The 111,673-nt window shown below is 71.2% G+C and carries 103 protein-coding genes and 6 pseudogenes (2 of these 109 only partly in view); 52 read left to right on the top strand and 57 right to left on the bottom strand.

Going from position 1 to position 111,673, the window contains the following annotated elements; all coding sequences use genetic code 11:
* From ACZ562_RS22020 to ACZ562_RS22040, 5 genes are all read right to left on the bottom strand, one after another.
* On the bottom strand, positions 1 to 418 hold the 5' end (the start) of the coding sequence (locus tag ACZ562_RS22020) for a substrate-binding domain-containing protein (RefSeq protein WP_471181681.1). Its footprint begins 746 nt before the window's first position; only the first 418 of its 1,164 coding nucleotides appear in the window; its start codon is at positions 416 to 418; the stop codon falls past the left edge of the window.
* Positions 419 to 486: 68 nt separating this feature from the next.
* A complete protein-coding gene (locus ACZ562_RS22025) occupies positions 487 to 1,605 on the bottom strand; it encodes an ABC transporter permease (protein ID WP_471181683.1) in 1,119 nt (372 codons plus the stop codon).
* Entirely contained in the window at positions 1,602 to 3,155 is a 1,554-nt protein-coding gene (locus ACZ562_RS22030) for a sugar ABC transporter ATP-binding protein (protein ID WP_471181686.1), read from the bottom strand. Before ACZ562_RS22030 ends, ACZ562_RS22025 begins: the two co-directional genes overlap by 4 nt.
* A 39-nt stretch (positions 3,156 to 3,194) precedes the next feature.
* Positions 3,195 to 6,080: an ATP-binding SpoIIE family protein phosphatase gene (locus ACZ562_RS22035; RefSeq protein ID WP_471181688.1), complete on the bottom strand. Its 2,886-nt coding sequence runs from the start codon at positions 6,078 to 6,080 to the stop codon at positions 3,195 to 3,197.
* Between the two features lie 172 nt (positions 6,081 to 6,252).
* Positions 6,253 to 7,221, bottom strand: coding sequence for a cyclase family protein (locus ACZ562_RS22040; RefSeq protein WP_471181691.1), 969 nt, complete (start codon positions 7,219 to 7,221; stop codon positions 6,253 to 6,255).
* Between the two features lie 179 nt (positions 7,222 to 7,400).
* On the opposite strand from ACZ562_RS22040, the gene ACZ562_RS22045 reads away from it, so the two are divergent.
* Both ACZ562_RS22045 and ACZ562_RS22050 read left to right on the top strand, forming a co-directional pair.
* Positions 7,401 to 8,666 (top strand): glycosyltransferase family 4 protein, encoded by a 1,266-nt coding sequence (locus ACZ562_RS22045; protein WP_471181694.1) that lies wholly within the window; start codon positions 7,401 to 7,403, stop codon positions 8,664 to 8,666.
* Complete coding sequence (locus ACZ562_RS22050; protein ID WP_471181697.1) at positions 8,663 to 9,484, top strand: hypothetical protein; 822 nt, start codon at positions 8,663 to 8,665, stop codon at positions 9,482 to 9,484. The genes ACZ562_RS22045 and ACZ562_RS22050 overlap by 4 nt, the downstream gene beginning before the upstream one ends.
* A 426-nt stretch (positions 9,485 to 9,910) precedes the next feature.
* Here the strand turns inward: ACZ562_RS22050 and ACZ562_RS22055 are convergent, their stop codons facing one another.
* Positions 9,911 to 10,549: a DUF4232 domain-containing protein gene (locus ACZ562_RS22055; protein WP_471181700.1), complete on the bottom strand. Its 639-nt coding sequence runs from the start codon at positions 10,547 to 10,549 to the stop codon at positions 9,911 to 9,913.
* A gap of 247 nt (positions 10,550 to 10,796) precedes the next feature.
* The gene (locus tag ACZ562_RS22060; protein ID WP_471181703.1) at positions 10,797 to 12,128 is read right to left on the bottom strand and encodes a cytochrome P450; all 1,332 of its coding nucleotides are present in this window, start codon (positions 12,126 to 12,128) and stop codon (positions 10,797 to 10,799) included.
* Positions 12,129 to 12,591: 463 nt separating this feature from the next.
* Between ACZ562_RS22060 and ACZ562_RS22065 the strand changes: the two genes are divergently transcribed.
* Together ACZ562_RS22065 and ACZ562_RS22070 are read left to right on the top strand one after the other, a co-directional pair.
* A complete protein-coding gene (locus ACZ562_RS22065) occupies positions 12,592 to 13,947 on the top strand; it encodes an SGNH/GDSL hydrolase family protein (RefSeq protein ID WP_471181706.1) in 1,356 nt (451 codons plus the stop codon).
* Between the two features lie 12 nt (positions 13,948 to 13,959).
* Positions 13,960 to 15,783 carry a B12-binding domain-containing radical SAM protein gene (locus tag ACZ562_RS22070; RefSeq protein WP_471181709.1) on the top strand — a complete coding sequence of 608 codons (1,824 nt, stop codon included), beginning with the start codon at positions 13,960 to 13,962 and terminating at the stop codon, positions 15,781 to 15,783.
* A gap of 380 nt (positions 15,784 to 16,163) precedes the next feature.
* On the opposite strand, the gene ACZ562_RS22075 is transcribed toward ACZ562_RS22070, so the two are convergent.
* From ACZ562_RS22075 to ACZ562_RS22085, 3 genes are all read right to left on the bottom strand, one after another.
* Positions 16,164 to 19,085 carry a helix-turn-helix transcriptional regulator gene (locus ACZ562_RS22075; protein ID WP_471181711.1) on the bottom strand — a complete coding sequence of 974 codons (2,922 nt, stop codon included), beginning with the start codon at positions 19,083 to 19,085 and terminating at the stop codon, positions 16,164 to 16,166.
* A 470-nt stretch (positions 19,086 to 19,555) separates the two neighbouring features.
* On the bottom strand, positions 19,556 to 22,579 hold the full coding sequence (locus ACZ562_RS22080) for a helix-turn-helix transcriptional regulator (protein WP_471181714.1): 3,024 nt from the start codon (positions 22,577 to 22,579) through the stop codon (positions 19,556 to 19,558).
* A gap of 250 nt (positions 22,580 to 22,829) precedes the next feature.
* Positions 22,830 to 23,252 (bottom strand): secondary thiamine-phosphate synthase enzyme YjbQ, encoded by a 423-nt coding sequence (locus tag ACZ562_RS22085; protein WP_471181717.1) that lies wholly within the window; start codon positions 23,250 to 23,252, stop codon positions 22,830 to 22,832.
* 108 nt (positions 23,253 to 23,360) lie between these two features.
* Between ACZ562_RS22085 and ACZ562_RS22090 the strand changes: the two genes are divergently transcribed.
* Positions 23,361 to 24,446, top strand: a complete 1,086-nt coding sequence (locus ACZ562_RS22090; RefSeq protein WP_471181720.1) for an NAD(P)-binding domain-containing protein — start codon at positions 23,361 to 23,363, stop codon at positions 24,444 to 24,446.
* A gap of 12 nt (positions 24,447 to 24,458) precedes the next feature.
* Here ACZ562_RS22090 and mltG read toward each other — a convergent pair whose 3' ends face one another.
* Both mltG and ACZ562_RS22100 read right to left on the bottom strand, forming a co-directional pair.
* Positions 24,459 to 25,298: an endolytic transglycosylase MltG gene (gene mltG / locus ACZ562_RS22095; RefSeq protein WP_471181723.1), complete on the bottom strand. Its 840-nt coding sequence runs from the start codon at positions 25,296 to 25,298 to the stop codon at positions 24,459 to 24,461.
* A gap of 43 nt (positions 25,299 to 25,341) precedes the next feature.
* Entirely contained in the window at positions 25,342 to 27,144 is a 1,803-nt protein-coding gene (locus tag ACZ562_RS22100; protein ID WP_471181725.1) for an ABC transporter ATP-binding protein, read from the bottom strand.
* Between the two features lie 96 nt (positions 27,145 to 27,240).
* Between ACZ562_RS22100 and ACZ562_RS22105 the strand changes: the two genes are divergently transcribed.
* Positions 27,241 to 27,696 carry a MarR family winged helix-turn-helix transcriptional regulator gene (locus tag ACZ562_RS22105; RefSeq protein ID WP_471181728.1) on the top strand — a complete coding sequence of 152 codons (456 nt, stop codon included), beginning with the start codon at positions 27,241 to 27,243 and terminating at the stop codon, positions 27,694 to 27,696.
* 82 nt (positions 27,697 to 27,778) lie between these two features.
* Here ACZ562_RS22105 and ACZ562_RS22110 read toward each other — a convergent pair.
* Positions 27,779 to 28,188: pseudogene (locus ACZ562_RS22110) on the bottom strand (cation:dicarboxylate symporter family transporter); the annotation flags it as partial.
* 400 nt (positions 28,189 to 28,588) lie between these two features.
* Between ACZ562_RS22110 and ACZ562_RS22115 the strand changes: the two are divergent.
* The 4 genes from ACZ562_RS22115 (at position 28,589) to ACZ562_RS22130 (ending at position 33,302) form a co-directional block, all read left to right on the top strand.
* Positions 28,589 to 30,424 (top strand): ABC transporter transmembrane domain-containing protein, encoded by a 1,836-nt coding sequence (locus ACZ562_RS22115; RefSeq protein WP_471181731.1) that lies wholly within the window; start codon positions 28,589 to 28,591, stop codon positions 30,422 to 30,424.
* The gene (locus tag ACZ562_RS22120) at positions 30,421 to 32,241 is read left to right on the top strand and encodes an ABC transporter ATP-binding protein (RefSeq protein ID WP_471181734.1); all 1,821 of its coding nucleotides are present in this window, start codon (positions 30,421 to 30,423) and stop codon (positions 32,239 to 32,241) included. Before ACZ562_RS22115 ends, ACZ562_RS22120 begins: the two co-directional genes overlap by 4 nt.
* 275 nt (positions 32,242 to 32,516) lie before the next feature.
* Positions 32,517 to 32,987: a DUF5709 domain-containing protein gene (locus ACZ562_RS22125; protein WP_471181736.1), complete on the top strand. Its 471-nt coding sequence runs from the start codon at positions 32,517 to 32,519 to the stop codon at positions 32,985 to 32,987.
* 54 nt (positions 32,988 to 33,041) lie between these two features.
* The gene (locus tag ACZ562_RS22130) at positions 33,042 to 33,302 is read left to right on the top strand and encodes a type B 50S ribosomal protein L31 (RefSeq protein ID WP_471181739.1); all 261 of its coding nucleotides are present in this window, start codon (positions 33,042 to 33,044) and stop codon (positions 33,300 to 33,302) included.
* Between the two features lie 44 nt (positions 33,303 to 33,346).
* On the opposite strand, the gene ACZ562_RS22135 is transcribed toward ACZ562_RS22130, so the two are convergent.
* The gene (locus ACZ562_RS22135) at positions 33,347 to 34,141 is read right to left on the bottom strand and encodes a metal-dependent hydrolase (RefSeq protein ID WP_471181741.1); all 795 of its coding nucleotides are present in this window, start codon (positions 34,139 to 34,141) and stop codon (positions 33,347 to 33,349) included.
* Between the two features lie 145 nt (positions 34,142 to 34,286).
* On the opposite strand from ACZ562_RS22135, the gene ACZ562_RS22140 reads away from it, so the two are divergent.
* Together ACZ562_RS22140 and ACZ562_RS22145 are read left to right on the top strand one after the other, a co-directional pair.
* Entirely contained in the window at positions 34,287 to 36,800 is a 2,514-nt protein-coding gene (locus tag ACZ562_RS22140) for a DEAD/DEAH box helicase (protein ID WP_471181743.1), read from the top strand.
* 19 nt (positions 36,801 to 36,819) lie between these two features.
* Positions 36,820 to 37,686: an acyl-CoA thioesterase gene (locus ACZ562_RS22145; protein ID WP_471181746.1), complete on the top strand. Its 867-nt coding sequence runs from the start codon at positions 36,820 to 36,822 to the stop codon at positions 37,684 to 37,686.
* 47 nt (positions 37,687 to 37,733) lie between these two features.
* Here ACZ562_RS22145 and ACZ562_RS22150 read toward each other — a convergent pair whose 3' ends face one another.
* Positions 37,734 to 38,618 carry a DUF6397 family protein gene (locus ACZ562_RS22150; RefSeq protein ID WP_471181749.1) on the bottom strand — a complete coding sequence of 295 codons (885 nt, stop codon included), beginning with the start codon at positions 38,616 to 38,618 and terminating at the stop codon, positions 37,734 to 37,736.
* Positions 38,619 to 38,745: 127 nt separating this feature from the next.
* Complete coding sequence (locus ACZ562_RS22155) at positions 38,746 to 39,159, bottom strand: roadblock/LC7 domain-containing protein (protein WP_471181752.1); 414 nt, start codon at positions 39,157 to 39,159, stop codon at positions 38,746 to 38,748.
* Between the two features lie 93 nt (positions 39,160 to 39,252).
* Between ACZ562_RS22155 and ACZ562_RS22160 the strand changes: the two genes are divergently transcribed.
* On the top strand, positions 39,253 to 39,681 hold the full coding sequence (locus tag ACZ562_RS22160) for a PPOX class F420-dependent oxidoreductase (RefSeq protein WP_471181755.1): 429 nt from the start codon (positions 39,253 to 39,255) through the stop codon (positions 39,679 to 39,681).
* Between the two features lie 15 nt (positions 39,682 to 39,696).
* Here ACZ562_RS22160 and ACZ562_RS22165 read toward each other — a convergent pair whose 3' ends face one another.
* The 5 genes from ACZ562_RS22165 to ACZ562_RS22185 form a co-directional block, all read right to left on the bottom strand.
* Positions 39,697 to 40,302 carry a GTP-binding protein gene (locus tag ACZ562_RS22165; RefSeq protein WP_471181757.1) on the bottom strand — a complete coding sequence of 202 codons (606 nt, stop codon included), beginning with the start codon at positions 40,300 to 40,302 and terminating at the stop codon, positions 39,697 to 39,699.
* A gap of 117 nt (positions 40,303 to 40,419) precedes the next feature.
* Positions 40,420 to 40,833, bottom strand: coding sequence for a DUF742 domain-containing protein (locus tag ACZ562_RS22170; protein ID WP_471181760.1), 414 nt, complete (start codon positions 40,831 to 40,833; stop codon positions 40,420 to 40,422).
* Between the two features lie 22 nt (positions 40,834 to 40,855).
* On the bottom strand, positions 40,856 to 41,293 hold the full coding sequence (locus ACZ562_RS22175) for a roadblock/LC7 domain-containing protein (RefSeq protein ID WP_471181762.1): 438 nt from the start codon (positions 41,291 to 41,293) through the stop codon (positions 40,856 to 40,858).
* Positions 41,290 to 43,812 (bottom strand): sensor histidine kinase, encoded by a 2,523-nt coding sequence (locus ACZ562_RS22180; RefSeq protein WP_471181764.1) that lies wholly within the window; start codon positions 43,810 to 43,812, stop codon positions 41,290 to 41,292. Before ACZ562_RS22180 ends, ACZ562_RS22175 begins: the two co-directional genes overlap by 4 nt.
* Before the next feature lie 45 nt (positions 43,813 to 43,857).
* Complete coding sequence (locus ACZ562_RS22185; RefSeq protein ID WP_471181767.1) at positions 43,858 to 44,658, bottom strand: MHYT domain-containing protein; 801 nt, start codon at positions 44,656 to 44,658, stop codon at positions 43,858 to 43,860.
* 152 nt (positions 44,659 to 44,810) lie between these two features.
* Between ACZ562_RS22185 and ACZ562_RS22190 the strand changes: the two genes are divergently transcribed.
* A complete protein-coding gene (locus tag ACZ562_RS22190; RefSeq protein WP_471181770.1) occupies positions 44,811 to 45,410 on the top strand; it encodes a class I SAM-dependent methyltransferase in 600 nt (199 codons plus the stop codon).
* Positions 45,411 to 45,414: 4 nt separating this feature from the next.
* Here ACZ562_RS22190 and ACZ562_RS22195 read toward each other — a convergent pair whose 3' ends face one another.
* Positions 45,415 to 45,585 (bottom strand): hypothetical protein, encoded by a 171-nt coding sequence (locus ACZ562_RS22195; RefSeq protein ID WP_471181773.1) that lies wholly within the window; start codon positions 45,583 to 45,585, stop codon positions 45,415 to 45,417.
* A 178-nt stretch (positions 45,586 to 45,763) separates the two neighbouring features.
* A complete protein-coding gene (locus tag ACZ562_RS22200) occupies positions 45,764 to 46,660 on the bottom strand; it encodes an oxygenase MpaB family protein (protein ID WP_471181776.1) in 897 nt (298 codons plus the stop codon).
* A gap of 99 nt (positions 46,661 to 46,759) precedes the next feature.
* On the opposite strand from ACZ562_RS22200, the gene ACZ562_RS22205 reads away from it, so the two are divergent.
* From ACZ562_RS22205 to ACZ562_RS22215, 3 genes are all read left to right on the top strand, one after another.
* The gene (locus ACZ562_RS22205) at positions 46,760 to 47,056 is read left to right on the top strand and encodes a hypothetical protein (RefSeq protein WP_471181778.1); all 297 of its coding nucleotides are present in this window, start codon (positions 46,760 to 46,762) and stop codon (positions 47,054 to 47,056) included.
* Positions 47,057 to 47,192: 136 nt separating this feature from the next.
* Positions 47,193 to 48,032: a hypothetical protein gene (locus tag ACZ562_RS22210; RefSeq protein ID WP_471181781.1), complete on the top strand. Its 840-nt coding sequence runs from the start codon at positions 47,193 to 47,195 to the stop codon at positions 48,030 to 48,032.
* A gap of 186 nt (positions 48,033 to 48,218) precedes the next feature.
* A complete protein-coding gene (locus tag ACZ562_RS22215) occupies positions 48,219 to 49,616 on the top strand; it encodes a tannase/feruloyl esterase family alpha/beta hydrolase (RefSeq protein ID WP_471181783.1) in 1,398 nt (465 codons plus the stop codon).
* 4 nt (positions 49,617 to 49,620) lie between these two features.
* Here ACZ562_RS22215 and ACZ562_RS22220 read toward each other — a convergent pair whose 3' ends face one another.
* Entirely contained in the window at positions 49,621 to 49,803 is a 183-nt protein-coding gene (locus ACZ562_RS22220) for a hypothetical protein (protein ID WP_187827720.1), read from the bottom strand.
* Between the two features lie 125 nt (positions 49,804 to 49,928).
* On the opposite strand from ACZ562_RS22220, the pseudogene ACZ562_RS22225 reads away from it, so the two are divergent.
* Positions 49,929 to 50,113 (top strand): annotated as a pseudogene (locus tag ACZ562_RS22225) (esterase-like activity of phytase family protein); the annotation flags it as partial.
* A gap of 13 nt (positions 50,114 to 50,126) precedes the next feature.
* Here the strand turns inward: ACZ562_RS22225 and ACZ562_RS22230 are convergent.
* Together ACZ562_RS22230 and xylA are read right to left on the bottom strand one after the other, a co-directional pair.
* A complete protein-coding gene (locus ACZ562_RS22230; RefSeq protein ID WP_471181786.1) occupies positions 50,127 to 50,537 on the bottom strand; it encodes a hypothetical protein in 411 nt (136 codons plus the stop codon).
* A 180-nt stretch (positions 50,538 to 50,717) separates the two neighbouring features.
* Positions 50,718 to 51,884, bottom strand: a complete 1,167-nt coding sequence (gene xylA / locus ACZ562_RS22235) for a xylose isomerase (RefSeq protein ID WP_471181788.1) — start codon at positions 51,882 to 51,884, stop codon at positions 50,718 to 50,720.
* Positions 51,885 to 52,062: 178 nt separating this feature from the next.
* Here xylA and xylB point away from each other — a divergent pair, with 178 nt between their 5' ends.
* From xylB to exaC, 6 genes are all read left to right on the top strand, one after another.
* Complete coding sequence (gene xylB, locus ACZ562_RS22240) at positions 52,063 to 53,508, top strand: xylulokinase (RefSeq protein WP_471181791.1); 1,446 nt, start codon at positions 52,063 to 52,065, stop codon at positions 53,506 to 53,508.
* A 27-nt stretch (positions 53,509 to 53,535) separates the two neighbouring features.
* Positions 53,536 to 54,744: an ROK family protein gene (locus tag ACZ562_RS22245; protein WP_471181793.1), complete on the top strand. Its 1,209-nt coding sequence runs from the start codon at positions 53,536 to 53,538 to the stop codon at positions 54,742 to 54,744.
* Between the two features lie 198 nt (positions 54,745 to 54,942).
* A complete protein-coding gene (locus ACZ562_RS22250) occupies positions 54,943 to 55,113 on the top strand; it encodes a hypothetical protein (RefSeq protein ID WP_471181796.1) in 171 nt (56 codons plus the stop codon).
* Positions 55,114 to 55,210: 97 nt separating this feature from the next.
* Entirely contained in the window at positions 55,211 to 55,804 is a 594-nt protein-coding gene (locus ACZ562_RS22255) for an N-acetylmuramoyl-L-alanine amidase (protein ID WP_471181799.1), read from the top strand.
* A 70-nt stretch (positions 55,805 to 55,874) separates the two neighbouring features.
* Positions 55,875 to 57,152, top strand: coding sequence for a winged helix-turn-helix domain-containing protein (locus tag ACZ562_RS22260; protein ID WP_471181802.1), 1,278 nt, complete (start codon positions 55,875 to 55,877; stop codon positions 57,150 to 57,152).
* A gap of 123 nt (positions 57,153 to 57,275) precedes the next feature.
* Positions 57,276 to 58,799: an acetaldehyde dehydrogenase ExaC gene (exaC, locus tag ACZ562_RS22265; RefSeq protein WP_471181805.1), complete on the top strand. Its 1,524-nt coding sequence runs from the start codon at positions 57,276 to 57,278 to the stop codon at positions 58,797 to 58,799.
* Between the two features lie 60 nt (positions 58,800 to 58,859).
* Here the strand turns inward: exaC and ACZ562_RS22270 are convergent, their stop codons facing one another.
* The 10 genes and pseudogenes from ACZ562_RS22270 to ACZ562_RS22315 form a co-directional block, all read right to left on the bottom strand.
* Positions 58,860 to 59,078 (bottom strand): hypothetical protein, encoded by a 219-nt coding sequence (locus ACZ562_RS22270; RefSeq protein WP_471181808.1) that lies wholly within the window; start codon positions 59,076 to 59,078, stop codon positions 58,860 to 58,862.
* Positions 59,079 to 59,287: 209 nt separating this feature from the next.
* The gene (locus tag ACZ562_RS22275) at positions 59,288 to 60,415 is read right to left on the bottom strand and encodes an LLM class flavin-dependent oxidoreductase (RefSeq protein WP_471181811.1); all 1,128 of its coding nucleotides are present in this window, start codon (positions 60,413 to 60,415) and stop codon (positions 59,288 to 59,290) included.
* A 270-nt stretch (positions 60,416 to 60,685) separates the two neighbouring features.
* Positions 60,686 to 61,645, bottom strand: coding sequence for a glutathione S-transferase C-terminal domain-containing protein (locus ACZ562_RS22280; RefSeq protein WP_471181813.1), 960 nt, complete (start codon positions 61,643 to 61,645; stop codon positions 60,686 to 60,688).
* 610 nt (positions 61,646 to 62,255) lie between these two features.
* Positions 62,256 to 62,532 (bottom strand): annotated as a pseudogene (locus tag ACZ562_RS22285) (LLM class flavin-dependent oxidoreductase); the annotation flags it as partial.
* Between the two features lie 38 nt (positions 62,533 to 62,570).
* A complete protein-coding gene (ssuE, locus tag ACZ562_RS22290; protein WP_471181816.1) occupies positions 62,571 to 63,137 on the bottom strand; it encodes an NADPH-dependent FMN reductase in 567 nt (188 codons plus the stop codon).
* Between the two features lie 87 nt (positions 63,138 to 63,224).
* Positions 63,225 to 64,205, bottom strand: a complete 981-nt coding sequence (locus ACZ562_RS22295; protein ID WP_471181818.1) for an ABC transporter substrate-binding protein — start codon at positions 64,203 to 64,205, stop codon at positions 63,225 to 63,227.
* 38 nt (positions 64,206 to 64,243) lie between these two features.
* Positions 64,244 to 65,029 (bottom strand): amino acid ABC transporter ATP-binding protein, encoded by a 786-nt coding sequence (locus ACZ562_RS22300; RefSeq protein WP_471181820.1) that lies wholly within the window; start codon positions 65,027 to 65,029, stop codon positions 64,244 to 64,246.
* Positions 65,026 to 66,048 carry an amino acid ABC transporter permease gene (locus tag ACZ562_RS22305; RefSeq protein ID WP_471181822.1) on the bottom strand — a complete coding sequence of 341 codons (1,023 nt, stop codon included), beginning with the start codon at positions 66,046 to 66,048 and terminating at the stop codon, positions 65,026 to 65,028. The genes ACZ562_RS22300 and ACZ562_RS22305 overlap by 4 nt, the downstream gene beginning before the upstream one ends.
* A gap of 112 nt (positions 66,049 to 66,160) precedes the next feature.
* Entirely contained in the window at positions 66,161 to 66,697 is a 537-nt protein-coding gene (locus ACZ562_RS22310) for a GNAT family N-acetyltransferase (protein WP_471181824.1), read from the bottom strand.
* Entirely contained in the window at positions 66,694 to 67,845 is a 1,152-nt protein-coding gene (locus ACZ562_RS22315) for an LLM class flavin-dependent oxidoreductase (RefSeq protein ID WP_471181826.1), read from the bottom strand. The genes ACZ562_RS22310 and ACZ562_RS22315 overlap by 4 nt, the downstream gene beginning before the upstream one ends.
* 645 nt (positions 67,846 to 68,490) lie before the next feature.
* Here ACZ562_RS22315 and ACZ562_RS22320 point away from each other — a divergent pair.
* The 10 genes and pseudogenes from ACZ562_RS22320 to ACZ562_RS22365 form a co-directional block, all read left to right on the top strand.
* A pseudogene (locus ACZ562_RS22320) lies at positions 68,491 to 68,755 on the top strand (ABC transporter permease subunit); the annotation flags it as partial.
* A 362-nt stretch (positions 68,756 to 69,117) separates the two neighbouring features.
* Complete coding sequence (locus tag ACZ562_RS22325) at positions 69,118 to 69,687, top strand: winged helix-turn-helix domain-containing protein (RefSeq protein ID WP_471181828.1); 570 nt, start codon at positions 69,118 to 69,120, stop codon at positions 69,685 to 69,687.
* Positions 69,688 to 69,700: 13 nt separating this feature from the next.
* Complete coding sequence (locus ACZ562_RS22330; RefSeq protein WP_471181831.1) at positions 69,701 to 70,930, top strand: acyl-CoA dehydrogenase family protein; 1,230 nt, start codon at positions 69,701 to 69,703, stop codon at positions 70,928 to 70,930.
* Between the two features lie 233 nt (positions 70,931 to 71,163).
* Positions 71,164 to 71,622 (top strand): RrF2 family transcriptional regulator, encoded by a 459-nt coding sequence (locus tag ACZ562_RS22335; RefSeq protein WP_471181833.1) that lies wholly within the window; start codon positions 71,164 to 71,166, stop codon positions 71,620 to 71,622.
* Positions 71,623 to 71,788: 166 nt separating this feature from the next.
* Positions 71,789 to 71,863 carry a putative leader peptide gene (locus ACZ562_RS22340; RefSeq protein WP_372337706.1) on the top strand — a complete coding sequence of 25 codons (75 nt, stop codon included), beginning with the start codon at positions 71,789 to 71,791 and terminating at the stop codon, positions 71,861 to 71,863.
* Between the two features lie 229 nt (positions 71,864 to 72,092).
* Positions 72,093 to 73,199 carry an ABC transporter substrate-binding protein gene (locus ACZ562_RS22345; RefSeq protein WP_471181836.1) on the top strand — a complete coding sequence of 369 codons (1,107 nt, stop codon included), beginning with the start codon at positions 72,093 to 72,095 and terminating at the stop codon, positions 73,197 to 73,199.
* Between the two features lie 29 nt (positions 73,200 to 73,228).
* A pseudogene (locus ACZ562_RS22350) lies at positions 73,229 to 73,405 on the top strand (ATP-binding cassette domain-containing protein); the annotation flags it as partial.
* 153 nt (positions 73,406 to 73,558) lie between these two features.
* Positions 73,559 to 73,909: pseudogene (locus ACZ562_RS22355) on the top strand (ABC transporter ATP-binding protein); the annotation flags it as partial.
* Between the two features lie 120 nt (positions 73,910 to 74,029).
* Positions 74,030 to 75,091: a right-handed parallel beta-helix repeat-containing protein gene (locus tag ACZ562_RS22360; protein ID WP_471181838.1), complete on the top strand. Its 1,062-nt coding sequence runs from the start codon at positions 74,030 to 74,032 to the stop codon at positions 75,089 to 75,091.
* A gap of 52 nt (positions 75,092 to 75,143) precedes the next feature.
* Positions 75,144 to 76,172 (top strand): methyltransferase, encoded by a 1,029-nt coding sequence (locus tag ACZ562_RS22365; protein WP_471181840.1) that lies wholly within the window; start codon positions 75,144 to 75,146, stop codon positions 76,170 to 76,172.
* A gap of 75 nt (positions 76,173 to 76,247) precedes the next feature.
* On the opposite strand, the gene ACZ562_RS22370 is transcribed toward ACZ562_RS22365, so the two are convergent.
* The 7 genes from ACZ562_RS22370 to ACZ562_RS22400 form a co-directional block, all read right to left on the bottom strand.
* Positions 76,248 to 76,580, bottom strand: a complete 333-nt coding sequence (locus ACZ562_RS22370) for a TcmI family type II polyketide cyclase (protein WP_471181842.1) — start codon at positions 76,578 to 76,580, stop codon at positions 76,248 to 76,250.
* A 23-nt stretch (positions 76,581 to 76,603) separates the two neighbouring features.
* Positions 76,604 to 77,083, bottom strand: coding sequence for an SRPBCC family protein (locus ACZ562_RS22375; protein ID WP_471181844.1), 480 nt, complete (start codon positions 77,081 to 77,083; stop codon positions 76,604 to 76,606).
* 1 nt (position 77,084) lies between these two features.
* Positions 77,085 to 77,345 (bottom strand): acyl carrier protein, encoded by a 261-nt coding sequence (locus ACZ562_RS22380; protein ID WP_471181847.1) that lies wholly within the window; start codon positions 77,343 to 77,345, stop codon positions 77,085 to 77,087.
* 26 nt (positions 77,346 to 77,371) lie between these two features.
* A complete protein-coding gene (locus ACZ562_RS22385; protein ID WP_471181850.1) occupies positions 77,372 to 78,619 on the bottom strand; it encodes a beta-ketoacyl synthase N-terminal-like domain-containing protein in 1,248 nt (415 codons plus the stop codon).
* Positions 78,616 to 79,884 (bottom strand): beta-ketoacyl-[acyl-carrier-protein] synthase family protein, encoded by a 1,269-nt coding sequence (locus ACZ562_RS22390; protein WP_471181853.1) that lies wholly within the window; start codon positions 79,882 to 79,884, stop codon positions 78,616 to 78,618. Before ACZ562_RS22390 ends, ACZ562_RS22385 begins: the two co-directional genes overlap by 4 nt.
* Complete coding sequence (locus ACZ562_RS22395; protein WP_471181856.1) at positions 79,881 to 80,363, bottom strand: cupin domain-containing protein; 483 nt, start codon at positions 80,361 to 80,363, stop codon at positions 79,881 to 79,883. The genes ACZ562_RS22390 and ACZ562_RS22395 overlap by 4 nt, the downstream gene beginning before the upstream one ends.
* Positions 80,364 to 80,431: 68 nt before the next feature.
* Complete coding sequence (locus tag ACZ562_RS22400) at positions 80,432 to 81,556, bottom strand: SchA/CurD-like domain-containing protein (protein ID WP_471181858.1); 1,125 nt, start codon at positions 81,554 to 81,556, stop codon at positions 80,432 to 80,434.
* A 232-nt stretch (positions 81,557 to 81,788) separates the two neighbouring features.
* Between ACZ562_RS22400 and ACZ562_RS22405 the strand changes: the two genes are divergently transcribed.
* Positions 81,789 to 83,444: an FAD-dependent oxidoreductase gene (locus tag ACZ562_RS22405; protein ID WP_471181861.1), complete on the top strand. Its 1,656-nt coding sequence runs from the start codon at positions 81,789 to 81,791 to the stop codon at positions 83,442 to 83,444.
* Between the two features lie 80 nt (positions 83,445 to 83,524).
* On the opposite strand, the gene ACZ562_RS22410 is transcribed toward ACZ562_RS22405, so the two are convergent.
* A complete protein-coding gene (locus ACZ562_RS22410; RefSeq protein ID WP_471181863.1) occupies positions 83,525 to 83,968 on the bottom strand; it encodes a hypothetical protein in 444 nt (147 codons plus the stop codon).
* Positions 83,969 to 84,468: 500 nt separating this feature from the next.
* On the opposite strand from ACZ562_RS22410, the gene ACZ562_RS22415 reads away from it, so the two are divergent.
* From ACZ562_RS22415 to ACZ562_RS22425, 3 genes are all read left to right on the top strand, one after another.
* Complete coding sequence (locus tag ACZ562_RS22415) at positions 84,469 to 85,374, top strand: DUF6424 family protein (protein ID WP_471181865.1); 906 nt, start codon at positions 84,469 to 84,471, stop codon at positions 85,372 to 85,374.
* Positions 85,375 to 85,523: 149 nt separating this feature from the next.
* Positions 85,524 to 85,931, top strand: a complete 408-nt coding sequence (locus tag ACZ562_RS22420) for a DUF779 domain-containing protein (RefSeq protein ID WP_471181868.1) — start codon at positions 85,524 to 85,526, stop codon at positions 85,929 to 85,931.
* Positions 85,932 to 86,094: 163 nt separating this feature from the next.
* The gene (locus tag ACZ562_RS22425; protein WP_471182243.1) at positions 86,095 to 87,246 is read left to right on the top strand and encodes a phosphodiester glycosidase family protein; all 1,152 of its coding nucleotides are present in this window, start codon (positions 86,095 to 86,097) and stop codon (positions 87,244 to 87,246) included.
* 21 nt (positions 87,247 to 87,267) lie between these two features.
* Here ACZ562_RS22425 and ACZ562_RS22430 read toward each other — a convergent pair whose 3' ends face one another.
* The 7 genes from ACZ562_RS22430 to ACZ562_RS22460 all read right to left on the bottom strand — a co-directional run bounded on the left by ACZ562_RS22430 (position 87,268) and on the right by ACZ562_RS22460 (position 92,879).
* Positions 87,268 to 87,462: a hypothetical protein gene (locus ACZ562_RS22430; protein WP_471181870.1), complete on the bottom strand. Its 195-nt coding sequence runs from the start codon at positions 87,460 to 87,462 to the stop codon at positions 87,268 to 87,270.
* A gap of 103 nt (positions 87,463 to 87,565) precedes the next feature.
* On the bottom strand, positions 87,566 to 88,429 hold the full coding sequence (locus ACZ562_RS22435) for a phosphatidylinositol-specific phospholipase C/glycerophosphodiester phosphodiesterase family protein (protein WP_471181872.1): 864 nt from the start codon (positions 88,427 to 88,429) through the stop codon (positions 87,566 to 87,568).
* Between the two features lie 172 nt (positions 88,430 to 88,601).
* Positions 88,602 to 89,693, bottom strand: a complete 1,092-nt coding sequence (locus tag ACZ562_RS22440) for an acyl-CoA dehydrogenase family protein (protein ID WP_471181875.1) — start codon at positions 89,691 to 89,693, stop codon at positions 88,602 to 88,604.
* The gene (locus ACZ562_RS22445; RefSeq protein WP_471181877.1) at positions 89,690 to 90,871 is read right to left on the bottom strand and encodes an acyl-CoA dehydrogenase family protein; all 1,182 of its coding nucleotides are present in this window, start codon (positions 90,869 to 90,871) and stop codon (positions 89,690 to 89,692) included. The genes ACZ562_RS22440 and ACZ562_RS22445 overlap by 4 nt, the downstream gene beginning before the upstream one ends.
* Positions 90,868 to 91,857 carry an NADPH:quinone oxidoreductase family protein gene (locus ACZ562_RS22450; RefSeq protein WP_471181880.1) on the bottom strand — a complete coding sequence of 330 codons (990 nt, stop codon included), beginning with the start codon at positions 91,855 to 91,857 and terminating at the stop codon, positions 90,868 to 90,870. Before ACZ562_RS22450 ends, ACZ562_RS22445 begins: the two co-directional genes overlap by 4 nt.
* A 112-nt stretch (positions 91,858 to 91,969) precedes the next feature.
* Complete coding sequence (locus ACZ562_RS22455) at positions 91,970 to 92,554, bottom strand: helix-turn-helix domain-containing protein (RefSeq protein ID WP_471181883.1); 585 nt, start codon at positions 92,552 to 92,554, stop codon at positions 91,970 to 91,972.
* Positions 92,555 to 92,627: 73 nt separating this feature from the next.
* Positions 92,628 to 92,879: a hypothetical protein gene (locus tag ACZ562_RS22460; RefSeq protein WP_471181886.1), complete on the bottom strand. Its 252-nt coding sequence runs from the start codon at positions 92,877 to 92,879 to the stop codon at positions 92,628 to 92,630.
* A 208-nt stretch (positions 92,880 to 93,087) separates the two neighbouring features.
* Here ACZ562_RS22460 and ACZ562_RS22465 point away from each other — a divergent pair, with 208 nt between their 5' ends.
* From ACZ562_RS22465 to ACZ562_RS22485, 5 genes are all read left to right on the top strand, one after another.
* Positions 93,088 to 94,626, top strand: a complete 1,539-nt coding sequence (locus tag ACZ562_RS22465) for an ATP-dependent DNA ligase (protein ID WP_471181889.1) — start codon at positions 93,088 to 93,090, stop codon at positions 94,624 to 94,626.
* The gene (locus tag ACZ562_RS22470; protein ID WP_471181892.1) at positions 94,623 to 95,087 is read left to right on the top strand and encodes an NUDIX hydrolase; all 465 of its coding nucleotides are present in this window, start codon (positions 94,623 to 94,625) and stop codon (positions 95,085 to 95,087) included. Before ACZ562_RS22465 ends, ACZ562_RS22470 begins: the two co-directional genes overlap by 4 nt.
* Before the next feature lie 74 nt (positions 95,088 to 95,161).
* Positions 95,162 to 96,547 (top strand): NADP-dependent succinic semialdehyde dehydrogenase, encoded by a 1,386-nt coding sequence (locus tag ACZ562_RS22475; protein WP_471181895.1) that lies wholly within the window; start codon positions 95,162 to 95,164, stop codon positions 96,545 to 96,547.
* 25 nt (positions 96,548 to 96,572) lie between these two features.
* On the top strand, positions 96,573 to 96,809 hold the full coding sequence (locus ACZ562_RS22480; RefSeq protein ID WP_471181898.1) for a DUF6213 family protein: 237 nt from the start codon (positions 96,573 to 96,575) through the stop codon (positions 96,807 to 96,809).
* A 62-nt stretch (positions 96,810 to 96,871) separates the two neighbouring features.
* Positions 96,872 to 98,086, top strand: a complete 1,215-nt coding sequence (locus ACZ562_RS22485) for a cytochrome P450 (protein ID WP_471181901.1) — start codon at positions 96,872 to 96,874, stop codon at positions 98,084 to 98,086.
* A gap of 25 nt (positions 98,087 to 98,111) precedes the next feature.
* Here the strand turns inward: ACZ562_RS22485 and ACZ562_RS22490 are convergent, their stop codons facing one another.
* Complete coding sequence (locus ACZ562_RS22490; protein ID WP_471181903.1) at positions 98,112 to 99,338, bottom strand: acyl-CoA dehydrogenase family protein; 1,227 nt, start codon at positions 99,336 to 99,338, stop codon at positions 98,112 to 98,114.
* 172 nt (positions 99,339 to 99,510) lie between these two features.
* Here ACZ562_RS22490 and ACZ562_RS22495 point away from each other — a divergent pair, with 172 nt between their 5' ends.
* Positions 99,511 to 100,155 carry a TetR/AcrR family transcriptional regulator gene (locus ACZ562_RS22495; protein ID WP_471181906.1) on the top strand — a complete coding sequence of 215 codons (645 nt, stop codon included), beginning with the start codon at positions 99,511 to 99,513 and terminating at the stop codon, positions 100,153 to 100,155.
* A gap of 90 nt (positions 100,156 to 100,245) precedes the next feature.
* Here ACZ562_RS22495 and def read toward each other — a convergent pair whose 3' ends face one another.
* Positions 100,246 to 100,785, bottom strand: coding sequence for a peptide deformylase (def, locus tag ACZ562_RS22500; protein WP_471181909.1), 540 nt, complete (start codon positions 100,783 to 100,785; stop codon positions 100,246 to 100,248).
* A gap of 154 nt (positions 100,786 to 100,939) precedes the next feature.
* Between def and ACZ562_RS22505 the strand changes: the two genes are divergently transcribed.
* The 6 genes from ACZ562_RS22505 to ACZ562_RS22530 all read left to right on the top strand — a co-directional run bounded on the left by ACZ562_RS22505 (position 100,940) and on the right by ACZ562_RS22530 (position 106,203).
* Positions 100,940 to 102,178, top strand: coding sequence for a DUF1727 domain-containing protein (locus ACZ562_RS22505; RefSeq protein ID WP_471181912.1), 1,239 nt, complete (start codon positions 100,940 to 100,942; stop codon positions 102,176 to 102,178).
* A 44-nt stretch (positions 102,179 to 102,222) separates the two neighbouring features.
* Positions 102,223 to 102,951 (top strand): type 1 glutamine amidotransferase, encoded by a 729-nt coding sequence (locus ACZ562_RS22510; RefSeq protein WP_471181914.1) that lies wholly within the window; start codon positions 102,223 to 102,225, stop codon positions 102,949 to 102,951.
* 218 nt (positions 102,952 to 103,169) lie between these two features.
* Positions 103,170 to 104,195, top strand: a complete 1,026-nt coding sequence (locus tag ACZ562_RS22515) for a 6-phosphofructokinase (RefSeq protein WP_471181917.1) — start codon at positions 103,170 to 103,172, stop codon at positions 104,193 to 104,195.
* Between the two features lie 191 nt (positions 104,196 to 104,386).
* Positions 104,387 to 105,337 (top strand): cytochrome c oxidase assembly protein, encoded by a 951-nt coding sequence (locus ACZ562_RS22520; protein ID WP_471181920.1) that lies wholly within the window; start codon positions 104,387 to 104,389, stop codon positions 105,335 to 105,337.
* A gap of 475 nt (positions 105,338 to 105,812) precedes the next feature.
* Positions 105,813 to 106,019 (top strand): hypothetical protein, encoded by a 207-nt coding sequence (locus ACZ562_RS22525; protein WP_471181923.1) that lies wholly within the window; start codon positions 105,813 to 105,815, stop codon positions 106,017 to 106,019.
* 13 nt (positions 106,020 to 106,032) lie between these two features.
* Complete coding sequence (locus tag ACZ562_RS22530) at positions 106,033 to 106,203, top strand: hypothetical protein (protein ID WP_371673008.1); 171 nt, start codon at positions 106,033 to 106,035, stop codon at positions 106,201 to 106,203.
* 4 nt (positions 106,204 to 106,207) lie between these two features.
* On the opposite strand, the gene ACZ562_RS22535 is transcribed toward ACZ562_RS22530, so the two are convergent.
* From ACZ562_RS22535 to ACZ562_RS22550, 4 genes are all read right to left on the bottom strand, one after another.
* Positions 106,208 to 107,422: a sensor histidine kinase gene (locus ACZ562_RS22535; protein WP_471181926.1), complete on the bottom strand. Its 1,215-nt coding sequence runs from the start codon at positions 107,420 to 107,422 to the stop codon at positions 106,208 to 106,210.
* Positions 107,423 to 107,886: 464 nt separating this feature from the next.
* On the bottom strand, positions 107,887 to 109,599 hold the full coding sequence (locus ACZ562_RS22540; protein ID WP_471181929.1) for a sodium/solute symporter: 1,713 nt from the start codon (positions 109,597 to 109,599) through the stop codon (positions 107,887 to 107,889).
* Between the two features lie 5 nt (positions 109,600 to 109,604).
* The gene (locus ACZ562_RS22545; RefSeq protein WP_471181932.1) at positions 109,605 to 109,964 is read right to left on the bottom strand and encodes a hypothetical protein; all 360 of its coding nucleotides are present in this window, start codon (positions 109,962 to 109,964) and stop codon (positions 109,605 to 109,607) included.
* 1 nt (position 109,965) lies between these two features.
* Positions 109,966 to 110,715, bottom strand: coding sequence for a LytR/AlgR family response regulator transcription factor (locus ACZ562_RS22550; RefSeq protein ID WP_471181934.1), 750 nt, complete (start codon positions 110,713 to 110,715; stop codon positions 109,966 to 109,968).
* A gap of 100 nt (positions 110,716 to 110,815) precedes the next feature.
* Between ACZ562_RS22550 and ACZ562_RS22555 the strand changes: the two genes are divergently transcribed.
* Together ACZ562_RS22555 and ddaH are read left to right on the top strand one after the other, a co-directional pair.
* Positions 110,816 to 111,331, top strand: a complete 516-nt coding sequence (locus ACZ562_RS22555; protein ID WP_471181937.1) for an Lrp/AsnC family transcriptional regulator — start codon at positions 110,816 to 110,818, stop codon at positions 111,329 to 111,331.
* A 123-nt stretch (positions 111,332 to 111,454) separates the two neighbouring features.
* Positions 111,455 to 111,673, top strand: partial view of a dimethylargininase gene (gene ddaH, locus ACZ562_RS22560; RefSeq protein WP_471181940.1) — the beginning only. Its footprint extends 594 nt past the window's final position; the window shows 219 of its 813 coding nt (coding positions 1-219); the start codon lies at positions 111,455 to 111,457; the stop codon falls past the right edge of the window.

Genomic DNA, 111,673 nt, shown 5'->3' on the forward strand with positions numbered 1-111,673 from the left:
AGGGCCTGAGGGCCACGGCCTCGCTCATCGCTGCCTGGATGCCGGCGGGGGTGCCCCCGCCGTCGATCACCCGGACGTTCCAGCCGATGACCCGCGCGGCCTCCTTCACCCCGTTCGCGGCGCCCGCGACTCCGGGATTGGTCATGGTCTGGGCGACGTAGACGAGGGTCTTGCCGGACACCGCCGCCGGGCCGGTGGCCGGGCCGTTCCAGGGGACGTCGGTCTGCTCGGCCTGCCTGACGGCGGCCTGGGCCCGGGCGTGGACCGCGGGACAGCCGCTCGGGCCGGTCGTGGACTCCCTCGGGCCGTCCGACGGACCGCGTTCACAGCCGACAAGGACGGTCGCCGTGCCCAGCAGGGCACAGGAGGCGAGCCGGACCCCGAAGACGCGGGGGGTGACTTTGCGGTTGCCGTGCACGGGAACTCCTCGCAGAGGAATGAGCGGGAGGATGCGGTCGGGGCGGGAAGTGGCGCCCGTGGCGTGAGTCATCCGCTCGTGTCCCCCGGGCCGCCGTGCTGCGCCGGAGGGGACGGCGGCGGGGGCGGTCCCGGGGGTGCGTCGCGGGCCGTGGCCGCGCCGGTGCGCACGCGGCGGCGGGCGGCGTAACCCGCCAGGCCGACCGCGACAAGCAGGGTGCCGCCGTAGAACAGCGGGACCGTCCAGAAGTCGGCGCCCATCTGGCCGATGCCGGTGAGACCGACGGCGAGGACGGCGACGGCGACCACCGTGCCCAGGGCGTTGGGGCGGCCCGGCTTGATCGCGGTGGCGCCGAGCAGGGCACCGACGAAGGCGGGCAGCAGGTAGTCGAGGCCGACGCTCGGATTGCCGATCTGCTGCTGCGCCGCGAGCAGCACGCCGGCGAAGCCGACGATCAGCCCCGATGCGGCGAAGGCGTAGACGGTGTACTTGCGGGTCGGGATGCCGACGAGGTCGGCGGCGCGCGGGTTGGAGCCGACGACGTAGAGGTACCGGCCGAGCGGCAGCCGCTCCAGCACCAGCCAGAGGGCGAGGGCGAGGGCGAGCACGTAGAAGGCGGGGACCGGAAGGCCGAGGAACGTGGAGTCGTAGAGGTCGGTGAAGCCGGCCGGGAGGCCCTGCGGGCCGGGGACGATCCGGCCGCCGTCGGTGATCCAGCCGGTCACGGCGTACATCATGCTGCCGGTCCCCAGGGTGGCGATGAAGGAGTCGATCCGGCCGAACTCGACGATGAGGCCGTTGAGGACGCCCACGACCAGACCTCCGGCGATCACCGCGAGGCAGGCGAGGGGCCAGGGCCACCCTGCTGTGACGACCAGCTGCAGCACCGTCACGTGCGCCAGGCCGAGGCCGTAGCCGATGGAGAGGTCGAATGCGCCGGTCACGATGGGAACCATGGCGGCGAGCGCGAGGACGGCCGGGATCGACTGGCCGGACAGGATCGAGTCGACGGTGTCCGTTGTGGGAAAGGTGCGCGGCAGGGTGAGCGAGAAGATCAGGAAGAGCAGGGCGGTGAGGGCCAGAAGGCCGTAGGCGCCGATGAAGTGCCCGCCCGGCCGGCCGCGCCGACGCTGCCGGTTCGCCCGGTGCCGCGGGCCGGGCGAGGAGGGGGCGGGTGGGGCGGTCATGGGTTCGCCGCGGCCCCGGAAGGGGGCATGGCCGAGGCCGCGCGGGTGAGCCCGGCGACGGTGAGGGACGCACCGCTCAGCTCGGCCGTCACGTACCCGCGGACGAAGACCAGGGCGCGCCGGCAGACGCCCGCGACCTCCTCGAAGTCGGTGGAGATGAGCAGGACCGCGAGGCCTGCGGCCAGCGCCTCGTCGAGCAGCCGGTAGATCGCCGCCTTGGCGCCGACGTCCACGCTCGCGGTCGGCTCCTCTAGGATCAGCAGGCGCAGTCCCCCCTTGAGCCATCTGCCGATCATGACCTTCTGCTGGTTTCCGCCGGACAGGGTGGCGATGGGGACCTCGCTGTCGCGGGGACGCACCGAGAAGCGTTCGATCAGGGTCGCAGCCGCGGCACGTTCGCGGCGGGGGCTGATCCAGCGCAACACCGGCGGGCCTCCCGCGCGAGGATTGGCCAGGAGGTTCTCCCGCACGGTCAGCTCGGCCAGGCAGCCCTCCCGCTGTCTGTCGCCGGGTACGAGGGCGACGCCGCGGCCGACGGCGCCGGCGACGGTGCCGGGGTTGTAGGGCCGGCCGCCGAGCAGGGCGCGCCCGTCGATGAAGGGCCGGGAACCGGCGAGGGCCCGGCCCAGATCCACGTGCCCGGCGCCCGAGAGGCCGACCAGCCCCAGGACTTCCCCGGCCCCTAGCTCCAGGCTGACCGGTCCCGCACCGGCGGTCCGTACACGGTCGAGGGTCAGGAGGGCCGGACCGCCGGCCGGGAGGGTGGCCGGGCGGTAGCCGGTCAGTTCCCCGCCGACGATGTCGTGCACCAGGCGGGCCGGGCTGTGCCCCGCCAGCGAGCCGTGGCTGACGAGGCGGCCGTCGCGCAGGACGGCGAAGGTGTCGGCTACCTCGTACACCTCGTCCAGGCGGTGGCTGACGTAGAGGATGCCGTGCCCCCGGTCGCGCAGGGCGTGCAGGACGCGGAAGAGCCGGGCGCAGTCGGCGGCGGGAAGGCGGGCGGTCGGCTCGTCGAGGACGATGAGCTTCGCCCGGGCCGCCAGGGCCCGGGCGATGGCGACCAGAGAGCGTTCGGCCGGGGCGAGCCGGGCGATCGGTGCGTCCGGGTCGAGGTGTCCGGCGACGATCCGCAGGGCGTCCCGGCAGCGCTCGCGGGTGCGCCGCCAGGAGATCAGTCCGGCGCGGCGCGGATATCCGGTGCTCAGGGCGATGTTCTCGGCGACCGTCATCCACTCCACGAGCCCGAGGTCCTGGTGGATGAAGGACATGCCGCGGGAGGCGGCATGACTCCCGAGCGGGTGCCCGTCCACCGTGATCTGCCCGGCATCTGCGTGGTGGACGCCGGCGAGCACCTTGATGAGCGTGGACTTTCCGGCGCCGTTGGGGCCGAGCAGGGCGAGGACACTGCCGGCGTGCACGTCGAGGTCGACCCCGGCCAGCGCGAGGGTTCCGCCGAAGCGCTTGACCAGCCCGCGGACGCGGACCAGGGACTCCTCCCCGAGGGACGGGACCGCCTTCTCAGGGGGGTCGGGAGCGTCGTGCACGGACATCTCCCCATCACATCAGTTAAAGATGATTTACCCCTTACGTCACACGCCGTCGAGCCCGCATTCGGCCCAGATGACCTTGCCCTTCGGGATGTAGCGCGTCCCCCAGCTCTGGGACAGCTGCGCGACGAGGAACAGTCCACGGCCGCCCTCGTCCATGCTGGCCGCCCGGCGCAGGTGCGGGGCGGTGTTGCTCGTGTCGGAGACCTCGCAGATCAGGGTGCGGTCGTGGAGCAGCCGTACCCGGATGGGCCCGGCGCCGTGGCGGATGGCATTGGTGACCAGCTCGCTGAGCATCAGTTCCACGGCGAAAGCGGTCTCGTCGAGTCCCCAGTCGGCCAGCTGCCCAAGGGCGGCGCCGCGGACTTCGCTGACCCGGGCCGGGTCGGCGGGCAGGTCCCAGGTGGCGATCCGGCCGGGGTCCAGGGCGTGGGTGCGGGCGACGAGCAGGGCTATGTCGTCGCTGGGGTGGGCGGGCGCCACGGTGTCCAGAACCGCCTGACATATCTCCTCGGGCGCACGCCCGGGTTGAGCCAGGACGCCGCTCAACTGGTCGAGTATCACGTCCACGTCGCGGTCCCGGTCCTCGATCAGCCCGTCGGTGTAGAGGACCAGCCGGCTGTCCTCGGGAAGGTGGATCTCGGCGGACTCGAAGGGCAGGCCCCCGAGGCCGAGAGGGGGACCGGCCGGCAGGTCGGGGAAGGACACGATGCCGTCGGGGCTGACCAGCGCGGGCGGAGGGTGGCCCGCGCGGGCCATGGTGCACTGCTGCGAGGTCGGGTCGTAGATGGCGTACAGGCAGGTCGCGCCGATGATGCCGGCGCCAACGGCGGGATCCTCCCGGTCCAGGCGCCCCACGACGTTGTCGAGATGGGTGAGGACTTCGTCCGGAGGGAAGTCGAGTTCGGCGAAGCTGCGTGCCGCGGTACGCAGCCGGCCCATCGTGGCGGCGGACAGCATGCCGTGGCCGACGACGTCGCCGACGAACAGGCCGACCCGGGTCCCCGAGAGCGGGATGACGTCGTACCAGTCTCCGCCCACCTCGGATTCGGCGGGCAGGTAGCGGTGGGCGACCTCGACGGCATCCTGGTCGGGCAGGCCGTGCGGGAGCAGGCTGCGCTGCAGGGCCAGGACCATGGTGCGTTCTTGCGTGTAGCGCCGGGCGTTGTCGATGGACAGGGCGGCGCGGGTGGCGAGCTCCTGGACCAGCGAGCGGTCGTCGTCACCGAAGGGGCCCGCGCCCTGCCCGCGGTAGAAGCTGGCGATGCCCAGGACGACACCACGGGCGACCAGGGGGACCGCGATGAGCGAGTGGACGTGGGCCAGCAGCCGCTCGGTGTGCTCCGGGTCCTTGGCGAGCCAGCCCGCGGCAGCCTTCAGGTCCGGTTCCAGCACCGCCTGCCCGTCGGCGAGACACCGCAGCTGCGGGGTGGTAGGCCCGAAGTCGACCCGCTTGCCGACCGGGCTGAAGGGAAGGTCGTCGCGTATGCCGTGGACCACGGTACGGCGCAGATCGCTGAGCGGTTCGGGGGACTCCTCGCCGCGCAGCACGGCTTCGGGCAGATCGATGGTGACGAAGTCGGCCAGTCGCGGGACCGCAGTCTCGGCGAGTTCCTCGGCGGTGCGGCGCACGTCCAGGGTGGTGCCTATGCGGGCGCTCGTCTCGGACAGCAGCTCCAAGCGGCGTCGCGCGGCCAGGGCGTACGTCCCCACGTGCGGCTCCCCCACCATCACGAGCCCTCTCCCCGGGGGTGGATCGTGCGGGGGATCGCGCGTCGCACCGGGGGCGCCGTCGGCGGCCGTGCCGGCCCTGCCCGCCGCGGCTACGAGGCGGGGCGCGGCGTCGGCAAGGGGTCCGGACGGCGGGGTGACGGGGAGGTGCCCCGGCATCGCGGCCACGGGAGCGGCCTCGGACGGCGGGACGGCAGCAACGGCAGGGAGGATGGGGACGGCGGGGACGGCGACAGGCTGGGTAAGGAGGCCCAGCGGCTCATCCGTCTGGCGCGGGATGGCGAGGAGCTCTCCCGGTGTGAGCCCGGGGAGGACGGCCTCGATGGCGACTCCTTCCACGCCGGAGGCGGTCACCATCGGACGGCTCACCAGCGTGACCAGCCGGCCGTCGGACAGGGGAACGTCGATGGCGGCCCGCTGCGCGCGGGAGATCAGCGCGGCGGCCTTCTCCATGATGATCGCCCGGTCACGGGGACGTAGTTCACGGGCCAGCTCGTCCACCCCGATGCCGTGATGACCGGCCGCGGCTCCGGCTCCGGAATCCAGGTACGCCCGCAGCAGGGCGCGCTCCCGCTCGGAGCTCTGCCCCAGCAGCCGCCACTCGATGGCTTCGGCCGCCCTGCGTATCACAGTGGCCAGCTCCGGGGCCTCGGCGCTGCGCGGATAGCCGAAGCACAGGACGCCCTCGATGCGCCCGCTGAGCGGGTCACGGAGGGGAATCGCGCGGCAGGCGCTCCCCTGGGAGCGCTCGGCGAAGTGCTCGGCACCGTAGACCCGGATGAGCTGCCGCTCCGCCAGGGCGAGACCGATGCCGTTGGTTCCGGCGACCTGTTCGGCGAACACGAATCCCGGGGCGGTCTGGATCGCCGGGAGCCGTCTGACCAGGGATGCCTCGCCGAAGCGGCGCAGCAGGACCGTCCCGCTCGCGTCGGCGACGGAGATGTTCATCTCGCTGCCGGCGAACCTGGACTGCAGCCGGTCGAGCACCGGGGCTGCCGCGCGGACGATCGGGCGGTCCGTGTCGACGTCCTGCCGGAAGGGAAGGTCCGACTGGTCCGGCGAGAGGCCCAGGGACCGGCAGCGCCGCCAGGAATTCAGGATGGACGTGCGTACGCCCCGGTCGACCGGCTCGCCCTGCAGAAACCGCTGACGGAAATGGGCGGGCCCCGTGCCGCCTGCCGCACGCCTCGTCGGCATCGGTTCCCCGTCGGACCGAACCACGCGTCGCCTCACTCGTGCTGAGATGAAACCGCTTGTCGGAAAACCACCTTCTGGGAAAAGTATGTGGCATTGGCAAGGATACGGGCATTCGGGGCACGAGTCACGGTTGGTAAGTCCTCTCACACTCCGTAACGGGACGGGCCGGCCGTCACAGCACCGCGATCGGGTTGACGGGCGATCCCGTCCCGCCCGGCACGTTCAGCGGTGCCACGACCAGCAGGAACTCATACCGCCCCGCCTCGGCGGTCGCCGCCGACAGGGCCTCCAGGTCGAGGTTGTCGAGCAGCGGCACCCCCATCGCGGCCACGGCCAGGGCGTGGACCGGCGAGTGCACACCGTCCACGGGTGAGGGCCGCACATCGCTGTCGCCGTCCCCGCCGAGCAGCGCGATGCCACGCCCGGCCAGCAGCGGTACGGCGTCCACGTGGAAGCCCGCGCTCGCCGTGTCGGGGTCCCAGGCACCCAGTTCCAGGCGGCGGCGGACGTGTCCGGAGCGCAGCAGCACCGCGTCGCCCTCGCCGATCGTCACGCCGAGTGCCTTCTCCGCGGCCATGACGTCCGTGGCGTGCACCGCTTGCCCCGGCTCCAGCCAGGGGACCTCCAGGACGGCGGGGAGATCGAGGAGGACGCCCGTGGTGACGAGCGGCCCGAGCGTCGACACCGCACCGAAGCGGGCGCCCGCGGCATCGACGACATCGGCGGCCGTCCGGCCGTCGTACAGCTGCCCCCGGTAGGCGATGTGGCACAGCGCGTCGAGATGGGTGACGCCCTTGCCATGGTAGTCGGCGGCGATGAAGTCCTTGTGGGTGGAGGGTTCCGGGGGCTCCACGTCACCGAGGTCGGTCATGTGGTGCAGAGCGGGCCTGCGATTGTCGGGGCCGGGCCGGGTGTTCCACGGCAGCGCCATCGGGATGACCGTCCCGGACCGCACCGCGGCCGTGGCCCGCCGCACGTGGCCGGCGGTCACACGGTTCCAGGCGCCGCGGTCGGCCGGGGCCCACCGGCCCCACGAGCGCACCGTCTCGAAGAGTGCGTCGAACTCGCGGCGGGAGACGGCCGGCCCGTTGCCGGTACCGGCCGGCCCGGGACTCGGGGCGATGGCGGAACTCGAACTCATCTGTTCCAGCGTTGCACATTCACGCCGGTCCAGCCGGGCGTGCGAGGCCACGGGGACCTCCGCGCCGGCCGAACCCCTGCCCACACGCGGCGCGACACGCGGGCCCTCGTCCCCCGGCCCGGCACTACGAAGTGGTAACGGACGTCAACCGAATGGAAGTTGCCGTTGTCTAGTCCCTTATGAAGATCTCTTTCCTGCTCCACAACGCCTACGGGATCGGAGGCACGATCACCACCACGTTCAACCTGGCCCAGGCGCTGGCCGAGCGGCACGAGGTGGAGATCGTCTCCGTGCTGCGGCACCGGGAGCGTCCGAACTTCACTCTGGACCCGAGGGTGTCGTTGCGGCCGCTGGTGGACCTCAGGCGGGAGAAGGAGCATCCGTCACATCTGAGACCGGCGCGGGTGTTCCCCCGCGCCGAGTACCGGTACGAGCAGTACAGCGAACTGACGGACCAGCGCATCGGCGAGTGCCTGGCCACGACCGGCGCCGACGTGGTGATCGGCACCCGGCCGGGACTCAATGTGCACCTCGCGCTCCAGGCACCGCGACACGTCGTACGCATCGGGCAGGAGCACCTCACCCTGGACAACCATCCGCCGCCGCTGCGCAGCGCGCTGCGCCGGGCCTACCGCCGGCTCGACGCGCTCACCACGGTGACCGAGGCGGACGCCGCCGCCTACCGGCGCAAGATGAGGCTGCCCGGCGTACGGGTGGAGGCGCTGCCGAACAGCGTGCCGGATCCCGTGCTCCCGGCCGCGGACGGCACCGCGAAGGTGGTCGTCGCGGCCGGCCGGCTGGTCCCGGTGAAACGCTACGACCTGCTCATCGAGGCCTTCGCCGTGGTAGCGGCCGAACGCCCGGACTGGCAGCTTCGTATCTACGGCAAGGGCGAGGAGCAGGAGCGGCTGCGGCAGCTCATCGCGGATCTCCGGCTGTGGAACAACGTCTTCCTGATGGGTGCGGCGGCCCCCATGGAGGCCGAGTGGGTCAAGGGCTCCATCGGTGCGGCCGCCTCCAACTTCGAGCCGTTCGGCATGACGATCGTGGAGGCGATGCGCTGCGGCCTGCCGGTGGTGAGCACCGACTGCCCCCACGGACCCGGCGAGATCATCGACGACGGGGTCGACGGCCGGCTCGTGCCGGTCGGGGACCGCGACGCGCTGGGCGCGGCCCTGCTGGAGCTGGTCCGTGACGGCGACCGGCGCCGCCGAATGGGCCGTGCCGCCCTGGAGAACGCGCGGCGGTTCGCTCCCGGCCCCGTGGTCGGGCAGGCCGAGAGCCTGTTCACCGAGGCGGTGTCGGCGAGGAGGGCGGGCCTGCCGGTCGCACAGGAACGCGCCGGTGTGCACCGCGTCCTGGTCCGTGAGGGATTCGCCGCCCGAGACGCCGCGTACACCGCGGCCGGCAGCGCACTGCGCGTCATTCGGAGGGAGCAGCGGTGAGTACGGAACACGGTGCGCACCCACGCGCGGGATGCGCGGTCGACGCGGACGGCCGGATCGTCCTCGGTCTGACGCGGTCGGCCGAGGGGCAGCAGTTGCTGCTGCGGCTGCGTCCGAAAAGGGGACGGCCCGAGCAGGCCGAGGTCCTTCATCACATCGACCTGGAGCCCGCCGAGGACGCCGGCCTGCGCGCTGTCCTCGGCCCGCAACCCGTTCTCGCCGAGGGCCGTTGGGACGTGTACCTGCTCCGGGAGCCGGGATCCGACCGGGAGCGGCTGCGCCCGGGCCCGCGCGACCTGCGGGCCCTGGTCGACGGACACCTCCGCGACCGGCAGTCACCGCTGGCCGTCCGGATTCCCTACGTCACCAGGGACGGGCATCTCGCGATACGGGCCTGGCTGCGCCGCGCCCACGCGGAGGCCGACGGCATCGACGTCACGGACCGTTCCCTCACGGTCGGCGCACGCCTGCACGGCGCCTCACTCCTTGAGGGAGCCTCCGTACGCCTGCGCCTGCGGGGCGGCAGGGGAACCGCCCACACCCTCAAGCCCCGCGCCGGAGACGACGGCCGAAGCTTCTCCTTCACGGTCGACCACGAGGAGTTGGCCGCGAAGTCGGGCCCCGGCCGAAGTGTCTGGCACGTCCACATCCGGCCCGCGGCGGAAGCGCCCCTCGTCCGGGTCTCCCGACTTCTCGACGACGTGGCGGACCGCAAGGAGGTGTTCGTCTACCCGGCTGTCACAGTCTGCGGTGCCGTCGTGCGCCCCTACTACACGGCCGACAACGATCTCTCCGTGGAGGTGACGAAGGCGGGTTGACCCACCTGGCGGCGCCTGCTTCCCCGGCGACGGACCCGCTCGGAACGGAGCCCTCAGCGGGGCCGCAGCTCCCCCGACCCGCGGGGAATGAGACGTGTGGGTACCTGTCCCGTCCGCCCCCACGTCGACGGCACCCGTCATGATCGCGACCACCTCGGACACGGAACGGGCACCGGGCATGATCCACGCACCTGCGGGAGCCTGTCCCGCACCCGCCTGATCACGTGCGGCACGTGCCCGGAATCGGGGACACCGAGCGCGCCGGTCGGTTCGTCGATCACCACCGCGATGCCGGCCCGGGCCACTGCCCGGGAACACCACGACCGCCTGCCGGCGCGGGCTCCGCCGGACGGCCTGATCGACGCCGTCAACGCCGCGATCCATCTGCGCCTCCCGCTTCCTTCAGTGACCGGCCTCAGTGTGAACCTACAAGCTGAGCGCGTCCTCCACGTTGCCCACCCACGCAGTCACGGAGTTGTTGTCGGGCGAGACGTACAACCCGGGAGTCGACGCCGTGAGTGGCGTCTGCTCCAGGTCGGACTCCGTGTTCATGGTCATCGCGATCGAGTCGACGGTCTGTCCCGTGCCGTCATCGGCACCGCCCATGAGCCCGGCGTAGGCCGAGTCCCCCGGCTCCAGCCTGATCGCGTCCTCGATACCGGGAGCCTCGCCTCGCTCCGTGGCCTGCCCGTCCAGATCGCCGAAGGTCACGATCGGGTGCCCCAGCACCCTGCACGGCTTGGTTCCCTTGTTGGTGATCTTCAGCAGGTAACTGCTGGTCGTGGCCTCCGCCACGGTCGCAGTGAACTTCACGTCGTAGGTGCTGCAGGGAAAGACATCGTAGTCGGGGTCGGCCGATGAGCCGTCCCCGCCGGCGCCGGCGGGCGAGCCCTTGCCCGGGGATGCCGAGGGTGTCGTCGGCTTCGACGGCGTCACGGACTGCGTCGGGCTCGCGGTCGGCCCGTCGGCCCCGCCCGCCACGTCCTCGTCGGCGGGGCCACAGGCACTCAGGGCCAGCCCGGATACGACGGCGAGGACGACGACGGCTCTGCGAACAGTACTCATGGTGAAGTTCCCCCCGAATGAGACGCGCGAAGTGCGCTGACGAGTACAAGATCCCACAGGAGTTTCACAGTCCGGTGACAGAGTCTTGCCGAATCCACCACGGTCGCCGCCCGCTGCGAGGCCGCCGTCCCGGCTTCCCTTGCGCGGCCACCGCTGCGCACGCCCAGTTCTGTCAGGTCCCTACGGCATCCGCCGTACGGTGATCCCCAGTCCACACCCCTGACGAGGGCCTCGCGTTGGGTCGCGGTCAGGCACCCGCGACGCCGCCGGGTCGGGCCGGGCAGGCGCCGGCGTGCGTCGCGGGGCCGAGGCCGCGTGGGGAACCGTCGGTCGGCACGGCCTGCGTGCCGCTGTCGTGATCGTCCGGAGGCAGCGGGGTGAAGGCGACGTCCAGACGCGTGAGCCCGCGGAAGTTGAGGCTGCGCTGCCACTGCGGCGGTGCGGTGCCGTCGAGCCGCAGGCCGGGCAGTCGGGTGAGGAGTGCTTCCAGGACGATCGCGCCTTCCAGCCGGGCCAGCGCCGCGCCGAGGCAGAAGTGCGGACCGTGCCCGAACGCCGTGTGCCGTCCCCCGGACCGTTCGAAGTCCAGCACATGGGGATCGGGAAACACAGCCGGATCCCGGTTGGCGGCGCCGCACACCAGGAGCACCGTCTGCCCTTCGGCGATGGTGCGGCCCGCCAGGTCCAGGTCGTGCCGCGCCCGGCGCAGCATCAGCTGTACCGGGCTGTCGTAGCGCAGGAGTTCCTCGACCGCGGCGGGCATCAGATCGGGCCGGCCGCGCAGTTGGTCGGCAGCCTGCGGGTGGCGGAGCAGGGCGAGTGTGGCGTTGCCGATGAAGTGGGTGGTGGTCTCGTGCCCGGCGATCAGGAGCAGTGCGCAGTTGGCGAGGAGTTCGTCGAAGTCCTGGTCGGTGTTCTCGACTTGTGCGGTCACCAGTGCGCGCAGGGTGTGCGGGGTCGGCGGGGTGTCGTGGCGGGTGAGGAGTTCGCGGAGGTAGGCGAGCATGTGCGCCATGCTCTGCGAGGCCGCACGGTTGCCGTCGGCGTCGAGCCGGGAGTTTCCTATGGCCTCGGCGATCGGCTGGGACCAGGAGGCGAGGGCGGAGCGGTCCTGCTGCGGTACGTCGAGGAGGTCGCAGATGATGGTGAGGGGCAGGGGGCGGGCAAGGTCCGCGACGATGTCCATCCGACCGGTCGGCGCCGCGTCCGTGATGATCCGGTCGACGGCTTCGGAGATCCGCGCGCGGAGTGCCTCTACTGCCCGGGGGGTGAAGGCCCTGCTGATCAGGGCCCGCAGCCTGGCGTGGTCGGGGGCGTCGCTGTAGAGCATCTGACGGCTCAGGACCCGGGCCAGTGGCCGCAGTTCCTCGGGAACAGCCTCGATGTCGGGATAGCGCACCGAGGACAGCCCCGGGGCATCCACGGCGTTGCTGACGACTGCGTGCCCGGTCGCGACCCAGGCACCCAGGGTGCGGTCCCAGAAGAGATCGTCGGCGCTCCGCACCTCTTCGTAGAAGTCGTAGAGACGCTCTTGGACTTGGGGCCGAAAGGCCCGCAACAGCGATGAAGGTGTGCCCATCACCCGATTCTAGTGTTCCTGCGCCCGAAATTGATCAAGATTCCGCGAGACGTTGCAGGATCCCGTCGGCGCGGGCTGCCACTTGGGCGACCGGCTGCCGAGGCCCCCACGCGTTCTCGGTCAGCAGCCGCACCGCCGCCTGCCGTTCCGGCTCGGTCCCGCGCCACTTCACGACCGGAAGCCGTCCCGCCGGCCATGGGTGCCAGGTCCCGCTCTGACCGACGGACCACGGCACAGTCAGCGACCGGCTTGGCGTCCCCCGTCCCCCACATGTGGGGTATCCCCCGATGTTATGGGGGCTGCTCACGGCACACCATTGGCGTCCGTCCGTACGGCGATGCCATCCCCCGAAACGCGTCACGCGCAATCTCCGTACGGGCCACCAGTGTCCGAGGGAGAGCAGAGGGGCTGTTCAGTGAGCAAGCGTCAAGGGCGACACGCACGACCGTCGCGCCGTCGAGTCGTGGCCCGGCGAGCCGCGATCATGGGTGGGCAGGCGCTCAGCGTCTCGGCCCTGCTCGGCTCGCTGGCCGGCACGGCCCACGCCGACGGGGCCGACAGTCCTGGTGTCATTAAGATCACCGTGATCGGCGACTCGTACACCAGCGGCGAGGGCGCCTCGGCGGGGACGTACACCACTGTGCCGGTGACCGGGCCCGACGGCACCGTCACCCAGACCATCGACCCGGCCCACCAGTCGTCGACGGCGCCTGCCCTGCAGGCCATCAGGCAGATCCAGCAGCAGCTCCCCAACGTCACCATCGAGGTAACGTTCGTCCCGATCTCCGGTGCGACCCGCGAGTCGACCCCGGACAACACCGGCCTGTACCAGACGACCCGGCCGGGTACCGAGTTCGAGCACGGGCCGCAGATCGACGCGGTCAACGGCGCCGACATCGTCATCGTCGGCATCGGCGGAAACGACGTCGGCTTCGCGGCTCTGGCCCAAACCATGGTCACCTCCAGGGAGTCGACGACGGAGGCGGCGTTCCCAAACTTCATGGTGCCCCTTCAGAACGGGACGTACCTCAGCCAGCAGACCCAGCTCTACCAGGACATCGCTGCCCGGATGGCCCCTCAGGGCACCATCGTCACGCTGGGTTACCCGCAGGTGCTGCCGAACGAGGTGCCCAACGGCTCACCCTCCCCGGTGAGCGAGGCGTTGATCAGCAGCCGTGAGGCCCAGCTCGCCAACCAGTTCGGCGCGACGATCAGCTCGCTGAACCAGCAGGCCACCCAGGCGGCCGCCGAGGCGACCGGTGCCAACTTCGTGTTCAGCGACCTGTCCGGGGCCCTCGCCGGCCATGAGCTCTTCACGTCGCAGGAGGGGGTCAACGGCCTGGACCTCATCAACCTCCAGGGCTCGTACCACCTCAACGACCTCGGCCAGACGGCCGCCGCCAACGCCCTGATCACGTCAGTGAATCAGGCCGTCATCCACGAGCTGGGCACCCAGGGCCTCGTCGGACCGCCGGCACCGGAACCCATGCCGCTGCCCGTCAACGACGCCCCGCCGACGGTGAATCCCCCGATGGACCTGCCCCCGGACCCCGGGACGGAGGATCCCGGAACCGGAGACCCCGGAACCGGAGACCCCGGAACAGGCGACCCCGGAACAGGCGACCCGGGGACGGGCGACCCTGGAACAGGGGATCCCGGGACGGACCCTGGAGCCGGGGACCCAGGCGCCGGAGACCCCGGGACAGGAGACCCGGGAGCCGGAGACCCGGGAGCCGGAGACCCGGGAGCCGGAGACCCGGGAGCGGGAGACCCCGGAGATCCCTTCCCCGAACCGGTCCCCCAAAGCTGCGACGTCTGAGGCGGGCGCGAAATGTCCCGACTTCTTCGCGAGATCGAAGCCATCAGGAAGACCGAGATCCCCCTCTGCGGGCCGTACCGGACGACGGGGAAGGCCCCGGACTCCCTCAGGATCGTCTTCCTGCTTCCCTACAAGCACGAGATGTCCCTGATGTGCATGGGGCCCCTGGCGTTGTACGACCTCATCAACCGCGGGTCGGACATCCCCGCAGTGGCCGAGCGGGCGATCCGCTACAACTGCCTGCGCACCAGCGGCAACCGGTTCATCCCGCCGGAGGGCGATGTCTACCGCACGATCGAATCGGCGGCCCCGGTGGCGACCGCCGACGTCGTCGGCGTGAGCATCACCAACTCCGGCGACCTCCCGTCGTTCTTCCGGCTGATGGACCTCGCCGGCATCCCACGGCGCAGCGCCGACCGGATGTCGGGCAAGCACCCCCTGGTCGTCGGCGGCAACGGGGGCTTCGCCAATCCGGAGATCCTCGCCGACTACGTGGATGTCGTCGCCCTGGGCGAGGGCGAGACCTCCATGGTCGAGCTGATCCGCACCGTCCACCGCGCCCGGCGCGCGGGGGCGGCCAGGGATTCCACGCTGGAGGAGCTGTCGCGGATCCCCGGGCTCTACGTACCCGCGATGTACGACTGCGAGCTGCTGCCGGGCGGCGGAGTCGCCGCGGTGCGCCCCCGCACCGCGCGGGTGCCGGCACAGGTGCGGCCCCAGTTCCTGGGACTGGACACCTTGCACGCCGCGCACTTCGTGGCGCCCATCTCCGACGGCACGCGGGGCGTGGTCATCCCCACCCTCGGCTGCCGCTGGGCCTGCCATTTCTGCACCCTGGGCGTGCCGCCCTTCCGTCAGGCCCCCTTCGAGGTCCTGGAGGCCTACCTGACGGAGCTGGAGCGGCACGGTATCGCGCAGGTCGTCGTCAGCTCACCCACGTTCACCCAGTACGGCAAGCGCTACGCGCTGCTGGACCGGCTGCGCGAGCACTCCCGCCGCGTGGAGGGGAAGGCGACGACCATCATCGGTTCGATCCGCGCCGATGAACTGTCGGCACGCTATCTGGACGCGGTCTCGGAACTCGGTGACACCGGCCACCTCTTCACAGAGCTGAAGCTGGGCGGCCCGCGTGGGATCGTCACTCTCGCCCCCGAGTTCGCCGCCCCCGATCTCGTACGCATCTTCAACAAGACGATGACTCCGCAGCGGGTCGACCGGTCGATCGACCTGCTGCGCGAGAACGAGCACTTCGCCCACGTCATGCTGTATTTCATCGTCGGCGCCCCCGGCGAGACGGCCGCGGACCGTCGCGCCGTCGCCGAGTACGCGGTCGGTGTCTTCCGGCGCTTCAATCGCAGGAACGGCACGGTCATACTCAAGCTGCAGCAGTTCATGCCCCAGCCGGGCACGGTCAGCCAGCGGCTGCCCATGGCAGACCCCACCCTCACCACGCGCTATGTCGAGGAGATCCGCGAGCACCTGTACGAACTCGTCGGCGGCGAGGCGTACGAGCGCAACTACCGCGTCCTGTGGGGGGAATCGAGCCGGCTCCTGCTGGAGAGCGTGTGCCTGCGCGGGGACCGCAGGGTCGGGCACGTCCTGGAGGCGCTGCACGACGCCGGAACGGTTCCGTCCAAGCTCTCCGACGAGCAGCTCCAGGGGGCCCTCGCCGCGCACGGCCTCGACCACCGCCGCTGTCTGCGGCGGCTGGACCCGTACGAGCCGGTCCCCTGGGAGGTGGTCAACGATGTCGACCGCGCCCAGGAGATCCGCCTGATGGCCGACCTCGACCGGCGGGCCGCCGAGGCGGGAACAGAGACATTCTCCGGCGTCTGAGACGCCTCGGTCTCACGCCCCTGGTAGTGCTCGGAGCAGGCTGGTCGGAGAGGTGCGCGTCGCGTGGTCCCGCTGCCCGGCCGCGACGGCCACCTCCGGCCGGACGCCGGGGCGAGCAGCAGCTCGCCGAAGGGGCGGGTAGGACTCGGGGGGCCGCGTCGGCGGCCACAGCCACGGCCACACACCCACATCCTCGCGAAGACCTATGCCATCGACCCCGGTGAACGGCCGCTGGATGGCGCAACGGCCCCGCCACCAAGGTGCGATGTCCGGCGCCGGCGGCGGGGCCTCTTCGCCCGGCGGGCGCCGCGCGCGGATCCGGTTCGGCACATCAGAACGGGGTGGTTGCCCTTCTGGGGGCGCGTAGGCGCGCCCGGCGGTCACCTGGCGTCGTCGTCCTGGGCGGCGCCGGTGTCGCCGAAGACCCGGGTCAGGGCCCACCGGCTGTCGACTCCGAGTTTGCGGAAGGCCCGGGTCAGGTGGGACTCGACGGTCTTGACCGTCACGAACATCGCCTCCGCGATGTCCCGGTTGGACAGGCCCCGGGCCGCCATCTCCGCGACCGCGCGTTCCCGCGGCGAGAGTGCGGACGGCGCCGCGGCCCGTGCCCGCGGGCCCAGTGCCCCGATCCGGCGCTGGGCGTTGACCGCCTGCGTGTACAGGTGACGCGCCCCGTACGCCGCCGCGGTCTGCTTGGCGCGGCCGGCGTTCTCCACCGCTTCGTCCAGCTGCCCCGTCTCGGACAGCACATGGGCGAGCGACAACCGGACCTGGGCTTCTTCGAGGACCTGTCCGGTGGACGCGAAGGCCGCCGCCGCCGAGACCAGGAGTTCGACGGCGGCGTCCTCGTCGTCGTGCCCCACGGCACACGCCCGCCCGACCGCCGCGTGCCCCTGCTGAGCTCGCAGCCCCACCGCCGCGGCAGCCTCCGCGGCCCGCTCCGCCCAGGCGCGCGCCGCCTCCGGCCGGCCGCGCGCCGCCTCGGCCTGTGCGGCGGTGGTGTACCAGCCCGCCTTGACGGAGTACGTCGGCCCGGAGTGCCGGGGCCGGTCGACGATGTCCTGCACCAGCATGACGCATTCGTCCAGCCGCCCCTGCTCGAAACGTACGGCGGCGAGCACTCCGGCGGTCAGCCCCCACAGACGGCCGCGGGCCCGGACGGTCCTCAGGGCACGCTCGGCCAGCGGTGCGGCGGACACCGGATCGTCCCGCAGCATGACCGCCTTCGCCCGCAACGCCAGTGCGTAGCCGACCAGATCGGGCTGGTCCAGCAGATACGCCATCTCCTCGGCGTCCTCCGCCGAGGAGATGGCGTCCTCGAGTTGTCCGACCTGACGAACCGCCCATGTGTGGCCGAGGAGGAGGTAGGGCAGGACATGACTCTGCCCGGTGCGCCGGGCGATCCGGACGCCGCGAGTGAGATGGCGGACGCTGTCGTCGTAGCGCTCGGCGAGCAGTTCGGCCCAGCCCAGCTGGCTCAGCGGGTCGAGGAAGGCGGCCAGTTCCTCGTCCTCCATGGCGTCCACGTCTGTCGCTGCCCGCGTGGCATGTGTCAGCAGTGCCACGGTCTCGCCGTCGTAGGCCGCGCCCAGGGCCCGGCACGCGGCGGCGGCGGTCCGCGTCCCCCGGGCACCGGTGTGCGCGGCATGACGCAGCGCCGTGTCCAGGTGTGCCGCTGACTCGTCGTACGCTCGCTGGATCATCAGTACGGTCGCCAGCTCCAGCCGCAAGGGGTTGGCGACCGAGCTGGTCACGGGCCACGCCGTCAGCTCCGCCTCCAGTACGGCGCGGGCCTCGCCGACACTGCCCAGGATGCGTTCGACCTGTGCCTGCAGGGCCACCACCTCCACCCGCCGCTCGCGCCGGCCGGGCGGCATGAGCTCCAGCGCCTCACCGAGCGCTTCCCGGAAGCCGGCGAGGTCGCCGGTCAGCCCCAAGGCGCGCGCCAGCGCCAGCAGTACGCCGAGTCTCGGCTCGTCCGATCCGTCGGCGGGCTTCAGCAGCCGCAGCGCGGCCCGCAGCCACGATGCGGCGGTCGCCGGGACGGAGTACATGGTGCGCTCGGCTGCCTCGCACAGCAGCCGGACCGCATCCGGGTCGCCGGGCTCTGCCGACCGTACGACGTAGGGGGCCCGCTCCACCGGGCCGGCTCCGGCGTCTCTCAGCGCCGTGTCGGCCCTGCCGTGTGCGGCCAGCCACCAGCCCGGCGGCGACTCACCGGATATCAGCTCCCGGAGCAGCGGGTGCCGGAACTCCAGCATCCGGCCGGACGCGCCTGGCGACCCTCGGACCAGGTCCATCCTGGCGAGTGTGTCCAGTGCCTCCAGAGCTGTCGTCGGCGGCAGGTCCGCGACCGTCGCGAGCAGGGCCGGCGGGAACGGGTCGCCGAGTACGGCGGCGGCCCTGAGTACGGTGAGCTGCGGCGGCTCGAGCAAGGCCACTTCCCTGACCAACGCCGCCCGCAGCGATCGCGGCAAGGCGGCGAAGCGCGCCGCGTCGCGTTCCTGAGGCCGCTCCGCCAGCCGTGCGAGCACCTCCAGGTAGAGGGGATTGCCACCGCTGGCCGCGTACAACGCGTCACGCCGCTCCTGCGGCAGTGCCGCGCCGAGCAGGAGGTCCCCCGCACTCCGGTCCAGCGGTGCGAGCCGCAGCCGCTCGGCACGGTAACCGTCGGCCGTCTGCGACAGGTACGTCAGCAGCCTCGGCCGCGCCTGGCGCGGCCGGTAGGCGCAGGCGAGGACCACCGGGACCTGAGGAGGATGCCGCAGCAGATAGTGCAGCAGTTCCAGCGAGCCTTCGTCGGCCCAGTGAAGATCGTCGAGGGACAACAGGACGCCCCCGGCCCGGCCTGTGCCCTCCAGCAGCCGGGCCACCGCGCCGAACAGCCGGAAGCGTTCGACGACGAGCGGTGGCGACGCGGAGGAAGCGCGCTTCGAGGGATGGACGAAAGCCAGGTCCAGCAATTCCCGTGTCCGGTCGTCCACGGCCGCCTCCGCCAGGCGCTCCGGATCCTCCAGACAAGCACGCAGTGACTCGGCCACCACGCCGAAGGGGTGCTCCCGCTCGTATTCCGAGGCCCGGCCGGAGAGCACGGTCAGCCCGCTCTCCCGGGCGCGCGCGGCCAGTTCCGCCAGGAGCCTGGTCTTGCCCAGTCCGGGGTCACCGGTGACTTCGACGACCGTCGACCTGCCAGCGGCGCAGGCCTCGACCGCGATACTCAGACGTGCCGACTCCGGCTCCCGGTCCACGAGGGGCGTCGACGGGGGCGGCGTGGGGGAATCCTCGGTCCTTCCGCCTCTCACCGCGGCACGCCGATCCGGGCGGCCGGGCCCCGGAAACGGTGCAACCGGCAGACCGCCGGGGGCGGCACCTCGTCGTACGGTTTGCGGCCGAGGAGGATGTGTGGCACGGCCCATTCGAAGCCAGCGGCGTCACCTGACCTGAACGACGGTAACGGAACGCTCATGAGAAGTGCTCTTTCGGAGTAGGAGGCACGGCATCGCCACTGGCTGCGTACGCCCGTGATTCTCCCAGCCCCGGTTGCCCACTGCATCCGTAGTACTACGCAACCCCGTGCGTAAACAGGCAGTTGGTCCTCCTGGTCGAGCACGGCGCCCGGCTGGACGGACGTCCTTGCGGTGGCGTCATGGGTGGTTCGTTCGCGCCGTTCGCGCACCACAGCACGACCGGGTTGCCGGCGAGGAGAACGGCACCGGCCAGGCGAGCTGGAGGGACCCGACCGCGGAGCACGGCCTGCGCGCCGAGGGGCCCCTCAACGGCGGTCGCGGGCCACCAGGGACGCCAGCGCCGCGCGGGAGGACACTCCCGCCTTGCGGTAGATCCGGGCGAGGTGGCTCTCGACCGTGCGTCGGCTGAGGTAGAGCTCGGTGGCGATCGCCGGACTGGTGAGGCCCGCGGCGACCAGATCGGCTATCTCCCGCTCGCGCCGGGTCAACGTGGTCAGCCCATCGGCCGGTTCAGTCGGTCCAGCCGGTCCAGCCGGTTCAGCCGGTTCAGCCGGTTCAGCCGGTTCAGCCGGTTCAGCCGGTTCAGCCGGTTCAGCCGGTTCGGCCGGGCCGCCGAGCACCGCCGGGCGTATCCGTTCGGCCAGGCCGGCCAGCAGTCGTGCGCCGCCCTCGGAAGCCAGTCGCCGGCCCCGGTGCCACATGGCGGCCGCGCGGGGGCCGTCTCCGGCGGCTTTCATGTGGGGGGCGCCGAGCAGCAGGGACTGGACCTCCCGGAGTGACGCCCCGGACCGTGCGCTGTCCGCCGCTGCTTCGGCGAACAGTCGAGCCGCCGTGGCCGTGTCGCCGCGGTGTGCCGCGATCTGGGCGTGACTGCGCAGCGCTGCTCCGCGCTGGGCGGGCAGGCCGAGCTGTTCGGCTTCCTTGTGGGCGCGCTCGGCCCAGTGTTCGGCTTCCTCCACGTCGCCGGTAACGACGGCGGCGGTGGCGAGCAGCTCCAGGAAGTTGGGACGTACCGAGGGCTGCAGCCGCGGCAGCTGGCTTCCGCCGCCCGTGTGCAGCAGGATCTCCGGTACCCGGTGCGGGTCGCCCGCGATGAGCGCGGCGTAGGCGAGCACGCACCGGGCGAGTGACGCCCACCAGCTGTCGCTCGTTCCGGCCTCGGCCACTGCCTCCTCGACAGCTGCCAGCACGCCGGGATCGCCCGGAGGGCGGGCCTGCATCAGAATCTGGGATCTGAACGCCAGGGCGAGGGAGAGCAGTTCGCCACTGCCGAGGGCCCGCGTGATGGGCTCGGCCTCGTCGGCCAGTTCCAGCGCGGTCGTGATCCGGCAGGTGTTGAAGTGGATGTGGGCCTTGCACAGCAGGAACTGCGGCAGCAGATAGAGCTGGCCGGTTCGACGGGCGATCTCCAGCCCGCGGTCGGCGTGCCGTTCCGCGGTGGGGTAGTTCTCCAGGAACACCTCGGTCCAGGCCAGTCTGGACAGGGGGTCGCACAGGCCGGCGAGATCGTTGTCGGTGAGCGCGTCCGCCAGTTGGGCCGCGGATTCCGCGAAGCTGCCGGCCGCGGCCATGTCGCCCTCGTAGGCCTCGCCCATGGCGACCAGCGCCAGGGCGCGCATCTCGCGGATGTCGTCACCGAGTGAACGTGCGGTGGCCAGAGCCTCGGCGACCTCCGCGCGCACTTCCGGATAGCGGGCGGCGGACAGCGCGCAGAATCCCAGTTCGAGGCGGAGCTCGACGGTCTGGGCCGCCGGTCGTCCGGGCGACCGGGCCAGTTCGCGGCGCAGCAACGCGTCGCTCTCCGCGTAGCGCCCGAGCCGGCGCTCCATCAGGGCGCAGAGGGCGATCGCGGAGGTGCGGTCGTCGTCGTCCGCATCCGGCATGTCGATCACCTGGTGCAGAAGCTTCCGGCCCTCCCTCAACCCGCCGGTCAGGCCGAGCGCCTGGGCACGCAGCAGCATCAGTTCGCGGCGCCTGGGGCGGTGTTCGGGGGTGTCCGGCAGGAGCCGCAACACGACCTGCAGCCAGTGGGCGGAGATGGCCGGAGCGGTCACGGCGGTCTGCTCGGCCGCCGTTGTCAGCACGGTGGCCGCCAGCGGGTCCCAGCGGGTCAGCGACTGCTCCAAATGGTGTGCCCGCTCGATGGCGGACGCGCCCGCCCGGGCCAGTTCCGCTTCCGCCCTGCGGTGGAACTCCTCGCGACGCCACGGGTCGATGCCTTCGTGGACCAGGGTCCGGATCAGCGGGTGCCGCAGCGCCAGTCCGCGTCCCCACTTCCCCGGCCGCACCAGGCCGCGCTGCATCACCTGGTGCAGCGCCTCGTCGATGTCGGCGACGCCGAAGCCGGTGAGGTTGCTGATCATGGCGGGAGTGGTGTGGTCGCCGAGGACCGCGACCGCCTCGACCGTCCGGCGCTCCAGCGGGCTCAGCGGCGACAGTTCGTCGATCAGCAACGCCTTGAGGTCGGCGGGCAACACGTTCTGCCCGCCCAACGCGGCGGAGGCCGAGGCTGCCGAGCCGGGCGTCCGGGGCAGCGCCGCGCACGCGGCGCCGGTGCCGTGGGCGGCACCGCGATGGGCCTGGAGGAGGGCGAGGAAGTACAGCGGGTTGCCCTCGCTCACCGCGTAGAGCTCGGCCGCCTGCGGACGTGGCAGGTCGTAAGCCAGTTCCTCGACGCAGTCCCGTTCGTCCAGCGGCCCGAGAGCGAGCCGCAGCACCGCTCCGGTGTCCACGCCACGGGCCAGCGCTGTGGCGATCCCCGGCGGTGCCAGACCGTCACGCCGTGAGACGACGAGCAGTAACGGGGCCGGTAGGGGGTGCCGGACGAGAAAGTCGAGAAGCTCCAGCGATGCAGGGTCCGCCCAGTGCAGGTCGTCCAGCACCACCACCAGCCCCGCCCCGCCGAGACGTCCCAGTACGGCCGCCGTCGCCTGGTACAGACCGAATCGGTCACCGGCACCCGTCCCCCCGCCTGGTTCTTCGACAGCGCCTCGCAGAACCGGAGAGAGCTCGGACAGCGCCGGAAAGGCCCGCAGCGCTCGCTCGTCGAGGTCGGCGAAGGCATCGGCGAACGGCCGGAACGGACTGTGCCGCTCGTACTCCGTGGCCCGGCCACGCAGCACAGTCAGCCCCCGGCCACGGGCCCGCTCGCAGAACTCCACCAGCAGCCGGCTCTTGCCGATACCGGCCTCACCCGTGACATCGACGACCGCCGGACCGCCCTCCCCCAACCGCTCCAGCACCGAGTCCAGCCGGCCGAGCTCCGCGACCCTGCTGACGAACGGCGCCGCACCCGCACGCCGCTCCGGCCCGTCATCCGCCTCAGACACCACGAATCCCCTCACCGACGAACTCTCACCACGTGCCCCGGCCTCTCCTGCCGTCCCGGCCGATTTCAGCTGATTTCGGCCGGGATGGAGTGCTGACGTCCGGTTTCCGTCTACGGCACGTTTGTACAACATGGCTGTGACAACGCTGCGGGCCACCTGGGCGGCATCCGCATGACACGCGAACATGAACCGCCGCCCGTTCCTTTTCCGCACGAACCCAAGATGGCGGTCAGCCGCGGGACGATCTTGCTCAGCCCAGGAAGCTCAACCGCACGTGACGGTTGGTATTGGAGATGTTGGTGTCCACCAGACACACCGACTGCCACGTCCCCAGCTCCAGCCTCCCGCCCAGCACCGGCAGCGTCGCGTGCGGCGGGACGAACGCCGGGAGGACGTGGTCGCGGCCGTGACCGGGGCTGCCGTGGCGGTGCTGCCAGCGGTCGTCGGCGGGAAGGAGCGTGTGCAGGACGGCGAGGAGGTCGTCGTCGCTGCCGGCACCCGTCTCGAGGATCGCGATGCCGGCGGTCGCGTGGGGGACGAAGACGTTCAGGAGGCCGTCGCGGCCGGCTGCCGCCTCCCGGAGGAACTCCTCGCAGTCAGGGGTGAGGTCGACGACCCGCTCTTCGGAGCCGGTGGCCACGTTCAGAACACGGGTGGTGAAGGCATCGGACATGCCTCCATCCTGACCCATACGCCGGCTCGCCCACATGACCGGCCGCCGGTCGGCTCGAGGGGCGATGATCGCGGGAAGATCGACGACCTCGGGGCCGTTAGTAGAAACGTGAACAACACGCGCGAGGTCGAGGTCGTGGTCATAGGCGCTGGACAGGCGGGACTGTCCAGCGCCTATCACCTGCGGCGAACCGGTTTCGAGCCGCAGCGCGACTTCGTCGTGCTCGACCACTCCGCCGGCCCGGGCGGCGCCTGGCAGTACCGGTGGCCGTCGTTGACGTACGGCAAGGTTCACGGGATGCACTCCCTGCCCGGTATGGAACTCATGGACGCCGACCCCGCGCGACCGTCCGCCGAGGTGATCGCCGGGTACTTCGACATCTACGAGCGCACCTTCGACCTGCCGGTATGCCGACCGGTCGACGTGCGGGCGGTGCGCGAGGGAACCGGCGGGCGACTGCTCGTCGAGACCTCCGCCGGTACCTGGCCGACGCGGGCGCTCATCAACGCGACCGGCACCTGGGACCGGCCGTTCTGGCCGCGCTACCGCGGGCAGGAGACCTTCCGCGGACGCCAGTTGCACACAGCGCAGTACCCCGGGCCCGAGGAGTTCGCCGGGCAGCGCGTGGTCGTGGTGGGAGGGGGCGCGTCCGGTACCCAGCACCTGCTGGAGATCGCCCCGTACGCGTCCGCCACCACCTGGGTCACCCGGCGGCCGCCCGTCTTCCGGGAGGGCCCCTTCGGCGAGGAGGCGGGCCGGGCCGCGGTCGCGCTCGTCGAGGAGCGGGTGCGGCAGGGGCTGCCGCCGAAGAGCGTGGTCTCGGTGACGGGGCTGCCGCTCAACGACGCCATCCGGCGGGGACTGGGGAACGGAGTCCTCGACCGGCTGCCGGTGTTCGACCGGATCACCCCCGACGGTGTCGAGTGGCGGGACGGGCGGCACGTGGACGCCGACGTCATTCTGTGGGCGACCGGGTTCCGCGCCGCGATCGACCATCTGGCGCCGCTGCGGCTGCGCGAGCCGGGCGGCGGAATCCGCGTCGAGGGCACGCGCGCTCTCGCCGATCCGCGGATCCACCTGGTCGGCTACGGCCCGTCCGCGAGCACCATCGGCGCCAACCGCGCCGGACGTGCGGCCGTGAGGGACATCAAGCGGCTGCTGGGGTCCGTCGAGGAGAAGCCGGCCGCCGCGTGACGTCCCGGACGGTCACTTGGCCGACTGCGGGCTCCTCCGGCCGGCGTTGAACTCGGCGACGTTACGCTGGTGCTGCTCATAGCTGGCCGTGAACCGGGTGTCCCCCGGCCTGACCGTGACGAAGTAGAGCCAGTCGCCCGGAGCCGGGTTGATCGCGGCGCGCAGCGCGTCCTCACCCGGGTTGCCGATCGGCGTCGGCGGCAGCCCCATGCGCTGGTACGAGTTGTAGGGGCTGTCGATCCGCGTGTCGTTCGCGGTCGTCTTCAGCGTGGCGCGGTTCAGCGCGTAGTTGATCGTGGAGTCCATCTGCAACGGCATGCCGCGCTCCAGCCGGTTGAAGACGACGCGCGCCACCTTGGCCATGTCGGCCTTGGTGGCGGCCTCGGCCTGCACGATGCTCGCGATGGTGACCGCCTGGTAGACGTTCATCGCGTTGCGCTGCGCGCCCGCGGCGATGGGAGCGCCGTTGAACTTCTTGTTCGCGGTGTCGACCATGTACGACAGCAGGGACTCGGGGGTCGCCTTGTCGGCCAGCGGGTACGTCGCCGGGAAGAGGTAGCCCTCCGGGTTGCCCTCGGCGTCGTTCGGCAGCTTCAGGGTGGCCTTCGCGAGCGACTTCCTGGTGGTCCCCGCAGGCAGGGCGAGGGCCTTGTCGACGGCCTCGTAGACCTGACCCGCGCGCCAGCCCTCGGGGATCACCAGGGTCGCGGGCTTGGCGCCCCCGTCGCCCTCCAGGCTCAGCAGCGGCACCGCCACGGCGGTGGCGGCCACGACGGCTCCGGTCGCGATGAGGGCGAGCCGGCCCCGGCGCGTCAGTCGAATCGTATTCCGTGGCGGAGTGTTCATCTGCATGCGGGCACGGTAACCCGCTAAAGCTCACAAACCCGGCATATCGTCAGCTTGTCGGCTCCAGTCGGGCGTCACGGCGAACGAGCGCCGCGTACCGTCCGTCCTGCTCCAACAGCTCCTCGTGCGTACCGCGCTCGACCGCGCGCCCGGAGTCCAGGACCACGATCTGGTCGGCACTCCGGATGGTGGACAGGCGGTGCGCGATGGTCAGTGTGGTGCGGTTGGCGGACAGCGCGTCGATGGCTTCCTGGACGGCGGCTTCGGTCCGGGTGTCCAGGGCGCTGGTCGCCTCGTCGAGGATGAGGACGGGCGGGTCGCGCAGGATCGTGCGCGCGATGGCCAGGCGCTGCTTCTCGCCGCCGGAGAAGCGGTGGCCGCGCTCGCCGACGACCGTGTCGTAGCCGTCCGGCAGGGACGCGATGTGCTCGTGGATCTGGGCGGCCTCCGCCGCAGCCCGGAGTTCCTCGTCGGTGGCGTCCGGCCTGGCGAAGCGCAGGTTCTCGGCGACCGAGGCGTGGAAGAGGTACGTCTCCTGCGAGACGACGCCGACCCCACGGGCCAGGGTGTCGAAGTCGAGGTCGCGGACGTCGACGCCGTCCAGGGTGACGCGGCCGCCGGTCACGTCGTACAGCCGCGGCACCAGATAACCGAGCGTGGACTTGCCGGCGCCGGTCGGGCCGACGACCGCGAGGCTGCCGCCGGCGGGGACGGTCACGTCGATGCCGTCGAGGACCGGGCCGCTCTTGCCGTCATAACGGAACTCGACGCTCTCGAAGCGGATCTCGCCCTTGATCTGGTCGAGGTGGACGGGACGCTCGCGTTCGATGATGTCGACCGGCAGGTCGAGGTACTCGAAGATGCGCTGGAAGAGCGCGAGCGAGCTCTGGATCTGGACACCGGTCGACAGCAGGCTGACGGCCGGGCGGAACAGGCCCTGCTGGAGCGAGACGAAGGCGACGATGGTGCCGGTGGAGACGTCCGGGCCGCCCGACTGGAGGGCGATGCCCGCGGTCCAGTAGATGACGGCCGGCATGGCGGCCATGACGATCGTGATCACAGCCATGCGCCAGCGGCCGGCCGTGTTCGACTTCACCTCGAGGTCGACCAGCCGCTCGGACTCCTCGGAGAAGGACTGAGTGAGCGAGTCGGAACGGCCCATGGTGCGACCGAGCAGGATGCCGCTGACGGAGAGCGACTCGGTGACGGTGGCCGCCATGGCGGCCATCTGCTTCTGGCGCTGAGTGGTGATCTTCTTGCGTTCGTTGCCGACGCGCCGGCTGATCCACACGAACACCGGCAGCAGGAGCAGCGAGACGACGGTCAGGCGCCAGTCGAGAGCGATCATCGCGATGATCGTGGCGACCACGCCGGTGAGGTTGGAGACCAAAGAGGTGGCGGTGGAGGTGACGGTGGCCTGCATGCCGCCGATGTCGTTGGCGATGCGGGACTGGACCTCGCCCGTGCGGGTGCGGGTGAAGAAGGCGAGAGACATGCGCTGCAGCCGGGCATAGACGGCGGTGCGCAGGTCGTGCATGACGCGCTGGCCGACCGTCGTGGAGATCAGCGTCTGCAGGACACCGAAGACGCTGGTGAGGACGGCGCTGAGGATCATGCCGAGCGCGAGCAGGCTGAGCAGTCCCGTGCGGCCCTCGGGAATCGCGACGTCGAGCGTCTCCTTCAGCATGAACGGCGTGGCGACGGAGACCAGCGACGAGGCGCCGACCAGCAGGCCGACTACCGCCAGGCGTCCGCGATAGGGACGGAAGAGCTTCAGGATGCGGCGCACTTGCCGGGGCTGTTCAGCGGAGTCGGCAGGTGGCGTCCAGGCGGGTTCGTGATCGGGTTTCATGAGCTCCTTCGAGGAGGCGTGGAACTACGACGATTCAGGACCATAGCTCATTGTTACCTATGCTCACAATGAGCCTGGTCCTGATATTGTTCCCGCATGACCACCCCCGATTCCGACGGCCTCCTCGCCGAGCAACTGCTGCGGCTCACCCGCCGGGTCCACCGCATCCAGAAGCGTCATCTGGAGCAGCGCGGGCTGGGCGTCACACCGGCCCAGGCCCGGTTGCTGCGCACGCTGGCGCACTGCGGCTCGCCGCCGCGCATGGCCGACCTCGCCGAACGCCTGGAGGTGGTGCCGCGGGCCGTGACGACGCTGGTCGACGGGCTCGAGACGAGCGGAAAGGTGCGCCGGGTCCCCGATCCGACCAACCGCCGGGTGATCCGAATCGAGCTCACCGAAGACGGGCACAAGGCCCTGCGTGAACTGCGCGGCGCTCGCGTGTCTGCCGCGCAGGAGATCCTGGCCCCGCTGTCGGACGGGCAGCGCGAGGTGCTCGGCGGGCTGCTGGACACGCTGGTGGAGGGGATGCCGGAGCCGGGGCGAAGCTGCTGAGCGAGGCACACGCCGAACAACGGGCCGCGGTCTCCCCTCCGTCGTGCTGGAGCGGCGGCCGCGACCGTGCCGGTACGGTCCGTCAACTCACCTCCGGGGGAGCCTCCTTGGCCATCGGAGCGGCGACGGCCGGCGTGTCCTCGCGCTCATCGTCCACTGGCACGATTTCGCCGATTTCACCGTCCGGCACCTCCTTCGCCCGTTCCATGTCCAGCGCACCCTCCAAGCGGGAGACCACGAAGACCGCGAAGCAGTCGTGGAGCAGGTGGGTGACGACACGAGTCCATGATGCGGTCCGCACCGGGCAGCAGGGCGACGGCATCGGCGTGGACGGCCCCAGCGAGGACGCGGTCGAGGCCGGGGCGCGGAAGGCGGAACCGGTGTTCCCGCCATGCCCTTGCTGGTCAGCATCAGCACGAGGATCACTGTGACCTCCCGGCTCAGGCTGAGGCCGACGCCCACGGCCTGGCCGGTGAACGGCGTGCCGATGGACCCCCCTTGCACGGTGTGGAGTCGCGGAACTACGCCTGGGCAAGGGTGACTTGGCAGGACATTCCGGGGGCTTGGTCACGGCGCGGCGGCGGTGGCGGGTCGTGCCGGTCGGAGCCGAACCCGGCGGGGACGTCAGCGGTTTGAGCCGGGAGCCCGCCGGCCCCGGCCGGGCATGATCCGTCTCTTCATGGCCGGTGTCCTACGGGGAGTTGGCCGCCCCTCGCAGTGAGGCCTCCCATGACACGGCCTCGGGGCGGTCCGGAATCCACTGGGCGGCTTCCGAATCTGTGCGGTGCCGCGGAAAACAGCTTGCTATCGACCACGCTGCGACGCCAACCTTTCACGGTTTGTTGCCGCGCTCGGCGGTTCCCTCCACCCTGACACGAGTCACTGGGACGTCATGAAGATCCAAGACCTTCCGTATCCCGATCCGGGTGTGCCGGACGCACGCTCGGGTCCCCGCTTCCTGTGGTGGCTCGGCCGCAATCAACTGGGCGGGCAGCTCAAGTCGCTGGCCTGGGGGCTGCTGCACTTCGGGTCCGTCTCCGCGCTGCCGTTCTGCGTCGGCCTCGCCGTCCAGGCCGTCGTCGACCACTCGGGTGCGCGGCTCGCCCTCGCGGGCGCTCTGCTGGCGCTGTGCTGCGCCGGAAACGCGATAGGCGATACGTTCCTGCACCGCGCCGCGGTCACCAACTGGATCACCGCGGCGGCCCGCGTCCAACAGCTGCTGGCCCGCAAGGCCGCACTGCTGGGCTCGGCGCTCACCAGACGGGTCGCGGCCGGCGAGGTCGTGGCCGTCTCCACGGGTGACGTCGAGAAGATCGGCTGGTTCGTGGAGGCCGTCTCCCGGTTCACCGCGGCGGCATGCACCATCGTGCTGGTCTGCGTGGGCCTCGTCGTCTACCAGCCGGCGCTCGGCGGGGTGGTCGCCGTAGGCCTGCCCGTCCTGGCGCTCGCGGTGCTGCCGCTGCTGCCCCGTGCCACCCGGCGTGCCGACTTCCAGCGGGACAGGGCGGGGCGCGCCACCGAACTGGCCTCGGACACCGTCGCGGGCCTGCGCGTGCTGCGCGGCATAGGCGGCGAGGAGCTCTTCCTCGACCGCTACCGCCGCGCCTCCCAGGAGGTCCGCCACGCGGCCGTGCGCAGCGCCCGCATGTGGTCCCTCATCTCCGCGATCCAGGTGCTGCTGCCGGGCCTGCTGCTGATCACAGTCGTCTGGTACGGCGTCCATCTGGCCCGCCAGGGCCGCATCGGCGTCGGCGAACTCGTGACCGTCTACAGCTCGGTCATGGTCCTCACCTATCCGCTGCGCCACTTCGAAGAGATCGCGATGGCCTACTCCTTCTCCCGCCCGTCGGCCAGGCGGGCCGCGGGCGTGCTGTCGCTGGAGCGGGTCACGGACACCGGGGGGTCGCGAGCGGCCGAGGTGCCCGCCGGGGACCTGTACGACCCGGCCACCGGTCTGCTCGCACCCGCCGGCCGGTTCACCGCCGTGGTCTGCGGCGACCCGGACGCGGCGGGCCGAATGGCCGACCGGCTCGGCGGGCACCCCTCGGAGCAGGGCACTTCGGTGCTGCTGGGCGGTGTGCCGCTCGACGAACTGCCGCTCGATGCCGCACGTGCGGCCGTCCTCGTCCAGGACAAGGACCCGGTGCTGCTGTCCGGCACGCTGCGGGAGCTGCTCGACGTGCCCGCCTCGGGTGACGTCGGCACCGGGGATGCGCTCGCGGCCGCCCAGTGCGAGGACGTCCTGGCCGCTCTCGTCCAAGGGTCACTCGACGCCGGGGACCCGATGGACGCCCGGATCACCGAACGCGGCCGCTCCCTGTCCGGTGGCCAGCGCCAGCGGCTCGCCCTGGCCCGCTCGCTGATCACCGACCCGGGGGTGCTCGTCCTGGACGAACCGACATCCGCCGTCGACTCGCACACGGAGGCCCGGATCGCCCAGGGCGTGCGCGATCTGCGGGCCGGACGCACGACTGTGGTGTTCACCTCCTCGCCCCTGCTGCTGGACCACGCGGACCGGGTCGTCCTCGTGCACGAGGGCGAGGTCGCCGCGGTCGGCATGCACCGCGACCTGGTGCACAAAGAGCCCCGGTACCGGGCGGTGGTGACGCGCGAGACCGACGAAGAGGCCGACCGGCCCGGCGGAGCGGACGCGCGGCGCCACGAACTCGACGAACTCGACGAACTCGACGAACTCGACGAACTGCGAGAGATCGAGGAGTCGGCATGATCGGCGCGGTGGCGCCACCGGCGTACGACCCGGCTGCACCGACGACGGCGAGCACCCTGCCCGTCGGCGCCTCCGCGACCGTACGCGCCTATGCGGCGGAACTGTTCCGCCGGCACCGCCGAGTCTTCCTGCTGCTGATCGCCGTCAACACGGTCTCCGTGGTCGCGTCGATGGCCGGCCCGTACCTGCTGGGCGGACTCGTGGAACGCGTGTCGGACGGGGCCCGGGAGCTCCATCTGGGGCTCACCGCCACCCTGTTCGTGCTCGCACTGGCCGTCCAGGCCGTGTTCGTACGAGAGGTGCGGCTGCGCGGGGCGATGCTCGGCGAGCGGATGCTGGCCGACCTGCGCGAAGACTTCCTCGTACGGTCGGTCGGGCTGCCGCCCGGCGTCCTGGAACGGGCCGGGACGGGCGACCTCCTGTCCCGGATCACGACGGACATCGACCGGCTCGCCAACGCGATGCGCGAGGCCGTGCCCCAGCTCGCGATCGGTGTGGTGTGGGTGGCCCTGCTCCTCGGCGGACTGGTCGTCACGGCGCCGCCGCTGGCCGGCGCGGTGCTGCTCGCCCTGCCGCTGCTGGTGGTCGGCTGCCGCTGGTACTTCCGGCGGGCGCCGTCCGCCTACCGCTCGGAGGCCGCCGGGTACGCCGCCGTGGCCGCCGCGCTCGCCGAGACCGTGGACGCCGGACGCACCGTGGAGGCGCACCGGCTCGGCGGCCGCCGCATCGCGCTGTCGGACCAGCGGGTCGAGGAGTGGACGGCCTGGGAGCGCTACACGCTGTGGCTGCGGTCGGTGCTCTTCCCGATCATCAATGTCACCCATGTGACGATCCTCGGCTCGGTCCTCATGGTCGGCGGTGTCTTCGTCCTGCACGGCTGGCTCGGGGTCGGTCAGCTGACGACGGGAGCGCTGATCGCGCAGATGCTCGTCGATCCGGTCGGCCTGATCCTGCGCTGGTACGACGAGCTGCAGGTGGCCCAGGTGTCGCTGGCCCGGCTGGTCGGTGTCCGGGACATCGAGCCGGACTCCGGGGAGGACGCGCTGGCCCCCGAGGGCCGCGACGTGCACGCGGACCGGGTGCACTTCGGTTACCGCGAGGGCGTCGACGTGCTGCGCAAGGTGTCCCTGGAGGTCGCGCCCGGCACCCGGCTGGCACTGGTCGGTCCCTCGGGCGCGGGCAAGTCCACGCTCGGCAGACTGCTCGCCGGCATCTACGCACCCCGCGACGGCCGGGTCACCCTGGGCGGTGCCGAACTGTCCCGGATGCCCGCGGAGCGGGTCCGCGAGCACGTGGCCCTCGTCAACCAGGAGCACCACGTCTTCGTCGGCTCGCTGCGCGACAACCTCCTGCTCGCGCTCCCCCACTCCCGGCTTCCCTTGCGCGGGGGGACTCCTGCGGACGCCGTCGACGCCGAACTGTGGGCGGCGCTCGCCGCGGTGGACGCGGCCGGCTGGGCACGCGCCCTCGACGAGGGACTCGACACCGAGGTCGGCTCCGGCGGGCTGACGCTCACTCCGGCCCAGGCCCAGCAGATCGCGCTGGCCCGTCTGGTGCTTGCCGACCCGCACACCCTGGTCCTGGACGAGGCGACCTCCCTGCTCGACCCGCGCGCGGCCCGCCACCTGGAACGGTCCCTGGCGCGGGTCCTCCACGGCCGCACGGTGGTCGCGATCGCGCACCGGCTGCACACCGCCCACGACGCGGACGTCATCGCCGTCGTCGAGGACGGGCGGATCAGCGAGCTGGGCAGCCACGACGATCTGGTCACCGCAAACGGCGCGTACGCGGCGCTGTGGCGGTCGTGGCACGGCTGACCTGGGAATATCGCGGTCATGGGGAGCCGGGAGCGACCTGGTCGGCCGGTCACGGTGCGCCCGGTACGGGGGCGGGCCGGGGACGGGCGTCTCCCGGCCCGCGCCCGTGCCGTTGCGCGGTGCCGAAGGGGGGTGGAAGGCTGGGTAGCGGGCACCGGCTCGGGGAGCGCCCGCGGACCCTGCGGTTGGCCGACGGGTGCGGCTTGTGCCTCCATGGCCTGCGGCCCCGCCGACCGCGGGGCGAACGGGCCCGTCCCCACCACCTGGAGGTTCCCGTGAACAGCGACGAAGGATGGGGTGACGACGTCTACCAGCCCGACGGATCCGAGGTACAGGACGACGCGGGACTGCTCGACGCGGAGGACACCCTCGTCAGCGACGGTGTCGACGATCCCCTCGACCGTGGCTGGTCCCCTCCGGACAGACCATGGGCGGTGGAGCGCGCCGACGTGACGGCGGCGGAGCGCCGGCACGGCGAGACGCTGGACCAGCGCCTCGCCGAGGAACTGCCGGACCTCGTCGCACCCGACGGCGACGGCATCGGTGACTGTGACGGCACCGACGGGGAAATTCTGGACAACGAGGTCGGCGCGGCCCGCTCCGGCCGTCTCGTGGCTCCGGACGAAGGGGCCCACGAGGACGAGGAGAGCGCCCTGATCGCCACGGACGTGGGCATCGACGGGGCCGCGGCCTCGGCCGAGGAGGCCGCGATGCACATCGTCGACGAGGACGCCCTGTCCGGCTGACGCTGTCGCCCGCTGAGCGCCGCATGTCTCGCCGACGCCGGACAAGGAGCACCCATGCAGCAGGACGAGCACCCCGACTACCACGCCGTCGTCTTCCGCGACCGGGCGGCCGGCTACGCCTTCCTCACCCGGTCCACCGCGACCAGCGACCAGACCATCGAGTGGGACGACGGTGAGACGTACCCGGTCGTGGACGTGGAGATCTCCTCTCAGAGCCACCCCTTCTACACCGGTAAGGCGCGCACGGTGGACTCGGAGGGCCGCATCGCCCAGTTCGAACGGCGCTACGGCGGGGCGGGCCAGGGCTCCGGCTGAGGCGGGGAAGCCCGAGGCGGGACCGCCCGAGGGCGGCCGCCCCCTCAGATGAAGTTCAGCGCCGCCGCGCAGCCCACTCCCCCCAGCAGCATGAACACCGGCATCAGCACCTTGAGCTCGACCCAGCTGCCCGCGCGGAACCGCATGGCCTTCGGCGGGCCGATCGGGTACCAGCGCTTGCGGCCCACCGGTATCGGCCACAGGACGGGGCAGCCCGAGACCGTCAACGCGTCGCCGATGTCGTGCACTATCGCGCCCAGCACGACCGGCAGCCCCAGCCACAGGTACTCCTGACCGGGCGCCGTGAACAGCCAGTCCGATCCGTTGCCGGGCTTGTCCAGGACACCGGCGAGGATCCACGCGCTGGTCGCGGCCAGCAGCCAGACCAGCACGTCGCTGCTGGATCCCCGGGCCGCCCGCCAGAGCAGGCCTTCGATGGCCAGCACCATGTGCACGAAGAGGATCGCCAGCACTGCCCAGCGGCCGCCGGTGATCGCCACGGCCGAGGTGCCCGCACCGATCAGCACGGCCCACAGCCAGGTGTGGGTGAGGGTGCGGTGCCCGCCGGAGCGGCGAGGGTCGCCCTGCTTCTTCGTGGCCTTGTATACGGCGTACGAGAGCTTGTCGACGATCTCGCACAGCCAGCGTGAGAGCGGCCCGAAGGACCGCGAGATGGTCGCTGCCTTGTGGTCGAGGTCCGGGGCGAGCGCGGCGCCGGCGCAGATCAGGGTTCCGGCAAGGAGGACCGGCCACGGCATCGTGTGCCCGGCCGCGGCGGCCGCCGCACCGACGCCGAGCCAGGCCGCGGCGCCCGACAGTGAGTGTGCTGGTCCCATCATCGCCGTTGCCCGCCCCATTCCTCATGTGCCGCTGTCCAGTTGACCGGGTGCGTTGACGCTCCGCCGGCGACACAGCGTAGCGTTCGCGATCTTCGGTCGGGCATCCGATTCCCTTGTCAGGCAGCAGGGCAGGCAAGATGGGTGCGTGACCCTCATCGATCAGCTGCCGCCGACCGCCGACCCCGACGCCCTCTACGAAGCCTTCGAGTCGTGGGCGCAGGAGCGCGGTCTCACCCTCTACCCGCACCAGGAGGAGGCGCTGATCGAGGTGGTCTCCGGTGCGAACGTGATCGTGTCGACACCCACCGGCTCCGGCAAGAGCATGATCGCGGCGGGCGCCCACTTCGCCGCGCTGGCCCGTGACGAGGTCACCTTCTACACGGCTCCGATCAAGGCGCTCGTCTCCGAGAAGTTCTTCGAGCTGTGCAAGCTCTTCGGCACCGAGAACGTCGGCATGCTGACCGGCGACGCGTCCGTCAACGCCGATGCGCCCGTCATCTGCTGCACGGCGGAAGTGCTCGCCTCGATCGCGCTGCGCGACGGCAAGCACGCCGACGTCGGCCAGGTCGTCATGGACGAGTTCCACTTCTACGCGGAGGCGGACCGCGGCTGGGCCTGGCAGATCCCGATTCTCGAGCTTCCCCAGGCGCAGTTCATCCTGATGTCGGCGACGCTCGGCGACGTCTCGATGTTCGAGAAGGACCTCACCCGGCGCACCGGCCGCCCGACGTCGGTGGTCCGCTCGGCGACCCGCCCGGTCCCCCTCTCCTACGAGTACCGGCTCACGCCGCTCACGGAGACGCTGACCGAGCTGCTGGAGACCAAGCAGGCGCCGGTCTACATCGTCCACTTCACGCAGGCACAGGCCGTGGAGCGGGCGCAGGCGCTGATGAGTATCAACATGTGCACGCGCCAGGAGAAGGACCAGATCGCCGAGCTGATCGGCAACTTCCGGTTCACCACGAAGTTCGGCCGCAATCTCTCCCGTTACGTGCGGCACGGCATCGGTGTGCATCACGCGGGCATGCTGCCCAAGTACCGGCGCCTCGTGGAGAAGCTCGCGCAGGCCGGTCTGCTGAAGGTCATCTGCGGCACGGACACGCTCGGCGTGGGCGTCAACGTCCCCATCCGCACGGTGCTGTTCACCGCCCTGACCAAGTACGACGGCAACCGCGTCCGCACCCTGCGCGCCCGTGAGTTCCACCAGATCGCGGGCCGTGCCGGACGGGCCGGCTTCGACACGGCGGGCTTCGTCGTCGCCCAGGCCCCCGAGCACGTCATCGAGAACGAGAAGGCGCTCGCCAAGGCGGGCGAGGATCCGAAGAAACGCCGGAAGGTCGTCCGCAAGAAGGCGCCCGAGGGCTTCGTCGGGTGGACGGAGAACACCTTCGAGAAGCTCATCGCCTCCGAGCCGGAGCCACTGACGTCCCGCTTCCGGGTGACGCACACCATGTTGCTGTCGGTGATCGCCCGGCCCGGCAACGCCTTCGAGGCGATGCGGCACCTGCTGGAGGACAACCACGAGCCCCGCAAGCAGCAGCTCCGGCACATCCGGCGTGCGATCGCCATCTACCGCTCCCTGCTGGACGGCGGCATCGTCGAGAAGCTGGAGGAACCGGACGCCGAGGGACGTATCGTCCGGCTGACGGTCGACCTTCAGCAGGACTTCGCGTTGAACCAGCCGCTGTCCACCTTCGCCCTGGCCGCGTTCGAACTCCTTGACCCCGAGTCGCCGTCCTACGCCCTGGACATGGTGTCCGTCGTCGAGTCGACGCTGGACGACCCCCGGCAGATCCTCGCCGCCCAGCAGAACAAGGCGAGGGGCGAGGCCGTGGCCGCGATGAAGGCGGACGGCGTCGAGTACGAGGAGCGCATGGAGCGCCTCCAGGACGTCACGTACCCGAAACCCCTGGAGGAGCTGCTCTTCCACGCGTACAACACCTACCGCAAGAGCCACCCTTGGGTGGGCGACCATCCGCTGTCGCCCAAGTCGGTCGTCCGTGACATGTACGAACGAGCGCTGTCCTTCACCGAGTTGGTCTCCGTCTACGAGCTGGCGCGCACCGAGGGCATCGTGCTGCGCTATCTGGCCGGCGCCTACAAGGCCCTCGACCACACCGTCCCGGACGACCTCAAGTCCGAGGACCTGCAGGACCTGATCGAGTGGCTCGGCGAGACGGTGCGCCAGGTCGACTCCAGCCTGCTGGACGAGTGGGAGCAGCTCGCCAACCCGGAGGAGATGACCGCGGAGGAGGCCCAGGAAAGGGCCGACCAGGTCAAGCCGGTCACCACCAACGCGCGTGCCTTCCGTGTCCTCGTCCGCAACGCCATGTTCCGCCGTGTCGAGCTCGCCGCCCTGGACCAGGTCCAGGAGCTCGGCGAGATGGACGCCGAGTCCGGCTGGGACGCGGATGCCTGGGGCGAGGCGATGGACAAGTACTGGGACGAGTACGACGACCTCGGCACCGGCCCCGACGCCCGAGGCCCCAAGCTGCTCCTGATCGAGGAGGAGCCGCAGAACGGCTTGTGGCGCGTCCGCCAGACCTTCGCCGATCCGAACGGCGACCATGACTGGGGCATCAGTGCGGAGGTCGACCTCGCGGCCTCCGACGCCGAGGGCCGTGCGATCGTCCGCGTCACCGACGTCGGCAAGCTGTGAGCACAGGAGAATCCCACTTATGACGAACCCCGCCGAGAGGCTCGTCGACCTGCTCGACCTGGAGCAGATCGAGGTGAACATCTTCCGTGGCCGGAGCCCGCAGGAGTCCCTCCAGCGGGTCTTCGGCGGCCAGGTGGCGGGCCAGGCGCTGGTCGCCGCAGGCCGCACCACGGAGGGCGACCGCCCGGTGCACTCGCTGCACGCGTACTTCCTGCGCCCGGGCCGGCCGGGCGTGCCGATCGTGTACCAGGTCGAGCGGGTACGGGACGGGCGGTCGTTCACCACCCGCCGGGTCACCGCCGTGCAGCAGGGCCGCACGATCTTCAATCTCACCGCCTCCTTTCACAAACCTGAGCAGGGGAGCTTCGAGCACCAGCTGCCGCCGGCCCGCAAGGTCCCGGCCCCCGAGTCCCTGCCGACGGTCACCGACGAGATCCGTGAGCATCTGGGCGCCCTCCCCGAGCAGTTGGAGCGGATGGCCCGCCGACAGCCCTTCGACATCCGCTACGTGGACCGGCTGCGCTGGAGCACCGAGGAGGTCAAGGACGCCGACCCGCGCAGCGCGGTGTGGATGCGCGCGGTCGGTCCGCTGGGCGACGACCCGCTCGTGCACACCTGCGCGCTGACCTACGCCAGCGACATGACCCTGCTGGACGCGGTCCGTATCCCGGTCGAACCCCTGTGGGGCCCACGGGGCTTCGACATGGCGTCGCTGGACCACGCCATGTGGTTCCACCGGCCGTTCCGCGCGGACGAGTGGTTCCTGTACGACCAGGAGTCGCCCGTCGCGACGGGCGGACGAGGGCTGGCCCGCGGACGGATCTACGACTTGGAAGGGCGTCTGCTGGTGTCGGTCGTCCAGGAGGGGCTGTTCCGGGCGCTGTAGGCAGTGTCGTCCGGCCACTCTGGAAGGGCTGTCGGGGCAGGTGTGCTTCACGAGCCTCTGCGACGCAGCCAGCCCAGCAGACCGCGTGACGGCTCCGTCTCCTCGGGTCCGGGCGAACCGTGCCGCTCCGCAAGCGAGTCGGGGTTTGGTGCCGGGCGCGGCGCCGGACCGTGCTCGCGTGCGTCCCCGAGGGCTTGTGCCAGGTCGGCCCTGAGCCAGCCGATCTCGTCCGCGTCGCTCGCTGTCATGATCCTTTCGGCGATGTGGGCGGCGGGCGAACCCGGAGCACCGTGAGCGGGCGGACCCGGCCACAAGCGGTTCAGATGGGCGCGCTCGCAGGGGTCCGTGGCGATTTCCGAGATCTGGAGGGGGTCGAGGAAGGCAGCGACGGCTCCTGCGCGCTCCCAGGGGTCGCCGGCCTGGCGCAGCAGGAATCCCAGGTGGCGTCCACGCCAGTTGCGAGGGCGCAGGTCCAGGCCCGCTTCCAGCTGATCACGCAGTCCCTCCGGCGTACGGGCGTTCAGCAGCGAGGCGTTCTTCCTGTCGTCCGCGAACTGCCGCAGCTCTTCGGCCAGATACAGCCAGACGACGGCGCGGTAGCGGTTGAGGTAGAAGTTCACCGGCACCACAAGTCCCAGGCGTGCCAGGCGCGTGAACCGGCCGGCGGACACGTCCATGAGGGCCGCGCCCTCCGTGGTGCCCACGGCCTTCACTCGCTCCCGCAGCGATTCGGGGAAGCGGTCCGCGGAACACAGCCGGTCGATCTCGCAGCGGGCGACACGGCGGCCGCCGCCTCCTTCGTCGGGCACGGTCCTGATGTGTCCGAGGTGTACGGCGAGGTCGAACTCGCCTCGCTTGAGCCCCAGTTCCCGCGCAGCGCGACTCGGCGCGTACGAGAGGCGGTGCGGCTTCGTGATGGTGTCGCCCGACATGCTCGGTCTCCCCCGTGGAGTCGGTTGCTCACGCTGTGTGCGCTCGCGGTGACACAAACCGTAGCCGGTCCGGCGGATGACCCGGCAGGCCTGTGGATAACTCCACGGGGAAGGACTGATCAGCAGGTCAGAGCTCTATTGCCGAGCTCCGCTCGGGCTGTCGCGCGTCGACGGCGAGGTGCTCGCCGACCCGGTTCACCAGCAGGGTCATCTCGTAGGCGATCTGGCCGATGTCGGCCTCCGCCCCACTGAGCACGCACAGACAGCTGCCGGTGCCCGCCGCGGTCACGAACAGCACGGCGTCGTCGAACTCGACCATCGTCTGCCGTACCTGTCCGGCGTGGAAGTGGCGCCCGGAGCCTTTGGCGAGGCTGTGCAGGCCGGACGAGACGGCGGCCAGATGCTCCGCGTCCTCGCGGCGCAGCCCGGTGCTCGCGCCCGCCACCAGCCCGTCGTTGGACAGGACCAGGGCATGCCGGACGTGTTCGACACGCTCGGTCAGGTCGTCCAGCAGCCAGCCAAGTCCGTGGTTCTGCGCCATGTTTCCGTCTCCCCGTGTGACGTCTCCTCCTGGCCGGAGGATCCCCCCGCCAGCCTTCCCCAGGACCGGCCGCCGGGCAAGGAGGATGGGGCCATGGCACAGAAGATGACCGATGAGGAATGGCGGGCCTTCGTCTCGTACGGCACGCGAACGGGAAAGCTGTCCACCGTCAGGGCCGACGGGAGTCCCCACGTTACGCCGATCTGGTTCCTGCTGGACGGGGACGAGTTGGTGTTCAACACGTCCAAGACGAGCGTGAAGGGACGCAATGTGGCCCGGGACGGCCGGGTCGCCGTGTGCGTGGACGACGACCGGCCTCCCTTCGACTATGTGGTGATCCAGGGGCACGCCCGCATTTCGGAGGACCTTGAAGACCTCCGGCACTGGGCCACCCGCATCGGGGGGCGCTACATGGGCGAGGAGCGCGCGGAGGCGTTCGGCGCCCGCAACGGCGTGCCGGGCGAACTCCTTGTCCGTGTCACGATCGAGAAGGTCCTCGCGGAGAAGGGCGTCGCGGACTGAAGCCTCCCTTGCCGGTCAGCCGACCGAGTCGAGCAGCCGGGCGGTGTGCATCCGCCCGGCGTACTCGACCAGTCGGATCAGCACCTCCTTCCCGGAGTCGCGGTCGCGGGCGTCGCAGAGCACCACTGGCGTTCCCCGGTCGAGGTCGAGGGCGCGTGAGACGTCCTGGGCGCCGTAGGCCCGGGCGCCCGCGAAACAGTTGACGGCCACCACGAACGGGATGCCGCGGTGCTCGAAGTAGTCCACTGCGGGGAAGCAGTCCTGGAGGCGGCGGGTGTCCGCGAGCACCACGGCGCCGAGTGCTCCCTGTGACAACTCGTCCCACAGGAACCAGAACCGGTCCTGTCCGGGCGTGCCGAACAGGTAGAGGGAGAGGCCGGACCGGATGGTGATGCGGCCGAAGTCCATGGCGACCGTCGTGGTGACCTTCTGGTCCACTCCGTCGGTGTCGTCCACCAACTGGCCTGCTTCGCTGAGCAGTTCCTCGGTCCGCAGCGGCCTGATCTCACTGACCGCGCCCACCAGGGTGGTCTTTCCCACGCCGAATCCACCGGCGACCAGTATCTTCAACGCCAGGGCGGCCGTCTCGCCATCGGCGGCGTCGGAGTGCTCGGAGACCATCGATCACTTCTCTCGGGAGTGCCGGCCACGGTCGGCGTCAGTACGTGTGGGCCGCGTCCCGGCAGAACGTCCGCGCGGGGCTCGGGTGCGTGAGCGCGAAGGCAGCATCGTGTTCATCTACAGCGCCCGCAGTCCTTCGATCACCTCGCGCAGGATCCGTTCGTCGGGCAGCTGCGCGGGCGGCACCGGACGGCTGACGGTGACGCAGCCGAGTTCCAGCAGGTCACCGAGGAGCACCCGCACCACGCCGACCGGTAGATCGGCGCCCGCGGCGAGCTCGGCGACCGACTGCGTCTCCGTCCGGCACAGGCCGACGAGAGCGCGGTGCTCCGGCCCGAACGCGGTGTCGTCGTCCACGCCGGGCGCACCCGCGTCCAGGGTGACGAGTGCGATCAGGTCGAAACGCACCCCGGTGGGGCCGGGCTTGGTACGTCCGCCCGTCATGGCGTACGGGCGGACGAGTGGTCCGGCCTCGTTGTCGTACCACCGGCTGCCCGGCTCGCGTGGGGCGCCGCTCATGTCCTCGTTCATGTGTGGGGACCGCCTTCCCGCCTCAACCGGCGGCGGGCGGCCGCGCTCCGACGCGCGGCGCCGTGTACAGGTGCTCGCCGACGCGCTTGACCAGCCGTGCCATCTCAAAGGCCACCAGGCCGATGTCGGCGGTCACGGCGGTGAGAACGGCGAGGCAGGAGCCGTCGCCCGCGGCGGCCACGAACAGAAAGCCGTCGTCCATCTCCACCATCGTCTGGCGCACACCACCGGCGCCGAAGTGCCGGCCCGCGCCCTTGGCCAGACTGTGGAAGCCGGAGGCGACGGCGGCCAGGTGTTCCGCGTCCTCACGCTTGAGGTCGGTCGACGCGCCCACCGCGAGCCCGTCGTTGGACAGCACCACGGCGTGCCGTACTTCGCTCACGCGCAGCACCAAATCGTCCAGCAGCCAGTCGAGTTCGCCGGACCGCTGGGCGGACCTCATGCTCGGGTCCTGGATCATGCTGGGTCTCCTTCGCTGCTCTCGCTGCCCGCTGGGGAATCTGGAGTGGCCCCGCTTCCGGGCTGCCTGCCGCCGCCGCGTGTCCAGCCGTCGCGGTACGCCGCCATGCGGTCCCGTACCAGTTCGGGGGTGCGCCGTTCGCCGCCGTGTGCCGTGGGCGTCTCCCCCGGTTCCTCGGCGCGCCGCTCGCGCAGTTGGGGGGCGAGGCTCGCCTGCCGTACCCGGCGCGGAAGGTCGTCGGATCCTTCGGAGTCGTCCGTGGGACGGTGCAGTCGCAAGGTGGTGACTCCGGGGGGTGGGGTGTCGGTCGTGGTCTCCGCCGCGGCCTGTACGGGAGCCACCAGCGCGGGCCGGTCGGGCTGCGCCGGAACGGGCTCCCGGAGCCGGTCGGTGCGGGGCACGCGCGCGTACTCGTGTTGCATGGTGCGTTCCGTCTCCGCCGCCTCGCGGGGGGAACGTTCCGCCGCGCCGGTGTGCAGCAGCGCGGTGGGCAGGAGGACGACGGCGGTGGTACCCCCGTAGGGCGAGGTGCGCAGGTGCACCCTGACGCCGTGCCGGGCGGCGAGCCGGCTGACCACGAAGAGGCCGAGCCGGTCGCTGTCGAACAGGTCGAGTGCCTCGGACTGCTCGATGCGACGGTTGGCCTCGGCGAGCGTCTCCTTGCCCATGCCCAGACCGCGGTCCTCGACCTCGACGGCGTAGCCGTTGCCGACGGGCTCGCCGGTGACGCGCACGCGCGTGTGCGGCGGCGAGAACTGCGCCGCGTTCTCGATGATCTCGGCCAGGAGGTGGGTGAGGTCGGCGACGGCCGCGCCGATCACGGACGCGTCGGGCAGCTGTCGTACCTCCACGCGCGCGTAGTCCTCGACTTCGGAGACGGCCGCACGGACCACGTCCGTCAGGGAGACCGGCATACGCCAGCCCCGGCCCGGAGCCGCTCCGGAGAGGATGATCAGGCTCTCCGCGTGGCGCCGCATGCGGGTCGTGAGGTGGTCGAGCCGGAAGAGGTCGCTCAGCTCGTTCGGGTCGTCGGAGCGCCGTTCCATGCTGTCGAGGAGGGTCAGCTGGCGGTGGACGAGGATCTGGCTGCGCCTGGCGAGGTTGACGAAGACCCCGGAGATGCCGCTGGCGAGCTCGGCGCGCTCCACGGCGGCGCGCAGCGCGGCGCGATGCACGGTGCCCAGGGCTTCGGCGACCTGCCCGGTCTCGTCCTCCGCGGGTGGCCCTGGAGGTGCCTCGGCCTGTACGTCGATCTCCTCGCCCGCTCGCAGCTTCCGCATGGCCTCGGGGAGTTTGCGCCGGGCGATCTCCAGGGCGCTGTTGCGCAGGCTGACCAGCTCGACGACGAGGCCGCGGCCGATGCGTACGGAGATGACGAGCGACGCGGCGACGGCGACGAGGCCGAGCAGGACCGCGGCGCCCGCCGGGGTGAGCAGCCCGCGGGTGAACGGGTCTGCCCGGTCGGAGACACCGTGCGCCGCGTCCTTCCCGATCGTCCGCATGCCGTGCTGCACGCGTGCGTGTGCCCTGTCCCAGGTGCCTTCCGGTGCCGCCGCGGTCGCCCGTGCGCCCGGCGCACCGGCGAGCACGTTGTCCTCGGCGGCGGTCACGGCGGCGTAGTCGCTGCCGCCGGCGAGTGTCTCCCAGGCGGCGTGTTCGGGGCCGCCGAGGTCTGCGACGGCGGACTCGGTGATGGCGCGGCGTGTGTCGACGGCGCCGGTGAACAGCCGCAGCCGCTCGCCGGAGAGTCCGCCGGCCAGGCGCGCACTGGCCAGTACCACGTCCTCCTGGGCGAGCGCCTCTCCCGCGCGGGAGAACTCGAGGAGCACGCGTGCGTGGGACCCGAGGTCGGCGTCCTGGATGCCGGTGAGGGCGCCGCCCACCCGAAAGGCGGTCGCGATCGTCCTGGTGTAGCGGCCGTACGTCTCGTCCCATGCCACGCGCCGGTCCAGCACGGCGGTCCGCAGGGGACGCAGTTGTTCGGCGCCGGTGACGAAGGCTTCGAGGCGCTCGGCGACTCCGGCGGGCAGTTCCTCGCCGTCGGCGACGGTGTTGCCGTCGCCGAGCCGCAGCTTCGCCACGGCCCGGTCCGTGTCCTGCGCGAGTTTCCTCAGGTCGCCGCTCTGGCCGGCGGACGGTTCGGTGGCATGGCGCACCGCGGCCTCGCGCTCGGCCTGGAGCGCGGCGACGGCGTCCGCGACGGGCGACCGGATCTCGGAGTCCACCCGCTGCAGCTGGCGCAGCCTGGCGACGTCCTGGGCAGTGCTGACGGTGGCGTACGCCCACAGGGCAAGCAGTGAGACGACGGGCACCATCAGCAGGCAGACGATCTTGGCTCGAACGGTACGCGGGCGTATCCGCCAGTGCCCCCCGCGCGCAGATATGTCGTCCGCGGCCGCGCCCGCGCCGTCTTCCGCCACTTCGTGGGCGGGCGGTCCGGCGTGTGCGCGGCGGCCGCGCACCGGGGGTGGGGGCGGCGTCTCGGCGCCGGCCGTGGGCGTCCTACGCGGTGTACGCATGGCCTCCTCGCTCGGGAGTGGTTCGGGTGCGTGCCGTCCGGGCGGTCACTGCGCCCGGCCCAGCCGCTGGCGGGCGACACTCTCGGCCTCGACGGGCCTCTGGGCCGAGGCGGACGCCTCGCGCTCCCCCGTCGTCGGCGACAGCGCGACGAACGCCGACGTCAGGAACAGATAAGACCCGAGGCCGACGGCGAGGGGGAAGATGAACTGCATCGCCGTGACCCCGGGCAGGGCCGTGCCGGAGGGTGTGACGTCCACTCTCACCGCGAACATCGCGGTGTAGTGCATGCTGCTCACCGCCGCTCCCATGATCAGAGAGGCGATGGTGACGGCAATGGGTGACTTGATGTTGAGGGCCGCCCACAGCGCCGCGGTCGCCGCGACGACGGCGATCAGGACGGAGAGCGCGACGAGTACCGGGTGATAGCTGACGTCGCCGTGCAGTCGGACCGCCGCCATGCCCAGATAGTGCATGCTCGCGACGCCCAGCCCGGTGGTGAGTCCGCCGAGGAAGAGCGCACGGGCGCGGTCCTTGCCGTAGCCGACGGCGAAGACACCGGCGCAGACGACGGTCACGGCGACGAGGAGGCTCACGATGGTGAGCGGCACGTCGTAGCGGATGTCGGTGCCGCTGACGCCGAAGCCGAGCATGGCCACGAAGTGCATGGTCCAGATGCCGGTGCCGATCGCGGAGGCCGCCGTGACGAGCCAGTTCCGGCGCGAGCGGCCGGTGGCCCCGAGCGCGCGGACGGTGCAGCGCAACCCCAGGGCGGCGCCTATGCAGGCCATCACGTACGACAGCAGGGGGGTCAGCCAGCCGAAGGCGGCGTGGTCCAGGTGTCCCATGACCCCGGGACGCTAGCCGGGGCACGGGCGCAGGCAGGGGGCGCATTTCGAAAGGTGCTGGAATATGACGCAGAGATGTTCCTGAACGATCGCACCCTGCTCGAACGTGTGCACCACGACGTCATGCCCGTCAGTGAGGGATCATCCGGAACATGAGCGACGACCACACACATGTCCAGGAGTTCTTCACCGCCCGCGCCGCCGACTGGGACAGCCGGTTCCCCGACGACGGCCCCGCCTACGCTGCCGCGGTGGCCGGTCTCGGGCTGCGCGAGGGCGATCGCGTACTCGACGCGGGCTGCGGCACGGGACGCGCCCTGCCGCCGCTGCGGGCGGCCGTGGGGCCATCGGGAGTGGTTGTCGGGGCCGATCTGACCCCGGCCATGCTGGAGGCCGCCGTACGGGCCGGGCGGGACCGGGACGGACAGCTGCTGCTCGCCGACGTCACCGCGCTGCCGCTGCGCCCGGCGTCACTCGACGCCGTGTTCGGGGCGGGCCTCGTCTCCCATCTGCCCCGCCCGGTCGAGAATCTGCGGGAGTTGGCACGGGTGGTGCGGCCCGGCGGCGTGCTGGCCCTGTTCCACCCGATCGGCAGGGCGGCGCTCGCGGCCCGTCAGGGCCGGCAGATCACGCCGGACGATCTGCGTGCCGAGCCCAACCTCCGTCCCCTGCTGGCCGGTTCCGGCTGGCGCATGACGTCGTACGTCGACGAGGACAACCGGTTCCTGGCACTGGCGGTCCGCGAGACCTGACCCCTCAGCCGCGCCCCGGGACCGCCGCCACGCGCGCGTGGGCGCCGTCGGCGAGGGTGCCCTCCTCGTAGGAGGTGATCCAGCCGCTCCCCGCGGTGTGCGGTGGGAAGGCGTCAAGGCCGGCCTCCGTGAGGACCGGTCGGGAGACGAGGCCGGGCCGCCCGTGGGCGAGCACGATGGCGGCAGCTCCGGGCTGTGCGCGATCAGCTCGGCGCCCGTCAGTCCGGCCGTGACCAGGGCCGACGTCCGGGCAGTTCACGAACAGACTGCGCCGGCTGTGCTGACCGTCGCCCGCGCCACGTCCCAGGCCGAGCACCTCCATGGGCGCTGCCCCGGCCGCGGGAACACCCGGCTCACTCGGCGGGTGATTCGTCCAGGTGCCGTACCGGGCAGCCCCGCACGCCGGGGACCGGGCGCGTGCCCAGCTCGTCCAGCCGGTAGCCGTTCGGGTAGCCCTTGATCTCCCAGTTCTGCCGGGCGTGGTGCGGTGCGCGGCGCGGCGGCATCAGACGGACGGCCCGTCCGCGCAGCCATACGGCTCGGCGGACGAGGGTGCGAGTGACGGGGCCCGGAGGTGCGTAGCGGAAGGCCCCAAGGAGTGGCTCGTCGAGCAGAGCGAGCGTCGAGGTGCGCAGGAGCGGCGCGAGCGGCCTCGGGTACCACGAGGCCATCAGGGAGAGCGTCGCGTCCGAGACCCGACGCGCCTGTTCGTCCCATCCGAAATGGGCCTCTTCGTAGGCGTCGAGGCAGGCCTCGAACTCCTCGTAGGAGCCGGGGATGTCCTTGATGCCCATGTGCCGCCCCAGAGTGCGGTAGTGGACCGCGGAGGCGACGATCTCGTGGCGCGACAGCCGGCGCCATCCGTACGCGTCGATCCAGCGCTTGGGCATCACGACGAACGTGCACAGCACGTACCGCATGTCGTCGTTGCCGATGTCGTAGCCGCGGTGCATCTGATTGATGCGGCGAATCGCCGTGCGGCCCTGTTCGCTGTCGAAGCCGTGTTCGACGACGGCGTCGAGGAGCAGCGAGGTGTCGTCGTAGCGTTTCTGCGTCCGGTCCGTGAGCTCGGCCGTCTCGGCGAGCAGCCGGCCGATGCCCGGCACGGCGTAGGTGCGGTAGAGGGCCAGTTCGAGGGCTCGGGTGAAGTCCCAGGGGAACTCGTACGCCGAAGTGAGCCGGTAGATCTCCCAGGCCTCTTTCTCCGGGTCCATCCGCCGGATCTGCCGGAGTCGCTCGAAGCGCTTCACCGCGCCGCCCCCCCTTCTGCCGCCGAAGCTCCAACTCTACGTTGAGCGGCAGGAGATGGACGACGAGCCAGGCAACCACGCAGGGGGAAGGCGGTCAGCATGTTCGGCAGGGTCCGCAAGTCCTGCCCCAGGTTCCTCGACTCATTGCGCGCCGAGGCGGACACCACCCGGAACGCACGTGCGCACAATCTGTTCGATGCCGCCGCGGCATACGTCTCGGCCTGTGCGGAGGACGACCGGGAGCAGATCGACGAGGCGGCCGGACGGGTGTCGCCGGAAGCGCTGTCCTCCGGAGTGAGCGAGCCGGCGTGGGGGGCCGTCATCGCCCCCGCGCGGGAGCGTGACGAGTCACCGCGTACCGTGGCGCGGGCGCTGCTCGGACTGCCGACGGCCTGAGGCGGCGCGCGGCAGGTGGCCGTTTTCGCCCCATCGAGTCAGAAAACTGCAGCTCCGGGTGTGCTTCGCAGTCGTGACAAGCACCTTCCCGGCGCACTAGGGTGCGCGCCGTTGGACCAATGATGGGGAGGCTGGGATGGCCGGGACGGACGAGGAAGCCGTCGCCGCCGCGGACGACGCGCTCTATGTGCTCACGGCGGTACTGCTGACGCCGGCGAAGTTCCCGAGTGTGCTGGGCGACGACTATCCGGAGGCCTGTGCGGCGCTGGGTCTCGCGCCGCTGGCCGACGGGTACGGCCTGGTGCTCGGCCAGGACGGCGAGGGCGCCAGGTGGACGGTCGCCATCGACGACGTCTCGCTGGTCGCCGTCGCCATCGCCTCCTGGGACTGCGGCATGGAGTACGAGCTGTCGCCGGACGAGCGCACGGTCGTCGCAGCCCTGCCCGGATGGCCCCTGGATGTCGCCGTCGCGGCCCCCGGGGTGCCCGCCCCGCACGATCCCGGCCCCGAGGTCGCGGACCGTGTCCCGCTGTCGCCGCCGGACACCACCACGTGGGGCCCGGCCCAGCGGCGTATGGGAGCCGACGAGATCGCGCGCCAGTGGGTCACGTGGCGGGAGCAGCTCAGCGATGCCGATTTCCTGAGCCCGGGCGACGGGCTCGCCGGGGCCGCACAAGGCGCGGACAGGGCCGAACAGGACAAGAAGGGCATCAGTCCCGTCCGGCGGGTCCTCGCGGAGGCACGCGCCTACGTGGACACCCCGCCACCGCTCGGCCGTGTCCGGTCCTCCTTCGCGTCGGGTGACGCGCGGACCCTGCGCGCGGACGGCCCCGGCTGGTCGCTCGTGGCCAGGACCGACGACATCGCGTTCGTCCTCCTCGACGACGAGCCCGGAGAGGTCCTGCCGGTGGGCCGAGGGCCCGAACTGCCAGGTCTGCTGGAGGCGCTCGACAAGATGGCCGTACGTCCGAGTTGACCTGTCTGACGCAGGGTTTTGGTGCGGGGCTTCATCTCGCGCCCTGTCTTCAGCCCCCATGCGGCGGTGTCATCCCATGTGGTTCCAACCCATGGATGAGGCGGATGCCCGGACCTGACGATGGGGCGGTTTCGGCACCGCTCCCCTGTCGGCTGCGGTGCCCCCTCTCGCGCCCTGGAGGCCGTCATGCGTCTGTTCCACCGTGTTCCGCTCATGGCCGCGCTACTGGCGGCAGGAACTCTCGTCTGGCCCGCCTCTGCCGATGCCACGGTCGTCGACGACAGCTCCCGTCACTGCGCGCACCAGGAGCGGGTACACGTGCCGGGCGCGGCCTTCCAGCAGAGCGCCTGCCTGCCTGACCTGACCACGACCGGGCTCGCCGGCACCCCGTACACCGACATGGCCGACCAGGCGGGGCTGACGGCCAAAGCCACGCGCACGCCGTCCGGAGTGCCCGGCGTGCAGATCGACGGGTATTTCCCGGACTCCTCGCACTTCAACGCGACGCACGGCTGGCGGCACGACGCGCAGTTCGTGATCCGGCTGCCGGACCGCTGGAACGGCGGTCTGGTCGTCACGGGCGCACCGGGCACTCGCAGGCAGTACGCGACGGACACGGCGATCTCCGACCAGGCGCTGGCGGCCGGCTACGCGTACGCCGCGACCGACAAGGGCAACAACGGGGCCGACTTCTACCGCGACGGTGCCCGGCCCGGCGACGCGGTGGCCGAGTGGAACGCGCGCGCCACTCAGCTCACCCGGGCGGCCAAGCGGGCGGTTGCCCAGCGCTACGGGCGCACCCCGCGCCGCACGTACATGACCGGCATCTCCAACGGTGGCTACCTCACCCGCTGGCAGCTCGAGAACCACCCGGAGCTGTACGACGGCGGCGTGGACTGGGAAGGCGCACTGTGGACCGCCGAGGGCCCGAACCTGCTGACCTCCCTGCCCGCGGCCGTGGCGCGGGGACTCGGCTCCGGACGGGACGACGACCTGTACGCGGTGGGGTTCGCGCAAGGGTCGGAGTTTCTGTGGCCGTACCACGAGAAGGCCTACTGGGGCGTCACGCAGAAGATCTACCGCGCCGAATTCGATCCGTCGTACGACACCGACTGCCCGGGCACGTCCGCCGGTAGCACTCCCGAGCAGATTCTGGCGCCGTGCGCCGCCGACGCGGTGTACGACTACGCGTCGCGCCCCGCCTCCGTGCGGCGCGCGGTGGCGCGGGTGGCGCTGACCGGACGCATCGGCAGGCCGCTGATCACGCTTCACGGCGACCTGGACGCACTGCTGCCGAAGGCCGCCGACTCGGATGTCTACACACGCATGGTCGACTCGGGCGGACGCGGTCGGCTGCACCGCTACTACACGATCCAGGGCGGCACGCACGTCGATGGTCTGTACGACACCTTTCCGGACCGGCTGCGGCCGATCCTGCCCTGCTACCGGTCGGCGTTCGACTCCCTTGTCGCGTGGGTGGAGCACGGCGTCCGGCCGCCCGCGGACCATGTGGTCGGCAGGCCCGCGAGCGGCGACGTGGTCGGCTCGTGCCGGCTGGCCGACCGAGCCGCGTCGGCGCGCTAGCGCGTCAGCGGCCGAGCTCCTTGCGCGTGACGCGGCGCAGCCTGCGCCGCTGTGAGGGGTCGAGCGTGAGGTACGCGGCCGCCGGGACTCCCAGGATTATCAGGAGCGCGGCCCACCAGGGCAGCCAGATCAGCAGGATGAGCCCGGCCGCCACACCCCCTGCGGCGATCTTGGCGTTCTTCGACATCTGCGTCGCCTCCTTCGCGGCCACTGCCGCTCTCTGTCCAGAGAAACGGGCCCGCGTCTCCCGTGGTTCCTCACCGCGACCCTGAGACATCCCTGATTCGCCCCGGAGACGTCCTGGGGTGCTGCACGGTCGACGGCGTGCCCGGGAAGATCGAGGGCGTCGCGCGCGTGGACCACGACACGCTGGCCCTCATCAACGACAACGACTTCGGCATGACGACGGCGCGGGCGCGTTCGACGCGCGGGGGCGGCTGGCCGACAGCGGCGTGGAGACGACGGTGACCTACGTGCGGCTGCCGCGCGGCATCTGATCCCGTGGCCGCCCTACGGCAGCACGTCGTCCGCCAGGGACGGGATCAGCGATTCGAGATCACTCGGCAGGTCGCCGGGCAGTTCGCTGGGGAACTGTGACGGCACGCTGGTGGGCAGCTCCGTCGGGATGCCCAGGGAGGGGCGGGTCGAGCTGCTTGTGCTCGCGCCGCTCTCCGCAGGCGACTTCTCGTCCGGCGAGTCGCCTCTCCCGGAGGCCATCAGCACCACGGCGACGACAGCCGTCGCGGCCACGATCGCCGCGAGCAGGACGAAGAGCGGGTTCCGGCGCCTGTCCGGGCAGTGACCCGGCGGGCCCGGCGCCCAGCCCTCGTACGAGGGCGGAGGCGGTCCGAAGTCGCCGCCCGGAGGCGGCGTGTCCCCCGGTGGCCCGGGCGGCTGAGGCGGTACGGGCGGGATGGCCATGCTGTCAAGCGTGGCCTCGGAGCGCGCATGTCGCGACCCACGCACGGAAGTTGATACGGACTCATGCCATGGATCGCATGATTACGGAGCTTTCCGCGCGGAGACTGTTCGATCTGCGGGCCACGGGCCGTCGTTCCCTCGCCTCGCAGACTGGCCGGCGGCACGCACGCGCACGTGCGCTCAGCCGCGCGCACCAAGCAGGTGGTCCATCGCCAGCTGGTCGAGGCGCTCGAAGGCCATCCCACGCGCGGCGGCCGCCTCGACGTCGAACTCCTCGAAGGCCGCACGGTCCGCGAGCAGCGCCTTCAGGCCGTCCGCCGCCGTCGGCTGCGCCAGCTCGTCCAGACGCGAGGCGCGCAGGGCTGCCTGTACCTCCGGGTCGGCGCGGAAGGCGGCCGCACGCTCCTTGAGGATCAGGTAGTTGCGCATGCAGCCCCTCGCCGAAGCCCACACGCCGTCGAGGTCCTCGGTCCGTGGCGGCTTGAAGTCGAAGTGCTTCGGGCCCGCGTAACCGGCGTTTTCCAGAAGATCGACCAGCCAGAAGGCCGCCCGCAGGTCCCCCGCGCCGAAGCGCAGGTCCTGGTCGTACTTGATGCCGGACTGGCCGTTGAGGTCGATGTGGAAGAGCTTTCCGGCCCACAGGGCCTGTGCGATGCCGTGCGGGAAGTTGAGCCCGGCCATCTGCTCGTGGCCGACCTCCGGGTTGACGCCGTACAGCTCCGGACGCTCCAGGCGCCCGATGAACGCCAGCGCGTGGCCGACGGTGGGCAGCAGGATGTCCCCGCGCGGCTCGTTCGGCTTGGGCTCGATCGCGAAGCGCAGGTCGTAGCCCTGCTCGGTCACGTACTCGCCGAGGAGGTCGAAGGCTTCCTTCATGCGGTCAAGGGCCACGCGCACGTCCTTGGCGGCGCCGGACTCCGCACCCTCGCGGCCGCCCCAGGCGACGTAGATCTTCGCGCCGAGCTCGACCGCCAGGTCGATGTTGCGGATCGTCTTGCGCAGGGCGTAGCGGCGCACGTCGCGGTCGTTGGCGGTGAACGCGCCGTCCTTGAAGACGGGATGCGTGAAGAGGTTGGTGGTGGCCATCGGCACGGTCATGCCGGTCGCGTCGAGAGCCTCGCGGAAGCGCTTGATGTGCCCCTCGCGCTCGGTGTCCGTGGATCCGGAGGGGATCAGATCGTCGTCGTGGAAGGTCACGCCGTAGGCGCCGAGCTCGGCCAGACGCTGCACCGTCTCGACCGGGTCGAGGGCGCGGCGGGTGGCGTCGCCGAACGGGTCCCTTCCACGCCAGCCGACGGTCCACAGGCCGAAGGTGAACCTGTCCTCGGGGGTGGGCTGGTAGTTCATGCCGCGGCTCCTTGCTTGCTCCGACTATTTCGTCATGGCCGTTTACAAATTAGTATGCGGTCGCGTCTCTGGAAAGAGACAAGATGTCCTCGAAGGGGTGACGTTCTGGTCGCCGCTGCCTGGGCACACCGGAAAACACCAGGTCAGATCCCGCGAGCCGCGGAAAAGGGAGAGCCCGATGTCAGCAGCCGAGGGTCCGCTCGTGGTCGGCGTGGACACGTCCACCCAGTCCACCAAGGCGCTGGTCGTCGACGCGTCCACCGGACAGGTCGTCGCGAGCGGCCACGCGCCGCACACCGTCTCGTCCGGGGCCGGCCGGGAGAGCGACCCGCGCCAGTGGTGGGACGCCCTGTGCGAGGCGCTGCGCCAGTGCGGCGACGCGGCACACGAGGCCGCGGCGGTGTCGATCGGCGGCCAGCAGCACGGCCTCGTCACCCTGGACGCCCGGGGCGAGCCGGTACGTCCGGCCCTGCTGTGGAACGACGTGCGCTCGGCACCACAGGCCCGCCGCCTGGTCGAGGAGCTGGGCGGCCCGAAGGCCTGGGCGGAGCGCACCGGAAGCGTGCCGGGCCCGTCCTTCACGGTCACGAAGTGGGCCTGGCTGGCCGAGAACGAGCCGGAGGCGATCCGGGCCACCAAGGCCGTACGCCTCCCCCACGACTACCTCACCGAGCGCCTGACGGGACAGGGCACGACCGACCGCGGCGACTCCTCGGGCACCGGCTGGTGGGCGTCGGCGACCGAGTCGTACGACGACGACATCCTCGCGCGCGTGGCCCTCGATCCCGCGCTGCTGCCCCGCGTGGTCCGGCCCGGCGAGGTGGCCGGCACCGTGCGCGACAGCCACGACCTGCCGTTCTCCAAGGGCACCCTGGTCGCCGCCGGCACCGGCGACAACGCCGCCGCCGCGCTGGGGCTCGGCCTGCGCCCCGGCACCCCGGTGCTCAGCCTCGGCACGTCAGGCACGGTGTACGCCGTCGCGAAACGGCGCCCCACCGACCCGAGCGGCACCGTGGCGGGCTTCGCCGACGCCCGCGGGGACTGGCTGCCGCTGGCCTGCACCCTGAACTGCACACTCGCCGTCGACCACGTCGCGGCCCTGCTGGGTCTCGGCCGCGAGGCCGTGGAGCCCACCGCAGGGGTCACCCTCCTGCCCTACCTGGACGGCGAGCGCACCCCCGCTCTGCCCAGTGCCTCCGGACTGCTGTACGGGCTGCGCCACGACACGACAGGCGGCCAGCTCCTTCAGGCCGCCTACGACGGCGCCGTCCACTCCCTGCTGGGCGCGCTCGACCTGGTCCTCGACGAGGACGCGGACCCGTCGGCCCCGCTGCTTCTGATCGGCGGCGGTGCACGGGGCACGGCCTGGCAGCAGACCGTACGGCGGCTGTCCGGGCGCCCCGTACAGGTTCCCGAGGCCAAGGAACTGGTCGCGCTCGGTGCGGCGGCGCAGGCGACGGGCCTTCTGACCGGCGAGGATCCGGCCGCGGTCGCCAGGCGCTGGAAAACGGCCGACGGACCGGTGCTCGACGCGGTGGAGCGCGACGAGGCGACGCTGGCAAGGATCGCCGGGGTACTCTCCGACGCGGCCCCGCTGCTTGAGCGCGGGACGGACACGCGCTGACGGACACCTACCGAGGACTGACCTGGCATGACGGCACCGCTGCACGAGGCACACCCGGCCGGTCCGGGCCGCGCGCTGCCCGACACCCAGCAGGGCATGCGCCGCCGCAACCTCGCCCGGGTGATGCACACCGTCAGAGCCGAAGGGGCGCTCTCCCGTGCCGCCGTCGCCTCCCGCATAGGTCTGACACGTGCGGCCGTGTCGACCCTGGTGGACGAACTCATCCGCTCGGGTCTGCTCGAGGAGCTGGGACCCGAGCGGCCCGGCCGGGTGGGCAGGCCCGGGTCGGCGCTCGCGGTCAGCAGGCACGGTCCGGCCGGCATCGGCGCCGAGATCGGCGTCGATCACCTCTCGGTCTGCGCGGTCGACCTGCGCGGTGAGGTGCGGGCCAGGGCGGTGCGCCACGGAGCGAACCGCGGCCGTTCCCCCGAACCGGTGATCGAGGAGCTGACCGGGCTGGTGCGCCGGGTCGTCGCCGAGGCGGGGGGCCAGGGCCTGTGGCCCGCCGGGCTCGCCGTGGCGGTGCCCGGCCTGGTGGCACGCGACGCCCGGACGGTCGTACGCGCCCCGAACCTCGACTGGCGCGACACCGATCTGGGCGGTCTGCTCCCTGTCGGCTTCCCGCTGACCGTGGACAACGAGGCCAACTTCGGTGCCCTGGCCGAACTCTGGCTCGGGGAGGGCACGCCGCGCGACTTCCTGCACGTGTCGGCGGAGATCGGCATCGGTGCGGCGGTCGTCGTGGCCGGGGGGTTGCTGCGCGGAACGCGTGGGTTCGCGGGTGAGCTGGGGCACGTACCGGTCCGTCCGGACGGGCCCGAGTGCCCTTGCGGCGGACGTGGGTGTCTGGAGCAGTACGCCGGTGAGGAGGCGGTGCTGCGCGCGGCCGGTCTGGGGCCGGGCGAGGACCGTGTCGGACTGCTCGCGGGGCGTGCCGCGGACGGCGACGAGGACGTGCGACGGGCGCTGCACGACGCGGGAGAAGCGCTCGGCATCGCACTGACCGGGGCGGTCAACCTGCTGGACCCCGAAGGCGTCGTGCTCGGCGGTGCGCTGTCCGGGCTCTCGCCCTGGCTGCTGCCGTCCCTGCAGGCCGAGTTGGCCCGGCGCACCGCGGGTCCGGCCTGTCCGGTGACCGTGTCGCGGCTGGGGCCCGAGGGTCCTCTGCTGGGTGCGGCGCACTCGGTGGTACGGGGCGTGCTGGACGATCCGGCCGCGGTGGCCGAACGGGCCTGACGCAGAGGCCCGCAGACCGGAGTGCCTCCGTCTCCCGAACGGCTCTCCCGCTCCCTCGATCGGGTGGGCGAGTTTTCCACAATCCCGTGGCCATCCACGGAAGCACGCGTCGCACGTCTGCCCAACCCGCAGGCTCCGTACCGTGATTCACGCCAGGCGCGCCCGCAGTGTCCAGCCCAGGGTGGGCGGTTCAGCGAGATGGACGCCTATCGGTTCGCAACCCAGAACGCCGAACCGCCGTTGGCCACCGTGTGCGACTCCGACTACACCTGCGTGGCCAGGCTCCGCAAAGAGCGGCTCCCCGCGCGCGAGACGCACCGCGGGCTGCACGCGCCGCTGAGTGGAACCGCGGCCGCCCCAGAGCGCTGAGCAAGCTCACCCCCCGCTCTGCAGGGCGGCCCCTTGCTCAACGGCGCTGTCTCCTCGCCGAGCAGGCTCCCCCCACCGTTTCGAGAGGCAATCGTTCATGGAACGCGCACGACCGCACCTCAACAGGCGACGGCTTCTGAAAGGCGCCGCGCTCGCCGCCGTCCCGTACTCCTTGCTCCCCGACGCACGGGCCGGGGCCCGGACCGTCGACTATCCGGCGGCCGAGTGGCAGGCGGCGAGTACGTCGAACTACACGGCGTCCGACCGCCCCGTCTCCCGCCCCGTCGATCGCGTGATCATCCACGTGACCCAGGAGACGTACGCCGGCACGCTGTCCATCTTCCGCAACCCGGACAAGAAGGTGTCCGCGCACTATGTCGTCCGCTCGGCCGACGGGCACGTGGCGCAGTGCGTCCCCGAGGCCGCCGTCGCCTGGCACGCCGGGAACTGGGACTACAACACACGCAGCATCGGCATCGAGCACGAGGGGTGGGTGGACCGGCCCGACTGCTTCACCGACGCTCTGTACGAACAGTCGGCGAGGCTCACGGCGGCTGTCTGCACGAAGTACGGCATCCCGAGGGACCGGGCCCACATCATCGGGCACTACGAAGTACCGGGGACGGATCACACCGACCCCGGACCCGACTGGGACTGGGTCCGCTACGTGAGGCTGGTCAACTTCGTGTGACCGAAAGGTTGTCCACGCCCACACCCGGAGTGACGATGTCCCGAGCAGCATCGCCTTCCGGGAGGTCGCGTTGACCGATCCATGGGTGGCCCTCGAGCCGGGAGCCGACCCCGCCGAACGGGTACGGGTACTGCGCCGCGCGCACGAGACGTTCACCGAGGTGGGCACCGTTCCGCGGCCGGTCCGTTCCGTGGTGGCCGACTCGTGGCGGCGTTCCGCACGGGCCGGCGTCGGCCCCGACGGCACCGCGAGCGTGGAACTCGCCGACGGTGACCTCGGCGCGTACCGTGCCGAGCACCCGTTGGCGCGGGTGATGCCGCTGTTCCGCGAACTCATGGGCACATTCGCGGCCGACGGAGCGCACCTCCTCGCGGTGTGCGACGCGCACGCCAGGCTGCTGTGGGTCGAAGGCCACCCGACGACCCGCCTGCGGGCGGGGCGGATGAACTTCGTACCGGGTGCGCGGTGGGCCGAGACCGCGGTGGGGACGAACGCGCCGGGCACGGCCGTCGCCGTCGACCGGCCGGTGCAGGTCTTCGCGGCCGAGCACTTCATACGCCGGGTACAGCCTTGGACGTGTACGGCGGCCCCCGTGCACGATCCGCGTACCGGTCGGGTGCTCGGTGCCGTGGACCTCACCGGCGGGGACGGGCTCGCGCATCCGCACAGCCTGGGTTTCGTACAGGCCGTGGCACGGGCCGCCGAGTCCCAGCTCGCGCTGCTCGCACCCGAGAGGCACGCGGCCGACGCGCCCGAGCTGACCGCGCTGGGCCGCGACGAGGCCCTCTTCCGCGTCGGCGGCCGCTCCATCAGGCTCAGCCGCCGGCACAGCGAGATCCTGGTGCTGCTGACCCGCCACCGGGAGGGTCTGACCGGCGACGAGCTGCTGTGCGCGCTGTACGAGGACGAGTCGGTGACGCCGGTGACGCTGCGGGCCGAACTGGCCCGGCTGCGCCGGATCCTCACCCCCGGTCTGCTGGCCTCGCGGCCCTACCGGCTCACGGCGCCGGTCGAGACCGATGTCGATGTGGTCGAGAGGCGGCTGGAGACCGGTGCGGTGACGGCGGCGGCCACGGCGTACCCGGGCCCTCTGCTGCCCGCATCCCGGGCCCCGGCGGTGGTACGGCTCAGACGGCGTCTGGCCGACGGGCTGCGTATGGCGCTGATCGCCCGCCGGGATCCCGACCTGCTGGCGGACTGGGCGCACGCCGTGTGGGGTGAGGACGACCTCGACGTTTGGCGGGCGCTCGCCGCGGTGCGGCCGACAGCCGCGGTACGGTCCCGCCTCGCCGCACTGGAGGCGGAACTGGCGGCACCGGCGGCTTGGCCGCGTTCCTCTGACCGCTGACCGACGCCCGGCCCGTTGCCCTCTGCCCCTTCGGCCCGCAACGTACCTGCAACCTCCCGTTCCCTAGCCTCGCGCCGAGAGCTGCCCAACGGCGGGCAGAGCTTCTGAAGGAGGCCCATCAGCATGACCCGTTACGCGGCGCCCGGCACCGAGGGTGCGATCGTCTCCTACCAGGCGCGCTACGACCACTTCATCGGCGGGGAGTACGTGCCGCCGGCCCGCGGGCAGTACTTCGAGAACCCCTCTCCGGTGACCGGGCAGCCGTTCACCGAGGTCGCGCGGGGCACGGCGGAGGACGTGGAGCGGGCCCTCGACGCCGCGCACGCCGCCGCCCCGGCGTGGGGCCGCACGTCGGTGACCGAGCGTTCCGACATCCTGCTCAGGATCGCCGACCGCATGGAGGCGCACCTCGAACCCCTGGCGGTCGCCGAGAGCTGGGAGAACGGCAAGCCGGTGCGCGAGACGCTGGCGGCCGACATCCCGCTCGCCATCGACCACTTCCGCTACTTCGCGGGGGTGATCCGCGCCCAGGAGGGTTCGCTCGGCGAGGTCGACGACGACACGGTGGCGTACCACTTCCACGAGCCGCTCGGCGTGGTCGCGCAGATCATCCCGTGGAACTTCCCCCTTCTCATGGCGACCTGGAAGCTCGCGCCCGCGCTCGCCGCGGGCAACGCGGTCGTCATCAAGCCCGCCGAGCAGACTCCGGCCTCCATCCACTACTGGATGGGCCTGATCGCGGACCTGCTCCCGCCCGGCGTGGTGAACATCGTCAACGGCTTCGGCGTGGAGGCCGGCAAGCCGCTCGCGTCCAGTCCGCGGGTGGCGAAGGTCGCCTTCACCGGCGAGACCACGACGGGGCGGCTGATCATGCAGTACGCCTCGGAGAACATCAAGCCCGTCACCCTGGAGCTCGGCGGCAAGTCACCGAACATCTTCTTCGACGACGTGTGGGCGAAGGACGACGACTTCCGTGACAAGGCGCTCGAGGGCTTCACCATGTTCGCCCTCAACCAGGGCGAGGTGTGCACCTGTCCGTCGCGGGCGCTGGTCCAGCGCGGCCACTACGCCGAGTTCCTCGAGGCGGCCGTCGCCCGCACCGAGCTGATCAGGCCGGGCCATCCCCTCGACACCGACACGATGATCGGCGCCCAGGCCTCCAACGACCAGCTGGAGAAGATCCTCTCCTACCTGGACATCGGCCGACAGGAGGGTGCCCGGGTTCTCACGGGCGGCGAACGCGTCGAATACGACGGCGAGTTGAAGGGTGGCTACTACGTTCAGCCGACCATCTTCGAGGGCGACAACCGCATGCGGATCTTCCAGGAGGAGATCTTCGGACCGGTGGTCTCCGTGACGTCGTTCGACGGCTTCGACGACGCCATGAAGATGGCCAACGACACCCTCTACGGCCTCGGGGCGGGTGTGTGGACGCGGGACATCAACACCGCGTACCGCGCGGGCCGCACGATCCAGGCGGGCCGCGTGTGGACGAACTGCTACCACGCCTACCCGGCGCACGCGGCGTTCGGCGGCTACAAGCAGTCCGGGATCGGCCGGGAGACGCACAAGATGATGTTGGAGCACTACCAGCAGACGAAGAACCTCCTGGTGTCGTACTCGCCGAAGAAGCTGGGCTTCTTCTAGACATGGGAAAGGGCGCCTGACGAGGCAAGATACCCGTCAGGCGCGCTCCGCAGCGCACGGCTAGGTCCCCTGAGTCGCCGTCCGCAGCGCACCGCTTGGTCCCGCTGAGTCGCCCTCCGCGTCGCCCATCGGCGCCTCCCACCGCTGCATGGACTCCTCGATCAGCCGGTCCGCATGGTTGCGCGCTTCGGCCAGGAACTTGGCGTGGTAGCGGAAGAGGACCTGGATGCTTTGTCCGGCTCGGCGCGCGCACTCGGCAGGGTCGACTCCGGAGGCCAACCAGAACGAGATGCCGGCGTGGCGCAGGTCGTAGGGACGCTTCGCCGGCGGGCCCTGGCTTGCGGCCCCGGTCGGCGTGCCTGATCACCGACTCGGCTGCCGAGTGTGAGCGGCCGGGCCGGCGAAAATCGGCGTCCTGGCCCGGGAAGGCCGGGGCAGGCACACGGACGTGGCTGCCACACGGCATCAGAAGCCGGGCCCCGACCGGCTCATCGGCGTTGCCACTCCTCTGCGAGGAGTTGGTAGGAGCGCACCCGGTCGGGGTGGTCGTGCGTGATGGTGGTGATGATCAGTTCGTCGGCAGCGGTGGCCTCCTGCAGTTGTTCGAGCTGGTCGGCGACGCGCTGCGGAGAGCCGACGAACTGGGTGTCGACGCGGTCTGCGACCAGTGCGCGGTCGGCTTCGGTCCAGACGTGGGTGCGGGCCTGCTCCGGGGTCGGGAAGGGGATGGCGCCCTCGGCGGTGCGGATGCTGCGGACCCACGGGCCGTAGCCGGTGGCCAGTTCGCGGGCGGTCTCGTCGTCCTCGGCGACGACGACGTCGGCGGAGACGCTGACGTAGGGCTTGTCGAGGGGGCCGGACGGCTGGAACGCGGCGCGGTAGCTCTCGGCTGCCTCCAGTACGGTGGCCGGGCTGACGTGGTAATTGGCCGCGAAGCGCAGGCCGTTGCGGCCCGCGACGTCGGCACTCTGCCCGCCGCTGCTGCCGAGGATCCATACCTGCACCTCGGCACCCTCGCCGGGGATGGCGTGCGCTTCGATCCCGTCCGCGGAGCGGTAGTCGCCGCGCAGCAGCGCGAGTAGGCCGTCGACCTGCTCGCCGTAGTCCTGGGGGACGGCGCCGGGTTGGTGCAGGAGCTGCTGCTGGAGCAGGAATCGGGGAGAGCCGATCAGGTGCTCGGGGGAGAACCGTGGCGGGATCTTCAGCCCGTTGGGGGCGTGCCCGTCGACGACGGGGGTCGTGGTCGGCCGGGGCCCTGCCGTCCGTCCGGGGGGACGTCCGCCCGAGCGGCCGAGGCCCAGGTCGAGTCGCCCGGGATGCAGGGCGTCGATCAGCCCGAACTCCTCGACTGTGGACAGGGCGGTGCGGTGACCGAGCTGTACGGCCCCGGATCCGATCCTGATCGTGGAGGTGGCGGAGGCGGTCAGGGCCAGTACGACGGCTGGAGAGGTGCCGGCCACGCCTGGGTTGAGGTGGTGCTCGGCGAACCAGTAGCGGGTGTAGCCGAACCGCTCGGTCTGCTGGGCGAGGTCGATGGTGTTGCGCAGCGCCTCTGCGGCGGTTGAGCCGGACGAGATCGGGACGAGGTCGAGGACTCCGAGAGGGATGCCGGACATGCTCTGGTGTTGCTCCTCAGCGGTCGGTGGGCGCGGGTGCGCACGCGGACTCGGGCTCGGACTCGGACTCGGGCTCGGGCTCGGGCTCGGACTCGGACTAGGGCTCGGATTCGGATTCGGATTCGGATTCGAGCGAGGCATGGTGCTGGGTGTGGGTGAACGAGCACGCGGGAAACGGGGACAACACCGTCACCTCGCTCTTCCGGCCGCTTGTCCTGCTCGGAATGGGGCCCGCCATGCTCCGGCATGGCGGCCCCATGTCGGAGCAGGCTAGGCGGAGCTGGACGGACGAAGGTGGAGAGCGTATTGCACTTCCATGAAACCGTCCGAACACTCCTGGGCGGGCTGGGCGGTGGCCCCGTCTGGGAGATGCCCGGCCCAGTCCAGGATTTGCACCGCCGCCCCTGCGGCCTCCAGCCCTTGGCAGTGGGCATGGTGTCGGCGGGCGATGCCGTCCAGGTCGAGGTGGGTGCCGAAGGCGGGGTGGGCGGCCAGTCGCCGTGCGTAGGCCCACAGGTGCGGATGGTCGGCGATGTGGTGGACCGCGGCGGCGTCCAGGTGCGAGCGGTGCACGGTGTCGAGTTGCACCAGGGTCACCCACAACTGCACGTCGGCGGCGGTCATTTCGTCGCCGAGGATGAAGTCCTGGGTGGCGAGCCGCCACTCCAGTGAGCCCAGGACGCGGAGCAGGGAACTGAGGGCGGTCTGACGCGCCGCGGCGTCGGCGCCGGCCTGCCCGGCGTCCTGGGCGGCTTCGTTGATGCGGTACTCGCAGAGGCGTCCGACCGCCTCGATCTCCTCCTCCGCGCCGAGCGGGTAGAGGGCGGGCCGGTCGCAGCCGTCACCGCCGAAGTGCCGGGCCAGGTCCCGGAGGATGTCCGGGGCGTGCGTGCTGACGATCCGCCCCGTCCAGTCGTCGCTCAGCAGCGGGGCGGCGGCCGGTCCGGGATGCCGGTGCGAACTGGCCTCGTACAACGGGCGCAGAGCGGAGTGTCCGCCGTCGATGCTGTCGGGCACAGCCGGCAACAGTGCTACCGGGAGGGTCTCTTCCAGACCGAGCAGGCTGTGTGTGATGGCGATCCGCAGACAGTGGGGGCAGGACAGCGAGAGATGGAGGCGGTAGCGGCGCGAAACGGCGTAGTAGCCACTGCGCGGGTCGCAGCCGATCCTGCCCCGGAACGACGGCGGCGTGGGGAGGGACGGCAGGGTGGTCAGGGGTGCGGCGGGCATGTGTCTCCCTGGGTCCGGGTCCGGCTTCTGGTTCTCAGAGGTGCGGCGGGCACGTGGGGTGATGGGCGCGCGACGGCGTCGGCGCGTACCCGCACGTGGCGGGGATTCGGTGCCGGTGGGCACCGCCGGTTCAGCGCGGAGGGCTCGCCGCGCTGCAGACACGCAGGAGATCGATGTGGCGACGGGAGGTCAGGAGGAGGGACGGCCGAGCCGCGCACGCGGCACGGTCGGCGGGCGACTCCGGACGCTCCATCATTTCCCACCAATTAACTAGGGATCTCTGCTCTGGAGTGTCAGGCGACCTTCGCGCCACGTCAAGAGGGCCTTCCCGTGTCCCGCCCGGCGTCTCACATGCTGGGAGGAGGCCGCTACGCCGCCGGTCCGTCTCTCAGGAGACGAGCAGGGCGCGCACGGCCTCGACGGCAGCACCGGTCAGGGAGGGGTCGGAGCCCCGCCACGCGAGGGCGCCGAGCCGGACCGGCGAACCGCGGGGGCGAGGCTCATCGCTGAGGCCGAGAGCCGGCAAGGGGGACCTGGGCGGCCGCGTCCGTGCGCGTGACTCGGGTCCACAGCCCCTGAGGGGCGAGGCGCGGCAGAACGTCTCGCCGGGGACGAAGCAGGGCCTGAAGGGGACCCGGAGCTTCAGGCGTTCAGTGTTCTGGCTGACCCTGGCGGTGGTCAGCCAGGCGTCCTCGCACCAGGCGCCGGTGGGAGTCAGCGCACCGGTGAAGCCGAGGTCTCGGCGGCGCGGGCGATCTGGGTGAGGCAGCCGATGCTCGGCGGCCGGTCACCTCCGGCCGCGGTGACCGGGGTGCCGTGTCCGCCGCCGACGACATGACGGCTGTCGCCGTTGGGGTGGGCAGGAACCAGTGGAAAACGAGGCTCACGGAGGTTCACGCCCTTCGCTTGTCGTCGGCGGTCACGGTCAAGCTGCTCGCCCGGCGGCCGCCACCAGGGCCGTACGGCTGCCGAGGGCTTCGGAGAACTGGTCGACGACTTGTGCGAGTGCCTCGGCCGGGCCCGGCGCGACGGTCAGGATGCCGTCGTCACCCACCGCGATGTCCTTGTCGAGCGTGAACCAGCCCGGGACGATGTGCACGGCGCCCATGGAACTGAGCACCGGGCGCAGCGCGTAGTCGATCGCCAGGACGTGCGCCGTGGTCCCGCCGGTCGCCAGCGGAAGGACCGTCTTGCCGACCAGGGCGTACTGCGGCAGCAGGTCCAGCAGGGACTTCAGCACCCCGGAATAGGCGGCCTTGTAGACGGGCGTGCCGATCACGACCCCGTCGGCGCGGTCGAACAGCGTGGCCGCCTCGACGATCGCCGGGTGCCGGAAGTCGGCGCCCAGCAGGGCCTCGGCGGGGATGCTGCGGACATCCAGCGGGATCACCTCGTGTCCCTGGGCCGTGAGCCGGGTGTCCAAGTGGCGCAGCAGGCGGGCCGTACGTGAGGTGGCGGAGGGGCTTCCGGAGACGGACAGGACGGTGGCCATGGCGGACCCTTCGGGAGCGTGAGGTTTTCGTGGGACTGATGCGGGGCCGCGTACCGCGGCGTACTGCGACCCCGCATCCTGCGACGGCTACTGGTTGGTCTTGGGCAGTCCGGGCGGGTTGATCTCGGACTTGGTCACGGCCTCGTCGGACAGGCCCCAGCGCTCCAGCACCTTGGCGTACGTGCCGTTTTCGATGATCTCGTTGAGCGCTTCGGCGAGCGGCTTGACCAGGCCGCTCTCCTTTTTGGTGGTGGCCGCGATGAGGCCCTGGAGAGTGGAGCCGGCACCGGAGTACGTGCCGACGACCTCCGTCTTCCCGGTGGTGGCCGCGTGGTAGGCGGCGGTCGGGTTGGGGCCGAGGTAGAGGTCGATCCGGCCGGACTGGAGGGCGAGGTAGGTGTCGCTGTCGTTCTGGTAGTACTTGATGTCCACCGGCTTGCGGCCGGCCTTCTCGTTCTCCTTGCTCCACTCGACGAGCAGCTTCTCCTGGTTGGTGCCGCTGCTCACGGCGACGGTCTTGCCCGCCACGTCCTCGGGCCCGGTGATCTTCAGGCCGCTGCCCTGCTTCGCCTCGAAGCCCAGGTTGTCCTCGCGGTAGGTGGCGAAGTCGTACTTCTCCTTGCGCTCCTCGGTGACGGTGATGTTGCTGAAGCCGACGTCGTACTTGGCGCTGTCGAGGCCGACGAAGATGTTCTCCCAGGAGACGGTGTTGACGTGCGGCTTGAGGCCGAGCACGTCGGCGACCAGAGAGGCGATGTCGGGCTCGACGCCGATGATGGTCTTGTTGTCGGTGGCGTGGAAGGTCAGGGGCGCCGCGGAGCCGGACGAGTCGACGATCTCCAGGGTGCCTCTCTTGCGGATGTCCTCCGGGACCTCGGCCGCTATGGAGTCGACCTTGTCGGTGGTGATGCGGTCCTGGTCCGGGCTCAGGTTGATCTTCGTCTTGCTGCCCGACGTGGCCGCGACCTCGGTCGTGCCGCCGTCGGAGGGGTTGCTGCACGCGGCGAGGACGAGGGCGGCGGTCAGTCCCAGCGCGGCGGCGGTGCGGCGGGTGATCGAGGTGGACACAGTCGTGCTCCTTGCTGGCGGAAAGGGGTGAGGGGTGGTCAGAGGACCTTGGAGAGGAAGGCGCGGGTGCGCTCGTGCTGCGGGTCGTCCAGGACGGCCGCGGGCGGGCCCTGCTCCACGACGACACCGCCGTCCATGAACACCACGGTGTCGGCGACCTCGCGGGCGAAGCCGGTCTCGTGGGTCACGACGATCATGGTGGTTCCGGTGCGGGCCAGGTCCTTGATGACGTCGAGGACTTCGCCGACCAGTTCCGGGTCGAGCGCCGAGGTGGGCTCGTCGAAAAGCAGCAGTTTCGGTTCGAGGGCGAGTGCGCGGGCGATGGCCACGCGCTGCTGCTGTCCTCCGGACAACTGCCGTGGATAGGCGTCGGTCCTGTCGGCGAGTCCGACCCGCCCCAGCAGCCGCCGGGCGGTCTCCTCCGCCTCCTTGCGCGGGCGGCGCAGCGCGGAGACGGGAGCCTCGACGAGGTTCTCCAGCACGGTCAGGTGCGGGAAGAGGTTGAAGTTCTGGAAGACGAACCCGATGTGGGTGCGCTGCTTCAGAACGTCCTTCTCCCTCAGTTCGTGCAGCTTGCCGCCGGAGCGGCGGTAGCCGATGAGCTCGCCGTCGATGGCGATCCAGCCGCGGTTGACCTTCTCCAGGTGGTTGATGGTGCGCAGCAGCGTGGATTTTCCGGAGCCGGACGGGCCGAGGATCACGGTGACCTCGCCGGTACGGACCTGGAGGTCGACGCCGCGCAGCACTTCCAGCGGGCCGAAGCTCTTGTGGACGCCGTGGACGTCCACCATCACGTCGTCGACGTCCGCCATCACGTCGCTCATCGGCTGTCTCCCAAGGGCTTCAGGCGTATGACGGGCTGGTTGCGCTGGGCGGCCGCCGCGCGCACGTTGCGTACGAAGCGGCGGGCGCGCTGGAGCGGGGTGGGCGGAGGGGTGCGGTTGGCGCCGCGGGCGTAGTGCCGCTCCACGTAGTACTGCGCGATGGACAGCAGGGAGGTCAGCACCACGTACCAGGCGGTGGCGACCAGCAGCAGCGGGATCACCCGGCCGTTGCGGCCGTAGATCACCTGTACCTGGTAGAACAGCTCACCGATCGACATGACGTAGACCACCGAGGTGCCCTTGAGCAGGCCGATGATCTCGTTGCCGGCCGTGGGCAGGATGGCGCGCATGGCCTGCGGCAGCACGATCCGGCGGATCTGCCGCAGCCGGGGGATGCCCAGCGCCGCGGCGGCCTCCAGCTGACCGTGGTCGACGGAGATGACGCCGCCGCGGACGATCTCGGCGGCGTAGGCGGCCTGGTGCAGCGTCAGCCCGATGATGGCGGCGCCGATGGTGCCGATGAGGCTGTTGCTGTCGACGGACCAGAACACCGGGCCGAAGGGGATGCCGACGCCCAACTCCTCGTACAACGCGCTGAGGTTGAACCAGAACACCAGCTGGACGATCATCGGGATGGACCGGAAGATCCAGATGTAGGTCCAGGCGACGGTCTGCAGCACCGGGCTGCGCGACAGCCGCATGAAGGCCAGGACGGTTCCCAGGAGGAAGCCCAGCACCGTGGCGTAGCCGGTGAGCTGGAGGGTCACCCACACCGCCTGCACGATCGTCTCGGACAGGACGTAGTCGCTGAAGACGCCCCACTCCCAGACCGGATTGGTGGCCAGCCCGTGCACGAACTGGGCGACCAGCAAGGTCACGGCGACAGCAGCCACCCAGCGCGCGTAGTGGCGGGCGGGGACGACCTTGAGCTGGGCCGGGTCGTCCGGCGTGGGCGGGGCTTCGCGGCCGCCGCCCGGGATGGCCGCGCCGTGGGGCGCGGTGTCGGTGGTCGGTCTCATCGTGGTGTTCCTGCTCAACTCTTATGTGTTCTCTGGCGGGTTGATCCGGGACGTCTCGATCGCGGAGGGGGATGTCCCCCACTTTTGAGAGGTCTTGTGATGTCACGGACGCTCACAGGTTGGCTGCCTTCCCCTGGTGTGGTGCGGCCGGCAGGTGCTTTTCGAAAGGCAGGGGGCCGATGGTTTCCGGATCGGCCTCGGTGTCGAACAGCGGGGTGTAGCCGGTCGTCAGGTACAGGCATCGGGCCTCGGGCTGGCGCGGACCGGTGGTCAGGTAGATCCGTCGGTAGCCGCGGGCGCTCGCCTCGCGCTCCAGTTCGGCGACGACGCGTCGGGCCAGACCGCGCCGCCGGTGGGCGGAGTGCGTCCAGATCCGCTTCAGCTCGGCCGTGGTCACGTCGTACCGACGGAAGGCGCCGCCCGCGACCGGCTCGCCGCGCTCCAGGAGCAGAAGCAGGACGCCGCCGTGCGGCGCGGTGAACGCCTCATCGGGGTAGCGGGCGAGTTCGGCGTGGGCGTCCTTGCCGTAGCGCATCGAGTACTCGTCGCCGAGTTCGCGCAGCAGGGGTCTCACCCGCGGGTCGGACACGGTTGCTTGAATGACCGTCAGCAGAGCCGACTGCGGGGGTGGTTGGGCGACGGACGTCATCCGGTCACCGCCGCGAGGGACTGCGGACCGCGGACCGTCCGCTCGGCGTCGCGCCTGGCGACCTCCTCGCGGACGATCGGGATCACGTACCGGCCGAAGTCGATCGCGTCGTCCAGCAGGTCGTAGCCGCGGGCGGAGAGGATGTCGACGCCGAGGTCGTAGTAGTCGAGGAGCGCCTGGGCGACCGTCTCCGGGGTGCCGACCAGGGCATTGGAGTTCCCCGCACCAGCGGTCGCGGCGGCGGTCGCGGTCCACAGGGCGCGGTCGTAGCGCTCCCCCGCCTCGGCGATGGCGATCAGCCGCTGCGAGCCGACGTTCTGAGGGGTTACAGCCTGGGGCTGTGCCTGCCCGTTGTGGCGCTTCGTGATCGCCTCGCCCTTCTCCCTGCGGGCCTTGATCGCGCCGACCGTGCGGTGGGCCTTCTCCCAGGCCAGTTCCTCGGTCGGGGCGAGGATCGGGCGGAACGCCACCTGGATGCGCGGCACGTCGGTGCGGCCCGCGGCCTTCGCGGCGGCCCTCACGTTCTCGATCTGCTCGGCGGTCTTCGCGAGGGGCTCGCCCCAGAGGCAGTAGATGTCGGCCTCGGCGCCGCCGGCGGCGTACGCGGCGGGCGACGAGCCGCCGAACGACACGTTCGGGCGAGGCTGCTGGACCGGGAAGACGTCGCTGACGAAGTCATGGAAGCGGTAGTGCTCGCCCTCGTGGCCGAAGGGCACGTGGGTGGTCCAGATCTTCTTGACGATCCGGATGTACTCGCGGGTGCGTGCGTAGCGCTCGTCCTTGGTGAGGGTGTCGCCCTCGCGGCCCTGCTCGCGGTCGTTGCCGCCGGTGATGAAGTGCACGGTCAGCCGACCCTCGCTGATCTGGTCGAGGGTGGCGAAGGTCTTCGCGGCGAAGGTCGGATACGAGACGTTGGGCCGGTGGGCGAGGAGGATCTGGAGGCGGTCCAGCCTGCTCGCGATGTAGGCGGCGGCCGGTGCGGGGTCCGGCGATCCGGAGCCGTAGGCGAACAGCACCCGGTCCCAGCCGTGGTCCTCGTGGGCCCGGGCGAGCCGGAGCGTGTACTCCTTGTCGAAGGCGGCGCCGGAGCGCGGGGTGGTTTCGGAGCCGTCGTTGGTGGCGGCGATGCCAAGAAACTCCACTGGCATGGGAGATGGCCTTTCCTCAAGTCCTCTGGGGCCGTGCCGTGGGCAGCACGCGGGCACGGCGGAGCAGCCCTCGGTGCGGCGGGGTGTGACGGCGTTTCAGGGTGCTGTGGACCAGGTGGTGAGCAGGTGTGATGACGCCGGGGCACGGGCCTCGGGCGAGGTAGGGCGGCAGCGCGTGTCAGGTCTCGTAGGACCGTCCATACGCGGATTCAGCGTGTGTTCAGCACATGCGTACGGCGGTGCCGCGAAGGGAGGAACTCGGCCCGCGACGGGTCACCGAGGGAGGGGAGGGCCGGTCAGAGGGGCCCGCTGCCGCGTCAGGCGCAACACGCCGCGGACCACACCCGACCGAAGTCGATGTGGTCACGGGTGACCAGGCGCTGCTCGGCATTCATGCGATCAATTGAGCAGTACATCTCGCTTCTCGTCAACTACGGCCCGGATGCCGGACCGGCGTTGAGCAGATCCTGTGCGTGGTTGACACGTGCGCGCGTTGGACACATACGATCGAAGGCGGACCGGCTCCGCCGCCGCGCGGCAGCCGGACCAGCCGCGTTGAGGGACGCGGCGAGCGTGATGACGCCGATACCCGGCCATTCGCCCCGTATCCGCGCTGTGTCTGCGCGGAATCCGGGAACTGTGCCCACCCTGCACGAAGCCGCGTACGCCGCACGAGGTGGTGCGGCGCGGCGGCATCCTCACCGTCGACTCCGGCCAGACGGAGGCGGCCCACGCTCTCGGCATCGGCAGACGGCGCACCCTGCGCCGGATCGTCATCCCGCAGGCGATGCGCTCCATCGTCCCGACCGCGGGGAACATGCTGATCGGCACTCTGCAGGGCACCAGCATCGTCAGTGTGCTGGCCGTGCACGGCCTGCTGCACTCGGTGCAGCTGGTCTACAACCAGACCGTCTGGCCGCGCGTCGCCCTCGGCTGGAGAGAGCGACCGCGCCCGAGGCCCGCCGGGCGGTCGACGGTGGCCGGTGAGCCCACCCGCGGTGTTGCGTTCCATACATTTCCCATCGATTTACTAGGAAAGCATTGACGGCCCGCCCAGCGGGTGCGCAGGATGATGCACATGTCCCGCACGCAGCAACGACTCACTCGTCGTCGGCATGTCGACTTTGGTCACGTCGTCAGCGCCGCCTGCTGTCGCGTGTAGGGCACGCGGCTCACACCTTGCGCGTGCCACTCCGCTCCTTCTCCCTCATCCCAGGTGATCAGGCGAACACTGCGCCTGATGGCCCGACGTACTTCTGAAGGACGACCGCCATGACCACGGCACTTCCGGCCCAGGCCACTCCATGGGATTCGCCGCTCACCGACATGCGCCATCTCCGCCTCGTGGGCGACACCGCGCAGAGCGGCACCGGGGAACGCGGTTCCGCACCCCTCGTCGGCTACCTCGTGCTCGTCCCCGAGGGCACCGATCCCACCCGGCTCTTCGCGAAGGACGTGACACGGCCGGAGATCCGACCGGTCACCTTCACGGACTCACCTCCCGTGCGGCAGCCGGGAGGCGGTGTCGTCCGCATCGATCCCGCGCGACATGTCGCAGAACTGGACGGACGCGAACTCGACCTCACCTACCTGGAGTTCGGGCTGCTGGCCCATCTCGTTCTGCATCCCCACCATGTGCATTCGCGCGAGCAGTTGATGACCGGCATCCGGGGTTACGACCACATCGGCGACGGCCGCACCGTGGACGTCCACATCGCGCGGCTGCGCCGCAAGCTGGGCAGAGCTCACCGGCACCGGATCGTCACCGTACGGCGCGTGGGCTACAAGTACGTGCCCGACCCGCAAGAGGGCCCCGACACCGCACCTTGCCGCCGAGCTTGAGGAGACCACCGCCATGGGCGTTGCCACTGCGCCGTCCGGACCCGCCTCGGAATCCGACCGGATCGGGCCCGGCCGTGCGCACTGGCTGCGCGTGGCCCGCGAGACGGCGGACGACCTGGCCACGGACGCGGTGGCCAGGGAGCAGGCAGGCAAGGCCCCGTTCGACGAGGTGTCCCGACTGCGTGAGGCGGGACTGCTGACGCTCCTCGTACCGGCCGAACTCGGGGGAGGCGGCGCGGACTGGCCCACTGCCTACGCCGTCGTCCGGGACATCGCCGCCGCCGACGGCGCGATCGGTCAACTGCTGGCCTGTCACTACTTCCTGTCGTGGAGCGCCCGGTTGTTCGCCGAGCCCGCCCTCACCGCTCGCTTCGAGCGGCAGTCCGCGGCGGAGCAGTGGTGCTGGGGTGGTGGTTTCGCCCGTCAGGAACTGCCTCTGACGCTGGCCAGGAAAGCCGGTGGCTATGTGCTCGACGGTCGGCAGACGTACGCCACGGGGGTCCTGGTCGCCGACCGCCTCGCCGTGCGGGCCGAGCGGGCCGACACCGGCGAACCACTCGCCGTCGTCGTCGATCCCGCCCGTCACGGCGTGGGGATCGACGGCGACGCCGACACCTTCGGCCAGCGGCTCGCCGCCGGCGGCAGCGTGGAGTTCGACGCCGTACCGGTCGCCGCCGACGACGTACTCGGCTCCCTGTCCGCGGACGACGACGTTCTGTCACCCCTGGCCGCTCTGGCATCGCCGGTCGGGCATCTTCTGTCGGTCCAGCTCCTTCTCGGCATGGCTGAGGGAGTGCTCGCCGAAGCCCGTGAATACGGCAGGGCGGGCCACTCACCCTGGCACCCGGACTGGCCGGTCGGCTCTCCCCAGGACCCGCAGGTGCTGACCACCTACGGAGAACTCACCGTCCTCACCCGCTCCGCGTCCGCACTCACCCACCAAGCACTGGAAGCCGTGCACGGCGGGCTGACACGCGGCGAAGACCTCACCTACGACGAGTACGCGGAGATCTCCGTCCTCGTGGCCATGGCCGAAGCCGCTGCTTCCAGGGCCGCGCAGGAGTCCACCGCCCGCGCCCTCGACATCATCGGCGCCCGCTCCGCGTCCTCGCGCCTGGGCTTCGACCGGTTCTGGCGCAATGCGCGGACCCACACCTTGTACGAGCCCGTCGCCCACCGACTCCGCGATGTCGGGGACTACTTCCTCAACGGTGCGCACCCTCCGTTCGTCCTGCCCGTCTGACCGAGAGGCCCTGGAGCGCCGGATCAGGGCTCGGCATGAGGGAATTTCGCCACGCGAACATGGGCCGGCGCCCGGGTAGGCGCGGTCGGCGAGCATCGTCCCCGCCGGTCGACGGCCTTTTCAGCCACGTGGTCCAGGGCGGCGACGCCCCTACCCCACGCCCGCCGCGGCCTCAGCACCTCGGCCGCCGAGCGGGGGGGCACCCGGCCGGAACAGTGCGGGATAATGTACACATGCGGATCTCAGCCAGGGCGGACTACGCGGTACGTGCAGCGCTGCAGCTCGCCGTGCCACGGGATGACGGGCCGCTGAAGGCCGAGGCCATCGCCGACGCCCAGGACATCCCGCACAAATTCCTCGAAAGCATCCTGAACGACATGCGCCGGGGCGGTCTCGTGCTCAGCCAGCGCGGCGGCAACGGCGGCTACCGGCTGGCCAGGCCCGCCGACTCCATCAGCATCGCCGACGTCATACGCACCGTGGACGGACCCCTGGTCTCGGTGCGCGGGGTCCGCCCCCCGGAGCTGTCCTACACCGGCCCCGCCGAGTCGCTGCTCCCCCTGTGGATCGCGCTGCGGTCCAACGTGCGCGAGATCCTCGAGGGCGTGTCGCTCGCCGACGTCGCCTCGGCCCGACTGCCGGCCGATGTGTCCGCGTTGACCAACGCCCCAGGAGCCTGGGTAAACCCCTGACACGCTGGGCCGTTCACCGCTGATCCCAAAACGTGAGATTGCAGCGTCCAACATGCGAACAACCCCTTGGGGTGAGCGCCGGCTTCTGCCACGATCCCTAGCAACCAGGTAGGGAAACTAGGGATCTGTGGGGGTGGCCATGAGAACGCTCGACCGCACAGGCCGGATGCTGCCCCTTCTGACCTCGCGTCGTCATATCGACCTCGGCCGTACGTCCAGTGCCATCTGTCGGCCCCTCTGACGCCACAGCACCTGACTTTCTCCGAACCAGCGCGCTGCGTCCCGCCCGCTCCGCCTCCGACGGCGGATCGGACCCCCTCGGCCCACCACGCCCCCACGTTCCACTTCTCGGCCCGCGACGGCATGTCTGCCGCCGACGGCCGAAAAGCGGTGTGCCGGTGCGGGCCGAAAAGCAGTACGCCTCGCATTTTCGTACCTCCTGATCGCCCATCCCCTGAAAGGACACCTCCGTGTCTGCCGCAAGACCGCTCACCACCCTGCGCACCCTCGCCGTCATAGCCGCGCTTCCCCTCCTGCTCACCGCCTGCGGCTACGGTTCCGAGTCCACTGACGACGACAAGCAGACCGGGGTCGCGGCGGACGCCAAGAAGCTCTCCGCCGACGAAGTGAAGATCGGCTACTTCCCCAACCTCACGCACGCCACCGCTCTCGTGGGCGTCCAGGAGGGCCTGCTCCAGAAGGAGCTCGGCGGCACCACGATCAAGCCCTCGACCTTCAACGCCGGCCCCTCCGAGATCGAGGCGCTGAACGCCGGCTCCATCGACATCGGCTGGATCGGCCCCTCCCCCGCCATCAACGGCTACACCAAGTCGACAGGCAAGAACCTGCGCATCATCAGCGGTTCCGCCTCCGGCGGCGTGAAGCTCGTCGTCAATCCGGACAAGATCAAGACCCTGGACGACCTCAAGGGCAAGAAGATCGCGACCCCGCAGCTCGGCAACACCCAGGACGTCGCGTTCCTCAACTGGATCGCGGAGAAGGGCTGGAAGGTCGACGCGGAGAGCGGCAAGGGCGACGTCTCCGTCGTCCGTACGGACAACAAGATCACGCCGGACGCCTACAAGTCCGGTTCCGTCGACGGCGCCTGGGTGCCGGAGCCGACCGCGTCCAAGCTGGTCGCGGAGGGCGGCAAGGTGCTGCTCGACGAGGCCGATCTGTGGCCGGACAAGAAGTTCGTGATCACGAACATCATCGTGTCGCAGAAGTTCCTGAAGGAGCACCCGGACGTCGTCGAGGCCGTGCTGCGCGGCTCGGTGAAGACCAATGAGTGGATCAACGCCAACCCGGAAGAGGCGAAGGCCTCCGCCAACACGGCGCTGAAGGAACTGTCGGGCAAGGAGTTGCCCGCCGAGGTCATCGACCCGGCCTGGAAGTCCATCACCTTCCTCGACGACCCGCTGGCCGCCACCCTCAACACCGAGGCGGAGCACGCGGTCAAGGCCGGTCTGCTGGAGGAGCCCAAGCTGAAGGGCATCTACGACCTCGCACCGCTCAACAAGGTCCTCAAGGCCGAGGGCAAGGACGAGGTCGACGACGCCGGTCTCGGCACCGAGTAACGACAACCGGGTGAGCTCCCAGGAGGTGACTCCCGCTCGATGTCGCACCGGGCGAGTTCGTCACCCTCCTGGGGGCCTCCGGCTGCGGCAGGTCCACCCTGCTCAACCTGGTCGCGGGACTGGACCGGCCGCCCGCCGGATCGATCGGCACGGACGGCCGGCCGCTGCACGCACGGGGCCGAGCGCCGGCATCCCGCCGCCTGGCCGCGAAACCCCAACCGTCATACGTATGTCGATCGGCGTTTCGGTCTCCCCACCCCGAAGGGGGCGAACCCGGGCGCCTCAAGGGTGAAGTACATCCGCACGTCGGGAATTCCGTGTGCGTGCAGCTCCCCGCCGTGCTGCGCCGCATCGCCGCGATGTCGTGGGCCGTCGATCGCCGAGCCGTGCTCCTCCTCGGCTGCCAGTTGATCACCGGTGTGGCCGCCGCCGTACTGCTGACCGCGACGGCCATGGCCATGCGCCACTTCCTGGGCGGCGATCCCGTCGCTGACCGCCTGTACGCAGCGCTGCCGGTCCTCCCGGCGGTGGCGGTCGCGAGCCCGCTCACCCGCGGCGCAGGGGCCGTGGCCGCGTATGCCGAGCGCCGCGTCACACCCAGGATGACGACCGCGACCCACACCGCGCTGGTCGAGGAGGTCTGCCGGGTCGAGGCGGCAGCGTACGCGGTCGACGGCTTCGCGGATCGACAGGAAGCTGCCGAGAGGGGGAGTCCTGCGCAGGTGCCTTGGTCCAGAGCCCCGAACACGCGCCCGATACGTTCCTTCGGGGTCTGCCCACCTGGGTGATCAGCGGTGGCGAGCCGGAACAGCCGCTCATAACTTCGCCATATGACCAAACGACAGATGATCTACCTCGCGTGCACCGGGGCCGTCCTGGCGACAGGGCTGGCCGCCGCCCCGTCGACAGGCCTCCCCACGGTGCACCGGGTGGACCCAGGCGAATCGATCCAGGCGGCCGTCAACGCCGCGAAACCGGGGGACACCATTCTCCTCTCCCCCGGCACCTACCGTGAGAGCGTCCGCATCACCACGTCGGACGTGACGCTTCGAGGCTCCGGCATGGGAGCCAGCGTCATCGAGCCCGGCACGGCCTCCGCCGGCACGTGCGCCACGGCCGGCCACGGGATCTGCGTGACGGGGGCCGCAGGCAGTCCCGTCTCACGCGTCACCGTACGCTCACTGACCCTCAGGGGCTTCGCCAAGAACGGCCTGTGGGCGTCGCGGACCGATCAGCTGACGGTCCGGGGGGTGACCTCCGAGAAGAACGGTCAGTGGGGCGTCGCCCTGGAGCGGTCCGTGCGCAGCTCGTTGAGCCACAACATCGCCCGGAACAACGGAGACGCCGGGCTGTTCGTGTCCAACACCGTCGACCGTGAGGAAGGGGCCCTGGACACCAAGGGCACGGAGGTCCACCACAACCTTCTGGTCGGCAACCGGGTCGGCGTCACGGTACGGCGCCTGCGGAACGTGTCCGTCGACCGCAACGAGGCGACCGGCAACTGCGCCGCGGTGTTCCTTGTGGGCGACGAGACCACGCCGCGCGCCGGGGCCCTGAGCGTGCGCCGGAACTTCATCCACGCCAACAACAAGTACTGTCCGAAGACCCCCCGGCTGCCCTTCCTGCAGGGCTCGGGAATCGTCCTCACCGGCGTCGAGAAGACCCTGGTGACGAAGAACCTGGTCCAGGACAACGTGGGCGCATCCCCGCTGTCGGGCGGCATCGTGCTGTTCAAGAGCTTCGTGGGCGCCCTCAACGAGAGCAACGACATCCGCGGCAACGTAGTGCTGCGCAACAGCACGGCCGATCTGGCCAACCGGGACGACAGCGGCAAGAGCAACACCTTCCAGGGCAACACGTGCGCGGTCTCCGAACCCGCCGGAATGTGCTGACCGGTCCTCCCCTCTCCCCCACGAACAGCACGGCAGCAAAGCGAGGCAATCGATGACGACCATTGATCCGGCCCCTCCGCCGCCCATGCGGCTCAGGGAGCTCGTTTTCGGGGCGGCGTGCGCCGCCGCCGTACGCGCGGCCGCCCGCCTGGGTGTCGCCGACGCCCTGGAAGACACGCCCATGACGGTGGAGGACCTGGCGGCGGCGGTGAAGTCCCAGCCGAAGACCCTGCGGCGGCTGCTGCGCGCGCTGTCCTGCCAGGGGATCTTCCTGGAGCATCCCGACGGCACCTTCGCGCACACGGAGATGTCCCGGCTGCTGCGCGAGGACGATCCGCACAGCCTGCGGTACATCGCCCTGTGGTGCACCGAGCCGTGGACGTGGGACGTGTGGCCGAAGCTCGACGAGGCGGTGCGCTCCGGCCGGAACGTCTTCGAGGACGTGTACGGCAGGGAGTTCTTCGAGTACCTCAACGAGGAGGCTCCCGAGTCCGCGCACGTGTTCAACCGGGCCATGACGACGTCCAGCGAGCAGTCGGCGCGGGACGTCGCGAACCTGCTCGATCTGAGCGGGGTGTCCTCGGTCGCGGACATCGGGGGCGGCCAGGGGCGGGTGGTGGCGAGCCTGCTGGAGAAGTACCCCGGGATGCACGGCACCCTGCTCGACCTGCCCGGAGTGGTGGAGAACGCCGATCCGCGTCTGCGCAAGGGCGGTCCGCTGGCCGAGCGGGTGCGCATCGTGGCGCAGGACTGCCGCGAGGACATCCCCGTCCAGGCGGACGTGTACATCATCAAGAACATCCTGGAGTGGGACGACGACAGTACCCGCAGGGCGCTGGCGAACGTCCGGAAGGCGGCGCGGCCCGGGGCCCGCGTCGTGGTCATCGAGAACCTCGTGGACGACACCCCGTCGATGAGGTTCACGACCGCCATGGACCTGCTGCTGCTCCTCAATGTCGGCGGCGCGAAGCACACCCGCCAGAGCATGGTCGAGCGGCTCACGGACGCGGGACTGGTCATCGGCGAGATCCGCCCGGTCAACCCGTATCTTCACGCCTTCGAGTGCACCGTTCCCGGCTGACCGGGTCAGAGCCCGAGGCCGCCGGCTGCGCGTCTGTCGCGGAGCCGGCGGCCTCGGGTTTGCTGCGGGATTCGCTCAGGAGGCGGCGTCCCGCTCCCAGCGGTAGAAGCAGTGCGCCATGGCGTCCTTGGGGCTGCGCCACGTCTGCGGGTCGTAGGCGCTGACGTACGCCGACAGTTTCTCGCTGACGCTGCGGAACTCGGGGTGCCCGGCCACCTTCGCGATGGCCGGCGCCGGATCCCGGTCGGCTTCGATGAGGTGCAGGTACACGTCACCGAACTGGAAGAGGCTGCGCCGCCGCACGCCGACGAGGTGCGGGAGTTCACCCCGGTCGGAGGCGGCGAACACATCGGCGATCGACGGCGCCGAATCGGGCGCCATGCGGGCGACGAGCAGGGCGTGGTGCATCGGGTGTCCTTCCTGATCCGCCATCAGCGAGGCATCACGGGCGCGTCTTGGCGGTCGCGGGCGACCTGCTCGATCTTGTCCCGGATGAGAGCCATCTGCGTACGGGAGTTGCGGTTGATGTTGTCCGTCATCCACTCGTCGTCGACCGGGGCGTCGGGCTTCATCGCGAAGTCCTGCACCCAGCGCATGTGGATGCCGCCCGGCATCTCCATGTACTCCCACAGAATGTTCATGTGAGCGAACGGGCCGGTCTCCACGCGGCGGGCGGTGACGGTGCGCCTGTCGCGGTCCGTGGTCCGTTCCGAGACCCAGCTCCAGACCTTCCCGTTCTCGTCGGGGTGCATGGTCAGGCGGAAGGTCGTCGAGTTGCCCTCGCGGGAGAGCACTTCGACGGACGCGTACTCGCTGAAGAGCTGCGGCCAGTTCTCGATGTCGTTGGTCATGTCCCAGACGAGGTCGAGGGGGGCGTCGATGGTGATGCTGTTCTCGGTGTGTCCTGCCACTTCAGGCTCCAGCCTTGAGGGTGTTGTTGACGAGGTCGAGGAACTCCCGGGGCGTCTTGCAGCGCTCCGCGTCGGGGGGAAGCGGCAGGCTGTACCGGTTCTCCAGCTCGCCGACGATGCCGAGCAGGCCCAGCGAGTCGAGGCCGAAGGAGGCGAAGGGGCTGTCCGACGCCTGCTTGAGTTCCTGAGGGTCGACGGTGATCCCGGCTGCCTTCTTCATCAGCGTGGCCAGTTCGTCGAGGGTCACTTCGGTGGTGATCATGCGGGTGTTCTCCTTCCTGCCCGGTGCTACCGGGCACCGTCCCCGCCGCGGCGCACTACGAGCGCCGCGTTGGAGCCCATGAGTCCCCTGCTGAGGACAAGGGCCGTGCGCAGCTCGGCGGGGCGAGCGCTGGACATCACCAGGTCGAGGTCGTGGCAGATGTCGAACACATTGGGGGTGGGGGGCACTTGGCCGTGTTCCATGGCGAGCACCGCGGCCGCGATGTCCAGCACGGGCGCTCCGCAGTAGGCCCGCCCGGTACCGGTCTTGGGCGCCGTGACGGGCACCCGGGTGCCGTGCGTCCCCAGGGCGTCGGCGATGGCCAGCGCCTCGGCGCGGTCGGCCTCCGGGACGCCGAGTGCGTCGGCGAACACGACGTCGATCTCCTCGGGGGCGCACTCGGCGTCGTCCAGGGCTCCGCGGATCGCGCGGGCGAGGCCCTCCCTGGACTGCTCCCAACGGGAGGCGCCGGTGAAGGTGGCGGCATGGCCGTCCACGGTGGCCCTGACGGCCGTGCCGCGGTCGCGGGCCTGGGCCTCGTCCTCCACGACGAGCATCGCGCCGCCCTCCGCGGGCACGAAACCGCAGGCTCCCGCGGTGAAGGGGCGGTAGGCGCGTTCGGGCTCCTCGACGGTGCTGAGGTCGGGGTATCCGAGCTGGCAGACCATCGAGTACGGGGCGAGGGGGGCCTCGGCGGCACCGACGACGACCGCGCCGGTGCCGCGCCGTACGGCTCGGGCGGCGTGCGCGACGGCGTCGAGACCGCCCGCCTCGTCGCTCGCGACCACTCCGCACGGCCCTTTGAAGCCGCCACGGATGGAGATCTGGCCGGTGCTGGCGGCGTAGAACCAGGCGATGGACTGGTACGGGCCGACGAACTTGGATCCCTGTCCCCACAGCTTCTGCAGTTCCCGCTGTCCGAACTCGCCGCCTCCGGAGCCGGCGGCGGTGACGACGCCGATGGAGTACGGCTCCGCGGGGTCACCGCTGCCGAGTCCGGCGTCGTCGAGGGCGAGGGCGGCCGCGGCCATGGCGAAGTGGCTGAACCGGTCCGTCTGGACCAGGAAGCGCTCCTCGATGAGGGCCGCGGCGTCGAAGTCCCGGACCTCGCCCGCCACTCGGAGCGGCAGGTGGTCGCATCCCTCGCGGGTGATCCCGTCCAGAACGCAGAGGCCCTCCCGCAAGGACTTCCAGTACGCGTCGACGCGTGTCGCGTTGGGCGCGACCACACCGATCCCGGTGACGGCCGCGCGCCGGGGGCGCTGAGTTGTCATCGTGTCCTCCCGCCCGGCCCGGTCAGGAGCACGGCGGACTGGAAACCGCCGAATCCGCTGCCGACGGAAAGCACGTTCCTCAGCTTCCGCGAGCGTGCGGTGCGCGGCACGTAGTCCAGGTCGCACTCGGGGTCCGGGGTCTCGTAGTTCGCCGTCGGAGGTACGACCTGGTGGGTGATGGCCAGGACGCAGGCGACGACTTCGATCGCGCCGATCGCGCCGAGTGAGTGCCCCACCATGGATTTGATGGAGCTCATGGGCGTGTCGTAGGCGTGGGGGCCCAGGGACCGCTTCACCGCGGCGGTCTCGTGCCGGTCGTTCTGCCGGGTACCCGAGCCGTGCGCGTTGACGTAGTCGATCAGCGTGGGGTCGAGGTGGGCCTGGTCGAGCGTGGTGTCGATCGCCCGGGCCATCTCCAGTCCCTCGCCGGTCAGACCGGTCATGTGGTAGGCGTTGCCGTAGGTGGCGTAGCCGCTGAGCTCGCAGTACACGTGCGCGCCACGGGCCCGGGCGTGCTCGTAGTCCTCCAGGACGAGCACCGCCGCGCCTTCGCCCATGACGAAGCCGTTGCGGTGGGCGTCGAAGGGCCGGGAGGCGTGCTCGGGGTCGTCGTTGTTGGGCGACGTCGCCTTGATGGCGTCGAAGCAGGCCATGGTGATCGGGGATATCGGCGAGTCCGACGCCCCGGCGATGCAGACGTCGGCCCGGCCCTCGGCGACGGTGTGGAAGGCGTAGCCCACCGCGTCGAGTCCGGAGGTGCAACCGGTGGAGACGGTCTGTACCGGGCCCTGGGCGCCGAACTGCTCGGCGACGACCGAGGCGAGCGTGCTCGGCGAGAACGCCAGGTGCAGTTTCGGTTCAGCCGCGCGGTGGTCCACGTCCCACCGCTGCCCGCCCTCGCTGACCAGGACGTAGTCGTGTTCCAGGCGGGTGGTGCCGCCGACGGCGCTGCCCAGGGAGACACCGATGCGCCAGGGGTCCTCCTGGCCGGTGTCGAGTCCGGAGTCACGTACGGCCTCTTCGGCGGCCACCGCGGCGAACTGGATGTACCGGTCCGCGTGGTCGCGAAGTTCCGGGTCGAGGCCGTGCTCGAGCGCGTCGAAGTCGCATTCGGCCGCTATGCGTGAGCGCAGGCCCGCCGGATCGAAGAGGGTGATGCCGCGGGTCGCGGTACGGCCGTTGGCCAGGAGGTCCCAGAACGCCGTCGCTCCGATACCGCCCGGAGCGACCACACCTATACCGGTGACAGCCACCCGCCGGGTCACTTTATGGCCCCACTTCGCTCGGACGGCTGTCCGTGGTCCGGCGCGGACAGATCCGGCCCGCCGACGGCGAACTCGGGGCCGTGCGCGATGCCGTCGGTTCCCTCCGTGTCGACGTGGCCGAGACTCGGACGCGGGGCGAGCGGGCCCAGGTGGAAGACCATCCGGGCTTCCTCGCTGCCGACGTTGCGGAAGCGGTGCCGCATGTTGATCGGGATCAAGAGACCCTGATCGGGCTTGAGCGCATGCGTGTCCCCGTCCAGGTCCACCTCGAGCGCGCCTGCCACCACGTAGACGAACTCCTCGGAGTACGGGTGGTAGTGCTCGCCGATGCGCTCGCCGGGCTGGACGATGGCCAGGCCCATGAAGCCGCTGGTGGAACCCACCGTGGCGGGCGTGAGCATGGCCCGCAGGTCGCCTCCGCGCCTGCGGTTGGGTTCCGTCTCGCTCAGGTCCACGATGCGTGGATGCTGCTTGATCATGGTTGATACCTCCGGGTGTGGCAGTGACGTCCGGGTGGAACGGCCGCGGACGCCGCCTCGGTCGTCCGTCAGGAATCCGCCGAGCTGCGGTCGGTGATCGGCATCATGTCGACGTGCGACAGGAGCCGGTTGATGTTGCGCTCCGTCTCCAGGGAGCCTTCGACGCCGATCGCGGCACCGTCGAGAAGGCGTTCCAGCTCGGCGGCCCTCTTGAGGCCCTTGAGGCCGAGGGAGGCGGCGGGGTCGCTGTCGAGCTCGCCCTCGATGTCGATGAGGCGCACCACGATGTTGTCGCGCTGGAAGACGGTGCTGCCGTACACCGGGCTGTCCGGGTCGTCCGCCGCGGCCTCGTCCTGATGCGCGAGCAACCGGGCCAGGTCCATCCCGCAGCCTTCCTTGGCCGGGTAGTACAGCGCGTGACGCCTGAGGTCGGCGGGTTTCGGCCGGTCCGACACCACATGGTGTACGGCCGGAAGCGCGGCCCGGGTGAAGAAGACCCGCGCCGAATCGGGGTCGCTCAGATCCCGGTCCTGCTCCAGATACGGGTTGATGGCCTCCTCCACCGCCCGCACCTCGGGCTGGCGTGCCACGTGGCGCAGTGCCACGAGGAGGTCGCCCTGCACTTCCACGGCCCGCACGACGCGGTTGCCGTGCATGAAGAGCGAGGTGCGGCGCAGCCGCGTGTGTTCGTCGACCTGGGCCTCGGGCGACTCGTACCCGGCCAGGATCTCCGCGACCTTCGATTCGGAGCCCGGCTTGACGGTGAAGGTGAGGGCGTGCCGTACCACACCGTCGCCCACACGGGCCGCCACCTGCATGTCCGAGGTGGTCGGCTGCGACGTGAGCGGCTGGCTGGGGCTCGTCTCGCGCAGGATGCTGTAGCGCATGGACCGGGTGTCCCGGACGCAGCTGTGCATCGGCCGGACGGTCTCGACGTGCTCCTCGCTGTTGACCCACGCCAGGAAGGGCGGGGCGCTCTCCCACTCGCTGGTGATGAGCCACTGCGAGGGGTTCTCGATCGACTGGCAGAGCTGGTCACTGATGTGACCGGGAACCGACGCAACCTGGTTGCGCATGTGCTCGTACGCGTCGAGGAACTGCTGCTGGGCACCTTCGTACAGATCGAGCAACAGGATCACTCGAAGCCTGGCGCCGTCGAACGCCGACTGGGATATGCGTCCCGAGATGGTCATGCGACACCTCTCCCCTTCTCCATGCGAGGTCAGGAACGACCGCCGTGTCCGAAATGCCGTGGTCGTCTTGAGCTGATCGTCGACGGGAGCCCCGACGAGCGCGAGCCCCGCAGGGCGGACGAGTGAACCGCGCGCCATTCGGGTGCCTCAGGCGCGCCCGCCCGGCCACGAAGGGGCATGGAGTGTGCATCCCATCCCCGACTCACCTCGCAGGTGACGCTGGAGGCAATGAATGAACCGCTTGAAAGAGGCCGACGAGGTCTGTCATCACACGCCGGTCCTCATCGTCGGCGGCTCTCTGGTGGGCCTGTCCACCTCCCTGTTCCTGGGGCGCCTCGGCGTGCCGCACATCCTCGTCGAGCGGCACTCCGGCACCTCGATCCATCCGCGCGGGCGCGGGAACAACGTGCGCACGATGGAGCTGTTCCGGGTGGCCGAGGCCCAGCGGCGCATCGAGGAGGCCGCATCGGTCCTGGCGGACAACCACGGCATCCTGCAGACGCCGACACTGGTGGGCGACGCCGGCGAGTGGTTGTTCAAGGACATCGACCCGGGCGGTGGGCTCGCCCGCTTCAGCCCCAGCACGTGGTGCCTGTGCAGCCAGAACGACCTCGAGCCGGTGCTGCTGGAGTGCGCGCGCGAGCTGGGCGGCGATCTGAGGTTCTCCACCGAGTTGATGTCGTTCGAGCAGGACGCCGGCGGAGTGACCGCCCGGATCAAGAGCCGTGACACCGGCGAGCACACCACCGTCCGAGCGGACTACCTCGTCGCCGCGGACGGTCCGCGCAGCCCCGTCCGCGAACAGCTCGGCATCGGGCAGAGCGGCCCGGGTGACCTGTTCCACAACGTGAGCATCACCTTCACCTCCCGCGGCCTCGCGGACGTCGTCGGCGACCGGCGCTTCATCGTCTGCTACCTGACCAGCCCGGACGCCGACGGGGCACTGCTGCCGGTCGACAACCGAGAGCACTGGGTGTTCCACGCACCCTGGCATCCCGAACACGGCGAAACTCTCGAGGAGTTCACCGACGAACGGTGCGCGGAACACATCCGGCGGGCCACGGGGGTCCCGGACCTCGATGTGGAGGTCACGGGCAGAGCCGCCTGGCACGCCGCCGAGAGAGTCGCCGAACGGTACTCGGACGGCCGGGTGTTCCTCGCCGGCGACTCGGCCCATGAGATGTCCCCCACGGGGGCGTTCGGCTCCAACACCGGTATCCAGGACGCGCACAACCTCGCCTGGAAGCTGGCCGCCGCACTGGGCGGCTGGGCCGGCCCCGGCCTGCTGGAGTCCTACGACGCGGAGCGCCGGCCGGTCGCGGAGGCGACGAGCGCGCGCGCCTCGTCGCGATCGGTCGAGCACAGCCACCCCGGATACACCCCCGCCCCCGGAGCCGGCGGCCCCGGCGGCAAGAAGGGCGGGATCCTCAACGTGGTGCTCGGCTACCGCTATCCGCGGGGCGCCGTCCTCGGTGCCGATACGGCGACGCCGGTCGTGCCCGAAGGAATGCGGCTGACGGGCGAGCCGGGGAGCCGGGCCCCCCACATGTGGCTGAACCGCGAAGGCGCCCGGATCTCCACCCTCGACCTGTACGAGCGGTCCCTGGTACTCCTGAGCTCCGGGGACGGCGTCGGCGGGTGGCATGCCGCGGCGAAGGGCATCGCTGAAAGGCTGTCCGTACCGCTGGACTCGTACCGGATCGGCGGGGCCGGCTGCGAGCTGTCCCCCGCGAGCGACCTGGACTGGGCGGAGGTCCACGGCGTCACCGGGGACGGTGCGGTGCTGGTCCGTCCCGACGGATTCGTCGCGTGGCGGTCCGAAGGGGCGTCTGCGGATCCTGAAACCACGTTGCGGGTGACCCTGGCCGCGCTCCTGGACCGGAGCTGAAACGGTCTCGTCGAACAGCCCCAGCCGCCGCCCCGATGTGTACGGGCGGCGGCTGGGGCTGTCAGGTCGTCAGGCAACCGTCAGGACGCGCGGCCGGCCGCGTTCCTGCGGCGCAGCGCGTACGCGCCCGTGGCGGCGGCCGCGAGGACGGCCAGCCCGCCGGCGGCGGCACCAGGTGTGGCGAGCGTGCCCTCGTCGTCCGAGGCGGCGAGCGCGCCGCCGCCCGTGTGCACCCCACCGTGCGGCTTGTGGTGCTCCCACTCCTTGCCGTGGGAGGAGTCCTTGCCGGCCGCGGGGTCCTCCTTCTTCTCGTCGCCCTTGGTCCAGTCGTCGCCGCCTGCCACGGTCAGCGCGCCGCCGCCCGTGTGCACCCCACCGTGCGGCTTGTGGTGCTCCCACTCCTTGCCGTGGGAGGAGTCCTCCTTGTCCCAGTCACCCCCCGTGGCGGCATGGGCGCCGGGAGCGGCGATCGCGAGGGCGGCCGTGGCCGCCGCGGTGGCGAGAAGAATGCGGGCAGAGCGCATCGTCTGAGTCCTTCCGCCTCAGCCGGGCCGCTGACACTTCGTCAGCTGATGAGCACTCGGCTGCGACATGATCCACCGTCAGCCCGTCCCACGCGGCGCACCACTCGAAGCGCTCACTTGCCACCCGTCCGCGACCGACACCACCCGGCGCCCGTTCATCTCACCGGCCCCCACATACCGCTCTGACCTGGCATTTCGCCGCGGATCAGCAGGCACATCCCGTTCCCTGCCCCGCCTCAGGGACTACCCGATCGGCGGCAACACGATCGGCGCGAGACAACTCCCAGGGGAAGGGCTTCTGTTACGGAAGGGTTTCGCGCCGTCTGACGGGGCGTGAGGTCCCGGCACGCGGCAGTCCGTCCGAACCGCCGTGGAGCGAGGCGGAACACGCCCCGTCGCCGATTCGCCGTCTTCCCTCCCATGCCGCACGATGGTGACAGAGGCAACTCGGCGCCGCGGGCCGGACACCTGCCCGCACGGTCAGCGCGAGGAGGTCGGTCATGGCCCACGCCGTTTCCCCCACGCTCCAGCCGGGCGGGGTCCACTCCGGGAACCATCCCTGGAAGATACGTCTGATCGAGCATCCGAAGCGCTTCGAGTCGAAGTTCTTCCGCGCGGCGAAGAAGACGGCGCGGAAGATCCTCGAAGAGATCAGTGACGCGGATCTGCCGTACGGGCCCCGGCCGACCGGCACACAGGGCTGGGAGATGCACCACGGCGGCAGCCTCTGGGTGAAGGGCTCGGACGGCTGGCGGATGTACCGCGCCAGGGTGGGCATCGAGTGGAGCATGCAGTTCTGCGCCGATCCGTCGAAGGTCGACCGACTGCGGCGGGAGGCCGCCGAGCTCGTCGACGCCTTCCCGCTGACCGTGCCCGCCCTGGAGGCGCTGGGGTACGAGGGAGCCGACGAGCTGCTGCGTACCCCGATCACGGACGCCGACGGCGTCGAGGCGTGGACCGACTCCCTGTTCAACGCGTGCGTGCCCATGAGCCGTGGGCACCACCAAGGGGTTCTGCCCAAGGTGCCGCCCGGTGAGCACCACTATCCGTGGCCGGTGAAGAGCGCCGACTTCATCAGGTACGACGACTTCCAGCTGTGGGTGACCCTGCCGGACGGGATGCACGGCGCCGTCGCGCCGGTGGGCCGGCGGGGTTCCGGCGACGGACATGTGCGCCTGGTGCACGTCCCGGAGGGCAGCGAGGGGGAGGAGTCGTTCATCGAGGCACAGGACCTCAGGATGATGGCGGTCCTCCCGCCGAACAGCTCCGCCGCGCTTCAGGCGTTCAAGGAGCAGATCGAACCCGGCCGGCGCACCGCGGCCGGCCCGCCGGCCTCCAGCGACGGCCACCGTGCGGGCCGGCGGCGCGGTGAGCGGCGGCGGAGCGACAGGCGACGCGCCGGTTAGACGAGCAGGGGCGCGCCCGACCGCCCGGTGCGCGCCGGCCCCGGAGAGCCGGGACGGCGGGTGGACACCGACTGGACGAAGCCGGGGCAGTAGCCGGCTCGGCGCCACGCAACCCTCCCGCAACCTTCTGTGTGCTCCCCTGGGGCGCCATGGACGAGGAATCCTCACGCGCCGAGCAAAACGCCGCCCCGGGCACGGATCACGACGAAATCCCCCGTGTCGAGCTCACCACCGAGGCCGCCCGCCTCGTGCGCCGGCTGAGCGAGACCCATGGCCCCTTGATGTTCCACCAGTCCGGCGGCTGCTGTGACGGCAGCGCGCCCATGTGCTACCTGGAGGGCGAGTTCCGCACCGGCGGCTCGGACGTGCTGCTCGCGGAGCTCGACGTGGAAGGGGTCGAGGAGCCGGTGCGGTTCTGGATGTCGAGGAGTCAGTACGAGGTGTGGAGCCACACCCGGCTGATCGTCGACGTCGTCGAGGGGCGGGGCAGCGGATTCTCGCTGGAGGCACCGGAGGGGGTGCGTTTTCTCACCCGTTCGCGTGTAGTCGACGGATAGCGTCCTCGCAGGTTCGTCGTCGTCTGGTGCACTTCCCCTGAGTCCTGGGACAGTTGACGGGACACCAGGGGGGCCTGTGACGCTTCGTCAAAAGCGGTTGGGTGGCGGCAGATCGGTACTGGGGTTACTCGCGGCATCGGGCATACTGGCCGGAGCGGCCCTGGTGGGGGCGGCACCGGCAGGCGCCGTGCCGGACACGACCCGGATCGCGCCCGGTGTCCGGTACCGGCACTTCGACTTACAGGCCGCCAAGGGCCTGACGCACGCCCATGTGCTGAGCGTCGACCTGCGCAGCAAGCGCGTACGCGTCGACCTGCTGTATCCGGGTGCGGTCGCCGCCCGGGGCACCGTCTCCCGGCTGGCGAACGTCCAGGGCGCCGTCGCGGGCGTCAACGGCGACTTCTTCAACATCACCGAAACCCAGCATCCTGGCGTCGAGGCCACGGGAGCCTCCGTGGGACCGGCGATCGCGAGCGGACGCGCGCTCAAGGCGGCCGTCCCGAACGGCCAGCGCTTCGGCCCTGAGCTGCCGCCCGGCACGAGTAGCAGGAACGTGATCGGCGTGGGGGTGGACCGCAGGGCTCGGCTGGACACCCTGAGCCTCTTCGGATACGTCCGCACGTCCGAGGAGCGGCTGCCGCTCGGCGGGCTCAACCAGTACGCGCTGCCGGTGGGGTCGATCGGCGCGTTCACCTCCGCGTGGGGCAGCGCCTCCCGGGTGCGCGCCACCTGCGGCACGGACACGAACCGGGGCGACCCGTGCAGCACGGACACCCACGAGGTGACGGTCCGTCACGGCCGGGTCGTGTCCACGGCGAACACGCCGGGCAGCGGACCCATCGCCCGGGGAACCACCGTGCTCGTCGGCCGGGAGAAGGGCGCGCAGTGGCTGCGGAAACTCTCCGCGGGCGCGGTCGTGAAGGTGTGGCACCGGCTGGTGGCGTCCGCGTCACGGATCCCGTACCGCTTCGCGCTCGGCGGTTACCCGGTCCTCAGGGGCGGACAACCGCTGTCCGGCCTCGACGACACGACGTCGGCCGTGCGCACCGCCGTGGGCATCGCGGAGGGCGGACGGCGGCTGCTGCTGTTCGCGGTGGACGGAGCCGCCGAGTACCGCAGCGGCCTCACGATCGCGGAGGTGGCGGGAGCCATGCGGGACCTGGGCTCGGTCGACGCCTTCAGCCTGGACGGCGGCGGATCGACGACGCTCGTCGCCCGCCCGCCCGGGGCGGACACGGTCACCGTGCGCAACCACCCGAGCGGCGGCGCGGAACGCCCCGTCCCGAACGGGATCGGGGTGTTCCCGGCATGGTGACGGCGGACGAGCCGCGGACTGTCACGGTCTCAGGCTGCCGACGATGTCCGCCGTTGCGGTGAAGCCGCTGTGGATGGTCGGGGCGATGCTCGAGCCGGCCAGGTAGAAGCCGAGCAGCGCGCACACCAGCGCGTGCGAGACCTTCAGCCCGCCGTTGCGCAGAAAGATCGCCGTCAGGATCAGAAGCAGCAGCACCACAGAGATGGAAATGGCCATCGTCAACCTCCTCCGCCACGTCCGCTTCGCGGCGTTCCGCCGTAAGTGTGGCGTAGCGGAGGGTTCGTCCGGGCGGCTGACCTGTCCTCCGAACGTGTGGTGTTTACGCCCGCCGGTGGGCGTCCAGGAAGGCTTCCAGTCCGGCGAGGTCGCCGGTGTTGAGGTAGTCGACGCCCGCGGCGAGCAGTTCGGACCACAGCGCGTCCCGGGCGGGGCCGGCGAGGTCCGGGGTGGCCCAGAACCGGACCTTCTGCCCGCGTGCGTGCGCCCTGCGTACGATGGCACCGAGCTTGAGCCGCTCGGCCTCCCCGAACGCCCCCACACCCTGCCAGGTGAAGCTGAGCGTCCAGTTGTCGCTGATCAGCGGGATGAAGGAGGCGGGCGCCGAGCCGCCGAGGTCGGCGAGCCGGCCGTCGTAGAAGGCCCGGCGCACGGTCTGCGCCTCCATCGGCGTACGGGCGGCTCGGTCGCCGGAGATCACGGCGGTGACCGGGCCGGGGTGGACGCGTCCGTGGGCGTACGTCGTGAACAGGTGCTTGTGGCGCCACAGATGGCGGTCGAGTTCGAGGTATGTCGACGAACCCTCGGTCTTGATGTCGACGAGCAGTTGCAGCGGCTTGCGCCAACCCCGGTACACGGCACCGCGGTTGGCTCTGACACGGGCGGCGAGTGGGTCGAGGTAGAGGGATTCGAGGGTGCGGGCGGGGTCGAGGTCGACCGGGTCGTGGGCGACGAGGAGTTGATCGCCGACAAGGTGGATGTCGGCCTCGACGCTGCCGAAGCGGTGGTCGAGGGCATCGAACAGGGGGCGTGGGTGCTCGTAGTCGTTGTGGGCGTGGGCGCGCCACAACGGGCGCGGGCCGTGCTTCCGTTCGCCGGCCAGTGCGCGCGCGGCGGGCAGGGCGACCGTGCCCGTGAGGGCGGCGCCAAGGGCGGTGAGGGCTCTGCGACGGGTGGTGAGGGCCATGCTCTGCCTCCCTGGTAGGCCTTACCGGACCTCAGCGAGTATGAGGTCTGCAGGGCACCAAGGAGCAGTGGTGTGCGGGGAGTTGGCCGGACTGCCGTCGTGGGTTCACTTCGTCGCGGCAGGGCACACGAAGAAGCCCGCCCCAGGTAGGGCGGGCTTCTCCAGGTGTGCGTCAGGGGGTTTGCAGGTCGACCAGTTCGGCCAGTGCCGCACGGTGGGCGCCCGCCGTGCCGTAGGCGATCGAGTCTGCCTTCGCCCGCTTCAGGTACAGGTGGGCAGGGTGCTCCCAGGTCATCCCGATGCCGGCGTGCAACTGGACTGCCTCCTCGGCGGCGTGGACGGCGACGGAAGCCGCGTACGCCTGGGCGACGGCAACCGCCACGTCGACGTCCTCGCCGGTCGCGAGCGCGTCCGCCGCGTTGCGGGCGGCCGCGCGCAGGTTGACCACCTCCAGCCACAGCTGCGCGAGCCGGTGCTTGAGTGCCTGGAAGCCGCCGACGGGCCTGTTGAACTGCTTGCGCTCCTTGAGGTAGCGGACCGTCTCGGTCAACGTCCAGTCGGCTACACCGAGTTGCTCGGAGGCGAGGAGTCCAGCTCCGGCGCGCAGGGCCCGTCGTACGGCCGGTTCGGCGTCCCCGAGACGGCGGCCCGCGGCTCCGTCCAGGGTGACGGTCGCGAGGGGCCGGGTCAGGTCCAGGGAGACCTGCGGGGTGACGGCCACGGCGTCGGCGTCGACCGCGTACAGCCCGCCGTCGTCGGCGGGGACGAGCAGTACATCGGCGACCGCGGCGTCGGCGATCCCGGTCAGCTCCCCGTGCAGGGCGCCGTCTTCGTGCCGTACGGCCTTGTAGGAGCCGCCCGGCGCGATGTTGAGCGCCACGGCGAGCGCGCCGATCCTCCGTCCGGACGCCAGTTCGCCGAGGAGGTCGTCGGCGGCGCACGCCACCAGCGCCTCGGTGGCGACCACTGCGCTCGTCAGGTACGGCACCGGGGCGACGGCGCGCCCCACCTCCTCCAGGACGACGGCCGCCTCGCGGTGCGTGGCTCCCTGGCCGCCCTGTGCCTCGGGCACCAGGAGGCCAGCGAGCCCCATGCCGTCGGCGAGGGCCTTCCACGCCGACAGGTCGTGCGGGGTGTCCGACTCGGTCCGGGTGATCACGCCCGCCGCGTCGCAGTGGTCGGCCAGCAGGTCACGGACGGCGGCGCGGAGGGCCTCTTCCTCCTCCGAGTACAGCAGGTCGGGCTGAGTGCTCTGGGTTGTCATCGGGCGAGGTCCTTCCACGCGACGTCCTTGTCGGTGCGCGGTTCGGCGGGCAGGCCAAGGACGCGCTCGGCGACGATGTTCAGCAGGACCTCGCTGGTCCCGCCCTCGATACTGTTGCCCTTGGACCGGAGGTAGCGGTACCCCGCGTCCCGGCCGGTGAAGTCCACGAGCTCCGGCCGGCGCATGGTCCAGTCGTCGTACAACAGGCCCTCCTCGCCGAGGAGTTCGACCTCCAGGCCGCTGATCTCCTGGTTGAGGCGGGCGAAGGAGAGCTTCATGCCGGAGCCCTCGTAGCCGGGCTGGCCCGCGACGAGCTGCTGCCGCAGCCGTTCGCCGGTGAGCCGGGCGACCTCTGCCTCGACCCAGAGCTTCAGCAGCCGCTGGTGCAGGTCGTGGGTGCGCAGTTCGGGGCGTTCACGCCAGGTCTTCGAGACCGGGCCGATCATGCCGCCCTCGCGGGGCAGGCGCATGCCGCCGATCGAGACGCGCTCGTTCATCAGGGTCGTCTGCGCGACCCGCCAGCCGTCGCCGATCTCGCCGAGGCGGCGCGAGTCCGGGATGCGGACGTCGGTGAGGAAGACCTCGTTGAACTCGGCCTCGCCGGTGATCTGGCGCAGCGGCCGCACCTCGACGCCGGGGTCGGTCATGTCGCAGATGAAGTACGTGATGCCCTGGTGCTTGGGCACGTCCGGGTCGGTGCGGGCGATGAGGATGGCCCAGCGGGCGACATGGGCGCTGGACGTCCACACCTTCTGCCCGTTGACGACCCAGTCGTCTCCCTCCCTGACGGCTCGCGTGCCGAGCGCGGCGAGGTCGGAGCCGGCACCCGGCTCACTGAACAGCTGGCACCATACCTCCTCCCCCACCCACAGCGGCCTGAGGTACCGCTGCTTCTGCTCCTCCGTACCGAAGCGGAGGATCGTCGGCGCGGCCATCCCGAGGCCGATGCCGAGGCGCCGCGGGTCGTTCTCGGGCGCGCCGGCGGCCGCGAGCTCGGCGTCCACGACGGCCTGCAGGGACCGCGGGGCACCGAGTCCGCCGAGCCCTTCGGGGTAGTGCACCCAGGCCAGCCCCGCGTCGAAGCGGGCCTTGAGGAAGTCGAGCCGGTCGGTGCTGGCGGGCGGGTGCGCGGCCAGCAACTCCGCTGTACGGCGCTGAAGTTCGGCTGCGTCGGTCATGCGGCGGCTCCGTTCTGTGAAGCGGACTCCAGCGAGGGCACCACGGCGACGCGGCCGGTGGTGGCTCCGTCGCCGACCCGCTGGACGGCGGCCGCGGCCCCGCTCAGCGGCACGCGCTCGCTCACCAGCGGCTTGATCGCACCGCGGGCGGCCAGCTCGGTGAGCTGTTCGTGGCAGTGCTGGACCAGCTTCGGGTTCTTGGTGTTGTACAGGCCCCAGTGCAGGCCGAGGATCGCGTAGTTCTTCACGAGGGCGTGGTTGAGTCCCGGGCTGGGAATCGTGCCGCTCGCGAAGCCGACCACGACGATCCGGCCCTCGAAGGCCACGATCTTGGCGGACTGGGCGTAGGCCTCGCCTCCGACGGGGTCGTAGATCACGTCGGCGCCCCGGCCGCCGGTGGCCTGCTTCACGGCGGCGACGACGTCCTCGGAGTGCCGGTCGATCACCACGTCGCAGCCCAGCTCCCGGGCGACGGCGGCCTTGTCGGCCCCGCCCACCACGCCGATGACGGTCGCGCCGGCCGCCTTCCCCAGTTGCACGGCCGCGCTGCCGACCCCTCCTGCGGCAGCGTGGACGAGCAGCGTCTCGCCGGCTTCGAGTCCGGCCCGCCGGTGCAGGCCGAACCAGCCCGTCTGGTAGCCGATGTGCAGGGCGGCGGCCTCGGCGTCGTCCAGCGAGTCCGGCGCGGGCAGCACGGCGGCGGCGTCCGCGACGGCGTACTCGGCGAAACCGCCGTAGGGCAGCACGGGGTTGGCGATCACGCGCCGCCCGTCCTCCGTCTCGCCGCACATCTCCACGCCCGGGGTGAACGGCAGCGGCGGCCTGACCTGGTACTGGCCGCGGCACATCAGGACGTCCGGGAAGTTGATGTTCGCGGCCCGAACCTTCAGCAGGATCTGACCGGCGCCTGGCGCGGGCCGCTCCACCTCCTCGAGCCGCATCACCTCACTCGGCTCGCCGTTCTCGTGCACTTGCCATGCCTGCATGCGGGGCCTCCACGGGACTGCTGTTCGTTCTTGCACGCCTGACCGGGTTCGATCGCATACTAAGCGGTCGCTTGCCCGGAGGGAACAGTCCTACTCCTAAGAGTCGCGCGCGTCACGACCGCCTGGGCCGAGCCCGTACGTGCATCCGCTCCCCCTGCGGCCCGAACAGGCTCAGAAACTCCACCGGACCCTCCCCCGTCGACCCGAACCAGTGCGGAACCCGCGTGTCGAACTCGGCGGCCTCCCCTGCGGTGAGCACCACGTCGTGCTCGCCCAGTACGAGGCGGAGCCGCCCGGACAACACGTACAGCCACTCGTAGCCCTCGTGCATCCGCGGGTCGGGGTCGAGCCTGCGCTGCGGTTCGAGCACCTTGAACGCCTGGAGCCCACCGGGCTGCCGGGTGAGCGGCCAGTGGGTGCGCCCGTGCCGCACGATCGGCTTCTCGGCCCGCACCCGCGGGTCGCGCACCGAAGGGGCGCCCACCAGTTCGTCAAGCGCCACCTCGTGGGCCCGCGCGATCGGCAGCAGCAGCTCCAGGCCGGGCTTGCGCAGGCCCGACTCCAGCCGCGACAGGGTGCTCACCGAGATCCCCGTCGCCGCGGACAGCCCGGCCAGGGTCGCCCCGCGTTCCTTCCGGATGCGCCTCAGCCGCGGACCCACCTCCGCGAGAACCTCGTCCATGTCGTCATCGCCCATGAGTGCATTGCAGTTTCGGCAAACAGTGTTTGTCAATCCGGTACCGGTCGCGCGACTGCCCCGGTGGAGGTCGTCACATCGGCGGCGGGCGCGTTGCGGGGGTCGCCCCCATCGACGACCAGGCACCGGTCACGTCCTTGGGCCGCTGGGAGACCGTGAGCCCCTGCGCGCTCAGCGCGGCCGTGGCGAGCACCGCGAAGGCCTGGCTGCGGACCTCCCAGCCGGGGCAGTACGGGCAGGCCGGAGTCACCGTCGTGCCCGGCGAGGTCGCGGAACCGGTGGTCGAGGCGACCCTCAGCGGGGGTGGTCTCGGACGGCACCGCATACGACCGCGAGGTGCTGTTCGTCGCACCCGCGCGATCCCGCGGACCGGTCTGCTCGGCCGACCGGCTGGCTGGCTGGCTGGCTGGCTGCACGAGACGCCGTTGCCGGCGGGTACCAGACGGCGGCTGCGTCCTGAACGGTGAGCTCCTCATGGCCGGCCTCGACGCCGTCCGGGTGTAGAGCGCCCGCCTCCGGTGCACCATGGCTGCATGCTGCTGACCCGGCTGGCCCGTGTGTCCCAGGAGGTCGCCGCCACCGCGGCGCGCTCCCGGAAGATCGCGCTCCTCGCCGAGCTGTTCCGGGACGCCGAGGCGGAGGACGCGCCGATCGTCATCCCGTATCTGGCGGGACGGCTGCCGCAGGGCCGGCTCGGTATCGGCTGGAAGGTGCTGAGCCGTCCCGTCGCCCCGGCGGCCGAGCCCACCCTGACCGTGCGCGAGGTCGACGCCCGGCTCACCGAACTGGGCGGCATCTCGGGCACCGGCTCGCAGGAACGGCGGGCCCGGCTGGTCGGGGAGCTGATGGGCTCGGCCACGGCCGACGAGCAGCGGTTCCTGCTCGGGCTGCTCACCGGCGAGGTCCGGCAGGGCGCGCTGGACGCCGTCGCCGTCGAGGGGCTGGCCGGTGCGACCGGGGCGCCGCCCGGAGACGTACGGCGTGCGGTGATGCTGGCGGGGTCTCTGCAGACCGTGGCGGAAGCCCTCCTCGTCGACGGCCCCGCCGCCCTGGAACGCTTCCGGCTCACCATCGGCCGCCCGGTCCTGCCGATGCTGGCGCACAGCGCCTCCTCGGTGGCCGAGGCGGTCGGCAAACTGGGCGCGTGCGCGGTCGAGGAGAAGCTGGACGGTATCCGCGTGCAGGTGCACCGCGACGGCGGCACCGTACGGATCTACACCCGCACGCTCGACGACATCACCGACCGGCTGCCCGAACTCACCTCGGCAGCAATGGAGTTGAAGGGTGAGCGGTTCATCCTCGACGGTGAGGTCATCGCCTTCGGCGCCGACGGACGGCCGCGGTCGTTCCAGGAGACCGCCGGGCGCGTGGGCTCCCGCGTGGATGTGGCCACGGCCGCCGAGGCGGTGCCCGTCTCCCCCGTCTTCTTCGACGCGCTGTCCGTCGACGACCACGACCTCCTCGACCTTCCCTTCGCCGAGCGGCACGCGGAACTGGCCCGCCTCGTGCCCGAGCCGATGCGGGTGCGCCGCACGCTGGTGTCCGGGCCCGCGGACGTGGCCGAGGCCGAGGAGTTCCTCGCCGGGACGCTGCAGCGCGGCCACGAGGGGGTCGTCGTGAAGTCCCTCGACGCCCCTTACAGCGCGGGCCGGCGCGGCGCGTCCTGGCTCAAGGTCAAGCCGGTGCACACGCTCGACCTGGTGGTCCTGGCCGCCGAGTGGGGCCATGGCCGGCGCACCGGCAAGCTCTCCAACCTCCACCTGGGCGCCCGCACCGCGGACGGCTCCTTTGCCATGCTCGGCAAGACCTTCAAGGGCATGACCGACAAGATGCTGGCCTGGCAGACCGAGCGGCTCCGGGAACTGGCCGTGGAGGACAACGGGTACGTGGTGACCGTGCGGCCCGAACTCGTCGTCGAGATCGCCTACGACGGTCTGCAGAAGTCCACGCGCTACCCGGCCGGCGTCACCCTCCGCTTCGCCCGGGTGGTCCGCTACCGCGAGGACAAGCGCCCGGAGGAGGCAGACAAGGTCGAGACGCTGCTGGCCGCGCACCCGGATGTGATGCCGTGACCGCCAAGCGGAGCGCGGGCCTGCTGTTGTTCCGGCATACCGACCACGGTCTGGAGGTGTTGCTCGGCCATATGGGCGGTCCGTTCTTCACCCGGCGCGACGCGGGCGCGTGGACCGTGCCCAAGGGCGAGTACGAGCCCGACGAACCGGCCTGGGACGCGGCGCGCCGCGAGTTCGAGGAGGAGCTGGGCCTGCCGCCGCCCGACGGCGAGGCCGTGCCGCTCGGCGAGGTCCGGCAGACCAACGGGAAGATCGTCACGGCCTGGGCGGTCGAGGCCGACCTCGACCCGGCGACGATCGACCCGGGCACCTTCCGGATGGAGTGGCCACCGAAGTCAGGGCAGACCCAGGAGTTTCCCGAACTGGACCGCGTCGAGTGGTTCGGCCTGGACCGGGCCCGTGACGTGATCGTCAAGGCGCAGGCGGCGTTTCTCGACCGGCTGGCGGAGCACTCGGCCTGAGGGGGCTCCCACGCGTTGCGGTCCGCAGCGTCGCGCGGGATGGTCGAAGCAAGTCCGCCCCGAGGAGGTCAGTCATGCCCATCGCGACGGTGAACCCGGCGAACGGCGAGACGCTCAAGACGTACGAGGCCATGGGCGCCGAGGAGATCGAGCGCAGGCTCCAGCTCGCGGAGGCCACCTTCCGCACGTACCGGACGACGGGCTTCGGTGAACGTGCCCGCCTCATGAGGAGGGCCGCCGACCTCCTCGCAGAGGACCAGCAGGACATCGGCCGTGTCATGACCACGGAGATGGGCAAGCCCGTCAAGCAGGCCCGCGGGGAGGCCGCCAAGTGCGCGAAGGCCATGCGCTGGTACGCCGAGCACGCCGAGGAGCTGCTCGCCGACGAGGAGCCCCCCGACTCCGACGTGAAGGACTCCGGCGCCGCCCGTGTGCGCGTGCGCTACCGGCCGCTGGGCCCGGTGCTCGCGGTGATGCCGTGGAACTTCCCGCTGTGGCAGGTGATCCGGTTCGCGGCGCCCGCGCTGATGGCGGGCAACGTCGGCCTGCTCAAGCACGCCTCGAACGTGCCGCAGACCGCCCTCTATCTGGAGGACCTCTTCCACCGGGCGGGCTTCACCGAAGGGTGCTTCCAGACTCTTCTGATCGGCTCCGGAGCGGTCGAGGAGATCCTGCGCGACGAGCGCGTCAAGGCGGCCACCCTCACCGGCAGCGAGCCTGCGGGCCGCGCGGTCGCCTCCGTCGCCGGGGACATGGTGAAGAAGACGGTGCTGGAGCTCGGCGGCAGCGACCCGTACGTGGTCATGCCGTCGGCGGACATCGAGCGTGCCGCCCGGGTCGCGGTGACCGCTCGCGTGCAGAACAACGGGCAGTCGTGCATCGCCGCGAAGCGGTTCATCGTGCACACGGACGTGTACGACGCCTTCGCCGAGCGGTTCGTCGAGGGCATGAAGGCACTGAAGGTCGGCGACCCGATGGAGGAGGAGACGGAGGTCGGGCCGCTGTCGAGCGAGCAGGGGCGCGCCGACCTGGAGGAGCTGGTCGACGACGCGAGGCGCAGCGGGGCGGCCGTCCTGTGCGGTGGCGCGCGCCAGGGCGGGCCCGGCTGGTACTACCCGCCGACCGTCCTGGCCGGCATCACGCGGGAGATGCGCATCCACCGCGAGGAGGCCTTCGGCCCGGTGGCCACGCTGTACCGCGCGGGCGATCTGGACGAGGCCGTGCTGATCGCCAACGACACGCCGTTCGGGCTGAGTTCCAACGTGTGGACGCGGGACGAGGCCGAGGTGGACCGCTTCGCGCGGGACCTGGAGGCCGGCGGGGTGTACGTCAACGGGATGACGGCGTCCCACCCGGCGTTCCCGTTCGGCGGGGTCAAGCGGTCCGGTTACGGCCGAGAGCTGTCCGGGCACGGAATCCGCGAGTTCTGCAACATCACCACCGTATGGCACGGAGCGTGAGGCTTCCGCGGCTACGATCCCCTTTGTGAACCGCGAAGTGACTCTGCCTCTGATCGTCGACGACCGCGGGAACTTGCAGGTGGCGGCGGCCGACGTCAGCAAGCTGTTGCGGACGATGGGTGGGCGGTGGCTGCATCTCGTGGAGGCCGGGCAGGAGGGGCTCGACGAGGACACGGTCGCCGCGCTGACGATCGAGCTCGCGAAGCTTGCCGATCGGATTGATGTGGCGTGCATCGCGCACAGCAGCGGAGGTACGCCGTAGGGGGTGGGGTGCGTTGACCGGAACGACCAGAACACAGCCCCCGTAGCTCACGAAGAGACGGCATGAGCGAAGAGACTCTCACCGAGATCCTGCCCCCGATCCGCCACTGGCCGGCGCTCGATCTGACCGGCGTCGACTTCGATCCGGTCCTGACCGAGCTGATGCGCGAGGGTCCCGTCGTCCGCATCCGGCTGCCCGACGACGAGGGCTGGGCCTGGCTGGTCACCCGGTACGACGACGTACGTATGGTGACCGGCGATCCCCGGTTCAGCCGCGAGGCCGTCAGGGACCGCCAGCCCGCCCGGCTCGCCCAGCGCTTCGTCCCGGCCGGCGGCGCGGTCGGTTTCCTGGACCCGCCCGACCACACCCGGCTGCGCCGCTGCGTGGAAGACGCCTTCACCGCTCAGGGCGTGGAGCGGATCCGGGAGGAGTCCCGGCGGCTGCTCGGCGAACTGGTCGACGAACTCCTGCAGGACGGTCCGCCCGCCGACCTCAAATCGGCCGTCCTCAGCCCCTTCCCCGTCGCGGTGACCAGCGAGCTGCTGGGGGTCCCGGCCGCCGACCGGCACGTCATCCACACGTGGACCCGGGTGATCCTTTCCTCCTCGCACGGCGCGAAGGCCGGCGAGCGGGCGAAGGGCGAGATGGGCGCGTACTTCGCCGAGCTCATCGGCCGGCGCGAGGGCAGCACCGGCGAGGACGTCACCTCGCTGCTCGGCGCGGCAGTGGGCCGCGGCGAGGTGACGCCGGAGGAGGCCGTCGGAACGGCACTGCTCCTCCAGCTGGGCGGGGAGGCGGTCACCGACAACTGCGGGCAGCTGTTCTACCTGCTGCTGACCCGCCCCGACCTGGCCGAACGGCTGTGCGCCGAGCCGGAGATCCGCCCGCAGGCCATCGACGAACTCCTTCGCTACATCCCGCACCGCAACGCTGTCGGGCTGTCCCGGATCGCCACTGAGGACGTGGGTATCCGGGGTGTACGGATCCGGGCGGGCGACGCGGTCTACGTGTCGTACCTGGCCGCGAACCGCGATCCGGACGTCTTCCCGTTCCCGGAGACGATCGACTTCTCGCGCAGCCCGAACCCGCACATGGCGTTCGGCTCCGGCCCGCACCACTGCCCGGGCGGGGCGCTCGCCCGGCTGGAGGCCGAGCTGCTGGTGGACGCGCTGCTGGACCGGGTGCCGGGTCTGCGGCTCGCCGTGCCGCCCAAGGACGTGCCCTTCAAGAGAGGGGCGCTGATCCGCGGGCCGGAGGCCCTGCCCGTGACCTGGTGAGGGCGGTGACCCGCGAAGAGGAGCGTTATCGGATGGGCATGCCCGAGAGGGTGCGGGCGATCACCAGGCGCTGGATCTCACTCGTGCCTTCGAAGATGGTGTAGATCGCCGCGTCCCGGTGCATCCGCTCGACCGGGTACTCCCTGGTGTAGCCGTTGCCGCCGAGGATCTGGATCGCCTGGGCGGTGACCTTCTTCGCGCTCTCGCTCGCGAACAGCTTGGACATCGACCCCTCGGCCGCGGTGAACGGCCTGCCGTTGACCGCCATCCAGGAGGCGCGCCAGACGAGGAGGCGGGCGGCGTCGACGGACGTACGCATGTCCGCCAGCTGGAAGGCCACGCCCTGGTTGTCGATGATCGGCCGGCCGAACTGCTCACGCGTCATGGCGTAGTCGAGGGCGACCTCGTACGCGGCCCGTGCGGTGCCCACGGCCATCGCACCCACGGCGGGGCGCGAGGCCTCGAACGTGGCCATCGCCGCGTTCTTCACGCGCTCGCCCCCCGCCCTCGCCCTCTCGCGGGCGCGGGCCAGCCGCTCGTCCAGCTTCTCCTTGCCGCCGAGCAGACAGGAGCCGGGGACCCGGACGTTCTCCAGGACGACCTCGGCGGTGTGCGAGGCGCGGATGCCGTGCTTCTTGAACTTCTGCCCCTGGGACAGTCCGGGCGTGTTCGGCGGGACGATGAAGGAGGCGTGCCCCTTCGAGCCGAGCTCCGGATCGACGACCGCGGCGACGACATGGACGGCGGCGATGCCACCGTTGGTCACCCAGGTCTTGGTGCCGTTGATCACCCACTCGTCCCTGGCCTCGTCGTACACGGCACGCGTGCGCATGGAGGCGACGTCCGAGCCGGCGTCGGGCTCGGAGGAGCAGAAGGCGGCGACCTTGACGTCGGTCGCGTCGCCGTACATCTGGGGGACCCAGGTGCCGATCTGCTCCTCGGTGCCGTTGGCGAGGACGCCGACGGCGGCGAGGCCCGTGCCCACGATCGACAGGGCGATGCCCGCGTCGCCCCAGAAGAGCTCCTCCATGGCCATCGGGATGCCGAGGCCGGTGGGGTCGAAGTACTGCTGGGCGTAGAAGTCGAGGGAGTAGATGCCGACCTTCGCGGCCTCCTGGATGACCGGCCAGGGAGTCTCCTCACGCTCGTCCCATTCGGCGGCCGCGGGGCGGATGACGTCCGCGGCGAAGCCGTGCAACCAGTCCCTGACCTCCTTCTGTTCGTCGTTGAGCTCCATGGTGAACTCGGCCATGTTCCCTCCAGCGGCGGCACACTTGCCTGTTACTTACGGTAACACGAGTCTGTTACCGGCGAGTAGGGAAAGTCAACTCCTGATGACCGCTCGGCAGCCCGTTCGATGTCAGGAAGGTGTTGAGTGTTAGTTTGCGCAGGCGTCACCGAATCAGCACGGGTGGGGAGAGCACATGGACACCACGCAGCGGACCGAGCAGCAGCGGTCCGCCGACCGCCGACGGCGCGAACTGCTGGAGGCCGCCGACCGAGTGGTGCTGCGCGACGGCCCGCAGGCCTCGATGAACGCCATCGCCGCGGAGGCCGGCATCACCAAGCCGATCCTCTACCGGCACTTCGGCGACAAGAGCGGACTTTACGCGGCGCTGGCCAAGCGGCACACGGACGCCCTGCTCGACTCGCTGCGCGCCGCCCTGGACGCCCCGGCGGACCGGCGGGAGCGGGTCGAGGCCACGCTCGACACCTACCTCTCGGCGATCGAGGCACGGCCCCAGGTGTACCGGTTCCTGATGCATCCTGCCGAGGGCACCCAGACCAGCGACCAGGGCTTCGACGTCGGCAAGCACTCCGCTCCGCTGCTGCGGCGGATGGGCGAGGAGCTGGCCCAGGTCATCGAGGAGCGGCTGGATCTCGGGCCGGGGAGTCACCGGCTGGCCCGGGTGTGGGGGCATGGGATCGTCGGCATGATGCATGCGGCGGGTGACTGGTGGCTGGGCGAACGGCCGTGCTCGCGAGCGGAGTTGGTGCGGAGCCTGGCCGACCTGTTGTGGGGGCGCCTCGCCGCGGCGGGGGACAAGGTCGGCGGTCCCGGCTTCTGAAGCCGGCCCAGGGGCGCAGGGCCGTGTTCCATGTGCGGCTCCGCCGCGTGAGCGCGACAAGCCACACACCACCCGCGGTCGCCGAACTCCTCAGCTCCCCCACGGCGCCCGCGCGGCCTGCCGCAGCACCCGCCGCTTGCGCCACCCCGTGAGGTGATCGACGTACACCCGCCCCTCCAGATGGTCGCACTCGTGCTGGAGGCACCTCGCGAAGAACCCCGTCCCGTGCACGGTGACCGGCTCCCCGGTCACCGTGCACCCCTCGACCACCGCATGGTCATACCGTTCCGTCCCCGCCTCCAGGCCCGGCAGGGACAGGCAGCCCTCCGGTCCGCGGAGTACGAAGCCGTCGGCGTCCACCAGGCGCGGGTTCACCACGTGTCCGAGGTGACGCACGTCCTCGTCGTCCGGGCAGTCGTACACGAACACCCGCAACGACTCCCCCACCTGGTTCGCGGCCAGCCCGACCCCCCGCGCCGCGTACATGGTCGCGAACAAGTCCTCCACGAGGGCGGCCAGTTCGGGCCCGAAGTCCGTGACCTCCCGGCACGGCTCGCGCAATACCGCGTCGCCGAGCAGGGTGAGGGGCCGGACGCGCCCGCGGGCGCCCGGGATGGGGCTGTTTCGCATGACGGCAAGAGTACGGGCACGGTCGGCCCGCCCCGCCGCGCAGGCTTTCGGCACGGGCGGGATTCGGGAGTGCGAATGGATCTCGATAGGCTGACCACCACCACGTTGCCGTCAGGCAGAGGCGCGGCGCGTACGCAAGGAGGATCGAGAACTGATGGCAGGCAACTCGGACCCGCTCACGCCGCGGGCCAAGCTCGCCGTGACCGCGGGCAAGGCGGTCGCGGCGGCATCGCGCGCCGCGGGGCGCGGCAGCGGTTCGGTGATCGGTGGCCGGGTGGCACTCAAGCTCGACCCCGACCTCCTCGCCCGGCTCGCCCAGAACCTGGACGTCGTTCTCGTCTCGGCGACCAACGGCAAGACCACGACCACCCGGCTGATCGCCGAGGCGCTGCGCGCCGCGGGCCCGGTCGTGTCCAACGCCCTCGGCGCCAACATGCCGGCCGGCATCACCTCGGCACTCGCGGGCGGCTCGGAGGCGCGGTACGGCGTCATCGAGGTCGACGAGAAGTACCTCGCCGGGGTCGCCCGGGACACCGACCCGAAGTGCATCGCCCTGCTCAACCTCTCGCGCGACCAGCTCGACCGCGCCGCCGAGACCCGCATGCTCGCGGAGAACTGGCGCGAGGGTCTCGCCGGCTCCAAGGCCGTCGTCGTCGCCAACGCGGACGACCCGCTCGTCGTGTGGGCCGCCTCCTCCTCCCCCAACGTGATCTGGGTCGCGGCCGGGCAGATGTGGAAGGACGACGCCTGGTCGTGCCCGTCCTGCGGTGGCGTGATGCAGCGCCCGGGTGAGGACTGGTTCTGCGGCGAGTGCGGTTTCCGCCGGCCGACGCCGAGCTGGGCGCTGTCCGGCGACCACGTCCTCGACCCGCACGGCTCCGCCTGGCCGATCCACCTCCAGCTGCCGGGCCGCGCCAACAAGGCCAACGCCGCCTCCTCGGCCGCCGTCGCCGCCGTGTTCGGAGTGCCTCCGCAGGTCGCCCTGGAGCGCATGTACCAGGTGCAGGCGGTGGCCGGCCGCTACGACGTGGTGCAGTTCATGCAGCGCGACCTGCGGCTGCTGCTCGCGAAGAACCCGGCCGGCTGGCTCGAAACGTTCAGCCTGATCGATCCGCCGCCGACGCCGGTCATCCTCTCCGTGAACGCGCGCAGCGCCGACGGCACCGACACCTCATGGCTGTGGGACGTCGACTACACGCGGCTCACCGGCCACCCGATCTTCGTCATCGGGGACCGGAAGCTCGACCTCGCGGTGCGCCTGGAGATCGCGGGCCAGCACTTCCAGGTGTGCGAGAACCTCGACCAGGCCGTGCAGACGGCCCCGCCGGGCCGCATCGAGGTCATCGCGAACTACACCGCGTTCCAGGACCTGCGCCGCCGCGTCGGCAACTGAGCGTCTGAGCGACCGAGCAACTGACCGACAAGGACGATGACTTCATGAGCGACAACAGCCTGCGGGTCGTCTGGGTCTACCCGGACCTGCTCAGCACCTACGGGGACCAGGGCAACGTCCTCGTCGTGGAGCGCCGGGCCCGGCAGCGCGGCCTCGACGTGGCCCGTCTCGACGTGCGCAGCGACCAGCCCATCCCGACCTCCGGCGACATCTATCTGATCGGCGGCGGCGAGGACCGGCCGCAGCGGCTCGCGGCGGAGCGGCTGCGCCGGGACGGCGGTCTGACCCGTGCGGTGGAGAACGGCGCGATCGTGTTCTCGGTGTGCGCCGGCTACCAGATCCTCGGCCACGAGTTCATCAACGACCTCGGCCAGCGCGAGCCCGGTCTCGGCCTGCTCGACGTGGTCTCGGTGCGCGGCGAGGGCGAGCGGTGCGTCGGTGACGTACTGGCCGACATCGACCCGCGCCTCGGCCTGCCCCAGCTGACCGGCTTCGAGAACCACCAGGGCGTCACCCACATCGGCCCCACCGCCCGCCCGCTCGCCCAAGTGCGCGTCGGCAGGGGCAACGGCACGGGCGACGGCACGGAGGGCGCGTACAACGACACGGTCTTCGGTACGTACATGCACGGGCCGGTGTTCGCGCGGAACCCGCTGCTCGCCGACCTGCTGCTGAAGCTGGCGCTCGACGTGAACGCGCTGCCGCCGACCGACGACCGCTGGTTCGAGGCGCTGCGCAACGAGCGCATCGCGGCCGCCGAGCAGCCTGCGTGAACACAGCCGTGGAGCAGCATCCCGCGTGAGTCTCGCGCACCTCATGTTTCACCAGGCGTAACCAGCCCGTCTGACGGGGCATCCGCACAGGTGAGCGGGGCCGTCCAGCAGGCGGACGCACGGTGCGGCCCCGCCCCCTCCTGCCGCTAGGGTGGCGGGGATCGAGCCGGACAACGTGGTCCGGTCCCAGGCCCACGTTGAGAAGGTTGTTTCGGGCTATGCGCATTGGTGTCCTCACGTCCGGCGGCGACTGCCCCGGCCTGAACGCCGTCATCCGGTCCGTCGTGCACCGTGCCGTCGTCGACCACGGCGACGAGGTCATCGGCTTCCGGGACGGCTGGAAGGGCCTCCTGGAGTGTGACTACCTCAAGCTCGACCTCGACGCAGTGAGCGGCATCCTGGCTCGCGGCGGCACCATCCTCGGCTCCTCCCGGGTCCGTCCCGAGCACCTGCGGGACGGCGTCGAGCGGGCCAAGGGTCATGTCGCGGAGCTCGGGCTCGACGCGATCATCCCGATCGGCGGCGAGGGCACGCTCAAGGCGGCCCGGCTGCTGTCGGACAACGGTCTGCCGATCGTCGGCGTGCCGAAGACGATCGACAACGACATCGCGGTCACGGACGTGACCTTCGGCTTCGACACGGCCGTCGGGGTCGCCACCGAGGCCCTGGACCGGCTCAAGACCACCGCCGAGTCCCACCAGCGCGTGCTGATCGTGGAGGTCATGGGCCGCCACACCGGCTGGATCGCGCTGCACTCCGGCATGGCGGCGGGCGCCCACGCCATCGTCGTACCGGAACGCCCATTCGACATCGAGGAGTTGGCCGCGCGGGTCGGCGAGCGGTTCGAGGCCGGCAAGCGGTTCGCGATCGTCGTCGCCGCGGAGGGGGCCAAGCCGCTGGCCGGCACCATGGACTTCGACGAAGGCGGCAAGGACGTCTACGGCCATGAGCGGTTCGCCGGGATCGCGCGGCAGCTCTCGCTGGAGCTGGAGCACCGCCTCGGCAAGGAGGCGCGGCCGGTCATCCTCGGGCACGTCCAGCGGGGCGGGACGCCCACGGCGTACGACCGGGTGCTGGCCACGCGGTTCGGGTGGCATGCGGTGGAGGCGGTGCACCGAGGTGAGTTCGGCCGGATGACCGCGCTGCGGGGGACGGACATCGTGATGGTGTCGCTGGCGGAGGCGGTGGAGACGCTGAAGACGGTTCCCGATGAGCGGTATGCCGAGGCGGAGTGCGTTCTGTGATGTGCCGCCGGTAGCCGGCAAGGGCTCGGTCCGTGCGGTTTTTCGCGGACCGCGGACTGTGTGCGGTTGATCGCGCGGTTCCCGCGCCTCTTGGGGCGCTGTAGCGCCCCCGGTGACATTCGTTGCCGGGGGCGGTTCTACTCTGGGTTCGGACAGACAGCGCACAACCCGTACGAACCAGGAGCCGTTGGATGGATCACAGCGGGCACGGCACGACCATGGATCTGCCGCCGTTCACGCTGGGGCGGGGGCTCGAGTGGTCTGCGGACCCGTTCTTCCTCGTCGCCTGTCTCCTGGGGCTGGGACTCTACGGCTGGGGTGTGGTGCGGCTGCGGCGGCGCGGGGACGCGTGGCCGGTGGGGCGCACGGTCGCGTACACCGTAGGCGTGCTGACCATCGCATTCGTGATGTGCACCAGGCTGAACGACTACGGGATGGTCATGTTCAGCGTGCACATGGTGCAGCACATGGTCATCAGCATGCTGTCGCCGATCCTGATCCTGCTCGGCGCCCCGGTCACGCTGGCCTTGCGCGCGCTGCCCACGGCGGGGCGGGGCCGCAAGGGGCCGCGCGAGCTGCTGCTGATGTTCCTGCACAGCCGTTACATGCGTATCGTCACGCATCCCGCGTTCACCATCCCGATGTTCATCGCGAGCCTGTACGCGCTGTACTTCACGCCGCTGTTCGACTTCCTGATGGGCTCCAAGACGGGGCACATCACGATGATGGTGCACTTCCTCGCCGTCGGCCTGGTCTTCTTCTGGCCGATCATGGGTGTGGACCCCGGGCCCAACCGGCCGGGCTACCTGATGCGGATGCTGGAGCTGTTCGCGGGCATGCCGTTCCACGCGTTCTTCGGCATCGCGCTCATGATGGCGACCACACCCATGATCGAGACGTTCAAGAACCCGCCCGCCTCGCTCGGCATCGACGCGCTGTCGGACCAGAACGCCGCCGGCGGCATCGCGTGGGCGTTCAGCGAGATCCCGTCCGTGCTGGTGCTGATCGCGCTGCTGTTCCAGTGGTACGGCTCGGAACAGCGGCAGGCCAAGCGCAAGGACCGGGCCGCCGACCGCGACGGCGACAAGGAACTCGAGGCATACAACGCCTACCTGGCCTCACTGAACGCACGCGGGAACTGACAGCAATCACCGGAAGGCACGGGCGTGGGCGAGCATCGCCGCAGTCGGCCCGTGCGAGACTCCGGAGTATCTCGACCGGCTCACTCCGTTCCGGGCCCGCCGTGAGGCGTTCGTGCGGCGATCCGCTGGGTCCTTCGAGGTGGCGACCGCTTCCGCGGAGGAGGCGCGTCGGCCCGGCCTGGCCCGGAGCGGAGGCGGGAGCCGCGGGAGAAACTCGCTGATGTGCGCAGCCTGGCCGTCGTGCCCACCGGCGCCGGTTTCGAGGCCGCCGGGCGGCGCACCGCCTGTCTGCCGCTGGGTGCGCACGGGCCCGGTGTACGGGCCTCTCGGCGGCCGGCGCGGCCCGGCTCGGGCTTCGCCGACGCGGCGACCATGCCGCGGCGGGACCGCCTGGACGTGCGTTCCAGCCGCGACGCCCGCCTGCTCTTCTGTGGCCGCCCGCACCACGAGGAGGTACTCGGATTCACCCGGCTGGGTGCCCGAGGTCACACTCGCCGAAGCCCGTCCCGGCTCGGCCGCGGCGTCTGCGCGAGAGGTCGCGCCGGACGAGTACGGCTTCGGCCCGGCCGTGTACAAGGACGGGCCCTGGACGAGCGCGGGCCCCTGGAAGTGCGGCACACGTTTCGTCGTGTGCACCGTCCGGAAGCAGAACGGGGGCACCATGGAGGGGACCGAACCATGAGGAGGGTGTCGCGATGCCCGGTTCTACGAACGGTTCCACGAAGACGATGGGGGTGCTCACCGTCGGCGGACTCGTCGTGGTGACGGCCTACACGGTGGCGCTCGGCAGCAACGGCTGGCTGTGGTTCGGCTGGGTCGTGCTGGGCCTGATCACACTCGGGATGGTCGCCACGCGCAGCACCTGACCCTTCACCCTGCGGCGAGCCGCCCCGCCGAGTGCACCCCCGGCTGGTACTTCGGCAGCCGGGCGGTGATCTTCATACCCGCTCCCACGGCGGTCTCGATCACCAGGCCGTAGTCGTCTCCGTAGACCTGACGGAGCCGGTCGTCGACGTTGGACAGCCCGATGCCTCCGGACGGACCGACCTCGCCGGCGAGGATGCTGCGCAGCACGTCGGGGTCCATTCCGGCGCCGTCGTCCTCGATGATCACCAAGGCCTCGGCGCCGGCGTCCTGGGCGGTGATGCTGATGCGGCTCCTGCCGGCAGACACTGCCTTGCCCTCCAGTCCGTGTTTGACGGCGTTCTCGACGAGCGGCTGCAGGCACAGGAAGGGCAACGCGACCGGCAGCACCTCGGGGGCGATCTGCAGGGTGACGGAGAGACGGTCGCCGAAGCGGGCCCGGACGAGCGCCAAGTAGTGCTCGATGGCGTGGAGTTCGTCGGCGAGGGTGGTGAAGTCGCCGTGCCTGCGGAACGAGTAGCGGGTGAAGTCCGCGAACTCCAGGAGGAGTTCGCGGGCACGTTCGGGGTCGGTGCGGACGAACGAGGCGATCACCGCCAGCGAGTTGAAGATGAAGTGCGGGGATATCTGGGCGCGCAGGGCCTTGATCTCCGCTTCGATGAGGCGGGTGCGGGACCGGTCCAGGTCGGCGAGTTCGAGTTGCACGGACACCCAGCGGGCGACTTCTCCGGCGGCCCGTACCAGGACCGCGGACTCTCGGGGTGCGCAGGCGACGAGGGCACCGTACACGCGGTCGTCGACGGTGAGCGGGGCGATGACGGCCCAGCGGACGGGACAGTCGGGGGCGTCGCAGGTCAACCGGAAGGCCTCGCCTCGACCGGTCTCCAGGGGGCCGGCGAGGCGCTCCGTGATCTCGGGGCGGTGGTGGCCGCCCACGCCGTCCCAGGCCAGGACCGCCTTCTCGTCGGTCAGGCACAGCGCGTCCGTGCCGAGCAGGGAGCGCAGTCTGCGGGCGGACTTGCGGGCGGTCTCCTCCGTCAGCCCGGCCCGCAGCGGGGGCGCGGCGAGGGAGGCGGTGTGCAGGGTCTGGAAGGTCGCGTGCTCGACGGGGGTTCCGAGCCCGCCGAGGCTCTCGGGGCGCGCGGTGCGCCGCCCCAGCCAGAACCCCGCGGCCAGCAGCGGGAGGACGGCCACGCACAGGCCCGCCAGGAAACCGCTCATGCCTTCACCTCCCTTCGAGCCGGGACCAGGGCATCCCGGGCTCTGCCCCGAACGTCATGCCGTCGACTCCCGGCCCGCACGAGACCCCCGACGCCACCCCGGCCCGCCGTGTCCTTCCTCCGGCCCGCACCACAGACGGACAACACCCCCGGCCCGCCCGGCCGCCGTGCCCTCGCCCCCGGCCACGAGCGCACAGCGACCGCTCCCCGTGCTCTTCGGCGACTGGTCGTGCCGTCGACTCCCGGCCCGCACGAGACCCCCGACGCCACCCCGGCCCGCCGTGCCCTCTCCTCCGGCCCGCACCACAGACGGACAACACCCCGGGCCCGCCCGCAACCCGCCACACTCTCGCCTCCGGCCCGCACCCAACCGACGGCAACACCCCCCCGGCCCGCCCTGCCGCCGTGCCCTCGCCCCCGGCCACGAGCGCACAGCGACCGCTCCCCGTGCTCTTCGGCGACTCGTCATGCCTTGACCTCCGCCCGCAGTTCCTCCGGCAGATGGAACCGGGCCAGGATCGCCCCCGTGCCCGGAGGCACCCGGCCGGAGGTGGCCAGGGACACCAGCACCATGGTGAGGAAGCCCAGCGGCACGGACCACAGTGCGGGCCACGCGAGCAGGGCGTGCAGCGGGCCCGTGCCGGGGAGGCCCGCCATGGTGGCGGCCACGGCCACGAACGCGGAACCGCCGCCCGCCAGCATCCCGGCGGCCGCGCCGGGCGGGGTCAGCCGCCGCCACCAGATGCCGAGGACGAGCAGCGGGCAGAACGACGACGCGGAGACGGCGAAGGCGAGCCCGACGGCGTCGGCGACCGGCAGCCCGCCGGCCAGCACGCTCGCCGCGAGGGGTACGGCCATCGCGAGCACCGTGCCGAGTCTGAAGTGCCGTACGCCGCGGGTGGGGAGGACGTCCTGCGTCAGCACACCGGCCACGGCCATGGTCAGCCCCGACGCCGTGGACAGGAACGCGGCGAAGGCCCCGCCCGCCACCAGCGCGCCGAGCAGGTCGCCGCCCACGCCGCCGATCATGCGGTCCGGCAGCAGCAGGACGGCGGCGTCGGCGTCGCCGGTGATGGCGAGTTCGGGGGCGTAGAGCCTGCCGAGCGCGCCGTACACGGGCGGCAGGAGGTAGAAGGCGCCGATCAGGCCGAGCACGGCGACCGTGGTGCGCCGGGCGGCGACGCCGTGCGGGCTGGTGTAGAAGCGGACGACGACGTGCGGCAGGCCCATGGTGCCGAGGAAGGTGGCGAGGATCAGCCCGTACGTGGCGTAGAGCGGCCGTTCCTCGCGGCCCGCGGCCAGGGAGGTCGACATGCCGCCGTTGCTGCCGCGGTCGGCGGCCGGGACGGCGGCGCCCTGGTCGAACGTCAGCCGGGTGCCTTGCTGGATGTGGTGCGTACCGGCGGGTAGCCGGAGCCGTTCGTCGTCGTGCGGGCTGCCGTCGACCGTGCCGTTCACCGTGACGGTCAGGGGCCGCTCCAGCTTCAGGTCGAGGCTGTCGTCGACACGGACGACCCGCTGCTCGCGGAAGGTCACCGGTTCCTCGAAGGCGCGGCGGGGTGCTCCGTCGCCCTGCCAGGCGAGGACCAGGAAGAGGGCGGGAACGAGCAGAGCGGTGAGTTTGAGCCAGTACTGGAAGGCCTGCACGAAGGTGATGCTGCGCATGCCGCCGGCGGCGACGGTGGCGACCACGACGCCCGCCACGATCATCCCGCCGAGCGAGTCGGGCGCGCCGGTGAGGACCGCCAGCGTCAGTCCGGCGCCCTGGAGCTGGGGCAGCAGGTAGAGCCAGCCGACGCCGATGACGAAGGCCCCGGCCAGCCGTCGTACCGCCTGGGAGGCGAGACGGGCCTCGGCGAAGTCGGGCAGCGTGTAGGCGCCGGAGCGGCGCAGCGGGGCGGCGACGAACAGGAGGAGGACCAGGTAGCCGGCCGTGTAGCCGACCGGGTACCAGAGCATGTCGGGGCCCTGGACCAGGACCAGGCCCGCGATGCCGAGGAAGGAGGCGCCGGAGAGGTACTCGCCGCTGATGGCGGCCGCGTTGAGGCGGGGGCCGACGGTGCGGGAGGCGACGTAGAAGTCGGAGGTGGTCCGGGAGATGCGCAGGCCGAACGCGCCGACCAGGACGGTCGCCACGACGACGAGGGCGACGGCGGGGACGGCGTAGCTGGAGTTCACTGCGGTCAGCGGTCCTCGACCAGGCGCACGAAGTCCCGTTCGTTGCGCTCCGCCCGCCGCACGTACCAGCGGGCGAGCAGCACCAGCGGGGCGTAGAGGCAGAAGCCGAGCACCGCCCACTCCAGGCGGCGGGCGTCCGGCATCGTCGCGAAGACCAGCGGCAGCGGGCCGACGAGCATGCCCAGGACCGCGAACACGGCGAGGGCGGAGCGCAGTTGGGTGCGCATCAGGGAGCGGACGTAGGTGTGGCCGAGGGTGGTCTGCTCGTCGATCTCGGTGCGCGGCCGGTAGTAGCCGAAGGCGCGGCGGGCGCGGCGAGGCGGGCCGGTGACGGCGACACGGCGTTCGCCGGGCTCCTGGGGCACCTCACGACCTCCTCATCAGCAGGTCCCGCAGTTCGCGCGCGTGTCTTCGGCTGACCTGGAGTTCCTCGGCGCCGACCAGGACGGTCACGGTGCCGGCGTCCAGTCGGAGTTCGCCTATGTGGCGCAGTGCGACGAGGTGGCGGCGGTGGATGCGCACGAAGCCGCGGGAGCGCCAGCGCTCCTCCAGGGTGGACAGGGGTATGCGTACGAGGTGGCTGCCCTTGTCGGTGTGCAGGCGGGCGTAGTCGCCGCGGGCCTCGACGTGCGTGATGTCGCCGACGGAGACGAAGCGGGTCACTCCGCCCAGTTCGACGGCTATGTGGTCGGGGTCGGGCTCGTGCACGGGGATCCGGGGGGCGGCTTCGCCGCGTTCGGCGGCCCGGCGGACGGCCTCCGCGAGCCGTTCCTTGCGCACCGGTTTGAGCACGTAGTCGACGGCCTTCAGGTCGAAGGCCTGCACGGCGAAGTCCTCGTGGGCGGTGACGAAGACGACGAGCGGCGGCTTGGCGAAGCCGGACAGCAGCCGGGCCAGGTCCAGCCCGTCGAGGCCGGGCATGTGGATGTCGAGGAAGACGACGTCGATCGCCTCCGGCCCGCCCGGGCCCGACTCCAGCGCGCGGTTGATCCGGCGCAGCGCCCCGGTCGCGTCACCGGCGCCCTCCGCGCTCCCGATGCGGGGGTCCGCGTTCAGCAGGTAGAGCAGTTCCTCGAGCGAGGGGCGTTCGTCGTCGACGGCGAGGGCGCGCAGCATGAACGTGGAGTGTAGGAGCAATCCGCACGTCTGGACACGTGCCGGTGCGGACGTCTCCGGTGGCTGGGGTGTGCACGTCGTCGCTGGATACAGTGCCGACATGAACAGCAGGACCACGCCGTTCGACGAGCTCGACCGCAAGATCATCACCGCTCTGATGGCGAACGCCCGGACCAGCTTCGCCGAGATCGGGGCGGCGATCGGCCTGTCCTCGACGGCGGTCAAGCGGCGCGTGGACCGGCTCCGCGAGACGGGGGTGATCACGGGGTTCACGGCCACGGTCCAGCCGTCGGCGCTGGGCTGGCGGACGGAGGCGTACGTCGAGGTCTACTGCGAGGGCGCGGCCCCGCCGCGGCGGCTCGCGGAGGTGGTGCGCAACCATCCGGAGATCACGGCGGCGATGACGGTGACGGGGGGCGCGGACGCGCTGCTGCATGTGCGGGCGCGGGACGTGGAGCACTTCGAGGAGGTGCTGGAGCGGATCCGGGCGGAGCCGTTCGTCCGCAAGACGATCAGCGTGATGGTGCTGTCCCACCTCATCCCGGAGAGCCCCGAGGCGGGTGCCCTCCACGCCGCGCCGGAGGACGCTCCGATCGACGCACCAGACGTGCGCTGAGCGGCCTGAGAACGCAGCATTCCTGCGCGAACACGCAGCTCCTGTTCCTTGTCGGGCGTCCGGGTCGCTTTCTACCTTGGTGTCAACCCCAGTCGACACCCCAGGAAGCGGAGGAACCCCTCTGTGCCAGACAGCCGTGTGCCGCGCCGGCGGCGCTTCCTCGTCTGCGAACCCAGACACTTCGCCGTGCAGTACGCGATCAACCCCTGGATGCATCCCGACGCCCATGTCGACGTCGATCTGGCCCAGGAGCAGTGGCAGGCGCTGATCCGCGCCTACCGCGCCCACGGTCACACCGTTGACACCGTGGAGCCGGTCGCCGGTCTCCCGGACATGGTCTTC

This window comes from Streptomyces sp. NPDC040410, from assembly GCF_055595715.1.

Bases quoted from the DNA above. Each gene is read 5' to 3' on its own strand.
- ACZ562_RS22025 (WP_471181683.1), bottom strand. From the start codon at position 1,605: ATGACCGCCCCACCCGCCCCCTCCTCGCCCGGCCCGCGGCACCGGGCG.
- ACZ562_RS22030 (WP_471181686.1), bottom strand. From the start codon at position 3,155: ATGTCCGTGCACGACGCTCCCGACCCCCCTGAGAAGGCGGTCCCGTCC.
- ACZ562_RS22035 (WP_471181688.1), bottom strand. From the start codon at position 6,080: ATGCCGACGAGGCGTGCGGCAGGCGGCACGGGGCCCGCCCATTTCCGT.
- ACZ562_RS22040 (WP_471181691.1), bottom strand. From the start codon at position 7,221: ATGAGTTCGAGTTCCGCCATCGCCCCGAGTCCCGGGCCGGCCGGTACC.
- ACZ562_RS22045 (WP_471181694.1), top strand. From the start codon at position 7,401: ATGAAGATCTCTTTCCTGCTCCACAACGCCTACGGGATCGGAGGCACG.
- ACZ562_RS22055 (WP_471181700.1), bottom strand. From the start codon at position 10,549: ATGAGTACTGTTCGCAGAGCCGTCGTCGTCCTCGCCGTCGTATCCGGG.
- ACZ562_RS22060 (WP_471181703.1), bottom strand. From the start codon at position 12,128: ATGGGCACACCTTCATCGCTGTTGCGGGCCTTTCGGCCCCAAGTCCAA.
- ACZ562_RS22070 (WP_471181709.1), top strand. From the start codon at position 13,960: ATGTCCCGACTTCTTCGCGAGATCGAAGCCATCAGGAAGACCGAGATC.
- ACZ562_RS22085 (WP_471181717.1), bottom strand. From the start codon at position 23,252: ATGTCCGATGCCTTCACCACCCGTGTTCTGAACGTGGCCACCGGCTCC.
- mltG (WP_471181723.1), bottom strand. From the start codon at position 25,298: ATGCAGATGAACACTCCGCCACGGAATACGATTCGACTGACGCGCCGG.
- ACZ562_RS22100 (WP_471181725.1), bottom strand. From the start codon at position 27,144: ATGAAACCCGATCACGAACCCGCCTGGACGCCACCTGCCGACTCCGCT.
- ACZ562_RS22105 (WP_471181728.1), top strand. From the start codon at position 27,241: ATGACCACCCCCGATTCCGACGGCCTCCTCGCCGAGCAACTGCTGCGG.
- ACZ562_RS22115 (WP_471181731.1), top strand. From the start codon at position 28,589: ATGAAGATCCAAGACCTTCCGTATCCCGATCCGGGTGTGCCGGACGCA.
- ACZ562_RS22120 (WP_471181734.1), top strand. From the start codon at position 30,421: ATGATCGGCGCGGTGGCGCCACCGGCGTACGACCCGGCTGCACCGACG.
- ACZ562_RS22130 (WP_471181739.1), top strand. From the start codon at position 33,042: ATGCAGCAGGACGAGCACCCCGACTACCACGCCGTCGTCTTCCGCGAC.
- ACZ562_RS22135 (WP_471181741.1), bottom strand. From the start codon at position 34,141: ATGATGGGACCAGCACACTCACTGTCGGGCGCCGCGGCCTGGCTCGGC.
- ACZ562_RS22145 (WP_471181746.1), top strand. From the start codon at position 36,820: ATGACGAACCCCGCCGAGAGGCTCGTCGACCTGCTCGACCTGGAGCAG.
- ACZ562_RS22150 (WP_471181749.1), bottom strand. From the start codon at position 38,618: ATGTCGGGCGACACCATCACGAAGCCGCACCGCCTCTCGTACGCGCCG.
- ACZ562_RS22155 (WP_471181752.1), bottom strand. From the start codon at position 39,159: ATGGCGCAGAACCACGGACTTGGCTGGCTGCTGGACGACCTGACCGAG.
- ACZ562_RS22160 (WP_471181755.1), top strand. From the start codon at position 39,253: ATGGCACAGAAGATGACCGATGAGGAATGGCGGGCCTTCGTCTCGTAC.
- ACZ562_RS22165 (WP_471181757.1), bottom strand. From the start codon at position 40,302: ATGGTCTCCGAGCACTCCGACGCCGCCGATGGCGAGACGGCCGCCCTG.
- ACZ562_RS22170 (WP_471181760.1), bottom strand. From the start codon at position 40,833: ATGAACGAGGACATGAGCGGCGCCCCACGCGAGCCGGGCAGCCGGTGG.
- ACZ562_RS22175 (WP_471181762.1), bottom strand. From the start codon at position 41,293: ATGATCCAGGACCCGAGCATGAGGTCCGCCCAGCGGTCCGGCGAACTC.
- ACZ562_RS22180 (WP_471181764.1), bottom strand. From the start codon at position 43,812: ATGCGTACACCGCGTAGGACGCCCACGGCCGGCGCCGAGACGCCGCCC.
- ACZ562_RS22185 (WP_471181767.1), bottom strand. From the start codon at position 44,658: ATGGGACACCTGGACCACGCCGCCTTCGGCTGGCTGACCCCCCTGCTG.
- ACZ562_RS22190 (WP_471181770.1), top strand. From the start codon at position 44,811: ATGAGCGACGACCACACACATGTCCAGGAGTTCTTCACCGCCCGCGCC.
- ACZ562_RS22205 (WP_471181778.1), top strand. From the start codon at position 46,760: ATGTTCGGCAGGGTCCGCAAGTCCTGCCCCAGGTTCCTCGACTCATTG.
- ACZ562_RS22210 (WP_471181781.1), top strand. From the start codon at position 47,193: ATGGCCGGGACGGACGAGGAAGCCGTCGCCGCCGCGGACGACGCGCTC.
- ACZ562_RS22215 (WP_471181783.1), top strand. From the start codon at position 48,219: ATGCGTCTGTTCCACCGTGTTCCGCTCATGGCCGCGCTACTGGCGGCA.
- ACZ562_RS22220 (WP_187827720.1), bottom strand. From the start codon at position 49,803: ATGTCGAAGAACGCCAAGATCGCCGCAGGGGGTGTGGCGGCCGGGCTC.
- ACZ562_RS22230 (WP_471181786.1), bottom strand. From the start codon at position 50,537: ATGGCCATCCCGCCCGTACCGCCTCAGCCGCCCGGGCCACCGGGGGAC.
- xylA (WP_471181788.1), bottom strand. From the start codon at position 51,884: ATGAACTACCAGCCCACCCCCGAGGACAGGTTCACCTTCGGCCTGTGG.
- xylB (WP_471181791.1), top strand. From the start codon at position 52,063: ATGTCAGCAGCCGAGGGTCCGCTCGTGGTCGGCGTGGACACGTCCACC.
- ACZ562_RS22245 (WP_471181793.1), top strand. From the start codon at position 53,536: ATGACGGCACCGCTGCACGAGGCACACCCGGCCGGTCCGGGCCGCGCG.
- ACZ562_RS22250 (WP_471181796.1), top strand. From the start codon at position 54,943: ATGGACGCCTATCGGTTCGCAACCCAGAACGCCGAACCGCCGTTGGCC.
- ACZ562_RS22255 (WP_471181799.1), top strand. From the start codon at position 55,211: ATGGAACGCGCACGACCGCACCTCAACAGGCGACGGCTTCTGAAAGGC.
- exaC (WP_471181805.1), top strand. From the start codon at position 57,276: ATGACCCGTTACGCGGCGCCCGGCACCGAGGGTGCGATCGTCTCCTAC.
- ACZ562_RS22275 (WP_471181811.1), bottom strand. From the start codon at position 60,415: ATGTCCGGCATCCCTCTCGGAGTCCTCGACCTCGTCCCGATCTCGTCC.
- ACZ562_RS22280 (WP_471181813.1), bottom strand. From the start codon at position 61,645: ATGCCCGCCGCACCCCTGACCACCCTGCCGTCCCTCCCCACGCCGCCG.
- ssuE (WP_471181816.1), bottom strand. From the start codon at position 63,137: ATGGCCACCGTCCTGTCCGTCTCCGGAAGCCCCTCCGCCACCTCACGT.
- ACZ562_RS22300 (WP_471181820.1), bottom strand. From the start codon at position 65,029: ATGAGCGACGTGATGGCGGACGTCGACGACGTGATGGTGGACGTCCAC.
- ACZ562_RS22305 (WP_471181822.1), bottom strand. From the start codon at position 66,048: ATGAGACCGACCACCGACACCGCGCCCCACGGCGCGGCCATCCCGGGC.
- ACZ562_RS22310 (WP_471181824.1), bottom strand. From the start codon at position 66,697: ATGACGTCCGTCGCCCAACCACCCCCGCAGTCGGCTCTGCTGACGGTC.
- ACZ562_RS22315 (WP_471181826.1), bottom strand. From the start codon at position 67,845: ATGCCAGTGGAGTTTCTTGGCATCGCCGCCACCAACGACGGCTCCGAA.
- ACZ562_RS22325 (WP_471181828.1), top strand. From the start codon at position 69,118: ATGACCACGGCACTTCCGGCCCAGGCCACTCCATGGGATTCGCCGCTC.
- ACZ562_RS22330 (WP_471181831.1), top strand. From the start codon at position 69,701: ATGGGCGTTGCCACTGCGCCGTCCGGACCCGCCTCGGAATCCGACCGG.
- ACZ562_RS22335 (WP_471181833.1), top strand. From the start codon at position 71,164: ATGCGGATCTCAGCCAGGGCGGACTACGCGGTACGTGCAGCGCTGCAG.
- ACZ562_RS22360 (WP_471181838.1), top strand. From the start codon at position 74,030: ATGACCAAACGACAGATGATCTACCTCGCGTGCACCGGGGCCGTCCTG.
- ACZ562_RS22365 (WP_471181840.1), top strand. From the start codon at position 75,144: ATGACGACCATTGATCCGGCCCCTCCGCCGCCCATGCGGCTCAGGGAG.
- ACZ562_RS22370 (WP_471181842.1), bottom strand. From the start codon at position 76,580: ATGCACCACGCCCTGCTCGTCGCCCGCATGGCGCCCGATTCGGCGCCG.
- ACZ562_RS22380 (WP_471181847.1), bottom strand. From the start codon at position 77,345: ATGATCACCACCGAAGTGACCCTCGACGAACTGGCCACGCTGATGAAG.
- ACZ562_RS22385 (WP_471181850.1), bottom strand. From the start codon at position 78,619: ATGACAACTCAGCGCCCCCGGCGCGCGGCCGTCACCGGGATCGGTGTG.
- ACZ562_RS22395 (WP_471181856.1), bottom strand. From the start codon at position 80,363: ATGATCAAGCAGCATCCACGCATCGTGGACCTGAGCGAGACGGAACCC.
- ACZ562_RS22400 (WP_471181858.1), bottom strand. From the start codon at position 81,556: ATGACCATCTCGGGACGCATATCCCAGTCGGCGTTCGACGGCGCCAGG.
- ACZ562_RS22405 (WP_471181861.1), top strand. From the start codon at position 81,789: ATGAACCGCTTGAAAGAGGCCGACGAGGTCTGTCATCACACGCCGGTC.
- ACZ562_RS22410 (WP_471181863.1), bottom strand. From the start codon at position 83,968: ATGCGCTCTGCCCGCATTCTTCTCGCCACCGCGGCGGCCACGGCCGCC.
- ACZ562_RS22415 (WP_471181865.1), top strand. From the start codon at position 84,469: ATGGCCCACGCCGTTTCCCCCACGCTCCAGCCGGGCGGGGTCCACTCC.
- ACZ562_RS22420 (WP_471181868.1), top strand. From the start codon at position 85,524: ATGGACGAGGAATCCTCACGCGCCGAGCAAAACGCCGCCCCGGGCACG.
- ACZ562_RS22430 (WP_471181870.1), bottom strand. From the start codon at position 87,462: ATGGCCATTTCCATCTCTGTGGTGCTGCTGCTTCTGATCCTGACGGCG.
- ACZ562_RS22435 (WP_471181872.1), bottom strand. From the start codon at position 88,429: ATGGCCCTCACCACCCGTCGCAGAGCCCTCACCGCCCTTGGCGCCGCC.
- ACZ562_RS22440 (WP_471181875.1), bottom strand. From the start codon at position 89,693: ATGACAACCCAGAGCACTCAGCCCGACCTGCTGTACTCGGAGGAGGAA.
- ACZ562_RS22445 (WP_471181877.1), bottom strand. From the start codon at position 90,871: ATGACCGACGCAGCCGAACTTCAGCGCCGTACAGCGGAGTTGCTGGCC.
- ACZ562_RS22450 (WP_471181880.1), bottom strand. From the start codon at position 91,857: ATGCAGGCATGGCAAGTGCACGAGAACGGCGAGCCGAGTGAGGTGATG.
- ACZ562_RS22455 (WP_471181883.1), bottom strand. From the start codon at position 92,554: ATGGGCGATGACGACATGGACGAGGTTCTCGCGGAGGTGGGTCCGCGG.
- ACZ562_RS22460 (WP_471181886.1), bottom strand. From the start codon at position 92,879: ATGCGGTGCCGTCCGAGACCACCCCCGCTGAGGGTCGCCTCGACCACC.
- ACZ562_RS22465 (WP_471181889.1), top strand. From the start codon at position 93,088: ATGCTGCTGACCCGGCTGGCCCGTGTGTCCCAGGAGGTCGCCGCCACC.
- ACZ562_RS22475 (WP_471181895.1), top strand. From the start codon at position 95,162: ATGCCCATCGCGACGGTGAACCCGGCGAACGGCGAGACGCTCAAGACG.
- ACZ562_RS22485 (WP_471181901.1), top strand. From the start codon at position 96,872: ATGAGCGAAGAGACTCTCACCGAGATCCTGCCCCCGATCCGCCACTGG.
- ACZ562_RS22490 (WP_471181903.1), bottom strand. From the start codon at position 99,338: ATGGCCGAGTTCACCATGGAGCTCAACGACGAACAGAAGGAGGTCAGG.
- ACZ562_RS22495 (WP_471181906.1), top strand. From the start codon at position 99,511: ATGGACACCACGCAGCGGACCGAGCAGCAGCGGTCCGCCGACCGCCGA.
- def (WP_471181909.1), bottom strand. From the start codon at position 100,785: ATGCGAAACAGCCCCATCCCGGGCGCCCGCGGGCGCGTCCGGCCCCTC.
- ACZ562_RS22505 (WP_471181912.1), top strand. From the start codon at position 100,940: ATGGCAGGCAACTCGGACCCGCTCACGCCGCGGGCCAAGCTCGCCGTG.
- ACZ562_RS22510 (WP_471181914.1), top strand. From the start codon at position 102,223: ATGAGCGACAACAGCCTGCGGGTCGTCTGGGTCTACCCGGACCTGCTC.
- ACZ562_RS22515 (WP_471181917.1), top strand. From the start codon at position 103,170: ATGCGCATTGGTGTCCTCACGTCCGGCGGCGACTGCCCCGGCCTGAAC.
- ACZ562_RS22520 (WP_471181920.1), top strand. From the start codon at position 104,387: ATGGATCACAGCGGGCACGGCACGACCATGGATCTGCCGCCGTTCACG.
- ACZ562_RS22530 (WP_371673008.1), top strand. From the start codon at position 106,033: ATGCCCGGTTCTACGAACGGTTCCACGAAGACGATGGGGGTGCTCACC.
- ACZ562_RS22535 (WP_471181926.1), bottom strand. From the start codon at position 107,422: ATGAGCGGTTTCCTGGCGGGCCTGTGCGTGGCCGTCCTCCCGCTGCTG.
- ACZ562_RS22550 (WP_471181934.1), bottom strand. From the start codon at position 110,715: ATGCTGCGCGCCCTCGCCGTCGACGACGAACGCCCCTCGCTCGAGGAA.
- ACZ562_RS22555 (WP_471181937.1), top strand. From the start codon at position 110,816: ATGAACAGCAGGACCACGCCGTTCGACGAGCTCGACCGCAAGATCATC.